Consider the following 113,543-nt stretch of genomic DNA (forward strand, 5'->3'; position numbering starts at 1 on the left):
GCATTTTCGAGCGCCTGCATCGCACCCATCCAGCTGGGTCCCTCCATGAGTACGGCGAATCCGGCGATCATACGGCTAAAGACGTCTACCACCAGATATATGACTGGCCGGCCGATCACGCGTTGGGGATCCAGCTGACTTCGCAGATAGATATCGCCGACCGTGGCATCGATCTGATAGAGGCTACCGGGGCCGATGACGAGACGATTGGGATTTCCTATGAGGGCGCGGTGTTGAAGATTGACACGATGACGGCCAACCTTGTTAAGAAGCTTTTTGGTTTCATCCAGGAATTCGGTCTGGTAGACGTATCTGGCCTGCTCGATCGTGGGAAGGACCGACCACAGTTGAGGAACCCATACGCCATTCTGTAACAGCATTTCCTGCACAAAATGTTTCCGCTTGATATCCTCAAAAGCGCTCGTAAACGTTCGACCATCTTTGTAGAACTCTTTGATCCCTTTGATGAGGCGCGCTCGGATGTCCGCATCCACATTAATGCCCCAGTCTGAGGACCGATTGGTCAACCAGGCATCAGACGGCCGCCCTCGCTTTTTGTCAGGAGAACAGGATTTCCGTTTGCCTTTCCCGCCGCGCAGGTGCCAATCAGGCAGAAAGCAGTTCTTCACACATCCGCCTTGCCAATAGCGGCGCAGGTATTTATAGATCTCTTTCTTCTTCCACTTATGGTCTTTCATAATCCGTGTGACGAAGGCACCGCGTTTCTGTCTACACAGCAGCGCTTCGAAGTGAATCTCTAAGAGGGGGCCAAGCACGGCGTGAATTCGGTCACGGGACGCTCGTTCATTCTCAGAAAGAGAAGACTCGTCTCGATGCAGGTAGGCGAATGGGTCGTCCGTGGTGATCTCAGCGCGTTGATAGGCTAGATCTTCGCAGAGGTCTTTCATGCTGCATGATTGCGGCATCCCTTTCTTGATCCCCAGCGAGATCGTGATGACAGAGTGTTTATCCGGTGATATCCAGAGGACACGCTTGATATCGACATAGAGGTCATGATTGTTCGGGTCTCTCCAAGCGATCAAGGATAACCGCAGTATGTCCATCGCGTCTCCTATGCCATCCGAAATGCTAAGGGTGCTCGAGGCCCTAGGGGCTGATGCATATCGAGAGGCCACGTGGCATTCGCTAATAGGTGCCGCGCCACCTGCATGGCGCTGCCTGGTTTCTGCGATCCAATGTGATCGCAGGGAGTGCACAGCTTAGAGAGGATTGTATGATGCGCGACTTCGGCGCGCAGATGTTGAGATACATACGCGATGAAATCATCGGGAAGATGCTGAAGCGCGCTCCGTTCGCGGTAGGGATGCAGAAAGCGATAGTTATGCAGCATCGCTGGTGTCAGATCTCTATCCGTAAAGAGGCGCCATGGAATGCCCCGGCGACGCCAGTACCGTCGTTCAATTTCGAGCTTATCGAGACTCCGCCCCTGCAAGTCGGAGACGTATTTGACGCTCCACGCTTCCCAGTGCCGCCCCATGCCTTTTTCTAGAGTGACAAATTGGTCTGTTGTGACGACAATACGACAGTCCGTTTTGGGAGCGGTCGGGTGTTTGATCCCAAGCTGATCCGCGATGTCAAAGCACTCTTCCCTGGGGAAGAGGGGGAATTGCTCTCTGATATCTAATACCGAAGGGCGAAACTCGTTATGATAAAAGAGGATGAGCTCAAGGAGGCTGAGAAGATGGTGGATACGGTGAACCTTCGTACCCCAAATGCGCGTGCGGAGCGAGGGGCCACGCACATCGAAGATCGTGTACCAAGGAAAATAGAGACCTCCTTCTCCTTGGCCACGGCCATTTTGAATCCAGCGTTGGATGAGTGCTTCGGTGACTTTTGGGATGGGTCCCGCCACAAAGCCCCTCGTACCCTGTTCAGTGCCCCCAGAAGTGTACACTAAAAGTATACACTTGAGTCAAGAAAAAACTATCACTCTGGCAGACAAACGAGTTCCTCTTCAGGGTCGACAATGGACTGAAGAGATGATCTGCTGGGCCTGGTTACTATCAAGACCTCGCCTCCACTATCAAAATGCAGAATACATGCTTCGTTCGTTTTGAGCGGAATCTCTGCTTGAATAGCCGCTAGGGCGCTTAACAGCTCAGGCCTCGAGGCCTTACGTTGCCGCATTTGTCTTAGCAGGGACCCGTATGCGGCGTGAGAGGAGAGGTGACGTGACAACAATTCGACATGCCATCCTCGCGCTAGCCATTCAATTTCGGCGGGGCTGACTGCTAAAACGTGGGCTAATGCCTTTAGGACCTTCGGACGGGGCGCAGGTTTTGCTCCGTTTTCAATTGCGCTCAAATAGGTGGCAGAAAGGCCGCGTCCTCTGAGAAGAGTCGAAACCTCGCGCGCTAACTCACGTAGGCCGAGGGTTCGTTCTTCACGAAGCCGACGAAGGTGTCTCCCAAAGCGTAGCTGACGTTCGCGATCTTTCATGAGAAATATGAATTCAGTCGATGAGTTAATGAAAAGCAACCCATGTGCAATGCGAAGGCTGTTATAGCATCGTTTCTGGAGCAAGCAAGGGGGAACTAGCCAACAGAAGAGATTGGGAAAGACGGCAGGTAAACCGGCTGGTCAAAAAGTTTCCGTATTTATTTTAAGTTCCCATAATTATTCTTGGTTCCCTTAATTGTTTTTTTAAAACAGGAGTCTCAGGGCCGCGGGTCGAGCTCGATGAGCCCTTTGCGAATGGCGAGGATCGCCGCCTGCGTCCGGTCGTAGACTTGCAGCTTGTGAAAAATGTTGCGGACGTGGTTCTTGACGGTCTTCTCGCTCAAGTCCAGGTTGTTCGCGATCTCCTTGTTGGTTTTGCCGTCCGCCACCAACCGCAGCACCGTGATCTCGCGCTCCGTCAGATCGTGTTCGACCCAGGCCGGCTTCTTGCCCTTCTTCTGCGCCATCAACGAGAACTCGGCGAGGATCTTGCTGGCGACGGAAGGATGAATCAGCGACTCGCCCCGATAGATGGCCCGGATGGCGGCGACGATCTGGGACGATTCCGAATCTTTCAAGAGATACCCGGTGGCGCCGGCCCGCACGAGGTCGAAGATATACTGCTGCTCTTCGTACATCGTAAGGGCCACGATGCCGATATGCGGGAACTCGCGCTTGATCTGCCTGGTGGCCTCAACGCCGCCCATGCGCGGCATGCTCACGTCCATCAGAATGACGTCGGGCAGAAGCGCGCGGGCTTTTTCCACGGCTTCCATCCCGTCCTGCGCCTCTCCGACGACGTGGATATCTTCTTTCGTCTTGAGGATCGCCGCCAACCCTTCCCGGACGACGCGATGATCGTCGGCGATCAGCACCTTAATCTTTTCCATTGCCCGGAGCCTCCTTCTTGACCAGCGGCACTTCGACCACGATCTTCGTGCCCCGCCCTTTTTTCGATGTGATGTGCCCCTCGCCTCCGACCAACCGCGCGCGCTCCAAAATGCCTTTGATGCCGAAATGGTCCCACTTTTCCGGATCCCGGAGGACCGCCTCCATGTCGAAGCCGACGCCGTTGTCCGTGATCGTCACGCGCAACCGTTCCAGATCGATCTCCAGTTGAATGGACACGCGGCTGGCCTTGGCGTGCTTGCGCACGTTGCTGAGGGCTTCCTGGATGATGCGGAAGAGAAAAATCTTCGTGCGGGGAAACAGAATTTGCTCGTCGCCGCTCACCGAGAAATCGGCCTTGATGCGGGATTGCGTTTCGTACGACTTCAAATAATTCGTCAAGGCCGGGATCAGCTCCATCTTGTCGTAGTGCAGAGGGCGGAGATTGAAGATGACCTGGCGCGCCTCCTGAATGGCGAGCTTCAATTGCGCCTTGCTTTCCTTGATGGTCGCCAGGCTGGCCTTGGGATTCTTGCGGAGCAGCTGCTGGCACAGGTCGAGCTTGAAGTTCACGCCGGCCAGGCTCTGGACGAGCCCGTCGTGGATCTCGCAGGCGATCCGCGTCCGCTCCTCGCTCACCGCGGTGCCGGTTTCTTTGACGTACAACCGGTACAGCGATTGGTATTTGTTCAACGTCTTTTCGATTTCGGCCGTCGCCCGGATGCGGGCCTCGATCAGTTCCCACATGAACTTGGCGCTGGCACCGCCGATGATCGTCACGCCCATCCGGTGGAAGTCCTGGAGGAACTGCGAAACCTCGGCGTTGCCGGAGACATCGATGATCAAGTCCACCCGCTCCATCGCCAGGAGCTTGCGGTAGTCGCGCGTCACGGGAATCCGCAGGCGCTTGGCCAGGCTCACGCCGGGGGCCTGCGGGTCGATTTCCGCCACGCCGACGATTTGCACCAGCGGATCGTTGGCGAAAATCTCCATGAGGGCGGTGCCGCCCCGCCCCGCTCCGATGATGGCGACATGGGTCGCGGCTGGGTTCGAGGCCGTCCGTCGCAGGGGCGCTGATTTCGGTCTGACCGCGTTCATGGCGGGTCCTGTGTCGTGTGTCGAAACCGTCCGGTGACTGAGTGTCGGTGTGCGCATACGTCGACGGGAAGACGGCAGGGAAGAAACAAAAGCAACCGGAGGAGGCCTGTCACCGTTCGCGACGTTGCTGGGCCAGGGATTTCAGCTCGTCCATGAACTGGTCGATGTCCTTGAACTCTCGGTAGACGGAGGCGAACCGCACATAGGCAACCTGGTCCAATTGGTGCAGCTCCTTCATCACTTCCTCGCCCACGACCCGACTCTCGATCTCGCTTTCGCCCATTTCCTGGATGCGTTTTTCGATCCGATCGGTGACGGCCTCGATCGTGGCCGTGCTGATCGGCCGCTTCTCACAGGCTTTCTTCAACCCGGAGAGGATTTTCGTGCGGTCGAACGACTCCCGCCGGCCGTCTTTCTTCACGACGACGGGAAGAATTTCTTCCACCCGCTCATACGTCGTATAGCGGCGCTTGCAGCCGAGGCATTCCCGTCGCCGGCGGATGACCTCGCCTTCCTTGGCCATGCGCGAATCGACCACCTTGTCTTCGAGTTCGTCGCAGAACGGACACTTCACAGATGGCGATCCCGCCCTTGTGGATGTGGGCTAGTAGGAGTGGAAGATGGGAAAGCGGTCGCACAAGGCTTTGGCTTGCGCGCGGACCTCTTCCAGCACCGCCGGCTCCTGCCGGTGCTGCAACACCCGATCGATCAGCTCGACGATCTGTTTCATTTCCGGCTCGCGCATCCCGCGCGTGGAAACGATCGGCGTCCCCAGCCGGATGCCGCTGGCGACGGCGGGCGGTTTCTCGTCGTAGGGCACCGCGTTTTTGTTCACAATGATGCCGGCCGCGTCCAAGGCCGCGTCCGCTTCCTTCCCCGTGAGCCCCTTGTTGGTGAGGTTCACGAGCATGAGGTGGGTGTCGGTGCCGCCCGACACGATTGTGTACCCGCGCTCCATCAGCCCGTGGGCCAACGCCTTCGCGTTGGCGACGACTTGCTGCTGGTACCGCTTGAACGGCGGCGACAGGGCCTCCTTGAAGGCCACCGCCTTGGCGGCGATGACGTGCATGAGAGGCCCGCCCTGCATCCCGGGGAAGACGAACTTATCCACCGCCTTGGCATGTTCCGCCTTGCACATGGTCACGCCGCCGCGCGGCCCACGCAGCGTTTTATGCGTCGTCGTGGTGACGAAGTCGGCATAGGGGACGGGGTTCGGATGCAGGCCTGCGGCGATCAACCCGGCGATGTGAGCGATGTCGACCATCAAGTAGGCCCCGACGGATTTCGCGATGGCTTGAAAGCGCGGGAAGTCGAGCGTGCGGGCGTAGGCGCTGGCGCCCACCACGATCATGCGGGGCCGGCATTCCTCGGCGAGTTTCTGAACCGCGTCGTAATCGATGGTTTCCGTCTGCCGGTCCACGCCGTAGGAAAAGGCGCGAAACAGGATGCCGCTGAAGTTCACCTTGCTCCCGTGCGTCAAGTGCCCGCCTTGAGCCAAATCCATGCCGAGGATCGTATCGCCGGCTTTCAGCACGGACAGATAGGCCGCCATGTTCGCCTGCGAACCGGAGTGCGGCTGCACGTTCACATGCTCTGCGCCGAAGATCTGCTTGCACCGCTCGATTGCCAGCGATTCCACCGTATCGACGTGCTGGCAGCCGCCGTAGTACCGTTTGCCGGGATAGCCTTCCGCGTACTTGTTGGTCATCAACGACCCCTGGGCCGCCAAGACCGCCGGGCTGGCGAAGTTCTCCGAGGCGATCAACAGGAGCTTTTCGCGCTGCCGCGTCTCTTCCGCCTCGATCGCCGCATAGACGTCGGGATCGGTGGTTTTCAGCGCATCCAATGATCCGATGGCATCCCGCATGGAGTCTCCGTTTAGGCTGAGGCCGGGGCGGCCGTGTCCGCTTCCTGCTTCTTCACCACGCGAACCGTCACGGTGGCCGTCACGTCTCGCGGCATCTTGATGGGCACCGTCACGGTCCCCAGTTCCTTGATCGGCTGGGCCAGTTGGATCTTGCGGCGATCCACGGTAAAGCCCTGCGCGGCCAAGCCCTCGGCGATATCCTTGGCCGTCACGGAGCCGAACATCTTGTCGTCCTTCCCGACTTGCGCTTCGATCGTCAGCGTGACCGCTGAAACTTTTTTCGCGTGGGCCTCGATTTCAAGCTTTTCCTTCTTCGCTTTTTCAGCGGCCACCCGTTTGGCATGTTCAAACGCCTTGATGCTGCGGCTGTTGGCCTCCACCGCCTTGCGGCGAGGCAACAGGTAGTTGCGGGCAAATCCGTCGGCGACATTGATGAGATCGCCGAGGTGACCGACGCCTTCGAGCGTCTCCTGGAGAATGACTTTCATACCGCTAACTCCTTCTGTTGGAAAGGAAAAGAGAATACTGGGGCGACTGTCAAAAGTCAATTCGTAATCGCGGCGACAGCGCGCCCGTCGCGCGGTAGACAGCGGTCGGAGACGGCCTTTATCATAGGCCGGTTCGGCGCAAGACCAGCATGGCGGCAAAAGATCTGATTGAACTGTGGAGGGACCGGCTCGACGCTGATCGCCGGCGAGCCGGCGACGAAGGCCAAGATCGGCCTATTGTGGCGTCAGAGGCCCGCCACGTCTACACAATCGGCGGCCTTCATCTGTATGAGTTTGTCCTGCCGGCCGGTGTTGCACTGACAACAGATCTTCCCGTTTCCATCTTGCCGTCCGACGGGACCGAGCCGACGGAGGGGATCGTTCTTCGGCAAACGGGCGCCAACGCGTGGGTGCAAGTCGTGGATGCACTCGGGGCCTCGCTCGCCTCCGTGACCCTTATTCCCGATTTGAGCGGGCTGCTGGAAACGTCCGCCCAGCGGCTGCACCAGATGACAACAAAGGCGGACGCCTACAATTTGGGTCCCGCCGAACGGCTCGTTCCCCTGCTGCAGTCGGCCCAACCGGGAGGACTGCCGGGCAGCGCCTCGTCGTCATCGGTGCTGACCACGGTCTGGTTGGAGGATCCATCACTCCGCCGGCACAAGCTGGCCTCCCTCGCGATGGAACTGATCCGGGCCAACAAGCGGATCCTCCTGCTCAGTCCCGACCATCTCCAAGCCGATGAGGTGACCGGAGCCATCGCGCGGACGATGAAAGCCGGCGGGCTCAGCTACAAGATGTGGATCAGCCGTTACGAAATGGCCATCACGCCGCACAGCGCCGGCGTGCCGCTGCAGGAGCTGGGCTTCGAAGCGCAAATGCATCAGTTCTATGCCAAGGCCCGGGCCGAGAAAGCGTCGTTGCGGAAGAAGTACGAACGGTTTCGGGAGCTCACCCCGTTTCTGGCCTACAAGGGTCAGAAGCAAAAAGATCTCGACGAAGTGCGCCTGCTCGAATGGCGACTGCTCACGCAGCTCAGCGAGTTCCAAACCAAGATGGCCAGCGTCAAGACCACGTTGGCGGACTACGAAAACCTCCCGCTGTTGCGCCGCCTCAGCATGCAGGCCGTCGGAAAGAACGTGGAGTCGCTGCATCAATATCAACAGCTCTATGAGAAGCAGATCGGCGAGCTGACGAAGGAGCTCGAGATCGCCAAAGCGCGGATCGAAGAATTGATTCCGGAAGCGGCCGTCCCCCGGGATATGCGGCCGGAATTCGACGAGCTGAAGGAAGAAATCGCCAAGCTGGGCGGAACGAAGAAGATCCGCGAGTTGCTCGCTGCGGAAGAAGACACCAACCGCCAAGCCTTTATTCAAAACCGCCGGCTGGTCGTTGCCACGCCGTTACGGGTCGCGAGCGATCCACTGTTCAGCCGCGTCCGGTTCGATGTCCTGATCGCCGACGAAGCGCCGCAGATTCCCGCCCCGGCCCTGCTGGCGGCCGCAGGGCTGGTCCGGGAGCGGATCATCGTCAGCGGTGATCCAAGAGAGCTCAGCACGTCACGCCGGTGGGCCCTCAACGAGCTTGAAGCCCCGGCCGCGTCTTGATTCTCGTCATCTTGCTTGACGCAGCGGCCGGGAATTCAGGATAATCGCAACTCCTCGGTTTGTTCTTCTTTCGCGGCACGCTTAAAATGGCCTTGAATGAGGCCGCAGGGCGCCTGCGAAGATTGCATCGGGGATGTTCAAAAAGGCCGTTCAGCAAGGCCGCAGCGAACGAGAAGGCGAGGCGTACTCTTGGCCGGTACGTCGAGTCTTTGAGGCTCGCGAGAACGAAGCTGGCGGGCTTTTTCAACATCCCCTCATGCCGAAGTGGCGGAACTGGCAGACGCACTAGATTCAGGGTCTAGCGCCCGCAAGGGTGTCCGGGTTCAAATCCCGGCTTCGGCACCACACCAATTCAACTCCCGTAGCCGCCCTCCTAACCTCCTCACTCCTGTACGTTGAAGAGACGTGGGTCTAGCTACGCTGCGCCAGCAGCCGTTTCGAGACGAGATCTATCAGGCGGCTGTGAAGCGCGGCCAGATCGTCGAGCAGTTCTATCCGGTTTTCTCTTAGCAAGTGTTCGATCGCGCGGGCGCCGGCGCCTCCCATGGCGACGGGCCACTGTGCTGCCAACGGTGACAAGTCCTGCAGGAGCCGCCGGGTTGCCGCGTCGGATTTGATTTCGGTCAGCGAGAGCAGCACGAGATCCGGCTTGATCCGTTCGCAAAACGCCGACAGGTCGGATGCGGGGAGATTCGGCCCAAGATAGTACACGTGGCAGCCCCGCGTGACGGCAATGTAGGCCACGGCCTGCGCGCCGATTTCATGCGATTCGTCCTCGGGGCAGGCGATCAGCACGCGCGGCCCCAGCTCGTTCACGGGAAGCTGATTCATCACCGAGAACAACTTCTGCTGCACGAGTTTGGTCACGTAGTGCTCGACCGCCACGTTCACCCGGCCTTGATGCCAGAGCTCACCGACGCGTCGCTGCAACGGAAGCAGGATGCGCTGCACGGCCTCTTCGAACGGAATGACGGCCACTGCGCCGTTGAGTTTTTGCTCGAACCGGCTCTTGTCGAGCGGATCGAGCAGCGCGACGAGTTCGTCGAGCAGGTGACCGTGTGGGGTGAGCTGCTGCGGTGCGGGAGGAGCGGTCGCCCGCATGCGCTGTAGCACCGCCTCGCGCCCCTCCACCGCCAGCGCTCCGATCGATTGCCCGCGATCCAGCTCTTCCTTCAGAAAGCGAAGCAGCGCCACGTCTTCATCCGTGTATTCCCGATAGCGGTTGGCGCTGCGCAAAGGTTTGACAAGCCCATAGCGGCGCTCCCACACCCGGACGACATCTTTCGACAAGCCGGTCAGCTTGGAAACTCTGTGAATTCTATGTGTATTCATTTATTTATGAGCATACTATCCACCGCGTCCAATCTTTGTCAAATATTTTTACATTAACCATTGACAGATTGGACAACTATACTTTATACATTGGACATACATTGAACAAACAGTAAACATCACAATAGGAGGAAGATCATGGCAACGGCGTCGGACGCGAGAACAGCGAGGGAAGAACGGGACGGAACGAGAGACTGGTTCCCGACCGCTAATCAGATGAGCTGCGTTCGTTGCGGGGGACTCATGGTTCGCGAGTTCTGCATGGATCTGCTGAACAGCACCGGTGAGTTGGATTGTGCGGCTCGGCGGTGTGTGCAGTGCGGGGAGGTTGTCGACCCGCTGATTCTTCAAAACCGGCGAACTCAACACCACGCGGTGGGGCTGAGAGGAACGAGAGTCTCGCAGTCAGTCGGAAGTGTATCGGCGTAGCGCAGCCATCAACCCACCAGAATGTCCTGGTGCTTCCAAGGAGGTTTCCATGCGGAGTCACACCATCCTTCAGATCGGACTCGGAGTCGCCTTAATGGCCGGCTCTCAATCTATGGCGGCAGCGGCGGACCAGCCGGGCAGCGACAAGGATATGGTCCTGATCCCCAAGGGGGAGTTCACCATGGGGAGTAACGAGCATTCAGACGAACCGAAGCATCAAGTCGTGCTCGAGGCCTATTCGATCGATAGGTATGAAGCCTCAAATGCCCGGTACAAGGAGTTCATGAGTGCGACCGGTCACCCCGCGCCCGCCTATTGGGACGATCCTCGACTCAGCAAGTCCAACCAGCCCGTCGTCGGAGTGAGCTGGACCGACGCCAACGCCTTCTGCAAATGGGAAGGCAAGCGGCTTCCCACTGAAGCGGAATGGGAACGGGCAGCCAAGGGACCGGACGGCGACAATCACTATCCCTGGGGCCACAAGCTCGATCCTAAGAAAGCCAACTACGGACAGAACGTCGGACGCACGATGCCCGTCGATGCGTATCCGGAGGGCGCCAGCGGCTTCGGGGTCTACAACATGGCGGGGAACGTCTTTGAATGGGTCGAAGATTGGTATGACCCGAAATACTACAAAGGGAGCATTGCGCTGAATCCCAAAGGGGCCGAGAAGGGCTACAACTTTGCCAATCAGGGCCCGGTCAAGGTGCTGCGCGGCGGGTCGTGGTTGGCGCCGGAAACCTCCCTCCATACGAGCCACCGGTTCTGGAATCAGCCGGACAATAACTCCTATGGGGTCGGACTCGGGTTCCGTTGCGCGAAGTCCGTGGCGGCGATTTCGGATGAAGCCGCGCAAGCCGGGCGCGATGCTTTCATTGCGGCCCTCGTCGCGATGGGTGCTGAGAAGCATGCCGATGCGATGGCCTCGATCGAAAAGGCGCTGGCGGCGGATCCCGGCAACAAGGAATATCTCGCGACCCGGGATCTGATCAAGAAGAGCATGAAGAAGAAATAGCGGCGCCGCCGGTGGGCGCTGAAAAGAGCCTGCTCGAGGGCAAGTGTTCTAGATGGAGGATTGTGATGGAACCTGGAAGAACCATGACATGGGCTGCCGTCTCCGCGGTCCTGGCTTTGGCGACCGGAACGAGCCATGCCGAAGAATCGTTGATCCCCAACGATATGGTGTACGTCGCACAGGGGCCGTCGGTGATGGGGCTCGACAAGGAGCTGCCCGCGGACTCAGGCAAGAGGCTCACTCCCTATGCCCGTCGGATGAATACGCCTTGGTCCGCCGAGGCTCTGAACGATGAAGGACCAGCGCACATGGTGATGTTAGATTCCTACCTCATCGACAAGTACGAGGTCTCCAATAAGGAGTACGGCGAGTTTGTGAAAGCCCAAGGGCACCCCGCTCCCGCCTATTGGGATGATCCTCGCTTGAACCGGCCGGAACAGCCGGTGGTCGGGGTGAACTGGTACGATGCCCAGGCCTACTGTGAGTACCGGGGAAAGCGCCTGCCGACCGAGGCGGAATGGGAGAAAGCCGCCCGCGGTCCTCATGGCAATCTCTATCCCTGGGGAAACGAGTTTGACTCGGGGAAGGCGAACTACGGCAAGAATCACGATGCGACAGCCTCCGTCGATTCCTATCCAAATGGAGTCAGCTACTACGGGGCCTACAACATGGCCGGTAATGTCTTCGAGTGGGTTTCGGATTGGTACGACCCCCGCTACTACGGCCGGCTTGAAACCATGGTGAATCCAAGCGGTCCGGCCAAACCGATATGGATGGAAGGCACGGGGACCTATGTCGACCGGTTAACTGTGGGGGAAAAACGGGTCATTCGCGGCGGGTCCTGGATTGCGCCCGAAGGAACGGTCCGGGCGACGCACCGGTTCTGGAATCACCCGCTCAATAACAGCTATGGCGTGGGGCTGGGATTCCGCTGCGCGAAAGCCGCTCCGCCCGAGGTTGATCAGCGCGGATCAGGGATGCCTATGTCTCCGCCCTGGTGGAGATGGGGCGAGAGCGGTTTTCAGAGGCCCGGCAGGCCGTGGATCGTGGACTGGCCATCGATCCCAAGAACGTGGAGCTCCTCGAGCTGCGCCCGTTGATCGAGCAGTCGTTGAAGCAGTCGTGAGGCGACCTTACATCGTCCCCGTCACCGGTGTGATCGTATCGGAGGCATACAGATGAAGCACAGCACAACTCTCGTTCTGGGAATTCTATGCAGCGCGCTCGTGGGAACGGTGTCGGTTCAGGCCGGGCCCATTGATCCGGCCCGCCATCCGCACCCGGAGCAAGCCAAGGCGGTCCATGAGGCCGAGCATGCGGTGGACCACGCGTGGGAGGTGTATCACCGGGCGGCCTTGGGGGGAACCGTAGCCTCTCCTGCCCTGCAGGCGGACATTGAGCAGCATCTGCATGAGGCGAGAACCCTCGTGACTCAGGCCCAGGAGGCGGCCGAGCGGGGGGACAAGCGCCAGGTGGATCGTCTGGTCGGTGAAATAAAAATCCATACGTCCCAAGCCATCGAGGGGAGCAAGGAGCAGAAGAAATGACACCACGTCTGAGGAGGACAACAACGCGCTGGGGCCTCATCGCGGCGATCGTCGTCACCGCCTGCGCGGGAGCGTCATGGCCAGTCACGGCGGAGCCGCCGGCGGCTTCGAAAGAGCCGGACCCGGTTCCCATGGTGGCGATTCCCGCCGGAGAATTTCTGATGGGGAATCCGGAAGGGAAAGGCCGTGCCGATGAGTGGCCGCAGCGGTCCGTGTATCTCGATGCTTTCGCGATCGATCACGTCGAGGTGACGAATGAACGGTACATGGCCTTCGTGGCGGCGACGGGCCACAGGAATCCGCCGAATCCCTATGGTTCAGGTCCATTGACGTCCATCAAGGGAATCGAACAACTGCCCGTCGTGCAGACAACCTGGTACGACGCCAAGGCCTACTGCGGTTGGGCGAAGAAACGGCTCCCGACAGAGGCGGAGTGGGAGAAGGCCGCTCGCGGGACCGATGGCCGTCGGTTTCCTTGGGGTAATGAACCGGCGACGGCGAAGCGCGCGAATTTCGACCGGGAGTGGGTGGATGAAAAGACGTTGTACCCGGTCGGGTCTCTCCCTGATGGAGACTCGCCCTACGGGGTGAAAGATATGGCCGGGAACGCCCGGGAATGGGTCGCCGATTGGTACGACCCGGACTACTACAAATATGCTCCGGCCAGGAATCCTCAAGGACCGGACAAGAAGGGAGTGGTCCGGTCGATTCGCGGCGGCTCCTGGCACAGCCCGTTGGCCGACATCACGGCATCGGCGCGCGGTCGTGGAGGCTTTGCGCTGCAGACGCATGGCACCGGCTTTCGCTGTGCCCGCAGTCTCGAAGGGGAGGCCCAACAGAAATAGAGATAACAAGTGGGGCGTGATAGCGCTGAACGATCCTTGCAGGAATCTGGAGGCCGGTCTTCTTTCTCTGACCGGGAGGCGCCGCGACTCCGCACGGCGCCTCCCGCTGAGGCAGACGGGTCTTTCCCGCTGGAGGGACCCGTCCCCTCGGTGGGCACGAGGAGCGAAGGACATGAATGTCGCTGTGGTCTCGTCGGCGGCGAGATGGAGGTCGAGATGACAACGCTACTGATCTTGGCAGTGGTGGTCGGGACTCTGAGCGGTTTGGCGCAACGGCAGCGGTCGAGAAAGGTCGTCGTTGTGCGACGGTCGAATGGATAGAGCGCGCTCCGTGTCAAATAGGACGCCTCCGGTGACCTGGCGTTCCGGTTGTCGAGGGTTCCCATGGAGTCGAATGGGAGACCGGACCATTTTTCAATTTCCGTTTCGCACGCCGGCGACCTCTGCGCGCGCTGCGGGGGGCTGATGGTCGTGGAACACTACATGGATCTGCAGGACGATACGGGTCAGATCGGCATGACCGCGTTGCGTTGCACGAGCTGTGGAGAAGTGATCGATCCCGTTATCCTTCGGAACCGTGTCAAGCCGGCGCCGAATCTCCTGTACGGGGCGAAACAACGCAAGTACGCGCAGCGTGTCGATGAAGGTGATTCAAACGGTTCGGCCGGGGGGAACCGGCACCGGCAGTGAAGTGGGGCAGAATGACTGACGTGAAGCAAGTCCCAGTGGCGGTCGTGGTGTAAGGAGAACGACCATGCGCATTGTGCTCACCGGTGGAACGGGGTTCATCGGTCAGGCCTTGTGTCCCTTGTTGGTACAGGATGGGCACCAGGTCACCGTCCTCACGAGAAATGCCGGATCGGCGTCGCACTTGCTGGGGCCCCTTGTGGCGGCAGTCGAGTGGAACGGCCGGGACGCGGGACCCTGGGAATATAGTCTCGAGGGGGCCGATGCCGTCATCAACCTTGCCGGCGCGCCGATCGCCGAGGCCCGCTGGACCGATGCCCGGAAGGAGCTGCTGAGGAACAGTCGCGTGCTGGCGACCCGTCTCTTGGTCGAGGCCATGTCCCACCGGTCGTCGAAGCCCGGGACCCTGATCAGTGCCTCCGGGATCGGCTATTACGGCGCGAGTGACGATCGAGTGCTGGATGAGAGTGCGCCACGCGGTCGGGGGTTTCTGGCCGACCTCTGCCTCGCCTGGGAAGGAGAGGCGCGCCGGGCGACTGAGTTCGGGACACGGGTCATTCTCTTACGGACCGGAATGGTGCTCGGGCTGGAGGGTGGCGCCCTCCCGAAAATGCTGCGGCCGTTCAAACTCTTCGCGGGCGGCCCGGTCCTGCCGGGAACGCAATGGGTTTCTTGGATTCACCGCCGGGATCATATCGACTTGATCCATTGGGCGCTCGCCAACCCTGGTGTCTCTGGCCCGGTCAACGCCGTTGCGCCGGGGGCAGTCACGATGACCCAGTTCTGCGAAACGCTGGGACGAGTGCTCCGTCGGCCGTCCTGGCTGCCCGTGCCGGGCCTGGCGCTGAAGATCATGCTGGGTGAGCTGGGGACACTGATGACAACCGGACAACGGGTCAATCCGGCGAAGGCGCTGTCAGGCGGCTATGTCTTTCACTACCCCACACTGGAGCCGGCCTTGCGGGCGCTCGTTGCGACGGGCCAAAGGAGCCACTGACATGCGGTTAGTGATGGAATACCTGTCTGTGCTGGCAGCGGCTGTCCTCATCGGCAAGGTCGTGCTCCTGTCGTTCGTCGTGGCTCCCGTCCTTGCGAAGAATCTTGACCAGGAGGCGTTCGGCAAGGTGGTCCGCCACCTGTTTCCCGCATACTATGCGCTGGGTATCGGGGCAGCTTGTACCGGTCTTGCGTCCGTGATCATGCGGGGAATCACAGAGGAGACAGACGCGCTGCATCATCTGGCTGCCGGATTGTGGCTCGTGGTGATGGCCGCCGAGACCTATTGCCGCTCTCCGCTCACCCCTCAGAGCAATGCCATGAGGGATCGCTTGAAGGAGCAGGAGTCACGAGGGGCGGTCGATCCCGTCCTCCAACGGGCATGGAATCGATTGCATCAACGGTCGGTCTATCTGAACGCGCTGGTGCTGTGTGTGGGGCTCGGTTTACTCGGATTGGCAAATCGATAACAGTTCACGAAGGAGGAACGTCCATGAGAATCAAGAGCGTGCTGTTCGTTGCAGGCATGGTCACGGGTCTTCTATTCACCGGTGCCGTGCGGGCTGCCGACCAGCCGATGAGCCAGGCTCCCTCTGCCCATGGGGATGAGGCCCAGTTGCCCGGTGGCGTGATCGGCGTGTCGCTGCAGGTCGGAGCCGAGCGTATCGGTGATCCGGCTGTGCTCTATGTCGGAATGGTCCATCCGGAGGGACCGGCTCAGCAAGCTGGACTCAGACATGGCGATGAGATCGTGACCGTGGACGGAGCGGCGGTTTCGGGAAAGACGTACGAACAGGTCGTCAGAATGATCCGGGGAGATGCGGGCACGGTCGTGAAGGTGGGAGTCAAAGGTGACGGCGGGGTCCGTGAGCTTGCCGTCACGCGGGTGGCGGGCGACAAGCTCCCGAAGGCTCCGTCGGGAGCTCACGGCGGTCCGGCCAGATAGGAGGGCGTCGTGATGTCTCGCGTTCTGCTCATCGGCTTGTTCGCGCTGTTGGTCGTCCTGGGCGAGAGAGGTGCGGCCTTCGGCGAAGCAGGAGCGACCGTTTCCGCGACGATGCGTTCCGCTCTGGGCAAGGCGAATCTGTTTCTGGCGGCCGGCGATTATCGGCGGGCGCTCGACGTCTGTCAGCGACAGATCGACGAGGCCCCGTCGGCGTCCACCTATATCCATCTGACCTATGTCTATCAGGCGATCGATGCCTATCTGGAACACCTGTCGCAAGAAGAACAGTGGATGGCGGTCGAGCACCTTTACCTCAATCTGGCCTATCGCGACACGGAAGACCTGGTGGATCCTCCCGGCGGTCTGGCCCGCATGGCCAAGGAGATGATTCAGTCGAGCGTGCGGCAACAGTCCGATGTCAGCGCCGCGATGGCTGCCAGGCTGGACAAAGCCGAATCGGACCGGCTTTGGCAGGAGCAGGCGCGATGGCGGGCCGCCAATCCGAAGACCTGGTGGCAAGGGATTCCGAATGTCTGGATGCGGTAGGAGGCAAAGATGGACACGAGGCCGATCGGCGTCGATATCAAGTTGATGGGCGGGTTGTTCCTGATCGTCGGTGCGGTCGATCTGGTCGTCATCGTCCTGTTCCCCTCATACGCCTTGAAACTCTTCGGGACCATCGTGACCGGCCCGCTGGCGTTTCTGGTGAAACTCCACTCCCCTGCCGTGCATCTGCTGATCGGCTACGGGTTTCTCTGGCTGTGCCCATGGGCCTGGGGCCTCAGCCTGGCCTATGCGGGGTTCGGCCTCGTGAGTGAGGCGCTGAACCAGTTCACCTTCGGGTTCCACCCGGTCCGCTCCGGATTCATGGCGACCACCGCACTGTTCATCATCTATCTGTATTGGCGCCGGCAGCTCTTCACGGATCAGCCGGTGCTGCCGACCACCGGGCCGTCCGTTTCGGAGGGATCGCCCTGATGCACGGGATTGTCTGGTTCAGGCGGGATCTCAGGCTCTCCGACCAGCCGGCTCTGACGGCGGCCTGCAAGGAATGTCGGCAGGTGATCCCGCTCTTCGTCTTCGACGAGCCCCTGCTACAGTCCCAGGTCTTCGGGTCCGCCTGCGTGAATTTCATGCTCGGCTGCCTGGAGGATCTGGCGGAGTCGTTGGCCGCTCGTGGGCTCCCGCTCCAATGGCGTCGCGGCGAGCCGGTCGAAGAAGTAGTGAGCGCCGCGCGTGAGTGGAAGATCGATGTGGTCTATTGGAATCGGGATTACGAACCGCGCGCGCTTGAACGGGACCGGCTCGTCCAACAACGGCTGGCTCAGATGGGGGTGCTTGTGCGGACCTTCAAGGACCATGTCGTGTTCGAGGCGGAGGAAGTCCGGAGCGCCACCGGAGAGCCGCTTCAACGGTACAGCGCCTATCGCGCGCGCTGGTGGGCGAAGTGGCAGGCGACCAAGCCGCCGGTGCTGCCGGTTCCTTCCGGATGTTCGGGGGACAAGGCCGTGCCGCTCTCCCCTCCCCGTCCAATTCCCACGGCCCACGAGTTGGGATATGAGCCGCTCACGCCCTGGATCGAGGCCGGGGAGCGGCAGGCCCGCAAGAGGCTGAGCAGGTTCGTGGCGGGCCCGATCCATACCTACGTCGATGGCCGGAATCGTCCCGCCATTGACGGCAGCTCGAAACTGTCGCCGCATTTCCGCTTCGGCACGTTGTCGCCTCGCACCGCGGTTCATGCCGCGTTGGCCGCTCTGGCGCAAGGCGGCCGCGTCTCACGCCCGGATGTCCTGACCTGGATCGATGAATTGGTCTGGCGCGAGTTTTTTCAGCAAGTGTTGTCGGCGTTTCCGCGCGTCGTCGACGGTCCGTTCAGGAGCCTTGCCGTCCCGCCGCCGCGCCAACCGGGTCTGGAACGCGACCGGCTGTTTCAGGCCTGGTGCGACGGCCGGACCGGCTATCCCATCGTGGACGCCGGCATGCGGCAGTTGAAACTCACCGGATGGATGCACAATCGCGTCCGCATGATCGTCGCGTCGTTCCTCATCAAAGATCTCCGGATCGACTGGCAAAGCGGCGAACGGTACTTCATGAAGCAGTTGCTGGATGCCGATGTCGCGGCCAACAACGGCAACTGGCAGTGGTGCGCCTCAACCGGCACGGATGCGATGCGCGGCTATCGGATCTTCAACCCCGTGCTGCAGAGCAAAACATTCGATCCGCAGGGCGACTACATCCGGCGCTACGTGCCGGCGCTCGCGAAGGTGCCGGCGCCGGCAATCCACGAACCGCACCTGATGACGGACGGCGAGCAGCGGCGGTTGGGCTCACGCATCGGTCTGGATTATCCGGCGCCGATCGTCGATCATCGGCAGGCCCGTCTGGAATATCTGGCACTCGGAAAGGCGGCGCAGCGATGAGACCGAAGACCCCTCCTCCAGCCCGGGCCCCGCTTCCGATCCGGATCGGCGTGAGCCGCTGTCTCTTGGGCGAGGAAGTCCGCTACGACGGCGGGCACAAGCGCGACCGCTTCGTCACTGATGTGTTGGGCCGGCATGTCGAATGGGTGCCGATCTGTCCGGAGGTCGAAGCCGGCCTCGGCACGCCCCGTGAAGCCATGCGGCTGGTCGGCGAGGCGTCGCGGCCGAGACTGGTTACGATCAAGACGGACAGGGACATGACCAAGCCGCTCGTCCAATTCGCGGCGAGGAAGCTTGGCTTGCTCGAGGCCGCCGAATTGTCGGGTTTCATCTTTAAGAAGGACTCGCCCAGTTGCGGGATCGCGCGGGTGCGGATCTTCAACCGGCACGGCATGCCGAGCCGCAACGGCGTCGGCCTGTTCGCGCAGGCCTTTCTGGAGCGCTTCCCCTCGGTCCCCGTGGAAGAAGAAGGGCGCCTCTGCGATCCGGTGCTCCGGGACAATTTCATCGAACGGGTGTTCTGCTATCACCGCTGGCGCGAATTGGCGCGCGGGCCGGTTACCCGGAACGACATCGTTCGGTTCCATACGACACACAAATATCTCCTGCTGGCGCACAGCCGAGAGCAGTACCAGCAATTGGGGCGGCTGGTGGCGCAGGCGGATCGCTATCGCCCGAAGGACTTGCTGGAGCGCTATGGCGTCCTCTTCATGGAGGCCCTCGCAGTGACGGCGACCAGACGGAAGCACGTCAATGTCCTCCAGCATCTGATCGGGCATATGAAGGAGCGATTGACGAAGACGGAACGCGGCGAGCTCGACGATGTGGTGGAGGACTACCGCCAGGGGCTGGTGCCTTTGGTCGTGCCGCTCACGCTCGTGAAACATCACGCGGTCCGGCACGGGATCACTTACCTGCGCGATCAGGTCTATCTGAACCCGCATCCGAAAGAACTCAAACTGCGTAATCACGTCTGAGGGGAGGACACGATGGGGAAACAGGGCGTTGTCTTGGTCGGCCACGGCGGCATTCCCAGAGACTGCCCGCAGGAACTCGTCACGCGACTCAAGCGCATGGAAGCGCAGCGGAGAGCGGCCAAGCTTCTTCCGTCGGCGGAAGAGATTGAGCTCGACACCAAGATCCGCCGCTGGCCGAGAACGGACACCACGGATCCGTACCGGTTGGGACTGGAAGCGGTGGCAACCGCGTTGCGACCGCATCTGGGCGCCGCGTTGTTCGCCGTCGCCTACAACGAGTTCTGTGCGCCGTCGCTGGAAGAGGCGGTGGAGGATCTTGTCGCGCAGGGCGCGGCGCACATCACCGTGGTCACGACGATGTTCACGCCGGGCGGGTCACACTCGGAAATTGAAATTCCGGAGATTCTCGAACGGCTCAAGACCCAGCATCCGGGCATCACACTCCGCTATGCCTGGCCGTTCGATTTGGAGCAGATTGCGACGACCTTGTTACAGCAGCTGAAACGATACCTCTAACGTGCGTCCGGTTACTTCGCAGCTGGCGACTCCGGATCCTGCTCATCGGCCGGCGCAGTCAGGATGGTCGCGCCGGGTTTGCAGGCGCTGGCCGGATAGCAGGGCGGGATCTCACGGGCCACGCTCTGCGTCGAGCCGTCTACGCTGACGGATGTTTCCGCGAGCACGGTCGGCGGGACATACTCGGCCGTGATCTGCGAAATCTGCGCTGCGCCGGAGGGGTCGAGGTAATAGGCCGGCACGATGGCGTCGCGATTCAGATAGGCAAAGACTCCTGTCGCTTGGCTGAAGAATCGTGCGGCTCCATTCGACACCACCGGACACCCGTTGAAACAGATCGCTCCCGGCGGAACGCTCAACACCGTTAAGGTGTTGGTCGGGAGGACTGTGCCGGTGAGGAAGGCCGAGATCCCGGCGATCGCGCTCGTGGCCCGGATGCTCAAGGTACCGAGGTTGACATCGACTGTTACTGGTGCGGCCTGCGTACCGACCACACCGTTGAAGGCTTGCAGCGTCGAATTGCTGCCGGCCGTTACGTTCGTTCCTGAGCCTGTCGCGCTGAGCACCGATCCGCCGTTCGCCAGGACGTTCACGCTTCCTCCGGTCGTCAATGAGCCGAGCGTCACGTCGGTGCCCGCCGTATAGGTAATCGAACCGGTTCCGCTGCTGCTGGTGGCGCCGGCCGCCATCGTGATCGGGCCGCCGCTTGCCGTGACGGTTATCGTATTGGCGCCGTTCACCGTCAGGCCGGCGAGCTGCGTGACCGAATTGGTCGCCGCGAGAGTCAGATTGCCGCCGGTCGAGGCCACCGTCCCACCGACTGTGAGGTCGGCGGCGTTCGCCGTGAATGTCCCCGTGACGGCGGAAGCATTCAGAGTCAGCGCGTTCGCATCGGTCAGCGCGACGTTGTTGCCGCTCGTGACGCCGATTGTGCCGAAGTCGTTGCCCCCGTTCGTCAGTGTGATGTCGTTGGCGGCGCCGGCCGCCAGCGTGGTCGCACCGGTCACGCCCACCGCGCCGGTTTGCATGATCGATCCGCTGGTGGCGACGTCGAAATTGCCCGTGACCGTCGAGGTGCCGAGCAGTAGCGCGTTGGCATCTGTGTATTGGACATTGCCTGTCGTATTGGCAACAAGGGTGGTGACGTCGTTCGAGGCGTGGGTCAGCGTATAGGGTCCGCTGCCTTGGAGACTCAAGGTCGAGGCCAGGAGCCGTTGCGTCTGCGTGACTGGGCCTCCGCTTTGCAGCGTGATGGTGCCGGCGCCGGCCGTCAGGCCGGTGATGGCAGGATGGAAGCCATCCGCCGTTGCGGCGACCGAGCCGATCGTGAAGCCGTTCACCTCCGTGAAGGCGAGGTTCCCAGCCGCAGTCTGTGCGGCTAGGGTCGTGACGTTATTCGCCGGCTGCGGGAGACTGATACCCGTGGCGGCCGACAAGCCGGCTGTCTCGGCCGTGACAGTGCCGGCGGTCTGCGTGATGGCGCCTGTCGTCGTCAGCCGTAGCGTGCCGGTTCCGACCGTCAGGTTGCTGCCCAGGCTGATCCCTCCCGATCCGCTCAGCGCACCAACTGGATTGTTGCCGCTGACGTAGGGGGTAGTCTCGAACGTGATGGAGCCGGCGCCGCCATTGACGATATTGGTCGCGCTAGGCGCCGCCGCCACGCCGGTCACAAAGATGTTGCCCGTGTGGGCCGGCCGTCCGATCGTCACGCTGCCCGCCGTTACGCTGCCGAAGGTCGATCCATAGTACACGTCGGTGACGCGGCCGGTGTTCACGTCGCCGAACTCGATGGTTCTCGTGAGCACGTTGGGGGCCAGAGACAAGGTGCCGGTCCCAATGTTGACGCCGGCGCCGTTGGGATTGAACGTATCGGTAAAGAAATTGACGGGCCCGTCGGCCGTCGTAGCGATTGTGGTCCCGCCGGTCAGATTGATCGTCGGCGCATCCACCGTGATCCCGGCACCGGGCGACGTATTCGTGACGTTGCCGCCGAACGTGACCGCTCCGCCGGTCGAGGTGAGCGTCGTGGCTTGGTTCATCGTCACGTTGTCATTGTACGTCTGGTTTCCGGATGTCCTGACCGAACCGCCGGTGATGGCGGTAGTCCCGCCGGCATTCGCGGTCAAGCCGGCTAACGGAGTCGTGCCCCCGACAGAGCCTCCGAACGTCGTGGTGCCGGCCGTGTTCAGCGTCAGCGCCTGCGCGCCGTTGAGGGTGCTGGTGAAGGTGATGGCCTGGCCACCGGAGCTTGTGAGAGTGGTGGTGCCGGTCAGGGTGACGGCATCACTGTAGGTCTGCGAACCGAGCGTCATGAAGCCGCCGGTGAGGGTGGTCGTCCCCCCGTTGCCGCCGGCGAAGTTGTTGATGTTGGTGAAGTTCGCGCCGTTGATCGTCGTCGTGCCGCTGAAGTTCAACGTCAAATTAAAGCCGTTTCCATTTACGGTGGACCCGAAAGTCGGTGTGGTGCCGGTCATGACCGAATCGCCGAGCAGGGTTAGCGGGTCGTTGTAGGTCTGGGTGCCGGTGGTCGTCACGTTGCCGCCGACCCGGATGGTTCCTGTCGCGTTCGAGGTCAGGGAGGCGAGCGGCATCGTGCCGCCGACCGCCCCGGAGAATGTCGTCTGGCCATTCGTATTGACTGTGAGCGTGCGGCCGGCGGCATTCCCGTTCACCGTGCTGCCAAAGATGACGTTGCCTCCCGTCCCGAGACCGGCGCTGCCTCCGGATGCGGTGACGGTCGTGTTGGCGGACAGCAGCGCGGCATCCGCCACGGTGACGGTCCCGCCTGATCCGGCTGTGCCGGTCCCGGAACGGTTGCCGCCGGTTGTCGTAATGTTCGCGTGAGTGACGGTCGGCGCGGCCCCGCCCGCATCGAGGGAGACGGCTCCTCCATTGCCTCCGTTGGCGTTGCCTGCGAGCCCGTTTCCTCCGATCGCCGAGATGGCCCCGACCGTCACATTGCCGCCGCTGGAAGTGACACTGACATTCGCTCCGGTGCCGCCGGCTTGGCCGGCGCCGTTGCCGTTGCCGCCGTTGGCCGTGATGGTTGTCATTGATGCATTCCCGGCGCTGGTGACGGCGACCGTGCCGGCGTTGCGCCCGGTTGTTCCGGCGTTTGCGGCTCCACCCGAGGTCGTGATGGTGGCGAGCGCCGCCGCCCCAGTCGTCGCGCTAACGGAGACGTTGCCGCCGTGGCCATTGGCCTGCCCCGAGCTGTTCAGCGCGCCGGAACTCACCGTGGTTCCGGAAAGAGTGATGGAACCAACCACACCACCGGCTCCGGCACCGGTCGCCGCGCCGGTTCTAACGGTGATCGCGCCCGTCGCCGAGCTCCCCGCGCCGGTGATCGATACCGCGCCGGCGTTGCCCCCGCTTTGGTTCGTGCCGACGCCAGCGCCGCCGTTGGCGGTGATGACGCCGGCCACCGTGCGGTTGACGCCGGTAATGGTCACATTCCCGGCTGCGGCGCCGGCGTGCGTGCCGCCCGCTGCGGCTGCGCCTCCCGAGCTCGTGATGGTGCTTATGACGTTCACGTTGCTAGCGGAGTTCAGCTGCACCGCTCCTCCTGGCCCTTTGGTCCCGCCGCTGGTGTTGATGGCGGCTGTTTGGAGCGTGGCGCCGGCCGTCGCATTACTTTGAGTGACGGTGATACTGCCCGCCGCACCTGCTCCGCCGGTGCCGGCGGCATTCCCCGTACGGGCGGTCAGCGCGCCGGTAATGACATTACCCGTCGTGGAGGAGTTGTTCGCGATGGTGATCGTACCCGCGGTTCCCCCGGCTGCATTCCCTCCTCCGGCGTTGCCGCCGCTGGCGGTGATGGCGCCGGAGGAAGTCGTGAGCGCGCCATTGGAAGCGATGGAGATGGTCCCGGCGTTTCCTCCGGCTTGGTTGGCGCCGTTACCGCTGCTGCCGTTCGCCGTAATGGCGCCGGTCGTGGTGACCGTACGGCCGGAGAGCGTGATTGTGCCTCCAGATCGGCCCGATGTATTCGGACGGGCCGTGCCGCCGCTCGCTTGTATTGTGGCTCCGCCCGAGAATTGCAGGCCGCTCTGGGACGACAAGTCTACAGTTCCTCCATTTCCATTGAATGCTCCCGTTGTGTTGATCGCTCCGGTCCGTAGGAAGGCACCCGCAGCCGAGTTGTTTTGCGTCACCGTGATGCTGCCCGCTGCCCCGCCTGCTCCGGTCCCGTTGGCATTCCCAGTCCGAGCCGAGAGCGCTCCAGTTGTAAGATTCCCAGACGTCGTATTCGTGATCGTAATCGTCCCTGCGCTGCCTCCGGCTTGATTGGCTCCGTTGCCGTTGCTGCCGTTGGCGGTGACGGTGCCGGTCGTGACGCCGGTCGCTCCGGTGATCGAGACAGTGCCGCCGGCTCTGCCGGGAGTCCCGGCCCCCGCCGCTCCGCCGTTCGCCGTCACGGCTCCGGCCAGGCTCACGGCGCCTGTCCCGGTGATCGTGACGTTGCCTGCGTTTTGATTTGCGGCACCGGTCGTTGTGATCGTGCCGGCCGCCAGGCTTGAAATGCCGACACCGGACAACTCAATGCCGCCGAGACGCGTGGAGACGGCCGCATTCAGAGCCACGTTCCCGCCGCCGGTGCCGTCCTGATTGGCGAACAAGCGCAGAACGCCCAAGCCGGTGGCTGAGATGCCGGCGTTGACCGTGATGTCGTTATGCGCGCGCAGCTCCAATGAATTTGCACTGGCCCAGGTGACGGGGTTGGACACCGTGATGTTGCCGGCGCTCGCGAAGGGACTCGTGGTGTCCACGATGACATTGTTCGTGCCGAGAGTGGTTTGGAGCGTGGTGACGTTCAAATTGGAGGTGGCCGCTGTTCCGGTGAAGGTCGGCCCCGCGGTGATACTGGAGTTTGCGGCGGTCGAGATCGTGATATCGGTCGGGTCCAACAGCAGCGTTCCGGTGTGTCCGGCCGGCGCCGACGTGTCCACCGTGCCCTCAAAGCTCAGCGTACTCTTGCCCGACACCTCGACGAATCCGCCGTTACCGCCGGACTGGCCGCCCTTCGCTGAAATGCTGCCGCCGAAACCGGTATGGCCGTCGGACCAGATGACGACCGTGCCGCCGTCGCCCTCTGTCACTGCATCGGCGGTGATGGTGACATCGGGTGCGACGACCGTCGAGATCGCGTTCTGTTCGGGTCCTGCTCCGCGGTAATTTCCGCCGATGATGGCTGTCCCGCCGCCGGCCTCGCCTGAGACGTCGATCTGGGCGCCGCCTGCCATGACGATGGACTCGCCGAGCACGGCGACGCGGCCGGCGGTACCGGCTGCGTCAATCGTCCCGGTGACGTGAACCAGCCCGCTGTCTCCGCCGTCCAATCGAACCATGCCGCCCTGATTGAGGAGGCTGCGCGCCCGAATCACGCCGTTCTGGTTCACGACGGACGAAAAGATGTCGCCGGAGGCTGTGGCTCGGAGGATCACTTGGCCGCCGTCGGCTTGGATCGTGCCCGAATTGTTCACGGCGGACGTGACCCGTTGACCGTCCGGTCCCGTCATTTGCTCGAGGACCTTGTCCCCGACGGCGTAGTGGATGAGGCCATCGCCCATCAGATCAACGGTCAGCTGCCGGCCGGAAGCGAGCAGCGCCGTGCCGAGGTTGGCGATGATGACTCCTTCGTTCGACACAGCCGGAGCGGCCAGAACGACGAATCCGTGCTCTGAAACATGAATGGCGCCGCGATTGACGACCGTCTTCAGCTCTTTGAGAGGATCGTGGGCAAACAGCAAGTGTCCGGCCATGAACTCTTCGTCGCGGATCTGGAAGGTGGTGGCGAGAAGGCCTCCGACGTTGATCTGCGATCCCGCTCCGAACAGGATGCCGTTCGGATTGAGAAGGACCAGGCGTCCGTTGGCCTCCAGGCGGCCCAGGATGATGGACGGATCGACGCCCTGCACGCGGTTCAACGCGATCGATGTGGCGGACGGCTGTACGAACCGCACCGCTTCATCGGCGGCGATGGAAAAGCTCCTCCAATTGAGGACGGCTTTGTCGGTAGCCTGTTGCACCGTGAGGGTTTTGGGCGTGGTCTGCAGAGTCGCCTGGCCGGCCGCCACCTGCCCGTCCGTCGGGAGCGCGGCGGCCACGGTGGGCAGTAGAATTTGAAGCGCAGCCAGCCAGCCGCACAGAACGCGGGACAGATACCCGTTTCTTAGTGTGAATCGACGGCGGCGGATAGGTATCGCAATCATGTGGATCCAAGTGTCGCAGACCAAGGGTCGGCGCGCATTCCACCAAAGGTCTGCCTCGAAAGGGGCATTTCGCACCCTAGAACCGCGCCGTGGCTTGCAGATAAAAGATGGGTGATCGGTCACCCGCCACGGTCCCTCCGTTGGGCTTCGGCCCCAAGGGGAACCCGACATCGCATCGCAGGTGTAAGAGATAGTATGGCAACTCGGTTTGAATCCCTACGCCGGCCCCCGTCAAGCTGCTGGAGGCCTGTTCACCCGGCTGCGGATTCCGAAGACGTCCAGCCGCATGGTCGATAAAAATGGCTCCCTGCGTGGCAGGCAGGAGGGACGGCAGCAGGGGAATCCGGGTTTCCGCCGTGGCCGTGTAGCCTTCGTCCACGAACCGTTCTCCCAGCTGGTACCCCCGAACCGAATCCGGTCCTCCGAGCAACATCTGCTCGATCACCACCAGCGGCCCGGTCGTGATCTGCCCGGTTCCCTTGACGATCAGTAAGACATCGTGGCCCAAGCTCTGAATGCGCCCTGCGGCCACTGCGCCCTTGGTAAACCGATTATCGGCGCCTTGCCTGGTGGTCAGGGCCGCATGGTTGTCCATCGCGCCCAGCACTTCCCCGAGTCCCTGAAAGCCGTAAAACGACACATAGCTCCGGCCGGACAAATCCAACCGATCGTAGTTGACGCCCACCTTCGCCATCCGCACCTGATCGTTGCCCACCAGGTCCCCCAGCACGAAGAGGCGATTGTCTTTGGAGGAGAATCCGATGTCGACGAGCAACGACTGAAACCGGGTTTTGATGAAGGGATGGGTGACCGAGATGTCATAGGTCTTGATCCGGCCCCGGATCTGGAGCGCCGCGAGCTCGGCTCCCACGTCGAACCGGCCGGCGGAGCCGCCCAGCACCAGCTTGGTCCCGTGCACGCCCAGCGGAAGCGCATAGCCGCCGATCAGAAATTGCAGGCGGTCCGGATGATCTCCTATGATCCCGTTGAAATTGAAGACCGCTCCGTCGAACAGCGCGTTGCCCACTTCGACGCCGGCGCCGAACCGATTGCGCGAGATGTTGTTGAAACCGAAGTTGTTGTAGTCCAGCGTGGCGTGGATCGGCCGGCGGTCTTCGACCTGGGCCACGATGTTGGTGCTCCCGGTGGAGCGGCCGGGCTCCAGAACAGCCGACACCTTCAAATCCGGATAGTCGTTCAGCAACAGAAGGGCCCGCTCCAACGCCACGTTCCGAATGACCCCTTCTTCCATGGCTTCCGCGAAGCTGCCGCGGATGAAGTCCAGGGAGTAATGGCGGTGGCCCGTGACGGAAATGTCTCCGAGCCGGCCTTCCAGGATCGCGATGGTGACCACGCCGAACTTGATGTCTTGCTGCGGAATGTAGGCGTTGGCGAGGGTATAGCCCTTCCGGCGATAGTAGGCGGCCACTTGCTCGGCCGCCGCTTCGAGCCCCGACAGGTCCAAGCTCCGGCCGACATAGGGTTGCGTGACCACCTCCAGATCTTCGGACGAGACGGCCGTGTTGCCGGAGAATGAAAAGCCTTTGACGAGAAGGGTCGAGGAAGGTTGAGCGTCCCGGACGCCCCACGTGGCGTCGAACGACAGAGCCAGGAGGATCACGATCAGTACGAGGCGTTTCCATCGGGTCCGCACGGTGCGCGCCGTCTGATGCCCCGGCTCAAGTTGACAGAAGCCGGTACCGATACGACAATGGGGGCCGCTCAGCCGCTGCGAAGGGGTCATCGTATGAGGCCGTGTCTCCGCATGGGGTGGCTCCTTCTATCGTTCGCCTCTCTGCTGGGCGCTGGGTTCGCCGGCTGCGCCGTCCATCCCGACCCGTCGCGGGAGCCGCGCGCGCTCACGCCCGACCAGCAGGAACAACCGCCGGAAGACATCGAACGGACTCCTCCGCCGAGGCGGCCATCCACCACGTGTCCCCCCGCGATGAAGGGCTCCTGCTGACAGGAATGCTGAAAAAATCCGCCGGCGCCACCGCGCCCGCATCTACGCATTGACCCTAGCCCGGAAGCCTCGTTCGGTCAACGAATATGCCGGAAAAGAACGGTTCACTCGGAGGCGGCCTCTGTGTACAATACCGCGCTCGTTCACTCGACAGAGGAGGCGTCGTGCGCGACCAATTAGCGAAGGCTTTCCATGCAACCCAGTCGTTCAGGTGGGATCCTGAACGGGGGTTCAAGCTGGCGTCGGGCCTCACGAGCCCGTTTTACGTGGACTGCCGCTCGCTCATGGCCTATCCCGCCGCCCGCCGGCTCGTCGCCAGCCTGGCCTATGACGCCTTGCGTCCGGTGGAGCTCGATTGCCTGGGCGGGCTGGAGATCGGCGCGATTTCCATCGCCACGACGATCTCGGATTTTGCCTTCGCGGCTCAGCCGTCGCGCGACTGGCGGACCTTCGTCGTGCGGAAGCAGGCGAAGGATCACGGGCTTGGCAAACTGATCGAGGGCGCATTCCGTCCGGGCGAGCGCGCCGTGATCGTGGATGATGTGCTCACGAGCGGCGGGTCGTTGCTCAAGGCGGTGGCGGCCGCGCGGGGCGCCGGATTGACCGTCAGCCACGCGTTGGTCATCGTGGATCGCAAGGAGCAGGAGGGCCGGAAGAAGGTGGAGGCGGAGGGACTGACTCTGCTCAGCCTGCTGACGATCGACGACTTGATCCGGCAGCAGCCCGCCAAGGTGTGAGGGTCGAACGCAGGTCGCGATGCGGAATCACTTACACTGAAACTGAATGCCCCAGCGGCGCTCCTGAACGATGTCCTGCGCTCCCTCGATCGGATTCGCCATCCGCACGCGGCCCTTCGCTTCTCCCTCGCGGACGATACTGTAGCCGCCGCCGCACTTGTCTCTCATCAGGCCGAGCGCGTCCTTGCGGAACGAAGACAGCAGCGCCCCCTGTTCCCTCTTGAAGGGATAAACCACGACGCCGCCACGGTCATGCTCCTGCACCAGCTTCGCCCCGTCGGCGCAGCCGGCCAGCAGGGCCGCCGCAATCGCCAAGAGAGATCTTGACCAGGCTTTCATACGGTTCCTATCATGGTTTCAAGCATGTGTGATGCCAACCATACGTCGGACGAAGGAGGCTCTATGAACACGCTCAAAGTTCTTCTCGCCGGATGTCTGGTGACCGGCAGCCTGCTGTGGGGCGGCGGCGCCTGGTCGTACCATTCCTACCTGTTGACTGTCCAGCAGTTGCAAGCCGGGTTAGCGAAAGCCCTGTCTCCCGACAAGAAGGGTTTCGTCCTGGTCGACGTGCGCTCGCCGGAGGAACATGTCACCGGCGTCATTCCCGGCACGGATTTGAATATCGACTTCAGAGAAATCAAGACACGCCACCGGGAAATCGGCGCACAACCGAACGACCATATTGTGGTCTATTGCCAATCCGGACACCGCAGCAACATCGCCGCCGAGACGCTCGCGGACTTGGGCTATCGCCACGTGTATAACGTGCAGGGCAGCATGAACGCCTGGATGGAAGCGGGCTATCCCGTCGAACGTCCCCGCCGTTCATAAGTTACCAGTGGAAACGCTTAAACGGTTCGTCCGGACGGGCGCGAGATGGTGAGCGTCCGGCGTCTTCGGCCGGAGAGCCGTTTCAGCGTTTCTATCGTGGGCTGATGCCGATGACCGCGGGTAGCGGGATGTGAATCGCCGTCGTGCCGGCGAAGAGGGATTTCCATGCCGAGGGGCCCTGCCCGCGTCCTTTCCACAGGGATTCAGGGATCAGTAAGTCCGACGAGGAACCGCCGTCCATGGCCATGACTTGACGGATGAAGGGAAGCCCGTCCTTCATACAGGCCCCGAGATCGTAGAGCGTGACCGGGTCCAGGCTCTTGAAGACCAGAATGTGCCCGCCGGCGGTTTCTGCGACCACCGTCTGAAACGCCCGCTTTCCTGTCTGCCGGACGCGGACGTGTCCGTCTCGGTCCAGCAGCATGAGGGCTTGCGCCGCTTCTTTGTAGGCGGGCCGGTGTTCATCGAACGCATCCACCGAGAGATCGAGCACCCCCGCATGTCGGCCGTCCCGAGTCGTCGGTTCAGCGACGAACAGTCCCTGCCAGGTGGTATGGCGCCGACCGCTCAAGGGACGACCGTCTTTGTACAGCAGGCCGAGGTACGAAAAGTTTTCGCGAAAGAGCCCCGCATTGAACAGCAGATGGTGGCCCGTCCGCTTCTGCCATTCCTCGATCGTCGGCGGTTGGTCCAGCCCTTCCTGCCCGTAGAAGTGGACGGAGAAACGGTAGCGCGCCGGATCGATGTCCGCCACCAACGTAGGGGGAACCTCCGCGCAGATCGCCCCCGGTTTCCAGACGGAGACGGCGAGTCCTTCGGCCAGCCGCTCCCACTGAAGGTCGTGAGCCGTCGCGATCTTCGGACACAGGCAGGCGATGCCTAGCAGACAGCGGAGTGTGAGGAGTACGGCCGGCTGTATGCGGGCTGATGGGCGCATGGGGTCGTGCGATTCAGGTTCGCGGGAACGGCCCACTCCTCACCGTCGATCGGCATGCGAGGCCGGGCGGGACCTCTGGTTGGATGGGCGGTGCGATCCGTTGGCGCCGGCCGGTTGCGCATCGAGCAGCTCGCGGACCGCCTTGGCCACGACTTCCGGCGTGAAGGGCTTTTGCAGATAGGTGCTGGCCTGATCCCCTGCCCCGAGACCCACGTCGTCCGTGTACCCGGAGACAAACAGCAATTTCAGCTCCGGCTTGATCACGCGGAGGTGCTGCGCCAGCTCCTTGCCGCTCATCCCCGGCATCACCACGTCGGTCAGCAGCAGCTGCAGCGACCCCATATGCTGCGTCGCGACCATGCAGGCTTCCAGCCCATCTTTGGCCTCCAGCACTTCATAGCCGAGCTTCCGCAGCTCGTCGCGAACCAGCTCCCGGACGCTCGCATCGTCTTCGGCGACCAAGATCGTTTCATGGCCTCTGACGGACGTGCGCGGCGCGGCGAGGGACGCCGCGGTTTCGGCTTCGGCGGTGACGCTGGGCAGATAGACGTCGAAGCGCGTCCCCTTGCCCACGGTGCTGATCACGTCCAACCCGCCGCCCGCCTGGGTGACGATGCCGAAGACCGTGGACAGTCCGAGCCCCGTCCCCTTGCCTTCGGCTTTCGTCGTGAAGAAGGGCTCGAAAATGTGAGCCTGCACGTCGGGCAGCATGCCGTGGCCCGTGTCGCTCACCGAGAGCCGGACGTAGGGGCCGGGCGGCAGAGGGCTCACGTGGTACACGGGGGTGCGGCCGAGGTTCGCCGAGGCGGTTTCGATGATCAGTGTGCCGCCGTTCGGCATGGCGTCGCGGGCATTGACCACCAGGTTCATGAGCACCTGTTCCAGCTGGGCCGGGTCCGCTTTCACGCGCAGATTTTCCGGGCTGAGCTTGAAGCGGCATTCGATGTCCTCGCCGATCAACCGCCTGAGCATCGATTCAAAGTTGGCAATGATGGGGTTGAGGCCGAGGACTTTCGGTTCGGACGGCTGCTTGCGGCTGAACGTCAACAATTGCCGGATCAGCGTGGCGGCCCGGTCGCCGGCCTTTTGCATCTCCTCGATCTTGCTTCGCAGCGGATGGGCCGATCCCATCTCGCTCAAGAGCACTTGGCTGTGCCCCATGATGACCGTCAACAGGTTGTTGAAGTCATGAGCCAGACCGCCCGCGAGGCGGCCGACGGCTTCCATTTTTTGCGCTTGCCGGAGCTGCTTCTCGCTTTGCCGCAGGGCCTCTTCGACGCGCATCCGCTCCGCGCGGTCGTGGAGCTCCCGCAGGGCCCGTTGCACCGACGGCACGAGCCGCCCGAGCCGCTGCTTGAGAATGTAGTCGGTCGCCCCGCGATGCATGGCGTCGATCGCCAGCTCTTCTCCGAGCGTGGCCGACACGAAGATGAACGGAATCTCCGGGCATATCTTGCGGGCCAAGGCCAGCGCCGTGATGCCGTCGAAGCCCGGGAGGGAATAGTCCGCCAGGATCATGTCGATGCCGCCGGCTTTCAGCGCGGCGACGAACGCCTCCCGCCCCTCGACGCGCACGGCCTCGCAGGCGATGCCGCCCTCCGCCAACGTCGCGGCGATCAGCTCGGCATCGACGGGATTGTCCTCAAGCTGCAGGATTCTGAGCGGTGCAGCCACGGAACCTCGATCGGCGGGTTAGCGACTCGAGCAGGATCCTTCCGGAGGCGGCTCGTTGATCATGCCCCAGAACGTGCCCAGTTCTTTCACGGCGGACAAAAATTGATGGAACTCGACCGGCTTGACCACATAGGCGTTGGCGCCCAAGGCGTAACTTTCGGCCAGGTCTCGTTCTTCCCGCGACGACGTGAGCATGACGACGGGAATCGGACGCAGATTACTATCGGCCTTGATCGTGCGCAAGACCTCCAGTCCGTTGACTTTCGGCATCTTGAGGTCGAGAAACACGACGGCCGGGTTGCCTTTGAGGCGGGACTTGAATTGCCCGCGGCAATAGAGATAGTCCAGCACCTCCGCGCCGTCGTGGCACAGGACGACCTTGTCGGAAATGTGCTGCTCTTCCATGGCCGCCAGCGCCAGCTCGGCGTCGCGCGGGTTGTCTTCGGCCAGCAGGATCGGCTTGACGGCGGTCATGACTGCGGCCTCCTCGTGGGGAGCGCCACGTAGAAGGTCGCGCCCTTGTCCGGAGCTCCCTCGGCCCAGGTCCGCCCGCCGTGCCGGTGCACGATGCGCCGGACGTTGGCGAGCCCGATGCCCGTCCCTTCGAATTCATCCGCGCGGTGCAGTCGCTGAAAGACCCCGAACAGTTTCGCGGCGTATTGCATATCGAACCCCACTCCGTTATCGCGCACATACAGGACCACTTCCGACGGCGTCCGGCGAGCGACGCCGACGTCGATCCTGGCGAGCGCCCGCGTGCCCGTGAACTTCAGCGCGTTCGTGATGAGGTTCATGAACACCTGGCGCAGCATGGCCGGATCGCCCGGCACTTCCGGAAGCGTCTCAATTCTCCAGGATATCTCGCGCCCTTGCAAGTCAAGACGCAAATCGTAAAGGATCGTCTTGACGAGCTGATCCAAGTTCACCGTCGTGTGCAGCATCTCCTGCCGGCCCATGCGGGAGAAGACCAGCAGATCGTCGATCAGCTGCCCCATCTGTTTCGCCGAATCCGAAATCGTCTGCAGATAGCGGGCGGCCTTCTCGTTCAGCGACTCGCCGACGGCCTTGCGCAGCAGCGACGCATACCCGTCGATGTGCCGCAGCGGCGCGCGCAGGTCGTGCGACACCGAATAGCTGAAGGCTTCCAGCTCCTTGTTCGCCGCTTCGAGCAACTCGCCGCGCCGTTGGAGCTCCGCGGCGACGCGGCGCCGCTCGGTGATGTCGTGCCGGATCAGATAGTAGACGGCCGCCAGGAGCACGAGCTGCAGCAGAGCTCCGATGCCGAGGAGCCCGATGGTACTGCGTGTCCAGGCCGCGGATTGCACCACCCGTCGGCGGAGGGCCTCCCGCTCGTGCGCTTCCATGTCGGCGATGATGCGGTGAATGGCGGCCAGCTCGCGCTTCGCGGCGCCTTCCAGCGCCAGCTTCCGCACCGCCTCGAAGCCGCCCCCGTCGCGCTGGGCGATCGCGCCGGCTTCGGCGTTGACCTGTTGCTGCATGAGCCGCTCCAGCCTGGCGACGCGCTCCTGCTGCTCCGGCGAGTCCTTCGTCAAATCCTGAAGGTACCGGACGAACGTCGGCTTCTCCTCCACCATGGATCGGTAGGCGCGCAGATAGGCGGCTTCCCCCGTCACGAGGTAGCGGCGGTGGCTCTGTTCCGCCTCGTCCATCGCGCCGTCGATCGTGCCGAGGAGCTGCACCAACTCGTGGCTCCGCTGGTCCTGCGCGCTGTTGGAAAGCAGGACGGTGGTGTTGCGGTAGGACACCGCGCTGATGACCAGGATTCCGGTGAAGACCAGGCTGAAGCCGGCCAGGATCCGCCGCTCGATCGTCAGGGAGCGGAACCAGACGACCGCCTGTCTCCAGAGGCGGCCTGCGCGCCCCGCAGGACCTGCCGCAGGGGGCGCCTGCGCCGGCGCGAGGGTGTCTGAAGACCGATCGTGGGTGGCCGATTCCATGGGATGGGACGGACCGCGGGGCGGCGATGCGACAAGCGGTCCCCGCTTGTCCGACGCGTCATTCTAGCAGAACTTCGTAGAGGCGAAAGCAGAAAACTATCCGCCGACCGGCGGGATCGGCGGCGCGGCGACGGCGGGCGCCGCGAACTGCGAAAACATCAGCGTGGCGGACACGACCCAATCGATGAAGGGTTGCGGGTAGATGCCGATCAGCAGCGTGCCCGCCAGGCCGACATAGACGACGGCCTTCATGGGTCCGGAAATCGACACCGGCGACGGATCGATCGGCTCGTTGATGTACATCTTCTTGACGACGATCAGGTAGTAGTACATCGAGATCACGATGTTGATGAGGCCCACCGTGATGAGCGTGTACAGCCCCTCCTTGATCGCCGAGACGAAAATATAGAGCTTGCCGATGAAGCCGGCCAGCGGGGGCACGCCGGCCAGCGACAGCAGAAAGAGCAGCATGGCGAACGCCAGAAACGGCGAGCGGCGGTTCAACCCGCGATAGTCGTCGATCTCATCACTGCCGATGGCTTGGCTGACGGCGATGACCACGGCAAAGGCGCCGATGTTCGCGAACAGATAGGTCAGCAGGTAAAACAGGATCGCGTCCGTGCTCATTTTGGTGCCGGCGGCGAGCCCGATGAGGACGTTGCCGATCTGCGCGATGCCGGAGTAGGCCAGGAGGCGTTTGATATTCCGCTGCGCGATGGCCACGATGTTGCCGTAGGTCATGGACAGGATCGAGGCGCCCACCAGCAGGAATACCCACATCGGTTTGAACGCCGCCAGGGCGACGAAGAAGATCCGGAGCAAAATGGCGAATGCGGCGCCTTTGGGCGCGATCGACAGGAAGGCCGTCACCGGCGTCGGTGAGCCGTGATAGGTATCGGGGATCCAGGAGTGGAACGGCACCGCGCCGATCTTGAAGCCGAGGGCGGCGAAGATGAGCAGGAAGCCGATCATCAGCCCCGGCGTGGCGGGCACCGCCCCCATGTCGGAAAAGACCAGCTTGCCGGTTTCGCCGTAGACCAGGCTGATCCCGTAGGCCAACAGCCCCGCGGCAAAGACGCCCAGGATGAAGAATTTGAGCCCGGCTTCGTTCGAGGCGAGATCTTCTCGGAGGTAGGCCACCAGGATATAGAAGCCGAAGGTCGAAAACTCCAGCGTGACGAACATGGACAGGAGGTCGTTGGCCGAGGCCATGAACATCATGCCGAGCGCCGACATGACGACGAGGAAGTAGTACTCGCCCCGGAAAAAGCTGAAGCGGTGGACGTATTCCATCGACGCCAACACCACCAGAATGGTCGCGCCGACGATGAACATCTTGAAAAAGAGCGCCATGCGGTCGAGCACGAACATGTTGCCGAACAGCGCGCCCGAGATCTGGTTGACGTCCAGCCAGGCGAGGACCCCCAAGGTCAGGACGAGCCCCACCACGCTCAAGTATGCGAGCTGCTCCTTCGGCAGGCGCGGAAAGGCGAAGTCCACGATGAGGACGACGCAGAGCCAGCAGGTCAGCAGAATCTCCGGCGCAAGCAAGAGGAGATCGCCGGGCGAAATGGTCAAGTCGAAGGTCATGGATTGCTCCGTGACGCGTGATGCGTGACGCGTGACGCGTCCGCCTGCGCTTCACGCTTCACGCTTAACGTGTCACGTTCCTGAGAGGCCACCGGCACCACCTGCGTGATCTTGGCCACCAGCGGATCCACGCCCGAGCGGACGACGTTATACAAGTGCATCGGGAAAATGCCGAAGCCGATGCTGACCGCGATCATGACCAGCAGCGGGAGGCGATCGACGGCGGCCACGGCGTCGTGGGAATGGCTGTATTGTTGGTCCATCGGGCCATAAAAGAGGCCGCGCATCATCTTGAACAGATAGGCCATCGTGAGCACGATGCCGAGGACGGCGATGATGACCTGGAAGGGGTACTTGTTCCAGCTGCCCACGATGATCATGATTTCCGCGATGAAATTGACGGTGCCCGGCATGCCGATCGAGGCCATGCAGGCCACGATGAAGCAGGCGGCGATGAACGGCATCTTGTTGGAGAGCCCGCCCAGCGAGGGAATGTCGCGCGTGTGCGTCTGGTCGTAGACCCAGCCGGCCATGGCGAAGAGCATCCCCGTGGCCATCGCATGCGCGAACATGTAGATGACCGCCCCGCTCAGGCTGATGTAGTCGAGGGCCGCCATGCCGAGGAAGACGTAGCCCATATGGCTCGAGCTGGAATAGCCGATGACGTATTTCGTGTCCTTCGCGTAGAACGCGACGAACCCGCCGTAGACGATGCTGAAGATGCAAAGCACGGCGGCGATCGGCATCAATTCTCTGGTGGTCTCCGGCAAAATTTCAAAGGCCACCCGGATGATGGAAAAATGCCCCAGCTTCATCAGGACGCCCGCGTGCAGCATGCTGGTGGCGGCGGGCGCGGCCGCATGGCCGACGGGAGACCAGGAGTGCAGGGGCCAGAGGGGCGCGATCGAGGCGAACCCGAAGAAAATCAGCACCCAGATGATCTTGTCCAGGGTCGTGCCGAGGACCGGAATGTTCATCAGCTTGGCCTGCTCGCGGAGGACCAGAATATCGAACGTGTTCAGGCCCGAGTACTTGTAGATCAACAGGATGCCCATCAGGGCGACGACGGCGAAGGCCGAGAGAAAGAGGACGAGCTTCATCGCCGCGTACTCTTTGCTGTTCGACGCGAAGTTGAAAATAAAGCCGACGGAATCCCGGAGCTTGAGCCCTTCCGGATCGGTCATTTCGAGATACTTTTTCGTGTGGCTGCCCCACATGCCGAGCAGCAGGTACATCGGGATGACCGACATCTCGTAGAAGAAGTACAGGAAGAAGAGGTCCAGCGACATGAAGACACCGATCGTGGCCGCGGCGAGAATCAAGAGCCAAATATAAAACTCCTTCGTCCGATCCTTGATGTGCCACGACACGAAAATGCCGGCGAACAAGAGAATCGACGACGCCAGCACCAGCGGCGTGCCGATGCCGTCCACGCCCAGATAGAGCGAGATGCCCAGTTGCTTGGACCATTCGTAGCGCTGGACGAACTGGAAGCCGCCTTTCACCGGATCGTAGGCGTAAAAGAGGTACAGCGACGCGACGAGGGAAATGAACGCGGAGCCGGCCGCGATGCCGCGGACCAGCAGCGGCTGCCGGTTCGACACGAAGATCAGCGCGAGGGCGCCGGCGAAGGGTGCGAAGAGAATGTAGAGCAGTGTGTAGTCGGCCATGGTTTCAGTGACGAGTGACGGGTCCCTCCACACGGCTCGGGACGGTGAGCTTGTCGAACCGTGATGAGTGATCGGTATAGTCTGCGGCGACCGTACCGTGATTCAGGCGATCGACCAACGCCTGCACCGAGCCGTTCATGATCCGCAAAAACGGCGCGGGATAGAGGCCGATCCAAATGATCATGATGGACAGCGACAGGGCGATGACGAGCTCCCGCAGTTGCAGATCCTGCATCGTGTCTTTCACGGCTTTCCCGACCGGTCCCAGCATGGCCCGCTCGTAATACCAGAGAAAATAGGCGGCGCCGAAGATGACGCCCAGGACGGCGATCGCGCCGAACCACCACTTGGCCTTGAACGCGCCCAATAAGATGAGGAACTCCCCGACGAACCCGTTCGTGCCCGGCAGCCCGATCGAGGCCAAGCCGATCAGCAGGAAAAATGTGGCCAAGAGCGGCACCTGTTTGGCCATGCCGCCGAAGGCCGAGAGCTGCGTGGTCTGTTGGCGCGAATAGAGAAAGCCGGCGATGAAGAAGAGCCCCGCCGTGCTGAAGCCGAGGTTGATCATGGTCAGCAGGCTGCCCTGGAGCCCCTGATAATTGAGCGCGAACAGCCCGACGACGACGAACCCTAAGTGGCTGATGCTGCTATAGGCCAAGAGCCGCCGGAAGTCCGGCTGGATCAAAGCCATCCAGGCGCCGTAGAGAATCGCGCAGAGGCCCAGAACGACGACCACGGTCACGACGGTCTCGCTCTTGGCCGCATCGGGCAAGAGCGGAATGCTGAACCGCATGAACCCGAACGTGCCGAGCTTCAAGCCGGCCAACACGACGGCCATGCCGATGGGCCCTTCCAGGAGGGCGTCCGGCAGCCAGGTATGAAAAGGAAACACCGGCGCCTTGAAGGCAAAGCCCAAAAACATGAGCCAGAAGATCAGGATCTGTTGCGAGAGCGGCACGGGCACCGTCAGCAGCTCCAGGAGATCGAAGGAATAGACCTGGTCCGTCCGATGGAGGGACGCCCATTGATGGAAATTGATATTGAGCAGGGCGATGCCGACCAGCATGAAGACGCTGCCCAACAAGGTATAGAGGACATACTTCAAGGCCGCATAGTGGCGCTCCGCGCCTCCGCCCCAGAGCTTGATCAGGAAGTAGCTGGGGATCAGCATCAGCTCCCAAAACACGAAGAACAGGATCAAATCCAGCGACACGAAGACGCCCATCGTCGTCGTTTCGAGCGCCAGGAGACACATCATATAGAGTTTGACCTGATGGCGGACCGTGTCCCAGGAATAGATTACGACCAGCACGGTGAGGAAGGCCGTCAGGCCGACGAAAAGCACGCTGATTCCGTCCACGCCCAGGTGGTAGCTGATGCCCAGGGCGGGAATCCACTGGATCCGTTCGGCGAATTGGATGGCCGCCGATTCCGGCACGAAACGGATCAGCACGAAGACGGCAAAGACGAGCTCCACCAGCGACACGAAGAGCGCCGCGGTGCGCACCATATCTTCTTCGTCGAACAGCCAGAGGACGGCGGCGCCGACCACCGGGAGAAAGAGCAGGCAGGAAAGGAAGGGAAAACCGGCCGCCAGTTCTTCAAGCATACTCGTCCGCGCCTGTTCCTACAGTTGAATGACGATCTGGACCACCAGGGCCAAGAGAAAGAGCCCGGCGACGATCATCGCCGCATAATGGTGGACCATCCCGCTCTGCAATTTCCGGCCTTCGCGGGCCGCAAGATGGTTGCCGTAGCCGATGATATTCAAGCCGGCATAGATCACGTGCTTCTCGACCCACGTGGAACCGGCCGAGCCCCAGTCGGCCAGACGGCCCACGCCCCGCACGATTCCGTCCACGACCGTCCGGTCGAACCAGTCGAGCGCTTCGCCCAACCGCTTGGTCGGCTCGACGAACAGGAAATCAAACAGCTCGTCGACATAGTACTTGTTCAGCAACGTCCGGTAGACGCCGGAGAATTTCTCCGCCCACCGATCGGCCGTGCCGGGACTGATGCGATAGAGGTAATGCGCAAGCCCCCAGCCCAGGAACGCGATGCCGGTGGCGGCCATCATGAGCGTCAGGACGAGTCCCGCGCCGGCCTCATGCTCGCCGCCCGCTCCCACGACAGGGGCTAGAAAACCGTGCAGCCATCCGTGCTCGGGGGGAAATCCCAGCGCGCCGCCGAGGAGCGACAGCAGCCCCAAGGCCATCAACGGTCCGACCATCACCATCGGCGATTCGTGGACATGTTCCTCGGTATGGTGATCCATGCGGGAGGGCCCATAGAACGTCAGGTACGTCAGGCGGAACATATAAAAGGACGTGAGCAGCGCGCCGACCGCCGCCATGCCGTAGAGGAGATACTGGTGGTGCGTGAAGGCATGGGCCATGATCTCGTCTTTGCTCCAAAAGCCGGCCAAGGGCGGAATACCGGCGATGGCGATCGTGCCGATCAGGAACAAGCGATGGGTCCAGGGAATCTTCGAGGCCAAGCCGCCCATCTTGCGGATGTCCTGCTCGCCGGAAAGGGCATGGATGACCGAGCCGGCCGAGAGGAACAGGAGCGCCTTGAAGAAGGCATGGGTCATGAGATGGAAGATCGCCGCCGTGTAGGCGCCGATGCCGGCACCCAGAAACATGTAGCCCAATTGGCTGACGGTGGAATAGGCCAGCACCCGTTTGATATCCGTCTGCACGAGGCCGATCGTGGCGGCGAACAAGGCTGTGCAGCCGCCGATGAGCGCGACGACGGTCATCGCCGTCGGCGACAGATCGAAGATGACGTGGTTGCGGACGATCATATAGACGCCGGCCGTCACCATCGTGGCGGCATGGATGAGCGCGCTGACCGGAGTCGGGCCTTCCATGGCGTCGGGCAGCCAGGTGTACAGGGGGAGTTGGGCGGACTTCCCCACCGCGCCGACGAGCAGGCACAGGGCGATGGCCGTCGCCATCTCCGGGGACAGCTGGCCGACCTGCGCGAAGACCTTCGTATAGTCGAGCGTCTTGAAGTTGACGAAGACGAGGAAGATGGCGAGCAGGAAGCCGGCGTCTCCGATGCGGTTGACGACGAAGGCCTTGGTCGCCGCTTTCGCCGCCGAGACCTTGTCGTAGTAATAGCCGATCAAGAGATAGGAGCAGAGGCCCACGCCTTCCCATCCGATGAACAGGACCACATAGTTGTTCCCCATCACGAGGAGCAACATGGAGACCATGAACAGGTTCATATAGGTGAAGAAGCGCGTGAATCCGGATTCGCCGTGCATGTAGCCGACGGAATAGACGTGAATCAGAAACCCCACGCCGGTCACGACCAGCAGCATGGCGCAGGTCAGCGGATCGACCAGAAAGGCCAGATTGATCGTGAGGTCGCCGCCGAAGATCCATTGGTACGCGATCACTTCACGGGCCGTGCCGGTGCGCAGCACGTCGCTGAACACGCCGATCGTGCAGAGGAACGACAACCCGACCGACCCCCAGGCCAGCCGGTGCGCGACCTCGTGGGAATAGCGGCTCCCGAAAAGGCCGTTGGCGATCACGGCGAGGAGCGGGAACACCGGAATGAGTTTGATGAGCAGATCGGTTAAGTCGGTCACGTTACCACTTGAGTAAATTCATTTCGTCGACGTTCGTGGAAATTTTTCCGCGGAAGACGACGATGATGATCGCCAGTCCGACCGCCGCCTCACCGGCCGCGATGGCGATCACGAACAGGGCGACCAACTGGCCGGCCATGGATTCGAGATAGTGCGAAAAGGCGACGAGGTTGATATTGGCGGCGTTCAACATGATCTCCACCGCCATCAGCACGATGATGAAGTTGCGCCGGATCAACACCCCGAGGAGTCCGGTGAGGAAGAGCACAGCGCTGACCGCGACGTAGGCGTTGAGCGGAATCATAGCCCTCGTGATGCGTGATGCGTGATGGGTGATGGCTTTGAAACCGGTTTCTTCTTGAACTCGTCACTCATCACTCGTCACCCGTCACTTCTTTCATCGATCGGCTTCGGCGTCTTCGCCAGCACGATGGCGCCGATGATCGCGCCCAGCAGAAAGACGCCGACGATCTCGAATTGAAGCAAATAGTCGCTGAACATTTTGATCCCGACCGCGGCCGTGGCCCCCTCCTCGAGCACGGCGGCGGTGGGGGCGTCCCCTTTCGCGCCCCCGAACGGCGAGCGCAGGAGAAGGGCCAGCACATAGAGCGACCCCAGGACCGCCGGAGCCAGGAAGTACATGAAGGAGGAGTGAAAGTACCGTTCGTCGGTCTTGAGGTTCAGCAGCATCAGCACGAAGAGGTACAGCACCAGGATGGCGCCGGCATAGACGATGACCTGGACGGCCCAGAGGAACTCCGCGTTCAGGAGGACGAAGAGCCCCGAGACGTGCAACAGCAGAGCGAGCAGCGCCAGGCCGCAATGGACGGGATTTTTCAGCGCGACGGTCAGCACGCCGGCGGCGATGCTGACCAGGGCAAAATAAGCGAAGAACACAACGACCATGTCGGCGGCTCAACTCAGATGCTTGGGAGGCGGCTGTGTCGACTTCAGCACCGACTGGGGAAAGTAGTATCGGTACTCGCGGCTCTCTTCAGCATTCTTCTCCTGGTTGTGGGCGTACAGATATTTTTTCGCGTCATCCAGATGACGCTCACCGATCTCGTAGAGCCGCTTCTTGTCGAAGAGCAGAGTCCGCTTGTCGTGGGTGGAATACTCGTACATTTTGGTCATCGCGAGCGCGTTGACCGGGCAGGCCTCGACACAGTAGCCGCAAAAGACGCATTTCGTCACATCGATGTAGAACTCGCTGGCGTACCGCTGCAGGGGACGGGACTTGTCTTCCTGGCTGATCACCTTGATGCAGTGCGACGGGCAGGCGGCCTCGCAGAGGTCGCAGCCGACGCACCGTTCCCGCCCGTCGTCATAGCGCAGCAGGCCGAGCGCGCCCCGGTGCGTATCCGGAATCGCCCGCTGCTCGCGCGGGTACTGAAACGTGATGGGCCGGTGAAACATGTGCCGGAAGGTGACCTTCATCGCGTCCCAGATCTCGTAGAACAACGCGGCATGGAGGATCTTCTTGGTCAATGTTCCGACGCTCATCGTTCTCTCCTGCTCACCGCCGCGGGAGTCTACACATCCCGCGAGGCCGGTTCAATGCCGACCCACGTCAGTTTGAACGCCGGCACGCCGGTCGCGGGATCGACCGACACGGTCATCAAATCTTTTACCGGCGGCTCGTTGAAGTGCTCGGGGAAGAAGCAGGTCCCGGGCGCCACCGAGAGATCCGGCTGGACGCCGAGCTGCAGCGATCCCCGCTCCGACGTCAGGCGCACCTTCACGCCTTCGTTGAGGCCGAGCCGCTCCATGTCCTGCATGTTCATCCGCAGTTTGCCCGTATTCGGCGCGATCTTGATCAACCCCGGCGCTTCGGTCGACAGCTTGCCGGAATGGACCAGCACTTGCCCCATCATCAGAGCGAAGGGCCGCTTCGAGTCGGCCGATGCGGGCGCCGGCCGGTAGCGCGTCGCCACCTCGGCGCTGTATCCATTGGCGAGATAGTGATCCGGCTGAGGAACGACTTTGCGCGGCTGGCCGAGGTTGTAGTACCCCGGCAGCAACTTCATGATCTCGGCCTGGATGTCGTTCGGCGATTGATAGTCCCACTGGGCGCCGAGGCCGCTGGCGAGCGCCGTCATGATGTGCCAGTCCGGCAGGCTTTCGCCGACCGGTTCCATCGCCTGGCGGACACGCAGCACGCGGCCTTCCAAATTGGTAAAGGTCCCGTCCTTTTCGGCGTAGGTGCAGGCGGGCAAGACGACATGTGCGTGGCGGGCCGTGTCCGTCAGGAACGGATCTTGGACGACGAGCAACTCCAGCCGCTCCAACGCGGCGCGCACTTCCACGGAAGCCGGCAGCGTGGCGAGCGGATTTTCTCCGATCACGTAGAGGGCCTTGATCTGGCCGCTCTTGCAGCGTCTCAGAATCTCCATGAGCGAGGCGCCGGACTGCGCGGCGGGCAGCGAGCCGTCCCAGGCTTTGGCGAAGCGGTCGCGCGCGGCCGGATCATCGAATCGGGCCTGTCCCGGCAGAAACTCCGGCGCCGCACCCATGTCGACGGCGCCCTGCTCGTTGGCTTCTTCGGTCAGCGTGTTCACGCCGCAGCCCGGTTTGCCGAGCTTGCCGGTGATCCAGGCCAGGTCGTGAAGCTTCAGCACGTTCTGATAGCCCTGCGGGCGGCGGACGATCCCTTCGGCGCAGATGACAATCGACCGCGGCGCTTCGGCAAAGATGCCGGCGATCTCGCGAAAATCGTCCGCCGACAGGCCCGTCTGCATCGCCAGCTGCTCCAGCGACAGTCCCGCCACGGCCGATTTCAACGCAGAGAACGCCTTCGGATGCTTGCCGACGGTTTCTTCATCCACCAAATCCTGCTCGATCGCCGCCTTCACCAAGCCGTCGATCACCAGGCCTTCCGTGCCGGGCTTGATCAAAAACGGATGGGAGGCCAGCTTCGCCATGTTCGTCACGGCCGAGTCCAGCGTGACGACCTGCGCCTTGTAGACGCGGATGGCTTCCTTGATGCGCACCGCGGTCAACGGGTTCGTCTCGGTGATGTTCGAGCCGATCAGGAGCACCGCCTTCGCTTTGGTGAAGTCTTCCCAATCGTTGGGCGTCCGTCCCAGGCCGACCGCCTGCTTCGAGGCGCAGACGAAATTGAGATGCCCATACCGAGCGCTGCTGTCGAGCTGATTAGTGCCGAACACCGTGCGCATCAGCTTCTGGAACAGATACAGCTCTTCGTTGGTGCAGCGGGCGGTGATGACCCCGGCGATGGCGTCGGCCCCGTGCTTCTGCTTGATCTCGGCGAACCGGTCCACCACCTGGTGCATGACGTCGAGCCACGGTTTCTCGACGAGCTGGTTGCCTTCCCGGACCAGCGGCTGTGTCAGGCGGGTCTTCGCGTCCAGGTACTCGAAGCCGAACCGGCCGCGCACGCAGAGCCCGCCGTGGCCCTTGGCGGTTTCCGACCGGTCGCCCCACTTGTTTTTCCACGACAGGGGCGACGTGACCCGGATGACTTCCGCGTCTTTCGTTTCCAGGTACATCTGGCAGCCGTCCCCGCAATAATTGCACGTGGTCGTCGTCTTCTTCATCTGCCAGGGCTTGTAGAGGTACTTGGAAAATTTGTTGGTGATCGCCCCGACCGGGCAGACGGCGAGACAGTCGCCGCAGAATTCGCAGGACAACGGCAGGTCGCCCTTGGCGACCACCTGGTTGAAGCCGCCCTTCTTCATGAACTGTAGCGCGTCGATCATCAGCACGTCCTTGCAGACGTTGATGCACTCGGCGCAGGCGATGCAGCGGTTCATGTTGAAGTCGAGCACCAGGCTACGGGTGTCTTCCGGAATGAACTTTTGCTTGGCGTTCGCGAGATTCGTCACCCCGTGCTGGAAGGCCATGTCTTGCAGCTCGCAATGGCCGTCCGCGTCGCAGACGGGACAGTCGAGCGGGTGCACCGAGAGGTGCTTTTCGACGGCCTTCTTGCGGGCCTGGAACAGATCGTCTCCCTCGGTCCGGATCACCATGCCGGCCGTGGCCTTGGCGGTGCAGGAGCGGACCGGGGCCTTCTTGCCTTCCTGCATGACCAAGCACATGCCGCAGGAGCCGAAAGGGTCGAAGGTGTAGTGGTAGCACATGGCCGGAACGATCTTGCCCGTGCTCGAAATGACGTCGTACAGCGAGACCCCGTCCTTCGCGGTCACGGTCTTGCCGTCGATGCTGAGCTCGATCGTCGCGGCTTCGACGTCCGGATTGGTCGCTGGTTTCAGTCCCATTGATTGCCTCAAGTACGATTGAGCGATGTGGTGATTTGGCGAAGTGGGGAAATCCGTCCGTTCACTTCATCACATCACTCAATCACCCCATCACAAATTCTCACCGGTCGCATTCCCCCATCACGATGTCGTAGGTTCCGAAGAGGGTGATCGCGTCCGCGATCATGTAACCCCGCGACATGAAATCGAACGCGCCCATGTGAATGAACGACGGGGCGCGGATTTTGAGCCGGTAGGGTTTCCCCCCGCCCGTGCTGACGATGTAGAAGCCCAGCTCGCCCTTGTGGGCTTCCGTCCCGCAATAGATTTCGCCCGGGGGCGCGTTGAACCCCTGCGAGAACAGTTTGAACTGCTGGATCATGGCCTCCAGATTCGTGAAAACCCGCTCCTTCGGAGGCAGCGTCACGCTCGGCACGTCGGCCATGATCGGCCCCTCCTGCATCTGTTCCAGACATTGCCGGATGATCTTCACGCTCTCGTACAGTTCCATCACGCGGATCCAGTACCGATCGTAGGTGTCGCCGTTCTTGCCGACCGGCACGCTGAACTCGCATTTGGGATAGGCGGCGTAGGGCTCGTACTTCCGCAGATCGTAATCCACGCCGGACCCGCGCAAGGTCGGTCCGCTCAGACCGAAGTTCACCGCGTCTTCCGCCGAGATGACGGCGACCCCTTTGGTGCGCGCCAACCAGATCCGGTTTTTTTCCAAGAAGACGATGTACTCGTCGATCTTCGGGGGGAAGTAATCGAGAAACTGCTTGAGCTTCTGAATCAACGACGGCGTCAGATCGCGCTCGACCCCGCCGATCCGGTACCAGCTCGTCGTGAGCCGCGCCCCGCACAATTCGTCGAACCAGTCGAGCAGAATCTCGCGATCGCGGAAGCAGTAGAAGAAGACCGTCATGGCGCCGATGTCGAGCGCCTGCGTGCCCAACCAGAACTGATGGCCGATGATGCGTTGCACTTCCGCCACGATCGTCCGGAGATACTCCGCCCGTTCCGGGACTTGCAGGTTCATCAGCTTTTCGACGGCGCGGCAGTAGGCGAAGTTGTTGTACATCGCGCAGACATAGTCGAGCCGATCGGTATGCGGGATGAACTGGTGGTAGGTGCCTTCTTCCGCCAACTTCTCGACCCCGCGATGCAAAAATCCCATCACCGGTGTGGACTTCACCAGCCGCTCGCCTTCCAATTCGAGAATCACCTTGAGCACCCCGTGCGTGCTGGGATGCTGCGGCCCCATGTTGAGCAGCAGTTCTTCCGTCCGCAGCGTCGGGAGCGTCTCGCTTTCCGGGTGCTCCGGATCGACTTTATAGACGGTGGTCCGTTGATCTTCGAATGCCATCGTTGCCGCCTTACCGGGGAACTTCGTCGAGGAAGTCGAACGTATCGCGCCAGCCTTTGCCGCGCAGAGGAAAATCCTTCCGCAAGGGATACCCCTCCGTGTAGTCGTCCGGCATGAGGATCCGGCGGAGATCCGGGTGGTTCCGGAACCGGATGCCCATCATGTCATAGACTTCCCGCTCCATGAAATCGGCGCCCTTCCAGATATCCGTCAACGAATCGACGATGCAATCGGATTCGGGGACCCGGGTTTTCAGCCGGATGCGGTGCCGCTTGCGGATCGAATACAACTCCCACACCACTTCGAATCGTTCCTCGTCGTCGGGCCAATCAACCGAGCTCACGTGCACGATGTAGTCGAAATCCATCGCGGGATCGTCGTGGAGGAATTGGGCGACCTCGTGGACTTTGTCCCGCCGGACGGTCACCGCCACATCCCCGCGCCATTCGGTCCCCTGCACAACGCCGGCGGACATGTTTTCCTGGACCCGTTGAATCAATGGATGCATAACCGGCTTACGCTTTCAGGCTGGTCTTCACCTGCTCAGGCTGTTTGACGAAGACCCGCTTCTGCATGATGCGTTCTTGCAGCTTCAGGATGCCGTCGAACAAAGCTTCGGGCGTCGGCGGGCAACCGGGCACGTAGATGTCGACCGGCACGAAGCGGTCCACGCCTTGCACGACGCTGTAGCTGTCGTAAATATTGCCCGACGTCGCGCAGGAGCCCATCGCGATGACGTACTTGGGCTCGGGCATCTGGTCGTAGATCTTCCGAATCACCGGAGCCATGCGTCGGCACACGGTACCCGCGACGATCATCAGATCCGATTGGCGCGGCGATGCGCGAAACACGCCGGCTCCGTAGCGGTCCATATCGTAGCGCGACGAGACCGCCGCGATCATTTCAATGGCACAGCAGGCCAGGCCGAACGTCATGGGCCAGAGCGAGCCCTTCCTCGCCCAGTTCACCGCTTTTTCAACGGTGGTGGTAATGACGTCGGGGGCGCCGTCTTTGTCGTGCCGCCCCAGTTGGATCAATCCCATTCCAACGCCCCTTTGCGCCAGGCATAGATGTAGGCCACGAGGAACAAGGCGATGAAAATCATCATTTCGACAAGCCCGATCATGCCGAGTTTGTTGAACACCACGGCCCACGGGTAGAGAAAGATCACTTCGATGTCGAAGATGACGAAGAGCATCGCAAAAATGTAGTAGCGGACCGGAAACGGCATGCGCGCATCGGAAAACGGCTCGGATCCGCATTCGTACGCCGAGAGCTTTTCCGGTTCGGGGTATTTCGGTTGCACGAAGTAGCTAATGAGCAACGTCACCACGCCGAACGCGAGGGCGACGAACACGAACAACAAGATCGGAAAATATCTGGTCAAATACTCCAAGAGGAGCTCTGTGCCGCTCATGGTGTCCGTCTCACAAGATGTTGACCAGCAAAGAAGAGTTGAGATCTTAGTGCCGGGATCGCGGGGATAGCAAGCGGACAAAGGACCTAACAAAAACGACCCGAAAGCCCTACGGAAGATCGAGGGGGCACGCCGTCATCGCAGGCGACGCATGCACGCTCCCGCCTGTCGAAGGAGACGCAAACAATCAACGTCCGTTCTTCTCTTTCGAGGCAGGAGGCTCAGCCGTCCGCGACATGCGCAATTGCTCCGGCGGTCCGGGGTGCGAGCTGTCCCATTCCGATTCCAAAGGGGACAGCGCCCGAGCCTTTCGGCGGCGATGGATTTGAGTGTCGATCCGGCGTCCCTGCGGTGGCGTTCCGTCCATCGGTTCGTGTCCGCTCATGTGAATACCCCCACGCGATGGAAACTTATCATCCGTCTCGCGCAAGGGTCAACGCCACCGAAACGGTCCAAATTCTTGACTCTACAAGGTGATTTGCTATCGTGTGCGAAGCGCGACTAGCCTCAAACAAGGACACATCCTATGACACATCCTACGCGACTCATCGTTGTTCTGTTCGCCGCCACCGTAGGGCTCTCACCCGTGACCACTCAGGCGCAGGACGCCAACTCGGTCCGATTCGGTGAAGCGGCGTTGGCCTTTTCCGCCGGCTCCATCCAGAAAACCACGCCGCGCGACGGGATCGTCAACCTCATCACCGGGGACAATCAGACCACCGGCAATCGGATGATCCTCGGCAGGCTCGACCAGTTCTATTTGAAACTCGATCATCCGGGCGACGTGGCGATGGGCGATCTGTTCACCGTCTACCGCCGGGTTCGACGGGTGTTTCATCCGATGACGAGAGAGTATCTGGGTTTTGCGACCATCCGGCTGGCGGTCGTGAAGGTCGTGCAAGTGGATCCGGATCTGGTGACGGTCGAAACAGTCAGAAGTTACGGGGCCGTCTCGCCCGGCGATCTCGTGATGCGGTTCTCCCCTCCCGCCGCCGAGGAGCCGAGAGCCGTCGCAGAGGTCGGCGATGTCTCCGGGATGATCGTCGAGCTGCAAGCCGACAAGGCCGTCACTCTTCTGTCACAGGGCGAGGTCGTCTATCTCGATCGCGGTCGGGTTGACGGCCTGCTGCCCGGGGATCTGCTGGAACTGCGCCGCAAGAGCCCCGGACTCCCATCCCGCAAGATCGGCCAGCTGAAAGTCCTGTCGGTCGAAGACCGAACCGCTACAGCCAAGGTGACGAAGGCGACGACCCGTACGATGAGAGGCGATCGATTCCAATTCACCGGCGCCTCCTCGCCGCTCATGCAGCCGGCGGAGCCGGCGCCCGCTCCGCAGTCGTCCCAGGCGGTCCTGGCGAAGGCCGAGCCCACGCCCCTTCCGGCCGACCTGGTGGCGAGCAAGCTCAAAGTGCAGGATGCCGCCGGCGAGAGCCGGATCAATTTGGGCGAGCTGCCCAGCCTGCTGCGCTACGATTCGGGCGAGGCGGCCATCAAGCCGGAAGGTTACAAGCTCCTCGACCAACTGATCGAGTATCTCCGGACCAGCGGAGACGCCCGCTTGGTGCGTGTGGAGGGACATGCGGACAACGTCGAGATCGGTCCCTCGCTCAAGTCCCGCTATCCGAGCAATTGGGAATTATCGAAGGCCCGCGCGAGCGGCGTCGTCCGCTACCTGATCGAAAAAGGCGGCATCGATTCGGCGCGCCTGAGCTCCGTCGGATACGGAGACAGCCGGCCGGCGGCGGCGAACACGAACGAAGAGGGCCGGACAAAAAATCGCCGCGTGGAAATTCTGCTGCATGCCCCTCAGAACGAGCCGCCGGCTTCCGTGGACAGGCCGCAGCAGGCGCAGCAACCGGAGGGCGGCCCCCCGGCGATCAGCGCCCGCGACTCCGCCGCCTCCTCTTCTGCTCCGCAAGCCACTCCGCAAGACACGGGAGACGGAACGCTCTCGGTGGGACCTGCGGCTCCGCTTCCTCTCGGCGATGGGCCGGACGCCGGCAACCAGCCTGCCGGTGATGGCAAGGCGCCCGATCAACCCATGACCCACGATCCTGCGCCTCAAGACGGGGCGCCGCTTCAATAGGATACGGGGTATGGGGACAAGGGGATAAAGGGGTAGCCGTACCCCCTTAATCCCGCCACCCCATTACCCCTTACCTCCTGTCCTCTGTTTTGCGGCGCTGCTACAATGTCGCATGCATAGCGGCGTCGCGGTGCCCGGTGATTCGTCTCCCCTGTACGCCGATGTCCTCGTTCCACGCCATATCCACAAGTCGTTCACCTACCGCATTCCGGCCGCACTGAACCGGGCCATCGCCGTCGGACATCACGTGCTTGTGCCGTTCGGCCGAGGCACGTTGGCGGCGACGGTGGTCTCCCTCAGCCCGTTCCCTCCCGCCGGCGTGGACCCGGCCATCATTAAAGACATCAGCTCTATGGCGGACGGCGCGCAGGATGCGAAGGTCGCGGCGGTTCTCTTTGCACTCTCCCGCCGGGTGGCGGACGCCTATGCGGCTCCGTGGGGACAATGTCTCCGGCTCATCGTTCCCCGCCGCTCGAAGGCGGTCAACACCCGCAAGCACCGTGGGCCGAGAGCCACAGCAGCCGCGACAAGGGCTCACACCGCCCAGCCTCTGCCCGATCTGCATGGGCGGGAGCTGCCGCAGCCGGATCCCGCCTGGTCCGCGCGGATTGCAGAAGCGCTGAACCAGCCCGCTCCCGCCCGCCTGCTGGTCCATGCGCCGTGGCTCCAGCGTCAGGCCTTGCTTGCGAGCGCCATCCGTCAGACCCATGCAAAGAAGAAGTCCACCCTCATTGTTTGCGGGGAAGCGGCCAAGGCCGAATCGCTGCGTCACCTGCTGGAAGCCGCGACCAAGCTGCCCATCGGCCTGCTTGAACCGGTCGGCGCCGGAACAGCGACGCAGAATGTGACAGCACCCTCGATCCTCATCGGCACGCGCGCGGCGGTGTTTGCGCCGGTTCCCTCGGTGGGTCTCATCTGGATCGAAGGCGAAGAGGACCCGGCGCTGAAAGAGCCGCAGGAGCCGCGCTATCACGCCCGGGAGGTGGCCTCGATGAGGGCGGAGCTCGAAGGCGCGCTGGTCGTGTTCGCCTCCGCCCACCCCTCGATGGAAGCGTACCGCGATCCGGACGCCGACGACTGCCTGTTCCATCGGTCCGCTGCAGCCAGGGCGGCAATCAACGTGGTGGATCTTCGGCGCGAGCCGGCCGGTCTGCTCTTGAGCGATCCCCTCGTCCGCGCGATGGAAGCGGCCCTCGCCGTGGAGGCCGGCGTACTGCTGTTCTTGAACCGTAAAGGCTATGCGGGCGCGCTGGCTTGCCGGGACTGCGGATGGGTGCCGCGGTGCGGCTCTTGCGCGGTGGCGTTGACCTACTATCGGGAGTCCGCGAAGCTCGCTTGTCGCTACTGCGGCGAGCGATGCGGCTTACCCGACGTCTGTCCAACGTGCGGGGCGGCCCGCTTGAATCCGGTTGGAGAAGGAACCGAACGGGTGGAGTTGGAGGCCCGCCGCCTGTTTCCCCGGGCCAGGATTGCGCGATTGGACGGCGACACACTCCGCGGGCCGAGCCAGGCACGCCGATTATGGGCTCAGGTGTACGGCCGGGAAGTGGACATCGTCGTCGGTACGCAGGCGGTCTTTCAGCGCGGGCCGCTTCCCGCCATGGGACTCGTCGGCATCGTGCAGGCGGACGTGGGCCTGCATGTGCCGGACTTTCGCGCGGCCGAACGGACGTACCAATTGTTGGAAGAAGCGGTGGCCGCGGCCCGCCCCGCAGCCGATGGAGGGAAGGTGGTGCTGCAAACCTTGTTGCCGACACACCATGCCATTGAAGCGGTGACGTTTGGCGAGCCGCGCCGATTTTATGGCGAGGAGTTGGCGGCGCGCCGGTTGTTGGGCTATCCGCCGGCCGTGCATCTCGCCGGCCTGTCGGTGTCCGGCAAGTCTTCAGACTCCGTCGACGAGGCGGCGCGGCGCTGGCGCATCAAGCTGGGCGAGACAACCGGTGCGGAAGACACCCTCACGATCCTCGGGCCGGTGCCGGCCCTGGGCGGCCGCCCGCGCGGACATCACCGCCGGCACATGCTGGTGAAAGGCCCGGACCGAACGGCGCTGTGCAACATAATCAGCCGGTCGGTGGAAGAGTTGGAGCGTGAATATCCAAAGAGGCAGGCCAAGTTCGTCGTGGACATCGATCCTGTCGAGATGAGCTAGCGCTTTTTCTTGGCTTTGATCGGGTCCGGTGTGGGCTGGACGGGGGCCGGATCCGCCGGCTGCTCAGCCGGCTCGTTGCTCCACGCCCGTTTGAAGAGGCCGTAGGCAAAGGACATCCAAAAGACGGATGAAAAAAGCCCGAGCACGACGGCCGAGAGGACGGTGCCCATGTCGTCGTCTGATGGCGCGGCCGCCGCGGACTTCAATTGCACCATCAGCACAACCGGCCACGCGAAGCTTTCCAATCCCAAGAGCAGCGTCGACCAGGCCCACACTTCGGTGACGGTCCGGGCCTTCCACCAGAGGAAGCCGCCCACCGCCGCGATCCACACCAGCACGGCGGCCGGCGCGACGGCGCCCCAGAGCAGCCAGAATCCGATGGCCGCCACAGTCGTGCCCAGCAGCTGGTTCAGCAGCATCATGGATGATCGTGCTCCTCTGTGAGCGCGAGTCTGACGAGTGACGGCCGAGATGTCAACGCGCGGCGGCGGGGATGGAGACGGATGCGATCAGGCGCTCAGCTCGGCGGCGGCGGCCTCGAGGAGGGTTTTCATCTCGAACGGCTTCTGCAAGGTGCGGCGGGCGCCGAGCATCTTGGCCACGTCGAGAAAATTCAGGATGCCGATCATGTCGCTGCCGCCCGTGATGGCGATGACCTTGGAGGCGGGAAACTCCCGGCGCAGCGTCATGATGCTTTCGAGGCCGTCCTGGTCGGGCATGAGGATGTCCATGATGACGAGGTCGGCGGGCTTGGCACGGTACCGCTCCAAGCCTTCTTTGCCGTCACGGGCTTCCTGGACTTCGTACCCCGCCTGCTCCATCGTTTCGCGAATGAGCTGACGGATCTGATCTTCATCGTCAACGACGAGTACTGACGGCATCGGCGTCCTCTTCTACGAACAGGGTGACGGCGGTCTGCGCGGCGCGCGGGGATCCGCCAGTGTCGCGGGCATCCAGCAGACGGCGGATGGCATGGGCCAGATCGTGCAGCGCGAGCGGTTTCAACAGATACTCTGCGGGCCCCTGCACGCGCGCTTCGGCGGCGGACCGTCGCTGGTCCGATCCGGTGCACAGGATGACCGGCAGGTCGGGCCTCAACCGCCGGCACTCTTCGGCCAACAGGTCGCCGCCCATGCCGGGCATGCACTGGTCGGTGATCAGGAGATCGAAGCGCTGCGGAGCGATGCTGAACGCCTGCCAGGCGTCCGCCGCGTTCATCCGAACGACCGGAAAATATCCGAGCGACTCTAGCATCTCGCCGCCGAACCGGGCAAGGGATTCCTCGTCGTCCACGAAGAGGATGCACTCATGCCCGTGGGGCGGCGGCACATCCGCCGTCGCCGGCGCCGCGGCGCGCGGGGGCAGCGCCGGAAGATAAACGGACACCGTGGTGCCGACGTCCACCTGGCTCTCCACGAGTACGGTGCCGCCGTGCGCCGTCACAATGCTGTGCACAACGGAGAGTCCCATGCCCCGCCCTTCGCCGAGCGGCTCGGTCGTGAAGAACGGATCGAAGATGCGGCGGACCACTTCCGGGTCCATCCCCTCGCCGGTATCCCGGATCGTGAGGCAGACATAGCACCCGGGCGCCAGGCGGCCGGAGGGGCTCACCTGCTCGACGTCGAGCTCCCGATCTTCGAGCCGGATGTCGAGGATGCCGCCGGACTGCCGCATCGCATGCAGGGCATTCTCCACGAGGTTCAACATCAGCTGATGCATATGCGTAGTATCGGCGGAGATCGGCCGCGTCGGGGCGGCGATCCGTTCCCGCAGTTCGATCCAGGCGGGAATCGTCGGGCGCAGCAGCTTCAACGATTCTTTCACGAGCGTATGCAGCGAAAGCGGGCGTTTCACGTGGTCGCTCTGCTGGCTGAACGTGAGCAATTGATGGACCAGCTCGCGGGACTTCCGGCCCGCAGCCACCACCTGCTCGATATGACGATGCGCCTTACTGTCGGCGGGAATCAGCGGCAGCGCCAGCTCGCTGAATCCCAGGACGGCGGTCAGGCTGTTGTTGAACTCGTGGGCGATCCCGCCGGCCAGCGTGCCGATCGCTTCCATCTTCGAGGCGTGGCGACGCGACGCTTCGGCCTGTTTCAGATCGGTCACATCGACGACGGCGCCGATCGTGCGGACCGGGGCGCGCGCCGACCCGTCGCCTTCGAACCAGGTATGGGAACGGACGCTCACGTACCGGATAGACTTATCCGGTCTCACCAGTCGGTGCTCGACGAGAAATTGTCCGCTTCCGGCGGGATCGTGCGCCTGGCGTAAGGCATCCAGCACGGCTCCTCGGTCCTCCTGCGGGATCAATTCGAGGTACCGTTGCAAGGATCCCGGTTCGTCCGCGGACAGACCGTAGATCTCCCGGAGCGCCGGCGACCAGTACAGGGTGTCCGTTCGATGGTCGTGTTCGAAGATGCCGACATGGGCGGCTTCGACGGCAAGGTCCAAGCGACGTTGGCTTTCGCGGACAGTCCGCTCCGCTTCGCGTCTGGGCGTGATGTCGACAATCGCCGCCAGCACCATGCGGCCCGATGACGTCTCGAGGGGATTGAGCCCGATTTCAAGGGGGAACTCCGTCCCGTCTTTCCGTAACCCGTACAGCTCGCGACCCGTGCCCATCGCGCGGGTGGCCGGAACCGAGAAGAAGCTGCGACGGGCGTCGGGATGCGCCGACCGGAACCGCTCCGGCACCAATAATTCGACGGAGCGCCCGAGCAGTTCGTCGCGCGTGTAGCCGAACAGGCGCTCAATCTGTCCGTTGACCATCGAGATGATGCCGTCCTGGTTGGCCATCAACATCCCGTTGGGGGCCGACTCGACCGCCAGCCTGAATTGCGCCTCCCGTTCCTGGGCGACGGATTCGATGAGCTTGTACTGCGTGAGATCCTGGACGGTGCCGGCCATGCGCACCGGTTGCCCCGCCGCGTCGCGCGTGACGGCGCCGCGACAGCGCACAAACCGGATGGTGCCGGACGGCTGAACGATCCGGCAATCCACTTCGTAGGGGGCGCCGTCGGCCAGGGTCTTCTCCACGGCGGCCACGACGCGCGCGCGATCGTCGGGATGGAGCGCCGCGGTGAAGGTCTCGTACGTGGGCATGACGGAGCCCGGCTCGTAGCCGAAGATGCGGTATTGCTCGTCCGACCACACTTGCGTTCCGTCACGGATGGTCCAGTCCCAGCTCCCCACGTGGGCCAGCGCCTGGGCGGACTGCAGGTGTGTATCCAGCGTGCTCGCCGGGGAGGAGTTGGGAGGCGCCTTATGGCTCTGCTCCGCTTGCTGGCGCTGGGTCACATCGGTCATGACCCAAATGAACTGGGTCACTTCGCCGAGCGGGTTTCTGACGGGCGAGAGGGTGACTTCGTTCCAAAACGGCGCGCCGTTTTTGCGGTAGTGGCGCGCCACGACGCGGCAGGGCCGGCCGTCCTGCAGCGCCAGGGCGAGTTTCTCGATGGCGACCCGGTCGGTCTGCGGACCGTGCAGCAGGGAGAGCGACTGGCCCAGCACCTCCTCGTCGGCGTAGCCCGTCAGCAGCCGGAACGCGGGGTTCGCATAGATGACCGGATGGCGCGGGACGGCGGCGTCGGTGATCGCGACGCCGCAACTCGCGGCCGCGATCACTTTGCTCTTCAGCACCCCGTCGCGCCGCTGGTGCCATCCATGCCACGTGGAGAGGCCGAGCAGCAGCAGAGCGCCGATCAAGAGAACGGTGTTCAATTCCACGAAGTCTGACCGCCTCCCGACGACGGGGTCTGACGTACAGTGATGGGAAGCGGGCCCGAGGTCCTGCGCCGATAGAGAAGCGGAATCGCTCTCAGCGCAGGCACACCGGATATGGGCTTGCGACAGGCGGCCGACATACAATCCTCCCAGACCCCGCGGCCTGTGTCGACGGCCGAACGGGAGCCCGAACCAGCTGCCATGCTGAGAACGTAAGATACTGAAAATCTGCGAAAATCTCTAGATATGGAAGGCGAATGGAGGTATTAATTTTTGCCCCTACGGTGTTAGAGCCGAATGTCTCCGGCTAGCCTTGCCGTTTGACGAAGAACGCAGCCGCTTGGGCGCGCCGCGTGATCCGCAGTTTTTGGAACACGTTGGCGAGATAGTTCTTCACCGTTTTGTCGCTCAGCCCCAAGGCGTTCGCGATTTCCTTGTTCGTTTTCCCTTCGGCCACCAATGCGAGCACGCGCTCTTCCTGCGCTGACAACTGTTCGATGCCGGCCGCGTGCGGCGCCGTGCCGAGCCCCCTCAGCCAGCGGAGCGCGCGCTCCGTGACCGTGGGATCGAGGATGGAGCGGCCCTCCGCCACGAGGTGAATGGCGCGGATCAAGGCCGCTGAATCGACCTCTTTCAACACGTACCCGTGCGCGCCGGCCACTACCGCGGCGAGCACGGAATCGTCGTCGGCGTACGAGGTGAGGAAAATGACCCGCGTGTTGGGATTCTGCTCGAGGATGTCGCGGCAGGCCTCCACCCCGCTGCCGTCCGGCAGGCGCACGTCCATGAGAATCACGTCGGGCTTGAGCCGGAGGGCGTCCTGGACCGCCGCGGCCATCGTGCCCGCTTCCCCAACGACGGCGACGCCGCTTTGCTGGGACAATACGGTTTTCAAGCCGACCCGCACGACCTCGTGGTCGTCAACGAGCAAGAGGCGAATCGGTTTGGCTTTCACGGTGAGCATGCGGCTCCTCCTTCGGTACGTTCAGAATGATGGTCGTCCCCTCGCCCGGGGTCGATTGCACGTGAAACTCGATCCGGACTTTTCTGGCGCGCGCGGCCATGTTTCCGAGGCCGTATCCGGTTCCCGCCGCGGTGCGAACGTCGAACCCCACGCCGTTATCGTCGATGCGCAGCCGGATCGTCCGCCGCAGGCGGCGCAGCGACACCGACACCGCCGTCGCCCGGGCGTGCCGCACGACATTGCTCAGCGCCTCGCGCAGGATGTTGAGCAATTGCAGCGCGCGTTCCTTGGAAATCGACGGCAGCGCGTCCGGTTCGATGCGGACACGGCACCGGATGGGATGGGCGTGCATCAGCGTGGCGATCACGGTTCGCACGGCGGTTTCCACGTCTCCGCCCTGCAGCACCTGCGATTCCAAGCCAGCGATGAAATTCCGCACTTCCGTCATCACCGCGTTGAGCTGAGTCACCGCCTGCGCCACCGTCGCGAAGGCGTCTTTATGCCTGCGCTGGGTGATCAGCGGCTTGCACGATTCCAATCCCAGTCCGACGGCATAGAGCGACTGCAAAATGCCGTCGTGCAAGTCCTGGCTGATGCGCTCCCGTTCTTCCAGGGCCGCGCGCAGGTCGCGCTCGCGCTGGCGCAGCGTTTCTTCCATCCGCTTGCGTTCGGTGATGTCGGTCGCGGCGCCGAGCACCATCGTGGCCCGGCCGGCTTCGTCGAGAATCGGCCGCTTCACCGTCTGCAGCCAGCGGGTCCTGCCGACGGCGTCGGTGATGACCTCTTCCGGGATGAACCGCTCTTGCCGCGAATCCATCACCTCCAAATCCAGGCGCCGGAAAAACTCCACCTCGTCCGGGTGGGAATTGAAATCGGCGTCCGTCTTTCCGATCAAGGCCTCGACCGTCGTGCCGTAGGCGTCGGCGACGGCCTTGTTGACCAAGGTAAAGCGCCCCGCCCGGTCTTTGGCAAAAACGAAGTTGGGATCGATGTCGATGACTTGGCGGATAAACGCATGGGACTGCCGGAGCTCTTCTTCGGCCCGCTTCTGTTCGGTGATGTCGTGCCCCACCGTGACCATGCACGGCGTGCCGTGCAGGTCGATCAGCTCGGCGGAGACCAGACATCGGCGGACCTCGCCCGCCTTGTTCCGTAAGCCGACCTCGAGGTTGCGGATGGAACCCGCCTGCTTCAAGCGCTGGACGAATCGCAGACGGTCTTCGGGGGAGGGCCAGAGGCGCACGTCGTCGGCCGTGCGACCCACCAGGTCCCCGCGGGTGTAGCCGAAAATCTCAAATGAGGCGTCGTTGGCGTCGAGAAACAGACCGGATTCCAGCTCGGACAGCACGATGGGATAGGGGCTGGATCGAAAGGCCTTGGCGAAGAGTTCTTCGCTGGCCCGCAGCGCGCTTTCGGCCTTTTTCCGTTCCGTGATGTCGTGTCCGACGGTCAGGAGGCAGCGGGTGCCGCGGAGCTCAACGAGATCGGACGAGACAAGGATGTGGCGAAGCTCACCCCTGTTGGTCCGAAAACTCATCTCCCAGTTGCGCACCGGTCCGCCGGTCCGCAACCGGTCGATCAGCCGGAGGCGGTCCTCGGGATTCGGCCAAATGCCGAGCAGCAGCGTGGTCCGGCCGACAACCTCCTCGCGGCGGAAGCCGAAGAGCTCCAGGCAGGCGTCGTTCACGTCGAGGCAGCGGCCGGACTCGACCTCGGTGATGCCCACCGGGTTCGGGCTGGCGCGGAACGCTTTGGCAAACAGTTCCTCGCTGGCCCGCAACGCGTCCTCCGCCGCCTTGCGCTCGGTGATGTCTTCGGAAATCGTCAGGAGATAGGCCGGCTTTCCGTCGTCGCCGGGGATGGGAATCTTTTTCGTCAGCAGCAGGCGTTCCTCGTGACCGTGGTTCAGCAGGACCTGCTCGGACCGCGTCACGCTGTCCGGCTGCATGAGCGCCTCGGTGTCCGCCTCGAAGACCCGGTCCGCCTCCGCTTCCCGCAGCACGTCGTGCGCGGTCTGGCCGATCACGTCCTGCCGCGGGCGGCCGAAGAGCCGCTCCCCGGCCTTGTTCAACATGATGTACCGCAGGTCGCGGGCGTCCTTGACGGTGATCATGTAGGGGATATTTTCGATGATGGATTGGAGGAAGACATGGGTCCGCCGGAGGGCATCCTCCGCCTGCTTCCGCTCGGAAATATTCTCATGCGTGATCACCGCTCCGCCGGCTTCTCCGGCCAGGGGGGTGGCGCGCAGGACGAACCACCGCTGCTCCGTCGCGGAGTGGCAGGCATATTCGGTCGAAAAACTGGACCGCCGCCCGGCGCGGACACCCTCGATGCCGCGGAGAATATACTGTGCCGGCTCGTCGTCGCTCGTGGCGCGCCCGCAGAGGTTGAGATAATTCACGCCAACACCGATCCCGGGCGAGTTCGGCGCGCCGTTCGCGGCGGCGAACCGCTGCCAGGCGTCATTGACCGCCACAATGGTGCCGTCCTTGTCGAGGACGGCGATGTGGGCGGAAAGCGAATTCAGCACGACGCGCCCGAACTCTTCACTGGCCCGCAAGGCTGCTTCCGTCTGCTTGCGCTCGGTGATGTCGCGGGAGATGCCGAAAAGACCGGAGACAGCTCCCTTCGCATCGAACAGCGGGCCTTTTGTGGAGAGGAACGTTCGATACGTCCCGTCTGCGGTCGTGACGTGGTCTTCATATGTGGCGGTCTTGCCGTTGGCCATCACGTCGCGGTCTTTTTCCATGACGGCTCTCGCATCGTCCGGCGGAAAGATGAACGTGTCATCGTGACCGAGCACGTCTTCCGGTTTTTTGCCGACGAAACGACCCGCCGCGGCATTGAACAGGAGGTAGCGGCCTTCACGGTCTTTGATGAACACCGCATCCGACGTTCCTTCTACGATGGCGTGCAGCTGTTGGCGGCTTTGGCGTAAAATTTCCTCCACGCGCTTGCGCTCGGTAATATCCCGTGAATTGACGATCACACGGATCTGTCCTTGCGCGTCCCGAACCGCCCGGCCGATCCCCTCGAACGTGCGCCAGGATCCGTCCTTGTGCCGGAAACGGAATTCGGCGGACCGGGGTTCCCCCGGTTGCCGCACGATGGTCTCAAACCGTTCCAGGACGGCCGCCAAGTCGTCTTCATGCACGAAATCGAACGCCACCCGCCCATTCAGCTCCTGTGCGGCGTATCCCAACAGCCGCTCGAACGAGGGACTTTCGAATCGGATCGTACCGTCCAGGTCCAACACGGTGATGATGTCGGAGGAATGCTCGATCAGCTCGCGAAAGTGCGCCTCGCTCTGCTGCAGCGCCGCCTCGGCCTGCTTCCGCTCGGTAATGTCCAATGTGCTTCCGAACATGCGGACGGGCCGGCCGTCGGCGTCTCGATCGACTTCGCCGCGGCAATGGATGGTGCGGACTTCACCGTTCGGCAGGACGATCCGGCATTCGACGTTGTAAGCGGCCGTACCCCGTAAAGCCTCGTTGACGGAGGCGAGAATGCGGTCATGGTCCTCGGGAAGCAACGCGGTCAAAAACGTTTCGTGGGTGGGCGACATCGATTGCGGTTCATGGCCGAAGATCCGGAACTGTTCGTCCGACCATTCCATCTCACCCGACGCGAGATCCCATTCCCAGCCGCCGACATGAGCCAGAGCCTGGACCGCCGAGAGTTGCTGCAGCTGTCGGCGGAGCTCCGCATCGGCGCGGGCTCGCTCCTGTTCGAGGCGCGTATAGTGTGCTTGGAGGGAGCGGTCCTGCTCGGCGAGCGCGCGGGTGAGGTCCGCCACCTGCGACCGCAGCGATTCCAGTTCGGGCATGTGGCCGGTCTGGCTCATGGCACGATTCCTTGCCGGGTGGCGCGTTTGTCAACGGTTCGGCGCTGCGAATCGACGGATGTCCGGGGGGCGAGCCGGCGTGAACGGTGAGGAGGACGATCGCTGGGCAGGAATGCGCGGCTGAGACGATTCGACGGCGGGACATGGCGGCGCACAGCCGGACTCCAACACGACATGCCGAACACCCCGTCGGTGAAATCGGTGAAGGCGGGCGGTAGTGTCCTACGAAGCTAGGTAAAAGTCCAGGCCTAGTTTTAGGAAATCACTGAAGAGCGGGCGGCACGAGCAAGTCGAGACGGAAGAATCATGGTGGTAATTATCCGGCGGCAATAATTCGAAGAGAGGCTTCGCCTGATGAGCCGCGGATACTAAGTAAAAGGGAACCAAGAAACACCGAAGGTCTTATCCGCCGACAAGGAAGACGAAAAATCAATGAAGAGTCGGCGGTACGAGCAAGCTTGGTTTGGTGCCGAAGGCGGGACTTGAACCCGCACGGCTTGCGCCACACGCCCCTCAAACGTGCGTGTCTGCCATTCCACCACTTCGGCCCTAAGCAGGATGTTGAAACAAGCCTGCGACGGCGTTCTCGCATCGTGCTGAGGCTCCACGTACGAGGACTGTACGCGTCGCCTCTTCACTCTGCTGCGGCCCTGTCGCAGACTTGTTTGAACATCCTGCAACTTAAGCCGGCCGGAAGTCCTTCGCAGGCAGAGGGAACGACATTATAGAAGGCCCGTAAAATTGTTGTCAACGAAACACCCCTCCGGTAGAATCCGTCCGGCTTCAGGTCCACAACACGCGAGTGCCGATTCGCTCTCTATCGCTATGGCCGTTGTCACTTCCCGCACATCGCACCGCCTCGCCAGTCAGGTCGCCGCGTTTTTCGACGTGGATAATACGGTGCTGCCCGGATTGGCCAGCGAAGTGCGGTTTTTTCAATGGCTGTGGCGGTGCCGCGTCGTCGGCTGGCCGGAGCTCCGCGCCAGTCTGAGATGGTGGGCGCGTCATTGGCCGTCGGCGTCGCTGCAGCCGCTCCGCGAGCGGAAGCTGTATCTGGCCGGCAAACCGGCGCAGGTCATCGAACCGTTGGGGGAAGAGTTTTGCCGGGAGCGATTGTGTCCGTCCGTCTCGCCGGCTGCGATGCGCCGAATCGACGAACATCGGCGGGCCGGCCATGCGATCATCCTCTTAAGCGGCTCGCTGGATTTTCTGATCGAGCCGATCGCCGGCGCGTTGCAAGTCGACCGCTGCTTCGCGGGAGTCTTGGAGCAGGTGAACGGACTCTACACCGGTCATATTGTCCCGCCTCTTCCCTATGGACAGGGCAAGCGGCAGCTCCTGGAGCAATTGGCGCAGGATCTGGCACTGGATCTTTCCGCCTGTTATGCCTACGGAGACAGCCCGGGCGATCTGGACCTCTTGGGCTCCGTAGGGCACCCGACCGTGGTGAACCCCATCCGCGGGATGGCCCGTGTCGCTCGGCGGCGAGGCTGGCCGGTTGTGGAGTGGACGTAACAGGGGATCCAATCAAATCGTGTGGTCTTATGCTGCGCGTCACGGAAATTTTCCATAGCCTCCAAGGCGAGTCGACCTTTGCCGGCCGGCCCTGTGTGTTCGTGCGCCTGACCGGCTGCCCGTTGCGCTGTACCTGGTGTGACACCGAGTACGCCTTTTACGGTGGGACGGAACAGTCGATCGATGACATCATTGCGAGAGTCCGGGCCTACGGTTGCCCGTTGGTGGAAGTCACCGGTGGAGAACCGCTGGCCCAGCCGGACGCGGCCGCGTTGTTGAAACGTCTCTGCGACGAAGGATTCACGGTGCTGCTCGAAACCAGCGGCGCCCTCGATGCGGCGGCAGTGGACCAGCGGGTGCACATCATCCTCGATATCAAGTGTCCGGGAAGCGGAATGGCCGAACGGATGCACTGGCCGAACGTCGAACGCCTGCGATCGCAGGACGAGGCGAAGTTCGTCCTGCAGGATCGCGCCGACTATGAGTGGGCCAAAGACGTCATGATCCGGTACGGTTTGACCGAGCGCTGCACCGTGCTGTTCAGCCCCGTCTTCGGCGTCCTGGATCCGCAACATCTGGCCGAATGGATTCTGGCGGACCGTCTGCCGGTTCGATTCCAGCTGCAGATGCACAAGTTTATTTGGGCACCCGACATGCGAGGGGTGTGAAGACGTGAAGCGTGATTTGTGAATCGTGGAGCGCGAGAGATGAAGGAGCGATGAATGAACGTCATGCAGGTTGAAGCGAAAGCAGGACGGGTCGAGGCGGAGACGGCCGAGGCGCTGGTGCTGACGCATTGCGAAGGCGAGCCGCTGGCGAAGCAGGATGCCGCGGTGTTGGATCAGGCGCTGGGCGGCGTGCTCCGGGACTTGGTGCAGTCGAAAGAGTTTGAAGGCAAGGCGAATGAAGTGATGTTGGTTCACACGCAGGGCAGGGTGCCGGCGAAGCGGATCATTCTGGTCGGTCTCGGAAAAAAGAAGGATCTCGGGCTCGACCACATCCGGCAGGCGCTCGGCCATGCGGCGAAACGGGTCCGCCAAGCGAAGGCCGGGTCCTTCACGGTGGCGCTGCCGAGCGTGACTCCGCGAGGTTCCTCACCCATCGATGTCGGGCAGGCGATGGCGGAGGGCGCCATTCTGGGCACCTATCAGTTCACGGTCTACCGCAGCGAGCCCGCGAATCGGGAGATCGGCTCCATGACCATCCTGGCGCCGCAGAAGGCGCAGACCCGCCCGTTGATCGAGGGCATCCGTCGCGGTGTCGCCACGGCGGAAGCCACGGTGTTCGTCCGCGATCTGTGCAATCATCCGTCCAACGTCATGACGCCCACCAAGATCGCCCACGAGGCCAAGGCGGTCGCCAAGGAAACCGGCGTGAGCGTCAAAATTCTCGAGCAGAAGGAGATGGAAGCGCTCGGGATGGGCGCCCTGCTCGGCGTGGCGAAGGGCAGCCATGAACCGCCGAAGTTCATCATCCTCCAGTATCATGGATCGAAGAAGAAGGACGAGCGCCCGGTGGTGCTCGTCGGTAAGACGATCACCTTCGACACGGGCGGCATCTCGCTCAAACCGGCCGAGAATATGGAGCAGATGAAAGCCGACATGACCGGCGGGGCAGAAGTGCTGGCAACGATACGGGCGGCGGCCCGGCTGAAGCTGCCGCTGAACCTGATCAGTATTTTGCCGGTGGCCGAGAACATGCCGGGCGGCCGCGCGATGCGGCCGGGCGACGTGGTGAAGACACTCTCCGGCAAGACGGTGGAAGTGCAGAACACCGACGCGGAAGGGCGGCTGATTCTGTCGGACGGCTTGGCCTATGCGACGCGGTTCAGGCCGGCTGCGCTCATCGACATCGCGACGCTCACGGGCGCCTGCGTCGTGGCGCTGGGGCAATTCGCCATCGGCATGTTCGGAACCGACGCGAGACTGAAAGAGTCCATTCGCAAGGCGGGCTTGCGTGCGGGCGAGCGGGTGTGGGAAATGCCGCTGTGGGACGAATATTTCGAGCAGCTCAAGAGCGATGTCGCCGACATGCGCAATATCGGCGGGCGCGGGGGCGGGATGATCACGGCCGCGTTGTTCCTGAGCAAATTCGTGGGCGACAGTCCCTGGGTGCACCTCGATATCGCGAGCACCGACTGGAGCGAGCGCGAGCGCGCCTATATTCCGAAAGGGCCCACCGGGATCGGCACGAGGTTGCTGATTCAGTATCTGATCGATCGGACGCTGTAAATCGCCGGCGGGGGGCACGGCATGATGATGTCGCGGGAAAAAATCGGGCAGCTCTTTATGGTCGGCTTCGACGGGACCGCGGTCACTCCGGATCTCGCCTCGTTCATCAAGGAGTACAAGCCCGGCGGCGTCATCCTCTTCGCGCGCAATCTCGAATCGATGGAGCAAATGGTCGAGTTGACCAACGATCTCCAGCGGTGTAGTTCCCATTCCCCGTTGCTGATCTCGATCGATCAAGAGGGAGGGCGCGTCTCCCGCTTGCCGAGGTCCTTCACGATCTTTCCCCCCAGCGACCTGCTGGGGCGCTGCCGGTCGTCGGAATTGGCCTATGCCGCCGCGGCGACGACGGCCAAGGAGTTGCGCGCGGTGGGCGTGAACATGAACATGGCGCCGGTGCTGGACGTGAACAGCAATCCGGCGAATCCCGTCATCGGCGACCGGGCGTTCGGGACGACTCCGGATTTGGTCTCCGACCTGGGGCTGGCGACCATCGGCGGGTTGCAAGATCAGCGCGTCGTCGCCTGCGGGAAACATTTTCCGGGCCACGGGGACACCAACGCCGATTCGCACAAGGAATTGCCCGTGGTCACGGCATCGCGCGAGCGGCTGGAGGAGATCGAGTTCCCGCCGTTCCGCGCCGCGGCTGTTCACGGCGTGGCGACGATGATGACGGCGCATGTGCTGTATCCGGCCCTGGACGATCAACGGCCCGCCACGCTCTCTCCGGCGATCATCGGCCGGTTGCTCCGGGAAGAGATGCGGTACGACGGCGTCGTGCTGACGGACGATCTGGAAATGCTCGCGATCATCGACCATTACGGCATCGAGGACGCCACTGTCCGCGCGATTCTCGCGGGATGCGACATGCCGCTCATCTGCAAAGATCGCAACCGCGAGGTGGCCGCGATCACGGCGCTCGACAAGGCTGTGGCGGACGGGACGATTTCCGCCGAACGGCTGGAGCAATCGTTGAATCGCATCGCCCGGCTCAAGCAACGGTTCCTGCTGCCCTATCGCCCGGTGGTGATCTCGGATGCCAAGCTGACCGTGGGGTGCCGAAGCCATCGGGCCCTGTTGCATTCCATTGACCAAGCGCGAGAGCGCCTGGCGAAAACGCCGGTGTGAGCGCCGGCTGCGCCTCTCGTTTCGCCTGCCACACCGCTTGCCCGACGAAGGGATTGATCGATGGCTGTGAAGAAGGGCGATATTCTCGACGAGCACAAGCGGCATCCGCAGGCCTGCGGCCTGGTCGTGAAAGTAATGGGCGGCGGCGACGGGTTTGAAAAGATCGTCTGCTGCGATCACGAGCTGACCGATCAGGACGTGGTGGCCGAGATGGGCTCGCCCGCCGGACGCAAGAAAGGCCTGTTGCCGCCGGCGGTCGTCTTGGACGAGAAAAAGCTTTACCCGGATTCCTGCGGCCTGCGGGTGATGATCATGGACGGCGGCGCCGGGTTCAAGGAAATCCGCTGCTGCGGCCACTCGCTGACCATGACTTCGATGCGCGAGCTGAAGTTCGGCCAGATGCGGGCCCCGGAGCCGGAGCCCAACAGTCCGGCGGGGAACGCGTAGCAGGCTGTTCAAAAAGGCCGTCCAGCAAGGCCGCAGCTAGCGAAGAGGCGAGACGTACTCCTAACCGGTACGTTGAGCCTCTGAGCGACGCGAGAACGCCGCTGGCGGGCTTTTTCAACAGCCTGCAAGATCATTCGGACAAAGGGGGCGCTATGGCAACGGCGGACTCGGCCGCGTATCGGAGCGAAACCATGAAACGGTGGTGCGGCTACATGGAATGGCTGGACCGCCTGGGCTACATTACCGCGGGATTCAGCCTACTGCTCTTGGGCATGTTGATCTTCGCCCACGCCTGGTACAGTTTCGCCGTGAAGTCCTCGCATATCGGCCTGCTGCCGGCCGGGCTCCGGCTGCTGAACGATCTGCTGCTCGTCATCATCCTCCTGGAGCTGTTCCGGACCGTCATCCGGTTCCTTCAAACCGAAGTGCTCTCGCTCGAGCCCTATTTAGCCGTCGGCATCATCGCCTGCACCAGGCGGGTGCTGACCGCCGGCGCGGAGCTGTCCCACCAATCGAATATGACTGAGACGCAGTTCTATCAATATTTGATGGACGTCGGCATGAACGTCGCGGTCATCATGGTGCTGACGCTCGGTGTGTTCTTGATCCGCACGCGCCAGGGGGACAAGACGGCGGCAGCGGGCGTCTCTTCGTGAACCGGGCGGTCGCCTCTCGTCTTGCCCTCCTCTCACCTCTTGTGGCATCATGCGCCCTCTTGGAGGCGGCATGGCTGCGTTGCTGGAATACGTCGGCTGCGTGCACATTTATCTGGGCCCCTATCGAGGCAACCCGATCGCCTTGTACTTGAAGCGCACGGAGTCCGGCTGCCAGATCGGTCCCCAAGTCTATCCTTGGAATGACGTGGTGGGAGTCGGAGAGACGCCCAATAAAGCCGCCGCGGATTTCGAGGAAAAGTGGAAGGGCAAAGGTCTCACGGCCGACATGTATTCCGGCCCCGCCTGGGAAGGCGGTATTAAGCCGGAAAAGCCGGCGCCTCCGAAACCGGCCGCGCCTCCGAAGCCGGCTGCCGCCGCTTCAACCGCTCCCGCCACCGGTGCTCCCGCTGCCTCAGCGGCTTCGACTGCGACGTCTTCCTCCCCTGCTCCGGCCCCGGCCCCGGCTCCCGCAACCGCTTCAACACCCCAGTCGGGCTCTCAGACGAATTCCTGAAGACCACAAAGATCAGTGCCCTGCAGCGCCGGCCGCGAGCTTGCTGTGCCGGAGTCCGTACCAGGCGTAGACCAAAACGCCTATGGCGGTCCAGACCCCGAAACGTATCCAGGTGAGCCCGGGAAGGAAGGCCATGAGGCCCAGGCACGCCAGCATGCCGAGGATCGGCACCAGCGGCATCAGCGGCAGGCGGAACGGGCGCGGGTGATTCGGCTTGGTATAGCGCAGCACGATCACACCCAGACAGACGAGGACGAAGGCGAAGAGCGTCCCGATATTGGTCATGTCGGCGGCATCGCTGATCGGAATAAAGGCAGACAGCACCGCCACGCCGATTCCGGTGATCACCGTGGCGCGATGCGGCGTGCCGAAGCGCGGATGCACCGCGGAAAGCCATGGTCCCAGAAGGCGATCGCGCGACATCGCGAAAAACACCCGAATCTGCCCTACCATCATCACCACCAGCACGCTGGTGATCCCCGCCACCGCCCCGATCGCCACGATGGCGGCGCCCCATTTGAAGCCGACCAGCCGCAACGCATCGGCGACGGGCGCATGGATATCGATCTGGGTATGGGGAATCAATCCCGTGAGCACGGCGGCGACCGCGATGTAGAGGACGGTGCAGATGGCGAGCGACGCGATGATGCCGACGGGCAGGTCGCGCTGCGGGTTGCGGGCCTCTTCAGCGGTGGTGGAGACGGCGTCAAATCCGATGTAGGCAAAAAAGATGATGGCCGCCGCGGCGCCGACGCCGGCGAAGCCCTGCGGCATGAAGGGCGCCCAGTTGGCGGCGTTCACCGACGGAGCACCGACGCCGATGAAGAACAGAATCACGGCGAGCTTGAGCGCCACGATGATGCCGGTCGCTCGGGCGCTTTCTTTGATGCCGATCACCAGAATGACGGTGACCAGCAGCACGATGACGGCCGCCGGGATATTGGCGAAGCCGCCGTCGGGACCGCCGGGTGGGTGGGTGGCCCAATGCGGCAGCTCAAAACCGGCCAAGAGCAGCAGATTGTTGAAGTAGCCCGACCAGCCGATCGCGACCGCGACGCAGGCGACGCCATATTCCAGGATCAGATTCCACCCCGTAATCCAGGCGAGGAATTCGCCCAAGGTCGCATAGGAATAGGTATAGGCCGACCCGGCGACGGGAATCATCGCGGCGAACTCCGCATAGCAGAGGGCGGCCAGCGCGCAGGTCAGGCCGGACAAAACGAACGAGAGGATGATGCCGGGGCCGGCGCCTGGCCGGTGTGTGTCGCCGACGATCGCCGTGCCGATCAAGACGAAAATGCCGGTCCCGATGATCGCACCGATCCCGAGCGCGGTCAGATCCCAGGCGGTCAGTGTTTTTTTCAGCCGATGGTCGGGATGGTCGGCGTCGGCGAGGATCTGATCGATAGGTTTCGTGCGGAAGAGGCGGTTGATCACAGAGCCTTTGGTGAGCGGCTGAGCCGAAGAGGCGGCTGGATCGAAGGCCTGAGGTTCCATATGCCGTCAAGTATAGCAGGGAGGGTGCCGGCTACGGACCGGAAAGCGATCACGCGCCGGTCCGTCTCGCGGCGCGCAGCAGCGCTTCGAAGAGGCGGCGATGGGCCTGATGCCGCTCGAACAGGAATTCCGGGTGCCACTGCACCGCCAAGAGAAAGCGGTGCGCGGGCGACTCGATCGCTTCGACGATGCCGTCCGGTGCGACGGCGCTGGCGACGAGGGACGGGGCTACGGTTTTCACCGATTGATGGTGCGAGCTGTTCACCTTCAGCGTGGCTTGATTCACGATCTTCCTGAGGAGGCTGTTCGGCGCCACCTTTACGGAATGAGCCACGTGAACGGCCGTGGTTTTCTGGCGGTGTTGCAGCGCGTCGCGCACTTGCGAGGGAATGTCCTGGAACAGACTGCCCCCGCAGGCGACGTTCACGGTCTGCATGCCGCCACAGATCCCTAACAGGGGCAGATCCCGCGCGTTGGCCTGGTGAACCAGGTCCAACTCAAAATCGGCCCGTCGCTCGCTGACGAGGGGGAACGGATAACGTTGGCGTTCTCCATACAATCGCGGGGGAAGATCCGGGCCGCTGCCGGTGAGCAGCAGGCCGTCGACGCCGTCGAGCAGCCGCCGGCGCGCGGCCCGCCCGGCGACCAACGGAAGGATGAGCGGGATGCCGCCGAGCTCTTCGATGGCCCTGATGTAGCGGGCGCGCAGGAAGTACGTTGGCTCGCTGCCGCCCATGTCTGTCCTCTCACCGGCATTGAAGTCCGGCGTCACGCCGATGACAGGTTTCATATCACCGGACTGGTTCTACAGGAGCGGCCAACGGAGCCGCTTCGGCCGGAGCCGGCTCTTCGGCCGCCACACCGAGGAAGCGCACGGCCCGGTCGCCGGACAGATGTTCCGGCGTGATGACGTAGGTGCCGTACATGCTGGGGATCCAGATGTTTTTCGCCGTTTGTTCGCTGCCTCCCGAAAAGGCGTAGGCGAGGCCGCCAACGATGCCGCCGCCGATTGCGAAGGCGGCTTTGAGGGGGAAGTAGAGGATGGTCGCAACGGCGGACGCCGCCTGCATGCCGGCGCCGGAGGCGGTACCCTGCTGGGTGTCGGTGGCGGATGATTGGCTCCAGGCCGGAACGGTCACCATGCAGCAGAACGCGACGATGACGATCACTGTGACGAGCGGGACGGTACCGAAGAGTCCACCGTGTTTCACGTGAAAATCCTCCTTCCTCTCGAACAGGCCTGCGCAAACATCCGCACAGGCGCCGCATGCGTTATAGCAAATTCATCCATGAATGCAAACCCCCCGCCCTTGCCGCGAAGTCAGTGCGATGAAGGAGATGCGCCGCCGTCGGCCACGTCCAGTTCCGTCAAGATGTAGGACAATACATACTCGGTCCTTGTCGGCATGACGGCGGCCAGCTCGGTCTCCAGCTCGCCGGCCGGCAGCCGCTGGTTTTCCTGCGTGATGCCGCGGTCCAGTTGCAGATCGAGCTTGCACCAGGCCACCGCCTGCGCAAAGAGGTCCGGCACACGCGCTTCATAATCGGCGCGTTGCTCCGGATCGATGTGTCGCATGCACGAGGAGAGACGATCGGAGAGGCCGAGCTGCTCGGCCAGCGCGGACAGTTGCGCCGTGCCGATTTCCACCGACACCTGGATGCCGGCTTTCCAGCTCCGTTTTTTGACATTGAACACGCAGGCGACGTGGTGCGGCTGTTCGTCGACCGGGTCCGGCCCGAAGAACAGAGTGACGCGGTAGGGTCCGGATTCCGGCGGCGATGCGAGCGGCATGCGCCCGCATTCTAACACGTCCCGCACGTTGACGCCTTTTGCCGGCCGACGATAAGATGCCGGCCATCATGCTGGCGGCACACGATCAGCGGATCGCGGCGATCCAAGAGGCGCTGCGCGAGAGCGACGGGCTTGACGGGTGGCTCTTCTACGACTTTCGCGTGAGCGATCCGCTCGCCTATCGCGTGCTCCTGCTCGATCCCGCTCGGCACGTGACGAGGCGCTGGTACTACTGGATTCCAGCGCAGGGCGATCCCGTGAAGCTGCTCCACCGTATCGAACCGCATGCACTTGACGAATTGCCCGGGCAGGACCGGTTGTATGTCTCATGGGACGAACAGCGGACGGCACTCGGCTCCATATTAAAAGGCCGCCGGCGCATCGCGATGCAGTATTCGCCGCTCAACGCCGTGCCGTATGTCTCGCGGGTCGATGCCGGCACGGTGGAGCTCGTCAGAAGTTTCGGCGCGGAGGTCGTCAGCTCGGCCGACCTGGTCCAGCGGTTCGAAGCGGTGTGGACGGAAGAACAGCGGGCGTCGCACGAGTATGCGACGGTCGCCCTGCGGCGCATGGTCGACGAGGCGTTCGCCCACGTGGCGGCGTCCGTTCTGAAGGGACGGTCCCTCACCGAATACGATGTGCAGCAGTTCATCCTGGCAAGAATCCACGATGCAGGGATGACGACCTCCAGCGCACCGATCGTCGCCATCGATGCGCACAGCGCGGACCCCCACTACGGACCGAGCGCCACCGATTCATCCCCGATCGGCCGCGACTGTTTGGTGCTGATCGATCTGTGGGCGAAGCGGAGGGAATCCGGTTCGGTCTACGGAGATATCACCTGGACCGGCTACACGGCGGGCCGCGTCCCGGACAAACAGCGGACGGTGTTCGCGGCGGTGCGGCGCGGGCGAGATGCGGCCTTGGCCTTTGTCCGTGAACGGGCGGACAACGGACGGCTGCCGTTCGGTTGGGAAGTCGACGAGGTGTGCCGCAATGAAATCCGGCAAGCCGGCTACGGCGACTTCTTCGTGCATCGGACCGGTCATTCCATCGGAGAAGAGGTGCACGGCAACGGAGCCAACATCGACAATTTGGAAACCCGGGACAGCCGCCGGCTCATGCGGCGCACCTGCTTTTCCATCGAGCCCGGCATCTACCTGCCGGGGGAATTCGGGATCAGAAGCGAACTGGATGTGTATCTCGCAGATCGGGAGGCCTTGGTGTACGGGCAACCGCTCCAGACGGAGATCGTTCCCATCTTGTGATGGCCGCGCTTTCTTGACACCACCTTCTTGTGGCGGCTAGAGTCAACCCACTCACTGCCATCGATATTTTAAGCGAGAGGTGCCGGCATGTTCGGGACGATGGGCATTTCGGAATTGATCATCATTCTAGCCATCGTGCTGATTATTTTCGGAGCCGGCCGGCTGCCGCAGATCGGCGAGGGGGTCGGCAAGGCCTTGAAGGGCTTCAAGAAGGAAGTCAACGAAGTTCCTCCTCCCGTCGCTACCCAGCAGGAGACGGCTCCTCCGCAACCGGTGCCAACTCAAGCGGCGGCTCCTTCTCCGCCGCAACCGGCCGCTCCGGCGACAGGGACGGCACCAAAACCAAACGTACCGTATGTACCGGGTCCGGAAATGACGCCGGGCACCACGGCCTCGCTGTTGTATAACATGGGCCCGCAGGGACCTCAGACCGCACCCAGGACTGCCGCTCCCTCCCCCGCGGCCACGCAGACTTCTGCGCCGGCGGGCGCACAACCAGTGGTCTCCATGGAAGAACGCGCCGCTGCGCCGGCTCCCGTTTCGCGCGCCCAGTACCCACCCTTGCCGCCCGGCGCGCAGGCCAAGCCGGCGGCGAAACGGCCGTCGGCGATCGTGAACAAAGAGGCCGTCGCGCGGGTACAGGCGCAACAGGCCGCGCTCAAGGCGAAGGCCGCGCAGGCGCAAGGCGGAGGGATTTCTCCGAACGACATGCAGAGTCTTGGAGAAGGCGTCGGCGATATGCTGCGGACCTTCCGCCAGGCGGTGACGGATGTGCGGAACAGCGTAGACCCGCAGATGCGGACCATTCAGGCTGAGATGGATGCCGCGCAAAAAGAGATCGAACAGTCTATCGAGGCGGCGAAGGAAATGCCGGTTGTGCAGGAAGAGCCGCCGAAACCTGCGTAATCTCCTCAGAGCGACCTTCTGACGAACTTCCGCATGTCGCCGGCTCTCTTTGGATGCCTCCTCGCCTGCAGCTGCCTGCTGCTGGCCGGTTGCTATCGGGAGTCGGCGCCCTCTCCTGACACCGCTGTTCAGGTTCTGATGGAACTGATCCGTGACCGGGATGCCTCGGTGCGGCGCACCGCCGCGGAGGCCCTCGGCAAGATCGGTGATCCGGCGGCCGAACCGGCGCTCGTCCAAGCGCTCCATGATCCGGAGCCGGCGGTGCGGGAGGCGGCCGCGCGTAGTGTTGCCCGGCTGCCGTCCTTCGGCGAGGCAACGACCCATCAGCTCATCTCACTCTTGAAAGATCCGGAGCCGCCGGTTCGCCGCGCGGCGGCGATGGGATTGAGCGGGGCGGAGGAAAACAGCCGGCACGTCCGCGCGATCGGTGAGGTGTTGACCAGCCCCGATCCGGATTTCCGGCGATCGGCCTCCCATGCCCTCCTGTATCTTGAGGACCCCCGGGGACTGGCGACCGGCGCGCTGTCGCAGGGGGCCAAGGATCCCGATCCGGCCGTACGGCAATGGGCCCTTGCCGCCCTGGCGGAAATCGGCGGGCAGAGCGCCGTGCCGGTGCTGATGGATCGGCTGCTGCATGATGCCGTGGAGGCGGTCCGCGTCGAGGCGGCCTATCGGCTCGGCTTTGTCGGAGATGAGTCGGTGGTCGATGAGTTGAAACGAGTCGTGGAGAAGGAAACGAGTGCGACGCTTACCGGATGGGTCGGGAAGACCGCTGCGTCCCTTACGAAGGCGTCCGGCTTTGATTCAGGGCTTCCACCAGATCCACCAGCAGAGCCTGGGCCTTCGCATCGATCTCCGTAAACTGCACTCCCATACCGGGAAACAGGAGGTAGCGCTCGGGCTTGTTGCGCGTCCAGGCGACCTTGGCTTTGGCCTTCAATTTCTCCCACGGGCGATCGGGCAGGGCAAACTCCACGGCGAGCTCCGTCCCGGGAGCCAGCGGCATCCCGCTTTCAATGAAGAGGCCGCCTCCGCCGATGCCGCCGGTCAGGCTGTCGAACTGTTTGCCTTCGGGGGTCGTGTATCGCACCTTCACGGCCAGCGGCGCCCGCGGGTGCGTTCGACAATGGGCGAAGCGCCCGTCGTCGTCGCACGCCAACACGCGCTCGATAATGGCTCCCCAAGGCATGGCGCCCAACAGCGCACCGGACGCATCGTGGACGAGGATTCGTTCGTGGTCCGTGTCGATGGTCAGTGATTTGCCTTGATGCCCTGCCGTGGAGGTTACCGGAACTTTCATACCCAGTCCTGTCGTGAGCTGACGCCGTTCAAGCCGCTCGGCCGGTTCCCTGCACCATTTTGACCAATTTCAAAATGCGATCCCTGGTATCGGGGTTGATGTCGGAGAAGCGCACGCCCATGCCGGGGCTGAACGTGTATTGATCCGCTTTCGGACAGACCCACGCGACGACGCCTTTGGCCGGAAGCCATTCGGACGGCTGCTCCGGCAGCGAGAATTCCATCGCGAGCTTCGTCCCGACCGGCAGGGGCGCCTGGCTTTCGATAAAGAGGCCGCCGCCGCCGATGCCTCCCGCCCGGCTTTCGAAGCGCTGCCCCTCCGGGGTGTTGTAGCGGACCTTGAAGGCCAGCGAAATGCGGGGCTCTGACCGCACTTCTTTCTGCACCGGCGGCTTACGGTACGCGAGGATTTGGTCGATCACAAAATCCCACGATAGGCTCCCGATCGGCTCCCCGTTAATGCCCATCAAGGTGACGACTTCGCGGGCCGCGTCAAGCTCCAGGACTTTCCCCTTGTGGCGCAGACTGGACGAAACCGGATATTTCACGGAGCCCTCCCTTCACCGGTATGCCGCCAGTATAGCTCAGTATGCAGACTTGTCGAGCAAAGCCTCGACTTTTGCAGAACACGCCGGAGGGAATCGATGCGAAGGGGGCGTCGACCTCGGGAGGACTGCCGGCCCGCGCAGCCGCTCGAAAAGCGGCCGCGCGGGCCTCAGCGAATTACGCGCTCTTGGCGTCTTTGTCCTGTTCGAAGATGCGGATCGGCGGGTTTTTGCCCGCGATCGCGTCTTCGGTGATGACCACTTCCTTGATCTGTTTCTGCGAGGGCGCGTCGTACATGACGTCCAGCATGACTTCTTCCAGAATCGCCCGCAGCCCGCGCGCGCCGGTTTTTTGCGCGTAGGCCTTCCGCGCGACCGCGCCCAACGCCCCGTCGGTGAATTTCAGCTTCACCTTCTCGAACGACAGCAGCTTCTCGTACTGCTTGGTCAAGGCGTTCCTCGGCTCCGTCAGGATGCGGATCAGGGCCCGCTCGTCCAATTCTTCCAGCGTCGCCACCACGGGCAGCCGTCCCACGAACTCCGGAATGAGACCGTACTTGAGGAAGTCCTCCGGCTGCACTTTCGCCAGCAGATCCCCCAGGCGCACTTCGCTCTTGCCGCGCACTTCCGCGCCGAATCCCATCGATTTGCGGTTGAGCCGCTGCTCGATGGTCTGGTCCAGGCCGACAAACGCGCCCCCGCAGATGAACAGGATGTTGCTCGTGTTGACCTGGATGAATTCCTGGTGCGGGTGTTTGCGCCCGCCTTGCGGCGGAACGTTCGCCACGGTGCCTTCGATCAGTTTCAGAAGCGCCTGTTGCACGCCTTCGCCCGAAACGTCGCGGGTGATCGACGGGCTGTCGCTCTTCCGGCTGATCTTGTCGATCTCGTCGATGTAGACGATGCCGCGCTCCGCCCGCTCCACGTCGTAATCCGCCGCCTGCAGCAGCTTGAGGATGATGTTTTCGACGTCTTCGCCGACGTAGCCGGCTTCGGTGAGCGTGGTCGCGTCGGCGAGCGTGAAGGGCACGTCGAGATACTTGGCGAGCGTCTGGGCCAGGAGCGTCTTCCCCGTCCCGGTCGGGCCGACCATCAGAATGTTGCCCTTTTGGAGCTCGATGTCGTCGACTTCTTTTTCCTTGGAGGAAATCCGCTTGTAATGGTTGTGCACCGCCACGGAGAGAATCCGCTTGGCGCGCTCCTGGCCCACGACGTACTGGTCCAGGTGGTGCTTGATCTCGGCCGGCTTTTTCAGTCTCGACGAGATCTCCTCCTTGGCCTCTTCCCAATCCTCGGCGATGATGTCGTTGCAAAGGTTGACGCACTCGTCGCAGATGTAGACCGTCGGTCCCGCGATCAGCTTCCGGACTTCATCCCGGCTTTTTCCGCAGAACGAACACCGCAAATGTCGGTCCATCTTCTCCTGCTTGGCCATGCCTCCTCCTGTGTTACTTTTTGGCCGCGTCTTTTCCGTCGCCGGACTCCGCCGGCTTGACCATTTTCGGTGGTCGTGTGATGACCTCGTCAATAAGGCCGTACCGTTTCGCCTCTTCGCCGGACATGAAGTAGTCGCGTTCGGTGTCGTGCGCGATCTTCTCGATCGATTGTCCGGTGTGTTTCGCCAGGATCTCGTTCAGCCGCTCGCGGATCTTCAGGATCTCCCGGGCATGGATGTCGATCTCCGTGGCCTGGCCCTGAAAGCCGCCCAGCGGTTGGTGAATCATCACGCGGGCGTTCGGCAGGGCAAAGCGTTTGCCTTTCGTGCCGGCCGTGAGCAGCAGCGCGCCCATGCTGGCGGCCTGGCCCAGGCAGATCGTGTTGATCGGCGGCTTCACGTACTGCATCGTGTCGTAAATTCCCAGGCCGGCGGTGACGCTGCCGCCCGGCGAATTGACGTAGAGATTGATGTCTTTTTCCGGATCTTCCGCTTCGAGGAACAGCAGTTGCGCAATGATGAGGTTGGCAAACACGTCATCGATCGGCGCGCCCAAGAAAATGATCCGATCCTTGAGCAGGCGCGAATAGATGTCGTAGGCGCGTTCGCCTCGATTGGTTTGTTCCACTACGATCGGCACCAGCATGTCGTCAAATCCTTTCCGTGACGGCTGCGGCGGCCTTTGGGGCGGGCCGCCTTCCGCCCCTATCCTTGAATCACCGCATGGCGGTAGACGAAGTCCAACGCTTTGTCGGCCAGAATTCGTGCCCGCAGCTCCTCGATGGAATCCTGGCCCCCCGCTTGAATCATCTTCACGAGGTCGGCCATCGGGAGCCGAAGCTCCGTGGCGAGCCGCGACACCTCGTTGTTCAAATCCTCCTGGCTGACCGAGAGCCCCTCCTTCTCGGCGATCGCTTCGAGAATCAAGCCGATTTTGACCCGCCGATTGGCCTCGTCCCGGTGCTCCTCACGGATCTTTCTGATCTCCTCCGCTTCCACGGCGGGCGAGAGATCGGTGGCTTTGCCGCGCTGCCGTTCCTGCAGCTTTTGCCGCACGATGGCGTCGAGCTCCCGCTGAACGAGCGTCTCGGGAAGGTCGAAGTGATGCGTCTCGGCGAGACGCTTGAGGATCGTGTCTTTGTAGGACTCTTCGATGTCCTTCTTCAGGGCCTTTTCCATCTCGGCGCGCAGCTTGTCCTTGATCTCCTGCAGCGATGTATAGGGCCCGCAGTCTTTCGCAAATTCATCGTCGAGGGCCGGCAGAATCTTGCGCTTCACGCCTTTGACGGCGAGGCGGAACGTGACCGTCTTTCCGGCGACGCGCTGATCGGGGTGGCTGGCCGGATAGGCCTGTGGAATTTCGACGATCTCTCCTTCCGTCTTGCCGATCAAGTGGGCGTCGACGTCGATCCCCAGAATGGCGGCTTTCGATCCGATTCGATGGAGCTGGCCTTCCTTGGCGGTGCCTTCGAGCGGCGCGCCTTCCAAGAATCCTTCCATATCGACGACGGCGTAGTCCCCCTCCGCCAAAGCGGTGCCGGCCGGTGCGGCGTCGAGCCGCGCCTGTTGCTCGCGCAGGACCTCCAACGCGCGGTCCACCTGTTCGTCGGCCACCGTGCGTTTGTCGGGCTTGAGCGAGATGGGGTTCGGCGCCTTGTAATCGCGGAGCTCGATTTTCGGCTTGATCTCCACCGTGGCGGTGAAGGTGAACGGCGAATCTTTTTTGATTTTCACCCGCTCCAGCGGCGGGATTTCGACGAGCACCGGGTTGATGCCGGCTTGTTTGATGGCCCGATCATAGAAATCCGGCACCAGGCTCCGGATCACATCTTCTTCCACCGCTTTCGCATAGCGCTGCTCGAGAATGGCCCGCGGCGCTTTGCCCGGACGAAAGCCGGGGACCTGCACCTGGCGATTGAGCTCGGTATAGGCCCGTGAAAACCGTTGCGTCACCTCCTCGGCCGGCACTTCGATCTTCAGCGCCCGCTTCATCGGGCCGAGCTCGGTGACCTCCAGATTCATCGTCATAGATCCTTGTCCTTTACCCTGTGGCCGGCATCCCGGCGACGGTATCGTGGTGGTGGTGCGAGAGGGGGGACTTGAACCCCCACGGTTACCCACGAGATCCTAAGTCTCGCGCGTCTGCCAGTTCCGCCACTCTCGCACGGTGGGGATGTCCGCGGGGCTGTCGTGGTAGTGCCTGAGACAGCAAAAACACGCGATGTTGTACAGCTTTTGTACCGTCGGGAGTATCCAAGTGTCAACCCATACGACTGGTGGGTTTTGGTGCCAGCGACGCGGACGGCGCGCAGGTATTTCTTCTGGAGGAGGAGGGCGGATCTACGCGGGAGGAACCTGGGGCATGAGGTTTGCGGGTGGACGAGGTATAATGCCTACACATCTGTAAGAACTGGGTATGAGTCCTCTCACGATCCGGATTCATCCTCCCGTTCCGTTTATTCCTTTATGCGCGGTACGCCTTTCGTGAAGGAGGTGTGTATATGCGACAGCTATCCAAGCTGCTTGTCGTGATCCCCGCCGTCATGGGGATATGGGTCAACGCCGCTTCCGCCTACCGGGAATACTTCACGCCCGAACAAAAGACACAACTCGCCAAGATCCAGACGGTGCTCGTGGATGCGATCGCGTTGACCGACAAAGGCTCCGTCGATGCCGGCCCTCTCGCCGAAGTCGCCGCCCGCCGCCTCGGTGAATTGGGATACACCGTCGTGCAAGACAGCGGGAAGCCTCACGACGTCGTGTTTCGGGTGAAGTGCGAGCAACGTAAGACCTGGGAGGGCACGACGGCTTCCGGCGGCGACGCCGATCTGCCCGACGCCCCGTCCCGGCTCTGGAAAGGACCGGCGTGCCAGTTGACCTATCTGTTGGGCGGGATGAAGATCAAATGGCAAAAAGAAGTGCGCACCGATTTCGAGGACGCCGCCGCGGCCGCGCAAGCGGCGCAAGCCGGCGAGCCCGGTCCGTTCGCCATGGCAAAACTGAAAGACGTGCTGGAGAAGTACGAATTCCCGCTCCTGCTCACGGCCGAATGGGGGCAACCGGACCGCTTGCTGAAATTGCTCGACGCGCCGAATACGAGTCAGTCCCGCAAGATCAAGATCATGTCGCTCTTGGGCGAAATGCAGGCCGATGAAGCGCTGCCCAAGTTGAAAGAGGCGCTGAAAGATCGCGACCTGGCGAAACAGGCGCTGGTGGCGATGGGCAACCTCGGCAAAGACGGCATTCCCCTTCTCGTGGACATGATGAACACCGCGCCGCAAGTCGAAGTCCAGGCAGCGGCCGCCAAGGGGCTCGGGCAAATCGGCGGCATCCACGGCGATGCCTCGGTCGTTCTGCCGTTGCTCGCGAAATTGAACGACCCGAAAACCGACTGGGCCGTATTGACCGAGGTCGCCTGGGCGCTCGGGAAAATCCCCGATAAGCGGTCGATCCAGCCGCTCTACGACATCGACAAGAAGCTGCAAGCCATCCGCGACCCCGAGAACGTCCAATTGAAGAAGCTGAAAGAAGCCGTGTTCTGGGCCATCAAACAGTGCGATACATGGGATCAATACAGCTAGCCGTCGGTTGACATTCCTTCTCCTCCCTCCTATCGTGCTCCGAGCCGGCCATCACCGGCTCGGAGCCGCCCGTGTCAGCATCAAATGATGATCAGGCGCATGGGTATCGCCGGTCGACCACAGGAGGTAGGTATGAGACCATGTTCGCGCAGAAGATTCTTGGAAGTCACGGCCGCGACCGGCGGGGCGCTGCTTTTCGGGGATCTGATCAATCAGGTGCTCGGCTTGGACGGGAAGGCGCGCGCCGCCGGAGGCGAACCGATCAAGGTCGGCATCATCGATCCGCTGTCGAGCCCCTATAAAACGTCGTCCATCCATGACGTCCATGGCGCGAACGTCGCCGTCGATCTCTACAACAAGCGCGGCGGAGTGCTCGGCCGGCAAGTGGTGATCCTGGAGGCCGACGACGCCTCGAGTCCCGAGCAGGCCGTCAAGGCCGCGACCAAGTTCATCAAAGACGACCGCGTTGATTTTCTCATGGGCACGTTCAACGCCGATTGCGCGCTGGCCGTGTCCGAGGTGGCCAAGAAGGAGAACAAGCTCTTCATGGTCACCGCTTCGCATGAGCCGGCCCTGACGGGCGCGGCGTGCAACTCACACACGTTTGTCTTCATGCCGAACGCCGTCATGCTGGCGAAGGCTGTCGTGCCGCAACTCGCCAAAGCCTACGGGACGCGATGGTACATGCTCACGACCGGCACATTGGACGGCAAGGCGATGGCGCAGGCGATCGTGGCGGCGGGGCAGGCGCATGGCGTGGAGTTCGTCGGCGAGGCGCTCCTGCCGTTCGGCGCGACGGATTTTACGTCGGCGTTGACGGCGGCGAAAGACAAACATCCGACGCTGCTCGTCCTCAATCTCTACGGCTGGGATCTGGTCAATGCCTTGAAAGGCTATACCAAACTGGAGTTGGCCAAAGACAAAATCGGCGTGGGCGGCTTGATCGGCGGCGAGCAGATCGGGCGGCCGCTGGGCTATGCGAACAACGCGGGCGTGTGGGGGCTCATCTGGGATCCCAAGATCAACACAGACGGTTCCAAGCGGTTCATTCAGGGCGTCATCGACAAGTACAACCATACGCCCACGTCCCGCTGCTATCTCGGCTATGCCGCGATGATGCAAATCCTCGAAGCGGTGCGGCGTGCCGGAACGACTGATACCGCCGCAGTCATCAAGGCCTTGGAAGGGCATGAGTTCGACGGGTTGAAAGAAGGCCGCTCGTACTTCCGTGCGTGGGATCACCAACACGTGCAGGATGTGCTGGTGGGGGAAGCGTTCGGCAAGGAGATGGGACTCGGTCACTATAAGATTCTGGCGACCGTCCCGGGAGACGCGGTCGCCGGCACGGTCGAACAGAATACCTGCAAGCTCTAAACAGGGACCCGGCGGGGGATCGTTTATGACGTGCCCCCGCTCTTGTTCGCGACTCGACGCTTACTTCGTCACCCGCACTTCGACGCGGCGATTCTTGGCGCGTCCCGCGTCCGTCGTGTTCGCCATCACCGGTCTCGTGTCCGCGTAGCCGTGGATTTCGGCGGCGGCGAGGCCGCCCTCCGTCAGGGCCAGCGCCGCGTTCGCGGCCCGCGCTTCCGACAGTTCCTTGTTGCTGGGGAATTTCTTCTTCAACTCGCTGCGGATGGGCCGATTGTCGGTATGGCCGTCCACCGCGACCTTGTACTCCGGGAAGTCCTTCAAAATCGATCCGACCTGCTTGAGCGCTTCGGCGCCGGCCGGCTTGAGCTGGTCTTCCCCGGAGCCGAAGAGATAGCCGGACGCCAGGTTGATCAAGAGCCGCTCGTTGTTCAGATCCACCATGATGTTGCCCTTGTCGATCTGCGGCCGCAACGCTTTGATCAATCCCCGCTGGGCTTCCTTCAATTTCGCCATTTCCGCGGAGAGATCGCCACGCAGCCCGGACAATTCCTTGTCGCGCTCGGCCAGTTGCCGTTCGCGTTCGGCGAGGCGCTGCTTGGTCGCCGCCAGTTCCATGGCTAGAGTCTCCTTTTCGCCGGATATCCCTTGCAGGCCGGCAAGTTGTGCTTCGAGGGACGCTGCACGCTGCTCGGCGGCCGACAAGTCCGCCGCCAGTCTATCCCTCTCTCCCGAAGCGGTCAGAAGGCCCGAAGCCTCAGAGTGCGCTGCGGCAAGCTGCGCTTCCAGCTCCGCGTTCCGCTGTTTGGTCGCCGCGAGATCGGCCGCCAGCCGATCTTTGTCTCCCGCCGCTCCGCTCAAGGCCGCGAGTTGGGCTTCCAGGTCCGTGTTTCGTTGTCTGGCGGAAGCCAACTGTTGTTCGAGATCGTTCGCATGTTGTTGCGCCCGACTGAGGTCTCCCTGCGCGGAAGACAGTTGCCCGGCGAGCCGCGCGGAATCTCCGGCTGCGGAGCGAAGCGCGGTCAGGTCGCGGTCGCGGTCGGCGAGCTGCCGCTCGAGATCGCTCACACGGCCGCTCAGGGCGCCCGTCTGTTTCCGCGCCGCGTCCAGTTCGTCGGCCAGGCGCTGCCGCTCCCGTTCCAATGCTGCGAGCCGTGCGGCCATCTCCGCAGAGGCTTTGTCGGCGTCCCATTGATGACGATGGCGGTATTCGTACCCTCCGTCGCAACAGATGGCGGTTTTATCCCAGGTGGAACAACCGGCGACACCAGCCAAGGTGGCCGCCAGGATCGAAGTGGTGATTCGCTTCATGAGCGTCTTCTCCTTGTTGAGTGATGAGCGACGAAGCCGTTAGACGGCGGAGGTGCAATGCGCGCACTTGCTTGCATTGATGGGAATGGTCGACAGGCAATGGGGGCAGTCTTTGGTCGTGGGAGACCCGGCAGGCGGCTGCTTTTTGAAGCGGTTGACCTGCTTGACCAACAGAAAGATGACGAACGCGATGATGATGAAGTCGAACACCGTCTGCAGAAACACGCCGTAGTTCAGTGTCGGCGCACCCGCCACCTTGGCGGCGGCGAGCGACGGCTGGGGCGTTCCTGATAGATTGATGAAGAGACTGGAGAAATCGACGTGCCCCAACAACAGGCCCAGCGGCGGCATCAGCACATCGCTGACGAGCGACGAGACGATTTTTCCGAACGCGGCGCCGATGATGACGCCGATGGCCATGTCCAACACGTTGCCTCGCATGGCGAAGTCCCTGAACTCTTTCAACATAACCCCTCCTTGCAAGGATGGCAGGTGAAGTGCGCGTGCTATCGCTTCCGAGTGGTATCGAAGCTGTACCCCAGCGTGATGAGATACAAATTGTCCGTATCTCCCGTGCCCGGCGCAGGGCGGCTGTTGTACCGCGTGGTGATCTGGAAGCTGCTGACGAAGCCCTCGATCAGTTTGAACCGCACGCCGTTGTCCATCGTCAGATAGTAATCGCTGAAATCTTCGAGGGACGGGTAAAATTCGTCGAAGTGGTACAGCGTGATGCGGTCATCCCACAGCGGCCAGTTGAATTTTACGGACCAGCGGCCGCGGAACGAACTGGTGTCGGGCGCCGTGCGAAAATCCTCGTTGAAGTAGGAGAGACCGGCCTCCGCGTACAGGCTCATGCTTTTCAGGATGCCGCCGAAGTCGCCGACGTCGATGATCTGATAGCCGGGCCCCGACGCCAGCGCCGTCCGCATCTTGAGATCTTGAAAGCGGTCGTTTTCAAAGTAGGCGGAGGCGAACCAGAAGAGCCGCTTCGTGATGAAAAAGTCCAGTTTGGTCGTGACGCGAGCGTTGCGCGCGATCAGCGTATCGGCGTTGTCGCCGTAGACGTATCGTCCGTTGATCGTCAGCCGCAACTGCTCGCTCCGGGCCACGAAATCCCCGAGGAGGCTGGCGTTCCGCAGCTGGCTGTTGCCCGTCGTTTGAGAGAAGCCGCCCGTGAGGGCGCCGATGTAAATGATGGGCCGTTGAATCAGCGGATTGACGGCCGTCACGGACTCCATCGGCACGGACAGGGTTCCCTGCATTGGCTCGACCGTGAGGCGCAACGTCCCCGCCGCGCCCTCTTCCACCGTCCCGACAAGAACGGTGCCTTCTTTGAGATGGAAAGGAAGCGGATGCGAAATCCGAAGCATACGGACCTCCGCCCATTTCACTTTGATCATGTCGGCGGCGGCGGGAGATTGGATGTGCAGGAGGCCACCGCTCATTTCAATCACTTCGCCCATGATCACGCTGCCGTCCTTCAACGTCACCACATCGACGTGGGTTGGCTCCGCGGCGGACACGGATGCCATGCTGTGCAACCAGAGCGCTGCAACCAACCACATGAGCCAGTTCATGTCGCCAAAACCTCCTCGACAGCCTCGGTAAATACCTAGGGCTGTTTGACCTTAGGTTGAGGGTCTATAGCCGAAACGTGCTGGCACTAGCAAGGGCCTAGCCAGGCACACGTTGATCGGAACGGAGCGTCGGGACAGACGGGCGGATCACCGAGCAGGGATTCCCGGGACTGATGCACGGCCACTCCGGCTGAGTCATGCCTAGAAGCGGCGGAGGCGCCGGCACCCTATCGGCCGAAGAGGCCTTTGAGCAGTTCTTTCCCCTGCTGCTTCAAGTCTTCCGGTTTCGTGGTGCCTTTCAGCAGCCCGCCGACGGCTTCCTCGACCTTCTTCTGGACCTGTTCCTGCACCTTGCCGGTCATGCTCTTCATGTCGAGCCCGTAGGAAGGCGCTTGGACCGTTCCCGTCACGGTGAGGGGCAGCGTGACCCGCCCCTCTTTCATCGCCAGCTTGATCACCGGAGAGGCGCCGGCCAGTTGTTGACTCAGCTCCTGCGAGAGGTGAAGGTTGAGGGCCAGATTCAACCGTTGATCAAATCCGATCGTGCCGCCGCCGGTCGCTTGAAAGTCGTGACTGTCCATCAGCAGGCGCTCCACGATGACAAGGCCTTGCTTGACGGTCAGATCGGTTTCGATCGTCGAAAAGGCCGTTGCTTTTGGATTGTCGATGGCGATGCCGGCGATCTTGAGGATCGCGACGGCTTCCTGCAGCAAATTCACGCCTTCAATCTTGCCGTCCTTGACGGCGATCCGTCCTGTCCCCTCCAAGGCTTTGGTCAGGTCCGGCATAGTGAAGCCGCGGCCGCGCAACGCCAGGTCGGCTCCGGCCGTGCCGGTGAGCGAAACCTGTGTCGCGGCGACGGCATCCAAGGCAGGACCCAATTGCAGCCCCTGGACCGCCGCCGTAGCCTCGAAGGGCGGCGCGTCGGCTCCGCTCGTGAGCTTACCCTTGGCCGTGACCTGCCCGTCGAAAAGCCGGAAGGAGAGCCCCTGCAGCAACACATCCTGGCCCCGAGCTTCCGCGGCGACGTGCAGGTCCTTCACTGAGACCGGCTTCTGCAACGGCAGTGCAATCGGCAGCTCGGCGGTATTGATGTCCGCCGAGCTAATACTGATACTGGCATTGCGCCCCGCCGTCTTCCCTGTGATGGCGAATGTCGTCTTTCCCACCGCCAAGCTAAGATCGATGGCGTCGAGATCGGTCGTCTCTTTGAGCGGGCCGAAATGGCCGTCCAGTGTCACGGGCGTGTTCAACGGCTGCACCAGCGTGTCGAGATGCAGCGTCGGCGTCTGGCCGAGCCGAACAGAAGTCAGCAACGCATCCACGTCCTGCAGGACGTACTCGGTTTGCTTCGGGGTCGAGAGATCGCGATAAGTCAGTGTCCCGCCATCAATGGAAACACGATCCACCGCCAACAAGCCGAGGATTCTCAACGGGCCTTCAGTCGACGGGATGGGAGCGCGCGAGGGAGTCTCGGGCGCCGGGACGCCGGGCCGCCCGATGGTGGCGATGTTCAATACACCGCGCTGGTTTTTTACCACCGTAATGACCGGTTCGCGGAGGGTGATCTCTTCCACCTCCACCCGGCCGCTCAGCAGCGGCAGCAGTTGGACGCCGACATGCAGTGACGCGAGAGAAGCAAACGGGCCGGACCCGAAGGCCGGATCGTCCAATACGGTGAATCGGCCGACGCGGGCGCCGATGCGCGGCCAGATCGTCAGGCGGATCTCTCCAATGTCAATCTTACGGTTGAGCGCCGCTTCAATCGCCGGCTTGTACCGGTCTTGATACCGGCTCAGATCGATCAGGAAGGGCAGCGCCAGGATCGCGCCGAGGATCAGCACGAGAACAACGACGAGTCCGATCACGATCTTCATTCGGCACCTCCCTTAGTGGCGGTCAGTATAGGAACGAGCCGAGAGAGGGTCAACCGCTGGAGGAGCCGGTCCAGTCCGCGCGCACTCTGCGTCCGTCGCCTTGCCGCTCCAAAATCCGGCGTGCTAAGATGCCTTTTCTTCTGACGATCGACGCGGAGAGGTGCGAGAGTGGACGAATCGACATGCTTGGAAAGCATGCGTCCCGGCAACGGGACCGTGGGTTCGAATCCCACCCTCTCCGCCAAACAGCGCTCGCTCGTGTCGGCGAGCCAGGCAAAAGGAAAAAGCTAAACGGTAAACGCAGGCGGTTTCGAAGAGAGGGTGGGATTCGAACAGGGGGCCCGCGGGGGAAATATCCCCCGCGTGGGGAGCGTACGAGGGGGCTGGCCCCCTCTGTAGGAGCGCGAACAGCGCGACGTCGAATTCCCACCCTCTCCGCCAAACCAAGCGTGCGCGACCGCGAGCCCTTGTAATGTTCTTGGCGAGCGGATAAAGCACCGTAAGTGTTTTAGGGGCTGGGCCCTGTGCAACAGAACCCTGTGAACCCCGCCAGGTCCGGAAGGAAGCAACGGTAAGCAGAACGTTTTGTGTGCCGCAGGATCACCTGGCCCCACTTGCAAAAGAAGTGACGAGTGATGGGTGACGAGTGATGAGCGAATGCGGGCGGATACGCCTAGAACTTCTGTAATCTTCACTCATCACGCATCACTGTTTTTATGGACTACCAAGTTTCCGCCCGCAAATACCGGCCCGGCACGTTCGTCGACGTCATCGGCCAGCCCCACGTCGTCCAGACATTGATGAACGCGGTCGATACCAAGCGGATCGCCCATGCTTATCTCTTTTCAGGCACGCGCGGCGTCGGCAAGACGACCGTGGCGCGCATTCTGGCGAAGGCGCTGAACTGCGAACAGGGCCCGACCGGCCGTCCCTGCAACATGTGCGTGAACTGCCAAGAGATCACCCAGGGCAACTCGGTCGATGTCATCGAAATCGACGGCGCGTCGAACACCAGCGTGGACGACGTCCGGGAGATCCGCGAAAACGTCAAGTTCACTCCCTTTCGCGGGCAGTACCGCGTCTACATCATCGATGAAGTGCACATGTTGTCCAACTCGGCCTTCAACGCCCTCTTGAAGACCTTGGAAGAGCCGCCGCCGCACGTGGTCTTCATCTTCGCGACGACCGAAATCCACAAGATCCCGGCCACCATCCTCTCCCGGTGCCAACACTACAACTTCCGCCGGATCGCCCGCGCGGAGATTATCGAGCGTCTGCGCCACGTCGCCGATCAGGACGGCTTGACCATCGAGCCCCGCAGCTTGACGGCGCTGGCTCGGGCCAGCGAAGGCAGCATGCGCGATGCGTTGAGTTTGCTCGATCAGGCCGTGGCATTCGGAGGCAAGACCGTCGGCCATGCCGATCTCGAAGTGTTGCTGGGAGCCGTTCCGCTCGAGTTGGTAGGCGGGATGATACGCGCCATTCTGGCGCAGGACAGTCCCGCCGCCTTGGCCGTGCTGGCGAAGGTGTTGGATCAAGGTCACGATCTGAAGGCGTTCTGTGCAGAGATCGTCGAGCACCTGCGCAATCTGTTGGTCGCGTCCGTCGTGCCCGCCGCCGATCTGGGCGGCTTGGTCGAAACTTCGGAAGAGGATCTGCGACAACTCGCCGCTGAAGCCACGGCCCTGCCCCCCGAGCGCTTTCAGGATCTGTTGACCATCTTCGCCCAGGCGGAAGATGCCCTGCGCTTGAGCGCCCATCCTCGCTTCGTGCTAGAAGCGGCGGCCGTGCGCGCCACGCGGGTGTCGCAAACGCCCGATGCATCCGTGCGACCTGCTGCTCAAGCAGCCTCGCCCCCTCCTGCTCAAAAGACTCCTGCGAAGGGCGAGCCGGTCAAAACGGAGGCCGCGCTGACCCCCACTCCACGACCTACAACGCCGCCGGTTTCCAAGACCGTCTCGCCCGCCGCCCCTGCGGCTGGCCAGAAGGCGGTTTCGAAGCCGCCCGAGACTCCGAAGTCGGCAGCGGGTGCCGTGGCACCGCCGGCGTCTGTGCCGGCCGGTACCGCCACGATCGCTGCGCCGACGTTGGATTGGGAGTCGGTGCAGGAAGAAGTGGCCGCGGCCTACCCGAATATCGCTCCGTTCCTCGAAGCCGGTCGATTCGTCGGCCTCGAAGGCGGGGTGGTGACGATCGGGTTTGCGAAGCAAGTGACGTCGGCGCGGGCCATGTTGGAGAAAGAGGACAATCTGAAGACGTTGGCCAAGCTCTGTGAACGACAGACGGGGCATTCGATGCGGGTCCGAGTCGTCGAGCTCTCGGACACGGATTCTGCGGGGCCGACGATGGCGCAGATCCGGGCCGCCAAGGAACAGGACCAGCGGCTTGTGCTGTTCGACCGCGTGCGGTCGAATCCGGTGGTGAAGCAGGCCCTCGAAATGTTCGGCGCGGAGTTGGCCGACGTCCGAACCGTGCCCCAGAAGGAGGCGGAATGAAAAATCCCTTCGGCAATATGAGCAACATTCTGAAGCAAGCGCAGGCCATGCAGGAGCAGATGGCCAAGATCCAGGAACAGGCGGCTTCCAAGACCGCCAGCGGCACGGCGGGAGGCGGCATCGTCACGGTGACGGCGAACGGCGCCATGCAGATTGTCGGCGTGGCGATCGATCCGGAAGTCGTCAAAAGCGGCGATGTGGAGATGCTGCAAGATCTGGTGGCGGCGGCGACGAACGACGCGCTGCGCAAAGCCAAGGAGTTGATGGAAGGGGAGATGAAGGCGCTCACCGGCGGCCTGAAGATTCCCGGGTTGATGTAGCCGTCGAGCCATGAGCCTCCCGGGGATTCGCAGTTACTGACATATGGCGGTCGATCAACAGGGATTGCTGGCCCGACTGGTTAAAGAACTGGTTCGCCTTCCGGGCGTCGGGCAAAAAAGCGCGCAGCGGCTGGCCTTTCATCTCTTGAAGGCCGAACGGGAGGACGCTTTGCGCCTCGCCGATGCGATCCGGGCGGTGAAGGACGGCCTCGCCTTCTGCCGGCAATGCCGCAACATCGCCGAGGGGGAGCTCTGCGAATTTTGCCTGGACCCCAAACGGGACCGGACCAAGATTCTGGTCGTCGAGGAACCCAGCACGCTCTACGCGGTGGAGCGGGCCGGCGCGTACCGCGGCCTCTATCATGTGCTGCTCGGCGCGCTGTCGCCGCTTGACGGCGTCGGTCCGGGCGACATTCGGGCCGAAGAACTGGTCGAGCGCGTGAAAGCGGGCGGCGTGGAGGAGGTGATTCTCGCCACGAATCCGACGATCGAGGGCGAAGCGACCGCGATTTACCTGACCCGGCAGCTCAAGCCGTTCGGCATACGCGTCAGCCGCATCGCCTATGGCATCCCTGTCGGGATGGATATCGAGTATGCGGACGAAGTGACGCTCCTGAAATCGATCGAAGGCCGGCGGGATTTGTAACCGGCCCGGCTTCTCCTCCCGTTGACCCTCTCTTCCGCGTCCTGTTATAGTCGCGCCTCGTTCGGCATTCACTCCGTCGTCGACTATGGCAACAAAGGCACGTGCGTCGTCCAAACGGGCCGCTTCGACGAAGCCCTCCACTCCGCTTTCCGTTACCCGAACCAACGCGAAGCAGTCGGCCGGCAAGAAAGCCAAATATCCCGATATCCGCCGGGATCTCGAGCGTCAGCGGGCGGCCATCCTCGATGAGGTGGGCGATGCGCTGACGAAGCGATCCGGCCAGGAGGCGTTCCCCGACGTGAGCGATCAGGCGTCGGCCGAAATGGACCAGAATTTCTCGATGCGGATCCGCGAGCGCGAGCAAAAGTTGCTCAAGAAGATCGAAGAAGCCCTGGAGCGGATGAAATCCAACACCTATGGCATCTGCGAGCGCTGCGGCGGCGAGATCCCGTACAAACGCCTCAAGGCCCGTCCTGTCACGACCCTCTGCATCGAGTGCAAGACTCTCCAAGAGCAGGAAGAACGAGCCCGTCGGTAATTTGCTGGCGGGCCTTCAAAAGTGCAGAGCCACGCCGCCCACCACATGTCCGGTGGCGATGGTATAGCGCTCCTTGTAATCCGAGGGAAGGCCGAGTCCGGCAAAATTAAATGAATGCCATGCCTGCGTCCATTTGAACTCGCCGAAGACCGCCAGGTTTTTGACCAGAAAGATTTTAGCACCGACAAGACCTTGAAAAGCCGGCGAATAGCTTGTTTCTCGGTGCCCTGTGCTCGACTCGGTTAAACGTGCCCGTTGGACGCCTCCCCCTATCCCTACATAGGGATACCATCGCCCTTGCGGCATGTCCGTTGTGGCCCATATGGGATAGCGGAAGAGCAAATTCACGGCCAGTTGGTTCACTGCAAACTCACTGGTACTCCCGAACGTCATCGCGCCGAGCGGCAACCCGCTCATTTTGCCTACGCCCTCCCCCGGAACAGTCTGAGGTTGGAGGTCAGCCGTAAAACTGGTCCAGTCCAGTTCGACGCCGATCTGGGGCTGCCAACTAAGCCGTCTGGGTAAGTACCAGGCAGTGAGCTTGGCGCCAAAGGAGTCAGAGTTATCGAAGTTGAGGCCGATCGCTTTCGCGTCGACCGGTTCGAACCCCGCCGGCGTGATGGCGTAATTGAATCTCGCCGTAGTATTGGCGTGATAAGCCCGCCCACCGAACGCTCCGAACGAAAACTCCCACTTACGCTCGGCTTGCGCTTCGTTCAAGGGCAGGGCGGTCAGCAATGCGGCAAGCAACGGGGCACAGATCAACGCGCGGCGCATAACTCCTCCCTCTTCTATGGTTAGCAAGACAAATAGCAAGCTATCAGAGGGGAAGCTGAATGGCCTAAGGAAATGTGTTTGTGTGCAAGCGGGAAACGGCGAGGGAAACATCAACGCTTCAGGAGTTTGATGCGCTCGCGGACATGGGCGGCTCGCGCCTCTTCGTCGGGATTGCCTTCCACCAGCGCGAGGAATGTCTCGTATTCGGCGAGGGCGCGTTTGGGATTAGTCGGCTCGTAGGCTTCGGCGAGATTATAGCGGGCGACGGCATAGTTGGGCCGCAGGGTGACGGCCCGTTCGAAGAGGCCCAACGCGGCCGCCTTGTCGCCCATCTTCTCATGGACGGTCCCGAGATTGTTCAACACCTCGGGAATATTCGGCCTGATCGCCAAGGACTGAAGCATTTCCGCCTTCGCCTTCTCGAGCTCACCTTTCGCTTCCCACGCCAGTCCGAGCTTATGGTGCGCCTCCGCCAGCCACACTTTGTTGGTAAAGCCGCCGGCGATCGCTTTCTGATAGGCGTCGGCGGCGATGTCGTAGTTCTTGTCGCCGCAATAAGCCAGTTGCGCCGCTTGTCCGCGCGCGAATTGCTGCAGCGAGACGAACGGCTCCCTGTCTTCGCTGCCCTGACTCTCGACCGTCCGGCCGCCCGCGCCGCCGGACGGATTCCGCAAGCGATCCAAAAATTCTCGGCGATACGGCGAGAAAAGCCGGACATACGGGTCGATCGTGAAAGAGGCCGCGAGCAAGATCGGCCGTTCCCGCGACCCGGTGACCAAATATTGCGTGGTGCTTTTTTCGTCGCCGGTTTCGAACAACGCGCTGGTGTCCATGTTGGCTTTGGTCGCCAGTTGCGCCACCGTCAGATAAAACTCGAGCGAAGGCTTGAGTTGCGAGAGGGTGCGCCGCAGCACGGGATAAGGCGTCAGATCCAGACCCTGCGGGAACGTGAAGAGGGCCCCGACCAAGCGGCCGTCTTCATCGAAGAAATAGGACTCGTCGGCATGGGAGGCGCTCTGGGCTTGCTGGATACGAATTTCCTGCCCGCTTCCCCACGCGCGTCCCGCTTTCGGAGCCGCGGGGAGTTTGGCATGGAAGTCTGCCGTGCGCTCGCACAGGGCCGATTTTAACAGCGTCAGGTCGCTTTCCGACGGCGGCAAATCGGGCCGCACGGATGCGGTGCCGCATCCGGAGAGCAGCGCGAGCGCCAGCATGGCGCGGCACGAGGAGGCGAGATTCGCAAACGCACGGCTCATATGGGCGTAGGACGACGGGGGATTTTCAAACCATACACGATTTGATGGGGGCAATGCGAAGGGAGAAACACGAAGGCCCGCTTCACGAGGAGACAGCGGGCCTTGCAGAAGATCACACGGGCTTACCGGCGTTGCTGATCGACCATCGCGTCTTCAGGGGTGTAGCCGAACAGATAGGGGAACGTGCCGGCGAGTGTGTAGAGCGGCCGGTTAATCGCGTAGTCGAACGCATGTCCGATCGGGTGGAGAAGAAAACCGAGCCAGCGAAAGGGATTGTCGTAGACCGGCGAGGCCGCAGCCGGATCGGAATAGACCAGCGCCGTGCTGTCCATCACGTTATAAATGCTGGTCGGGGGGGTATATTCGCGGTCATCCGGATACGCGCCTTGCTGGGAAGTTGTCCCGCAGCCCGAAGCCAGAACAGCCATGATGACGACAGCCAATGCGTACGACGTTACTCTCATACCGAACCTCGCTTGTTGTGGTCCACCGTTACGCCGGCGTTCCTTCAAGACAAATACAGGGGAAGTGTAGCCGACATCCGAACATCTGTCCAGAAACCGGAGGGTTTCACCTGCCTTAAGGAAATCGGTTTGAAGGGCCGCCGCTGGAGGGGGGGTGGTGGGCGATACAGGTATCGAACCTGTGGCCTCTTCCGTGTGAAGGAAGCGCTCTACCACTGAGCTAATCGCCCACGCCAGCGGAGTCTAGCACGGCGTTGCGAAACGGAGCAACACGGACCTCCCGCCCGCCTCTGCCTTGACTTCCCCAAAACACGGTTTCTAGAATGAGCCCTTCTATTTTTCCCCGCAAGGAGCACGGGTCTATGAGAGATGACGTGGTCATCGTGGGCGGTGGTCTGGCCGGCTCGGAAGCGGCCTGGCAGGCCGCCAACCGGGGCGCGAAGGTGACACTCTATGAGATGCGTCCCAAAGAGATGACGCAGGCCCATAAGACGGGCGGCTTGGCCGAGCTGGTCTGCTCCAATTCGTTGGGATCTAGGGACCCGCACAACGCGCCGGGAATTCTGAAAGAGGAAATGCGCCGCCTGGGGTCCTTGATTATCGCCTCCGCGGAGCAGGCGCGGGTTCCCGCCGGATCGGCGCTGGCCGTGGATCGGGATCAATTTTCGCTGGCCGTCACACGCGCGCTCGAAAGCCATCCGAATATCCGGATTGTGCGCGAAGAAATCGCCGGGATCCCGAGGGACTGCCTGTGCATCATCGCGACCGGTCCTTTGACGTCCGAGAAGCTGTCGGACGCCATCCGCCAGGTTACGCAGTCCCAGCATCTCTACTTCTTTGACGCGATCTCGCCGATCGTCGACGCGGATTCGATCAACATGGATATCGCCTTCCGCGCCTCCCGCTACGACAAGGGCGGCGACGATTATCTGAATTGTCCGATGACCGAGGAGCAGTACAATCGGTTTTACGATGCACTCATGGCGGCCGAAAAGGTGCGGCCGAAGGAATTCGAAAAAACGCCGTACTTCGAGGCCTGCATTCCGATCGAAGTGATGGCCGAGCGCGGCCGGCAGACCATGCAGTTCGGGCCGCTCAAGCCGGTCGGCCTGGAAGACCCGAGGACCTGCATCCGGCCCTACGCCGTCGTTCAATTGAGGACCGAGAACGTCCACCGCACCTGCTACAACTTAGTCGGCTTTCAGACCAAGTTGACCTACCCGGAGCAGAAGCGCGTATTCCGCATGATTCCCGGCTTGGAGCAGGCGGAGTTTCTGCGCTACGGCAGCCTGCATCGCAACACCTTCATCAACTCGCCGCAACTGCTGCTGAACACCCTGCAATTCAAAGCGCGCGGCACATTGTTTTTCGCCGGGCAGTTGGTGGGCGTGGAGGGCTACACCGAGTCGGCCGCGATGGGCGGGCTCGCCGGCATCAACGCGGCGCGCGCGTTGGCGGGGTTGCCGCTGGTCAGCCCGCCGCCGACGACGGCGCACGGGTGTCTGGTGGCGCACATCGCCCTGTCGGACCCGCGCCATTTTCAGCCGATGAACACCAACTTCGGCCTCTTCCCTCCGCTGGCGACCGCGCCCAGGGACAAAGAGAAGAAGCGCCGCATGATCGCCGAACGGGCCTTAGAGGACTTCGAATCATGGAAGGCGCGATCGGGGCTTTCGTGAATTTTCTCCAAGTGGAGCGCAACGCGTCGCCGGAAACCGTCCGGAATTACCGGTCCGATCTCCGCCAACTGGCCTCGTTCCTTCACCAAGGCCGGCCGGCCGGCGACTCCCTCAACCCCGATCACGTGACGGCTCAGGATCTCCGACGCTATCTGCATTGGCTCGATCGGCAGGGCGAAAAGGCCTCGTCGCTCGCGAGAAAGTTGGCGTGTCTGCGGAGTTTCTATCGGTTCCTCGTCCGTGCACGGGTCGTGCAGTGGAATCCTGCCGAGGACATCCGCAGTCCCAAATTGCCGAAAGCCCTTCCCCGGGTGCTCACGAAAGACGATGCCGGCGCTCTCATGGAGTCGCCGTCCGGATCGTCGCCGTTGTCCCTACGGGATCGCGCGGTGCTCGAAACGCTGTATTCGACGGGCGCGCGCGTCAGCGAGGCGGTCGGGATGAATGTGGCCGATCTGGACGCCGCTGAGGGACTGGCGCATTTGCGCGGCAAGGGGCGCAAGGAGCGGGTGGTACCGATCGGGGATGTCGCGCTGCAGGCCATTCAGGACTATCGCCGGTCGTTACAGCCGTCCGCGCGTCACCGGGAGCGGTCCGCGCCGCTCTTCCTCAATCATCGAGGAGGGCGTCTGACGACGCGCAGCGTGGCGCGGATCGTGGCGAAGTACTCCAGCCGTCTGGCCGGCGGCGCCGTGAGCCCCCACGCTCTCCGGCATTCGTATGCGACCCATTTATTGGATGAAGGCGCGGATCTGCGGTCCATTCAGGAAATGCTGGGCCATGCCTCGCTGAGCACGACGCAAAAATACACGCACCTGGCTGCTGATCAACTCATGGCTGTCTATGACCGCGCCCATCCAAGGGCCAAAACCGGGGCCGGATCGCGGGCCAAGAAAGACCAGCCGCCGTCATGAGGATTCGGTCCACCACCATTCTCGGTGTGCGGCGCGACGGCCGGGTGGCCATGGGGTGCGACGGGCAGGTCACGGTCGGCACCACGGTGATGAAGCACAACGCGAAAAAGCTCCGCCGCCTGCATCACGATCAGGTGCTGGCCGGCTTCGCGGGCGCCACCGCGGACGCGTTCACGCTCTTCGAGAAATTCGAGAGCAAGTTGGAAGAGCATCGCGGGAATTTGACCAGGGCCGCGGTGGAGCTCGCCAAAGACTGGCGGACCGACCGGGTGCTGCGGCGTCTGGAAGCGCTGCTGGCCGTCGCCGGCCGGGAGCACTCCTTCATCATCTCGGGCACCGGCGACGTCGTGGAGCCGGAAGACGGGATCTTGGCCATCGGATCTGGCGGCCCCTATGCGTTGGCCGCGGCCCGGGCGCTGCTCCATCATTCAGCGCTCGACGCCGCGACGATCGTCGCCGAGTCGATGAAGATTGCCGGCGGCATCGACATCTATACGAACGAACAGATCATCGTCGAGGAATTACGAGGATAACCGTATCGTGGAATCGCGTACGCCAGATATCGGCCAGCTGAACGTCAACAGCCTGACACCGCGCCAGATCGTGGAGGAGCTGAATCGGTATGTGATCGGGCAGAAGGACGCGAAGCGGATGGTCGCGATCGCGCTCCGGAACCGCTGGCGCCGCCAACAGCTGTCGCCCGATCTGCGCGATGAGGTCATGCCGAAGAACATCATCATGATCGGGCCGACCGGCGTCGGTAAAACGGAAATCGCCCGGCGGCTCGCCAAGCTGGCGCAGGCCCCCTTCATCAAAGTCGAGGCGTCGAAGTTCACCGAGGTGGGCTATGTCGGGCGCGACGTGGAGTCCATCGTCCGTGATCTCACCGAGCTCGCGATCAACATGGTGAAGACGCAACGCCTCGAAGTCGTACAGCAAAAGGCCGAACAGCAGGCCGAGGAGCGGCTGCTCGACCTGCTCTTGCCGCCGCCCCCGCCGAGGCCTGGCTTCTTCGACACTGCGGGCGATGCGGCCGCCCAGGCGCCGGCGGATACCCCTGACACCACCCGGTCCAAGCTCCGCTTGCAACTCCGCGAAGGGAAGCTCGACGAGCGCACGGTCGAAATGGAGGTCAAGGAGCGAACCCTCCCGGTCGGCGTGATTTCCAACGTCGGCGGGCTCGACGAGCTGGAAAGCAATCTGCGCGACATGTTGGGCGGCATGTTCCAAGGCAAAAAGAAGAAACGCCCGATGAAAGTGCCGGAAGCGTTGAAGCATCTCGCGCAGGAGGAAGCGCAGAAATTGATCGATATGGATGACGTGGTGCGCGAAGCGATCACCAAAGTGGAGCAGACCGGCATCGTCTTTCTCGACGAGATCGACAAGATCGCCGGGCGGGAACGGACCATGGGGCCGGACGTCTCCCGTGAAGGCGTACAGCGCGACCTGCTGCCGATCGTTGAAGGGTGCACGGTCACGACCAAACACGGGCCGGTGGCCACCGACCATATCCTCTTCATCGCCGCCGGCGCGTTCCACGTCGCGAAACCGTCGGACCTCATTCCGGAGCTCCAGGGCCGGTTCCCCATCCGCGTGGAGCTGAGCCCCTTGTCGAAAGAGGATTTTGTGCGTATCCTCACGGAGCCGAAGGGCGCCCTGGTGCGGCAGTATCAGGCGCTGCTGGCGACCGAGGGGCTGACGGTCGACTTCTCCAAAGAAGGCGTGGAGGAAATCGCCGACATCGCGGTGCAGGTGAACGACCGGACGGAGAATATCGGGGCGCGGCGCCTCTTCACGATCATGGAACGGCTGCTCGAGCAGATCTCGTTCGAAGGGCCGGAGTGGCCGGACAAGCGCATGGAGATCACCGCCGGCTATGTTCGGGAACGTTTGAAAGACATCGTGAAGGACCAGGATCTGAGCCGCTACATTCTTTGAGCGATCAGCGTGTGGGCCTGATTGCTGACAGCCGAGAGCTGACAGCGAGGAGAAACGCATGAACCGACTCATCAAAAAAGCGAACGTCCTGATCGAGGCCCTGCCCTACATCCGGACGTTCCGCGGCAAGACCGTGGTCGTGAAGTACGGCGGCCATGCGATGACCGACGCCTCGCTGAAAGAACGGTTCGCGCAGGATGTCGTGCTGCTCAAGTACGTCGGCATCAACCCGGTCATCATCCATGGAGGCGGGCCGCAGATCGACAAGATGTTGGACCGGCTCGGCATCGAGGCCAAGTTCCGCCACGGCGTCCGGGTGACCGACGAAGCGACGATGGAAATCGTCGAAATGGTGCTCGCCGGCAAGATCAACATGGAGATCACGGATCTGATCAACCGGCACGGCGGCAGCGCCGTGGGATTGAGCGGCAAGGACGGCGGATTGATCCTGAGCAAGCCGCTCACGGCCAAGGCGTGGGCGGAGAGTCTGGAACGCGATCTGGATGGGGAAGACGGGGACGGCGACTTCGGATTGGTGGGCGATATCGAAAAGGTGGACCCGAGCCTGCTGCATAAGCTGCAAGGGGATCACTACATCCCCATCATTGCGCCCATCGGCACGGACCGTGAGGGGAACACCTACAATATCAATGCGGATCTGGTGGCGGGAGCGGTCGCGGGAGCCTTGCGCGCCGAGAAACTCGTCATGATGACCGATATCAAGGGCATTCGCGACGCCAAGGGCCGCCATCTCTCGACGGTCTCGCGCAAAGACGTGCAGCGGATGGTGAAGAAAGGCACGATTACCGAGGGCATGCTGCCGAAAGTGCATGCCTGTCTCGACGCGCTGGCCGGGGGGGTCGGCAAGGCCCACATCATCGACGGCCGCATCCCCCACGCGATCCTGCTCGAGATCTTCACGCATAAAGGCATCGGCACCGAGATCGTGACCTAGCTCTGTCGCCGGGAAACCGACTGCGTGCCCGCCGCCGCCGACCGCTTTACTCACGATCTTCACCGCCTCGTCAGGGAGCGGCATCCCCTCGCCTCTCCCGCCGCATTACGCGAGACTGCGGACTATCTGCGCCAGCGCTTCGCGACTCTTGAGTTGACGGTCACCCGGCATCGATTTCCAGCTCTGGGCGATACCTACGAGAACGTCGTTGCCACCCTTTCTGGTCCATCCGGCGTCGGTAAACCTCTCATCCTGGCCGCCCATTACGATACCGTCGCCGGCTCGCCGGGCGCCGACGACAATGCCAGTTCGCTGGCAGTGCTGATAGATGTCGCGAGTCAAGTAGGCAGACTGGCCCTTGAACGGCCGGTCCAGTTTATCGCCTTCAGTTTGGAAGAGCAGAACCTGCTGGGCAGCCGGGCGTATGCCGCTCACTTGGCCGCCAGCGGGCAATCCATCGACGGCGCCATCGTCTTGGAATGTGTCGGCTATGCTAGCCAGGCGGAAGGCTCGCAGCAGACTCCTCCGGGCGTGCCGGTTCCGGTTCCGACGACCGGAAACTTCCTCGCCGTGGTCGGCAATGAGCGATCGCAGGCCTTCACCGGCTCCGTTGCGCAGGCGATGAGCCGGTGCCTCCCCATCGTCCCCCTGATCGTACCGGGCAATGGCGAGCTGCTCCCCGATACCAGACGGAGCGACCACACAGCCTTTTGGGAGCAGGGCTTCCCGGCCGTCATGCTGACCGACACGGCAAACTTTCGAAATCCCCATTATCACCAGCCGACGGATCGGCTCGACACATTGAATCTCGACTTCATGGCGTCGGTGGCCGACGGCATTGCCGCGGCGGTGATGGCGCTGGCCGGGAAAATGGAACATCCATGAACTCTACTCGCATACTCCGCGGCACAAAGACGGCGATCGCCTCCATCTTCGGCAGGCTCGATTACAAGCGGCTGGGGCCGGTGTATTGCCATGAGGGCGGCGATGAGTTCTGGGCGGCGAAGCGCCAGCCCTGCGTCAGATTCGGCACGGTGGTGGCCGAGGCGTTATTGAAACGATTGCCGGTCGGCGGGCGGAGCCTCTACGTCGGCGCCGGCGTGGCGGAGCTGCCGTGCCTCCTTGCGGAAGCGCTGGACGGTCGGCGACTGGTCGAACCGTACAATCTCCGGCGTGCAGAGGTCGCGGTGCTGAATCGTGCCTGTGAGGGCCTGCCGGTGCGCTTCCGCGCCAGTGATGCGTCTCTCGCGCAAGGGCGGTTCGACCATGTGTGGATGGTCAGCGTGCTGAACGATCCGGAGCGGTTTCCCCATCTGGCGCCGCTGTCCTACGGCAATGCCGATCCGGTCACGTTCGACCCGGTCAAGTTCCAGCGCGAACGCCGGATCGTGCAATCGATCGTCAATCGGTGTCTGGCCAAGCTCCAAGTGCCCGGGTGGGTCACGACATCGACGGAAGAAGTTATCTGGATTGCGGACTGGTGCCATCGAAGGAGAATTCCCTATCGCGTGGAGCGCCGGCAGTACGCCACAGCGCTCGTCGGTGACCCGCTCTGTTTCATGAAAGTCGGGAAGGGGTAGGGCCAATGATCACAGCCGGAAGCCGGTTCTTGCCTGGGTGGCAGTGACCATGTATTGGCCTGCGTACTTCACGTAGTTGTCCGCCGACTCCTTGATCCAGGCCAATTCGGCCTCGGTGGTGGGACGCCGGATCCTCGCCGGCGATCCGAGGATCAGGCTCTTCTGCGGGACGACCGTGCCTTCGACGACCAGCGCGCCAGCCCCCACGATGGAGTCCTCGCCGATCACCGCGCCGTCCATGATGATCGCGCCCATGCCGACCAAGACGCGATCGTGAATCGTACAGCCGTGCAGCACGACGTTGTGCCCGATGGTCACGTCGTTTCCGATGACGAGCGGATGCGTATCATGGGTGACATGCAACATACAGAGATCTTGGACGTTGGTCCGGCTGCCGATCCGGATGTAATGCACGTCGCCCCGGATGACCGCATTGAACCACACGCTGCAGGCCTCGCCCATGACCACATTGCCGATGAGGACGGCGGTGTCTGCGATGAAGCAGGACGGTGGGATGGTCGGGGTGACACCCTGGAACGTGCGGATCATGATGGCACTGTAGGCGAGTTGGCGGGGCCGGCGCAAGTCTCGCGTCTCATTGACAGTCTTTTTGACCCTCCCGTAGACTGCCCTGCATGTCTTCACCGCTCATCATTCCGCGGCGTGCGAAGCCCAATGTGCTAGCGCAGGGGGGCAGGCACGGCTCGGCTGAGCTCGCCGACGTCCGGCCTTCGCCGAAGGCTTCGGCTGGAGCCAGTCCCCACGCGAAGACCACGATCGGCTTTGTGAATCTCGGCTGCTCGAAGAACCAGGTCGATTCCGAAGTCATGCTCGGCACGCTGGTGAGCGAAGGGTTTCAACTGACCGGGGACCCGAAGACCGCCGAGGTGGTCATTATCAACACCTGCGGCTTTATCGAAGAAGCCAAGCAGGAGTCGATCAATACGATTCTGGAACACGGGCATCTCAAGCAAACTGGCGCCTGCCGCGTGCTCATCGCGGCCGGCTGCCTGGCGCAGCGGTATCAAGGCGATCTGCTCAAGGAGCTGCCGGAGCTGGACGGCGTAGTCGGGACCGGCGAGTTCGGGAAGATCGCCGAGATTTGCCGAGATCTCCTGGCCCCCAAGAAGCGGCAGCGGCGTCTGTGGATCAGCCAGCCGCCGTATCTCTATGACGAGCTGGCGCCGCGCATCAGGCTCGGCAAGGCACACAGCGCCTATGTGAAGATCGCCGAAGGCTGCAACCGCAATTGCGCCTTCTGCGCGATTCCGCTCATGCGCGGCAAGCAACGCAGCCGGCCGATCGAATCCATCGTGGCGGAAGCGCGGCGGTTGGCTGCGGACGGGGTGAAGGAAATCAATCTCATTTCGCAGGACACGATCAATTACGGCGTCGATCTGGGCCTGCGACAAGGGCTGGCGAGCTTGCTGCGCGAGCTGGTGAAGGTGAAAGACCTGCGCTGGATCAGGCCGTTTTACTTATATCCGCAGCAAGTGACGGACGATTTGCTCGATCTCTATGCCGGGGAAGAGAACATCACGAAGTACATCGACATGCCGCTTCAGCATATCAACGATCGGATGCTGAAGCGGATGCACCGGCTGGGTGACCGCGCGGCGATCGAGCGTCTGGTGGAGCGGATCCGCTCCAGGATCCCGGGCGTCACGTTCCGGACCGCGTTCATCGTGGGATTTCCCGGCGAGACGGAGGCGGCCTTCGACGAACTGAAGCGCTACGTCGGCGAGGCCGAGTTCGACCGGGTGGCGGTCTTCCTCTATTCCGATGAAGAAGATACTCCGGCGGTCGCGTTCGACGACAAAGTCGATCGCACGCTCATGGACGAGCGCCGCAACGAGCTGCTGGCCATCCAGGACGGCATCGCGGCGGCCAAAGGCCGCGCCAAAATCGGATCGCACATGAAGGTGATGATCGAAGGGCCGTCCGAAGAAACCGAATGGCTGCTCGAAGGCCGGCATGAAGGGATGGCTCCTGAAATCGATGGCGTGGTTTACCTCAACGAGGACGAAGTCCAGGACGCGCCCGGCCCCGGACCGGGCGAATTTGTGAACGTCGAGATTACCGATGCGGGCACTTACGACCTGGTGGGGCGTATTCTGAAGTAATTCGCGTCTCACTGCGGCTCTGTCGCCCTCTGTGAGATTTCGACCACATCTCTTCGCAGGACGTGATCGTGGCGCATAAAAAAGATTCCGTCGTCCTCCTGGTTCACTGTAAGGATCGCAAGGGTATCGTCGCCCGCGTGGCCGGCTTCATCCATGACTTCGGCGGGAACATTCTCGATTCGGATCACCATACCGACGAAGAGACGAACGATTTTCTGATGCGGATGGAATTTGCGACCGAGGGGCTGCAAATTCCGGTTGACGACATCCCGGCGGCCTTTGCGCCGGTCGCCAAGGTCTTCGACATGCGGTATGAAGTCCGGCCCTTGAGCCGGCGTACGCGCGTCGGCATTCTCGTGTCCAAACAGGACCATTGCTTGGCCGATCTCCTGCAGCGTCAGCGGCGCGACGAGCTGCCGATCGACATTCCGCTCATCATTTCCAACCATGACACCTGCGCGAGCTGGGCCGAGCTGTTCAAGATTCCGTTCATGGTCTGTCCGGTGACGAAAGAAACCAAGCCGCAGCAGGAGCAGCAAGTCCTGTCGCTGCTGAAGGCCCAACAGGTGGAATTGGTGGTGATGGCGCGCTACATGCAGATTCTGAGCGCGGATTTTCTGGCGCAGGTCGGCTGCCCGGTCATCAACATTCACCATTCCTTTTTGCCCGCCTTTATCGGGGCCAACCCCTACCGGCAGGCGTACGAGCGCGGCGTCAAGATCATCGGGGCGACGGCGCACTATGCGACGGAGGATTTGGACGAAGGTCCGATCATCGAACAGGATGTGATCCGGATCGGCCATCGCGATACGGTGGAAGATTTGGTGCGCAAAGGGCGCGATTTGGAGGAAATCGTGCTGGCGAGGGCGGTCCGCCGGCACATCGAGCGCCGGGTGCTGGTGTATGGGAGAAAGACGGTGGTGTTCGACTAACAGGCTGTTGAACCGCCGCGTTCGAACCAAGAAGGGGAGCGGGTCGACGACCCGCTCCCCTTCTTGCTTGCGGGATTACACCTTCGCCGAGAGGAACAGCGAATTCCCACGCCGGTTGATGAGGATCAACACCGTGTCGCCTTTCTTCACGTCGGACGACACTTTCTCGAAATCCTTCACCGACTTGACGGGTTGCCGGTTGATCTCTTTGATCACGTCGCCCGGCATGAGCCCCGCCTTTTCAGCGCCGCTGTCCGGCTCGACCTTGGTCACCACCACGCCCTGCGGCTTGCCCTTGAGGCCAAGCTCCTTGGCGGTGTCTTTATCCAGGTCTTGAACCGCCACGCCGGCGAACGCATAGTCGCCTTCGCTGGAATCCGCCCTGGCGATCCTGGTCGTGTCCGGCTGTTCGCCGACGGTCACCGTCAGCTCGCGCTCACGGCCGTCGCGAATCACTTTCACCGGCACCTTGCTGCCGACCGGGGTTCTGGTCACGAGGCGCTGCAGCACCACCGCGTCCTCGACCGGCGTCCCTTGATATTCGGTGATCACGTCGCCCTGCTTGAGGCCGGCCTGATCGGCCGGGCTATCTTCCTTCACGTCGCTGACCAGCGCGCCCTTGGAATCTTTGATGTGGAACGACTTGGCCAGGTCCTGGTTCAGATCCTGGATGCCGATGCCGAGATAGCCGCGGACGACCTTGCCGGTCTTGACGAGACTCTCGTAGATCGGCTTGGCCATCGTCGCCGAGACGGCGAAGCCCACGCCTTGATACCCGCCGCTCTGGGAGAAGATCGCGGTGTTGATGCCGACGAGCTCGCCCTTGGTGTTGACCAGCGCGCCCCCGGAGTTGCCCGGGTTGATGGCGGCGTCGGTCTGGATGAAGTCTTCATACTGGGTGATGCCCATGTGGCCGCGGCCGACGGCGCTCACGATCCCGAGCGTGACCGTCGAGTTCAACCCGAACGGATTGCCCACCGCCAAGACGTACTCTCCGACCTGGAGCTTGGACGCATCGCCCCAGGGCACCACGGGAAGGTTCTGAGCGTCGACTTTCACGACGGCGAGATCCGTCTTCGGATCGGTCCCGACGATCTTGCCCTTGAACTCGCGCTTATCCGGCAGAGTGACGTTCACCTCGCGGGCGTTTGCGATCACATGGTTGTTCGTGAGGATGTATCCGTCCGAGGAGATGATGACGCCCGATCCTTGGCCTCCCCGGGGTCCGCGATGTTCCCAGGGACTCTGCTGCCCCCGACCTCGGGGTCCGAAGGGCTTCCCGAAGAATTCTTCCATGCGTTCGCGCAATTCGTCGGGCAAGGATTGTCCGTCGGAAATCTTCTCCGTCATGACGGTGGTGATGTTCACAACCGCGGGAGTGACTTGCTTCGCGACCTCCGTAAAGCCATTGGCCGGCGCGGTGACGGCCGCGGGCGAGGCGACCGCCGCGGCCGCGCCGGACGCACTGAGAGAGTGGCCGCCCCAGACCAGGGCGCCGCTCATGAGGCCGATTCCAATCACTGGACCGACCATCCGATGCAGGTGTGATGACATACTGCCTCCTTGTGGTACTGGTTAAAGCTGCCGACCGTGGATACAACGATGGATGCCGTCGTGGAGGGCTCGTGAATCCCTCTGCTTTGAACTACGAGGGAACGTAACAACCGGTAATGAGAATACGATTAGCGGCGCATTAAAAGTCGCTAAGCCGGAGGACGGCTCAGCGGGAGGACGACGGTGAAGGTAGATCCTTGGCCGACGTCGCTCTGCACCTCCACGCGGCCCTTGTGCGATTCGGCAATCCAGGCGCAGATGGCGAGGCCGAGACCCGTGCCCTTCTTGGTGTGCGCGCGGGCCTCGTCGGTGCGGAAAAACCGGTCGAAGATGCGTTTGTGATCGTCCTTGGCGATGCCGATGCCGTGGTCCGTCACCGAGAGCCGGGCCTGCTGCCCGTCGTTCAGCAGCGAGACTTCCACCTTGCCGCCCGGATGGGAATATTTGACGGCGTTCTCGACCAGGTTGAGCAGCAGCTCCCGCAGGCGCAACTCGTCGCCTTGCACGACGGCCGGCATGACGGTCCCGAGCACGACCTCGACGTTCCGATCCTGGCCGAGCAACGTGGCTTGTCGGTAAATGTCCTCGACGAGCGACTCCAGCGCCACGGGCAAGGACTCCATCTTGACCTCGCCCATGTCGGCGCGCGAGAGGAACAGTAGTTCATCGACGATATGGGTCATGCGGTCGATTTCCTCGAGATTGCTCTCGAGCACGGTTTGGTAATCTTCCAGCGGCCGCGGCCGGCGGAGCACCAATTCGGTTTCGCCCTTCATGACGGTCAACGGCGTCCGCAGCTCGTGCGAGGCGTCGCTCGTGAACTGGCGGATCTGCCGAAAGGACGCATCCAGGCGGCCGATCATATCGTTGAACGTGCCGGCCAGCCGTCCGATCTCGTCCGGCGAATCCAGCACGGACAAGCGCTGGCTCAAGTCGCCGGCGGCGATCCGTTGCGCGGCCAGCGTGATGGTATCCACCGGGCGCAGGGCGCGGCCCGCCAGAAACCAGCCCCCGGCCAGGGACACGGCCAGGGCGATCGGGATGGCCACGATCAACAGGACGAGAAATCGGCGCAGCGTGTCCTCGATCGACTCCATGGAGGTCCCGACCTGGACGATGTAGAGGAGATTCCCGCGGTAGATGATGGGCACGGAAATCAGGCGCAAGGGGGGTTCATTCGGATACTTGGCGGATTCGAAAATCGTTTGTCCCTTGAAGGTGGCTTCGAGCGCGGCGCGGCTGAGCGGCACTTCATGTTGCTTGATATTGGGCGAGCGGATGGTGATGGTCCCGGAGGGGCTGAAGATTTGAAAGAACTTGTCGATGCGCGCCAGCTCGGGAAACTGCGACAGCAATTCCTCCTCGTCAATGAGCGGGAGGAATCCGCGGTCCTCCAGCGAGCGCACCGCGGTCGCGGCGGTTTCCTCGAGAGATTGATCCACGGCGTCGCGGAGATTGCGCGCCGTGATGGCATAGAGCACGATCGAAAAGATGATCAGGACAGTCGCCAGCGCGCTGCCGTACCAGAGTGTGAGCCTGACGCGCAGAGGCATCAGTCGGCCTTCAGCATGTAGCCGCTCCCGCGGATCGTATGGATGAGCTTGCGCGGGCGTCCGCGGTCGATCTTGTTGCGCAGATAATTGACGTAGACGTCGATGACGTTGGTGAACGTGTCGAAGTCGTGGTTCCAGACATGTTCGGAGATCATCGGCCTGGTCAGCACCCGTCCCGTGTGGCGCATCAGGTATTCCAGCAAGGCGTACTCCTTGAGCGTGAGGTCGATGCGCTGCCCGCCGCGCGTGACCTCGCGGGTCGCCGGATTCAGCATCAAGTCGTCCACCTGGAGGATGCCGGGGCTTTCGGTGGCCCCGCGGCGGAGCAGGGCCCGCACGCGAGCCAGCAGCTCGTCGATGGCGAACGGCTTCGTGAGGTAGTCGTCGGCGCCGGCATCGAGGCCCTTCACCCGCTGATCGACCTGGGATTGCGCCGACAGAATCAAAATCGGCGTCTGGACCCGTTCGCGCCGGAGATTCTTGACGATGTCCAGGCCCGGCATGGAGGGCAGCATCAAATCCACCACGAGCAGATCGTAGTTCGTGCCCAGCGCCATCTCCAGCCCTTTCGCGCCGTCCTCGCACAGATCGACGGCGTAGCTTTCCTCCTCAAGCGCGCGCTTGATGAAGCAGCCGACTTTCGTTTCGTCTTCGATGACCAGGACGCGCATGGGGGCTCCGGCGGTCGTTGATTATATCAAACCATGATGTGTGGATCTGCAGCGGGAGGGGCCCGGGACCGGGATCGGGACTCGGCGAGAAGGAGGATCCTTGCTTAGGTCGAATCGCCCGGCACCACTTGTTCGAGCGAGACGATCAGGGGCTTGTCGCCGCGCATCCGGATGATCCACGTCTCCTCTCCCTCGATCTTCAGCTCCCGGTGCCGATGGCGGAGAGTTTCCGTGGATTTGAGCGAGACTTTGGCGCTCCGTTCGTCGGGCGCCAGCGCGATGTGGGTGCTGACACGGGTATAATCGTTCGCGCTCGGAAAGGCGAATCCCATGTTCAGGGCGGTCCGATATTCCTCGCGCGTTAAGGTCACGAGCTGTTGCTGGGCTCCCTGCTTGATATGGACGGTGATGACGGCCTCGGGGGCGAGATGCCGGAGCAGGCCATCCGCGTCCTTGCGCCGCCTGGCTTGATCGAGAGTGTCGAGCAGGAATTCAATGGATTCGCGTGTGAGCCGACGGTCGGCGTCTTTCTGAGCCGGCGGCCGATCGGACGCGAGGTCAGGGGCCGCCGGGCCGCTCGTGCCGAAGGGAACCCATCGGTGGCCCGGCGCAAGCCGCTGGTCGAACACCGCATAGGCGATCACGACCGCCACGATGATGGAGGCAATCGCCATGGCGGGGCCGGCTGCAGGACCGGATCTCCTTCGCGGCGGTGCCGGGCGGGCTGGGGCTTCTTCAGGCCGGGTGTTGTGCGCAAGAGCCATACAAGACGGCGGACCGGTTCCGCCGCTATTATCGATCCCACCATAGCGAAAAACGAACGGAATGCAATCAAACCGGCTCGATTCGCGGCGCCCTCCGCCTGTCTGCCACAACGATCTTGGAAAAGGCTCGCTGCCGTGCTACCCTTGCCGCTGAGTGACAGTCACTTCTCAGCCGACGCCTCCAGGCGATACACTTGTCATATGACACAGCGGAATTTTCTCGACCCCTCCGATCGTTTTGTCCACCGGCATCTCGGGCCCCGCGAAGACGACATCCAGGAGATGTTGGCTGTGCTCGGCTTGCCTTCGCTGGATGCGCTGGCGGATGCCACCGTGCCGGCCGACATCCGTTTCCGCCGCCCCCTTGATCTTTCCTTGAACCGGGGCGAGAAGGAGGTGCTGGACGAGCTGAAACGTCTGGCTTCGGCGAACCGCGTATATCGCTCGTTGATCGGGATGGGCTACTACGATTGCGTGACGCCTCCGGTCATCCAGCGCAACATCCTGGAAAATCCGGGATGGTATACGCAGTACACGCCCTATCAAGCGGAAATCGCCCAAGGCCGGCTGGAAGCGCTGGTCAACTTCCAAACGATGGTCGCCGATCTGACCGGCCTGCCCCTCGCCAACGCCTCTTTGTTGGACGAAGCCACGGCGGCGGCGGAAGCGATGGCCATGTGCCACACGATCGTCCGCGCCGCCGGCCAGGAACGGAAGGAATTCTTTGTCTCTCAAGATTGCCATCCGCAGACGATCGCCGTGATGCAGACCCGGGCGGAGCCGCTCGGTCTGACGATCCGCGTCGGCATGACGAGGACCCTCGATGTCCGTGACGGGCGGCTCTGCGGACTGCTGCTGCAGTATCCGGCTACGGACGGCTATGTCGGGGACTACAGCGCGCTGGTCGAGCAGGCGCATCACGCCGGCGTGCTGGTGGTGGTGGCGACCGATCTGCTCGCGCTCACGCTGCTCCGCTCGCCCGGCGAATCAGGCGCCGATATCGCCGTCGGCTCGTCCCAGCGCTTCGGCGTGCCGGTGGGATTCGGCGGACCGCACGCGGCGTTTCTGGCGACCAAAGAAGAGTACAAACGGCAAATGCCCGGCCGGATCGTGGGCGTGTCAAGAGATGTGACGGGGAAGCCCGCCTGCCGCCTGGCGCTGCAAACGAGGGAACAACACATTCGCCGCGAAAAAGCAACCAGCAATATCTGCACGGCCCAGGTGCTGTTGGCGATCATGGCCGGCATGTATGCCGTGTACCACGGTCCGAACGGTCTCCGGCGCATTGCCGAACGGGTGCGCGGGTTGACATTGGTGCTCGCCGAAGGGCTGCGGCGATTGGGCTTCGACGTGGCGCCGAAGCTCTTTTTCGATACGATCCGCGTGCCGGTCCCCCGCGCCCAAGCTGAGCAGATTCTGGCCCGGGCGGACGAGCAACGCATGAACCTGCGGCGCCACGAAGACGGGTCCATCGGCCTGTCGCTCGATGAGACCAGTTCCCCGGACGAGGTCCGCCGCTTGTGGGAGATTTTTGTGGGCCACGATCGGATCTCGTTCACCGTGCAGGATCTGACAGCGGCGGTCGCGCTCGACTATCCCCCCTCGCTGGCGCGGACGAGCGCGTATCTCACGCATGACGTGTTCAACCGGTATCACTCGGAACATGAGATGCTCCGGTATCTGCACCGCCTGCAGGCCAAAGATTTGTCTTTGGTCCACTCGATGATCCCCCTCGGCTCCTGCACCATGAAGCTGAATGCGACGTCGGAGATGCTGCCGGTCACGTGGCCGGAGTTCGCCTCGCTGCATCCGTTTGCGCCGGCTGAACAGACACGCGGCTATCAGGAACTATTCCGGCAGCTGGAAGCCTGGCTGGCGGAGATTACGGGCTTCGCCGCGATTTCCCTGCAACCGAACGCGGGATCGCAGGGGGAGTATGCGGGGCTCATGGTCATTCGCGCCTATCATCGCGCGCAGGGGGAAGGCCATCGGGATGTCTGTTTGATTCCGGTCTCGGCGCACGGTACCAATCCCGCCAGCGCCGCCATGGCCGGTATGACCGTGGTGCCCGTCGCCTGCGACCGGCACGGCAACGTCGATCTGGCCGATCTCGAAGCGAAGGCGGCCGAGCACCGGGACCGGCTCTCGACCTTGATGCTCACCTACCCCTCGACGCATGGGGTGTTTGAACCGGGTGTCCGCCGGATGTGCCAGATCGTGCACACGCACGGGGGACAGATTTATATGGACGGCGCCAACATGAACGCGCAAGTCGGGCTTTGCCGCCCGGGCGACATCGGCGCCGACGTCTGCCATCTCAACTTGCATAAAACGTTTTGTATCCCGCACGGCGGCGGCGGCCCGGGCATGGGGCCCATCGGCGTCGCGCGGCACCTGACGCCTTTTCTACCGGGCCATCCCGTTACCCAGCTGGGCGGCCCGGAAGCGATCGGCCCGGTGTCCGCCGCTCCCTATGGCAGCCCCAGCATCCTGCCGATCTCCTGGGTCTACATCGCCCTGATGGGCCGGGACGGCTTGACGAAGGCCACGCAGGTGGCGATTCTCAACGCCAATTACATGGCCAAGCGGTTGGAAAAGCATTATCCCATCCTCTACACCGGCACCAGTGGCCTGGTGGCCCACGAATTCATTCTGGATCTCCGGCCGTTCAAAGAAAGCGCCGGGGTCGAAGCGATGGATGTGGCGAAACGCTTGATGGACTACGGCTTCCATGCGCCGACAGTGTCCTTTCCCGTGGCCGGCACGTTGATGATCGAGCCGACGGAGAGTGAAGCCAAGGGCGAGTTGGACCGGTTGTGCGAGGCGCTGATCTCGATCCGTGCCGAGATTCAAGACATTGCCGAGGGGCGCCAGCCGAGGACGAACAATCTGCTCAAGAACGCGCCCCATACCGCCTCCGCCGTGACGGCGAACGAATGGGAGCGTCCCTACAGCCGAGAACAGGCGGCCTTTCCCGCTCCATGGGTGCGCCAAAACAAGTTCTGGCCGAGCGTGGGCCGGATCGACGAAGCCTATGGCGATCGCCATCTCGTCTGTAGTTGTCCTCCGATGGAGAGCTACCAGTCTTAGCATCACACTCGTCCCCCCTATACATGCCGCGTCTCTTGGGGTTACAAGCCGGCTCTTTCTTCCTGAGCCTCTGGTGTTGCCTCGCTTCCGTTGCGGCAGATGTAGTGCCCGTCGCAACGGCCGATTCCAGCCCAGCCGTGGAGGGACAGCCCGGCCAGTCTTACGGGCCCGGGACCCGGCTCCTGATTCCCCAAGGCCGCGCCTCCTTCGTGATCCCCGCCGGCTGGCAAGCACAACGACCCGATGACTCTGAGACCATCGTGGCCGTGTCCGACTCCGGCGCTGGGTTCATCATGGTCTTCATGCTCCTCCATATGACCGAAGAGCAGCTCACGGAGTTGCTGGCCGAACCACAGCCGCTGACACACGATCTCGTCTTCGAGCCGACAGGAACCGTCGCGAAGAAGGGAAACCGGTTGACCGCCTCCTATGAATCCGGGTCCCTTTCCGGACGCGCGCTGGCCGTGATGGGACCGGATCAGGCGGTGTTGTTTTTTCTCGGCAGCCCGCATACCGACTCCGGCCATGCCGATCGAGTGCTCGACGAGTTGGCCGACTCCACGGAATTCCCCGCGCCGCAGTAACGCGACTCTGATCGACCCTCCTTGCCGCTCGTTTCATTCCGGCAGTAGAGTGGAAGTCAGCGCCTGACAGGGAGAGGAGGACGCGTATGCAGGGCATCGATCGGCGTCAGTTTCTCGTCCGGACCGGGCTGGCGCTGGGCGCGGCCGCGCTTGCGCGCGGCCTGCCTGACACCGTGGCCGCCGACCCCGCCGTCCGCTTCGACGACTGGAAGACAGTCAAAGCCCAGTTTCCTCTGTCGCCGGAATTGATCCATCTCGCCGGCTTCTTTTTGGCCTCGCATCCGACCCCGGTGCGCCGCGCCATCGAGCGGCATCGCGCCGGCTTGGATGCGGACCCGCTCGGCTACTGGCTGGACCACGAAGAAAAACAGGAAGCGAGCGTCTTGCGGGCGGCGGCGCGCTATCTGGGGGCCGAGCCGACGGAGATCGCGCTCACCGACAGCACCACGATGGGATTGGGGCTGCTGTACGGAGGCCTGGATCTTCGGCCGAGGCAGGAAATCCTGACGACTACCCATGACCATTACTCCACCGACATGTCGCTGCGTCTGCGCGCCGAACGGACCGGCGCCACGGTGCGCAAGGTGACGCTGTATGAGACGGCCTACACGGCGTCCCGCGACCAACTCATCGAGCGCCTGGTCAAACAGATCAGACCCGAGACCCGGATCGTCGCCGTGACCTGGGTGCATTCGGGCACCGGGCTCAAGCTGCCGATCGCGGACATGGCCCGCGCCATCGCGCAGATCAATCGCAATCGTGACGAGAAGGACCGCGCGCTCTTGTGCGTCGACGGCGTCCACGCGCTGGGCGTGGAAGACTTCAAGGTACACGAGGTCGGCTGTGACTTTCTGATCGCCGGGACGCACAAATGGATGTTCGGTCCGCGCGGAACCGGTTTGGTCTGGGGCCATCCCCGCGCATGGCCGATCGCGAACGCGATCATTCCGACCTTCAACACCGAAGCCTATGACCAGTGGATGCAGCTTTACCCGCCCAAGCCGCTGCCCCAGCCCGTCTATCTGACTCCCGGCGGCTTTCATTCTTTCGAACACCGCTGGGCGCTCGACGAAGCGTTCGCGTTCCATGAGGCGATCGGCAGGCAGCGGGTGACGGAGCGCATCGCCGAATTGAGCCGGCAACTGAAGCAGGGCCTCGCCGCGATGAAACACATCATCCTGCACACGCCGCTGTCGCAGGAGCTCTCCGCCGGAATCGTTTGTTTCGAAGTGGCGGGGCTCACGCCCCGTCAGGCGGTGGAGAAACTTCGGCAGCGCGGGATCGTCGGCAGCGTGACACCCTACGCGACGCAATACGCCAGGCTGGCGGCCGGCGTCTTCAATACGCCGGAAGAAATCGACCGGACATTGGCGAGGGTGCAGGAGCTGTCAGCGTAAGGAGCCGGTGTTCAATTTTGTCACGCCCAACCCCCTTCCTTTGGGGCATTGTTCTCTCTGTGCCGGTTCGGCGATAAGTAGGCCTCGCAACGAAGAGCTAACCGGCGATGCCTCAGATTCTCAACTTCAGCCAACATGCCAGCGACGACGAGGTCCAGTATCTCACCACGCTGCTGCTGTATCATCTCGTCGAACGGTGCGGCGGCCAGCTCCAGTTCACCGCGCAGGACGTCTTCCACATCCGGCAAAGCCTTTCGACCAAAATGGTGCAAATCCAGCTCGGCGACGACGTGAAACTCCGCATCATTGATCGCGTGCCGGAGCTGCAGTAAGCTTCGGGTCCTATCTCGACGAACAGCCCGACCGTCCTGCTCCGCTCATCTCCCGGCGGGGGCCCTCTCGTTGCGCTCGCCCGGTGACAGATAGCGTCTGGCGCGGTCAGGCGGGCGGGTGAGACCGTTCACCGACTTGCCGAGTCACCCACACATACACACACCACAATATCGAACGGAACCGCAGTCGCTTAAGAGCTGCCCCTGAAATGACCGCTTAAGCTGCCGTGACGACATCATAAGGCACGGTACGCCGCGGCGCTGCTTTCGATAGCCTTACCTTCCAGGCTTTTCTGCTTCCCATGGTTACTTCAGCATGAGACTTTCGGCGTCTGATTTATTTATTATGGGGCATTATGAAGGCCTAATGGTACGAGATCGAGGAGTGTAGTTTGTCCGGCCATGGACAGGGCGCTGCAAGAAAAAGCAAGAGCTGTGTCATAGAGCCGTGTCTTATGGTACGGGAAGCCGAGTCATCAAGTAGCGACAGTATCGGAAACTTTATAAAGCTTTTGACAGCGGCATGCGATGGTTTGCAGTCAATATGGCTCATTGGTTCCAGAGCGAACGGCACAGCGAAGCCAGATTCGGATTGGGATCTTCTCGCCTTCGGAAGTCCAGCTGTATTGGCTTATCTTAGAAGCTGTCCTGAATATCACAGATCCGACATCGACTTTCTCGTCGTTACAGACGGTGACCACTTTGAAAATGCCTGGGGCATGAAGAACAAATCTGGCTCAATATCGAACTGGGAATGGTGTCAAATATCGGATGAATATGCTTATTACACTGGAGCAAAGGCAAGTGGCACGGACGACATCGTCGTCGATCGCCAAATCAGCCTATTGCTGTGGGCGCGAGTCCCTACTACTCGAAGAAGAGGGTCAACGTCGTCATTGGACTAGATTAGCAAGAAGGACAATTTATGAACCACGTCAGCATAGTTCTTCAGAGGAAAGCATCCATGG

104 protein-coding genes, 5 tRNA genes, 1 other RNA gene and 1 pseudogene (2 of these 111 running past the window's edge) are annotated in these 113,543 nt (G+C 62.5%); 53 read left to right on the plus strand and 58 right to left on the minus strand.

Annotation, left to right across the window (positions count from 1 at the left end; translation table 11 throughout):
- The 8 genes from NITMOv2_RS00490 to rplI form a co-directional block, all read right to left on the minus strand.
- Positions 1–1,064, minus strand: partial view of a Mu transposase C-terminal domain-containing protein gene (locus NITMOv2_RS00490; RefSeq protein ID WP_053378032.1) — the start only. 1,126 nt of this gene lie to the left of the window's left edge; the window shows 1,064 of its 2,190 coding nt (coding positions 1–1,064); its start codon is at positions 1,062–1,064; the stop codon falls past the left edge of the window.
- An 8-nt stretch (positions 1,065–1,072) separates the two neighbouring features.
- Complete coding sequence (locus NITMOv2_RS22370; RefSeq protein WP_145976119.1) at positions 1,073–1,873, minus strand: TnsA endonuclease N-terminal domain-containing protein; 801 nt, start codon at positions 1,871–1,873, stop codon at positions 1,073–1,075.
- Between the two features lie 74 nt (positions 1,874–1,947).
- Positions 1,948–2,460, minus strand: a complete 513-nt coding sequence (locus NITMOv2_RS24830; protein WP_083447634.1) for a helix-turn-helix domain-containing protein — start codon at positions 2,458–2,460, stop codon at positions 1,948–1,950.
- A gap of 218 nt (positions 2,461–2,678) precedes the next feature.
- Entirely contained in the window at positions 2,679–3,350 is a 672-nt protein-coding gene (locus NITMOv2_RS00505) for a response regulator transcription factor (RefSeq protein WP_053378035.1), read from the minus strand.
- Positions 3,337–4,446: a sensor histidine kinase gene (locus tag NITMOv2_RS00510; protein ID WP_053378036.1), complete on the minus strand. Its 1,110-nt coding sequence runs from the start codon at positions 4,444–4,446 to the stop codon at positions 3,337–3,339. The genes NITMOv2_RS00505 and NITMOv2_RS00510 overlap by 14 nt, the downstream gene beginning before the upstream one ends.
- A 109-nt stretch (positions 4,447–4,555) precedes the next feature.
- Positions 4,556–5,020, minus strand: coding sequence for a transcriptional regulator NrdR (gene nrdR, locus NITMOv2_RS00515; protein WP_053378037.1), 465 nt, complete (start codon positions 5,018–5,020; stop codon positions 4,556–4,558).
- 30 nt (positions 5,021–5,050) lie between these two features.
- Positions 5,051–6,292, minus strand: a complete 1,242-nt coding sequence (locus NITMOv2_RS00520; RefSeq protein WP_420799884.1) for a serine hydroxymethyltransferase — start codon at positions 6,290–6,292, stop codon at positions 5,051–5,053.
- 32 nt (positions 6,293–6,324) lie between these two features.
- Complete coding sequence (gene rplI, locus NITMOv2_RS00525; protein ID WP_053378039.1) at positions 6,325–6,801, minus strand: 50S ribosomal protein L9; 477 nt, start codon at positions 6,799–6,801, stop codon at positions 6,325–6,327.
- A 149-nt stretch (positions 6,802–6,950) separates the two neighbouring features.
- On the opposite strand from rplI, the gene NITMOv2_RS00530 reads away from it, so the two are divergent.
- Both NITMOv2_RS00530 and NITMOv2_RS00535 read left to right on the plus strand, forming a co-directional pair.
- A complete protein-coding gene (locus tag NITMOv2_RS00530; protein ID WP_053378040.1) occupies positions 6,951–8,408 on the plus strand; it encodes an AAA domain-containing protein in 1,458 nt (485 codons plus the stop codon).
- Between the two features lie 258 nt (positions 8,409–8,666).
- Positions 8,667–8,753, plus strand: a tRNA-Leu gene (locus NITMOv2_RS00535).
- Positions 8,754–8,819: 66 nt separating this feature from the next.
- On the opposite strand, the gene NITMOv2_RS00540 is transcribed toward NITMOv2_RS00535, so the two are convergent.
- A complete protein-coding gene (locus tag NITMOv2_RS00540; RefSeq protein ID WP_053378041.1) occupies positions 8,820–9,740 on the minus strand; it encodes a MerR family transcriptional regulator in 921 nt (306 codons plus the stop codon).
- 478 nt (positions 9,741–10,218) lie between these two features.
- Between NITMOv2_RS00540 and NITMOv2_RS00545 the strand changes: the two genes are divergently transcribed.
- The 13 genes from NITMOv2_RS00545 (at position 10,219) to NITMOv2_RS00605 (ending at position 20,118) form a co-directional block, all read left to right on the plus strand.
- Entirely contained in the window at positions 10,219–11,184 is a 966-nt protein-coding gene (locus NITMOv2_RS00545) for a formylglycine-generating enzyme family protein (protein ID WP_053378042.1), read from the plus strand.
- Between the two features lie 65 nt (positions 11,185–11,249).
- Positions 11,250–12,284: a formylglycine-generating enzyme family protein gene (locus NITMOv2_RS00550; RefSeq protein ID WP_238590427.1), complete on the plus strand. Its 1,035-nt coding sequence runs from the start codon at positions 11,250–11,252 to the stop codon at positions 12,282–12,284.
- 78 nt (positions 12,285–12,362) lie between these two features.
- On the plus strand, positions 12,363–12,731 hold the full coding sequence (locus NITMOv2_RS00555) for a hypothetical protein (protein ID WP_053378044.1): 369 nt from the start codon (positions 12,363–12,365) through the stop codon (positions 12,729–12,731).
- Entirely contained in the window at positions 12,728–13,576 is an 849-nt protein-coding gene (locus NITMOv2_RS00560) for a formylglycine-generating enzyme family protein (protein WP_083447636.1), read from the plus strand. Before NITMOv2_RS00555 ends, NITMOv2_RS00560 begins: the two co-directional genes overlap by 4 nt.
- Before the next feature lie 384 nt (positions 13,577–13,960).
- Positions 13,961–14,266, plus strand: a complete 306-nt coding sequence (locus NITMOv2_RS00565; protein WP_053378045.1) for a hypothetical protein — start codon at positions 13,961–13,963, stop codon at positions 14,264–14,266.
- Between the two features lie 64 nt (positions 14,267–14,330).
- Complete coding sequence (locus NITMOv2_RS00570) at positions 14,331–15,260, plus strand: TIGR01777 family oxidoreductase (RefSeq protein WP_053378046.1); 930 nt, start codon at positions 14,331–14,333, stop codon at positions 15,258–15,260.
- A 1-nt stretch (position 15,261) separates the two neighbouring features.
- Positions 15,262–15,729: a DUF4149 domain-containing protein gene (locus NITMOv2_RS00575; RefSeq protein WP_053378047.1), complete on the plus strand. Its 468-nt coding sequence runs from the start codon at positions 15,262–15,264 to the stop codon at positions 15,727–15,729.
- A gap of 23 nt (positions 15,730–15,752) precedes the next feature.
- On the plus strand, positions 15,753–16,205 hold the full coding sequence (locus NITMOv2_RS00580) for a PDZ domain-containing protein (RefSeq protein WP_053378048.1): 453 nt from the start codon (positions 15,753–15,755) through the stop codon (positions 16,203–16,205).
- 12 nt (positions 16,206–16,217) lie between these two features.
- Complete coding sequence (locus tag NITMOv2_RS00585) at positions 16,218–16,751, plus strand: hypothetical protein (RefSeq protein WP_053378049.1); 534 nt, start codon at positions 16,218–16,220, stop codon at positions 16,749–16,751.
- Positions 16,752–16,760: 9 nt separating this feature from the next.
- Positions 16,761–17,183: a hypothetical protein gene (locus NITMOv2_RS00590; RefSeq protein ID WP_053378050.1), complete on the plus strand. Its 423-nt coding sequence runs from the start codon at positions 16,761–16,763 to the stop codon at positions 17,181–17,183.
- Positions 17,183–18,625, plus strand: coding sequence for a cryptochrome/photolyase family protein (locus NITMOv2_RS00595; RefSeq protein ID WP_053378051.1), 1,443 nt, complete (start codon positions 17,183–17,185; stop codon positions 18,623–18,625). The genes NITMOv2_RS00590 and NITMOv2_RS00595 overlap by 1 nt, the downstream gene beginning before the upstream one ends.
- Positions 18,622–19,602: a YbgA family protein gene (locus tag NITMOv2_RS00600; RefSeq protein ID WP_053378052.1), complete on the plus strand. Its 981-nt coding sequence runs from the start codon at positions 18,622–18,624 to the stop codon at positions 19,600–19,602. Before NITMOv2_RS00595 ends, NITMOv2_RS00600 begins: the two co-directional genes overlap by 4 nt.
- A 12-nt stretch (positions 19,603–19,614) precedes the next feature.
- Positions 19,615–20,118 carry a sirohydrochlorin chelatase gene (locus tag NITMOv2_RS00605; protein WP_053378053.1) on the plus strand — a complete coding sequence of 168 codons (504 nt, stop codon included), beginning with the start codon at positions 19,615–19,617 and terminating at the stop codon, positions 20,116–20,118.
- A gap of 11 nt (positions 20,119–20,129) precedes the next feature.
- Here NITMOv2_RS00605 and NITMOv2_RS24835 read toward each other — a convergent pair whose 3' ends face one another.
- From NITMOv2_RS24835 to NITMOv2_RS00615, 3 genes and pseudogenes are all read right to left on the minus strand, one after another.
- Positions 20,130–23,171, minus strand: coding sequence for a beta strand repeat-containing protein (locus tag NITMOv2_RS24835; protein ID WP_420799885.1), 3,042 nt, complete (start codon positions 23,169–23,171; stop codon positions 20,130–20,132).
- 2,301 nt (positions 23,172–25,472) lie between these two features.
- Positions 25,473–26,501, minus strand: a pseudogene (locus NITMOv2_RS24840) (two-partner secretion domain-containing protein); the annotation flags it as partial.
- Positions 26,407–28,074, minus strand: a complete 1,668-nt coding sequence (locus NITMOv2_RS00615) for a ShlB/FhaC/HecB family hemolysin secretion/activation protein (protein ID WP_053378055.1) — start codon at positions 28,072–28,074, stop codon at positions 26,407–26,409. The gene NITMOv2_RS00615 and the pseudogene NITMOv2_RS24840, both read right to left, overlap by 95 nt.
- Before the next feature lie 3 nt (positions 28,075–28,077).
- Here NITMOv2_RS00615 and NITMOv2_RS23195 point away from each other — a divergent pair, with 3 nt between their 5' ends.
- Positions 28,078–28,293, plus strand: a complete 216-nt coding sequence (locus NITMOv2_RS23195; RefSeq protein WP_145976120.1) for a hypothetical protein — start codon at positions 28,078–28,080, stop codon at positions 28,291–28,293.
- Positions 28,294–28,457: 164 nt separating this feature from the next.
- Positions 28,458–29,030, plus strand: a complete 573-nt coding sequence (gene pyrE / locus NITMOv2_RS00620) for an orotate phosphoribosyltransferase (protein ID WP_053378056.1) — start codon at positions 28,458–28,460, stop codon at positions 29,028–29,030.
- Positions 29,031–29,057: 27 nt separating this feature from the next.
- Here the strand turns inward: pyrE and NITMOv2_RS00625 are convergent, their stop codons facing one another.
- Positions 29,058–29,369: a hypothetical protein gene (locus NITMOv2_RS00625; RefSeq protein ID WP_053378057.1), complete on the minus strand. Its 312-nt coding sequence runs from the start codon at positions 29,367–29,369 to the stop codon at positions 29,058–29,060.
- Positions 29,370–29,432: 63 nt separating this feature from the next.
- Here NITMOv2_RS00625 and NITMOv2_RS00630 point away from each other — a divergent pair, with 63 nt between their 5' ends.
- On the plus strand, positions 29,433–29,861 hold the full coding sequence (locus NITMOv2_RS00630; protein WP_053378058.1) for a rhodanese-like domain-containing protein: 429 nt from the start codon (positions 29,433–29,435) through the stop codon (positions 29,859–29,861).
- A 91-nt stretch (positions 29,862–29,952) separates the two neighbouring features.
- Here NITMOv2_RS00630 and NITMOv2_RS00635 read toward each other — a convergent pair whose 3' ends face one another.
- The 16 genes from NITMOv2_RS00635 to NITMOv2_RS00710 form a co-directional block, all read right to left on the minus strand.
- On the minus strand, positions 29,953–30,798 hold the full coding sequence (locus NITMOv2_RS00635) for a phosphodiester glycosidase family protein (RefSeq protein ID WP_053378059.1): 846 nt from the start codon (positions 30,796–30,798) through the stop codon (positions 29,953–29,955).
- Positions 30,799–30,837: 39 nt separating this feature from the next.
- Complete coding sequence (locus NITMOv2_RS00640) at positions 30,838–32,472, minus strand: response regulator (RefSeq protein WP_053378060.1); 1,635 nt, start codon at positions 32,470–32,472, stop codon at positions 30,838–30,840.
- Positions 32,473–32,490: 18 nt separating this feature from the next.
- A complete protein-coding gene (locus NITMOv2_RS00645) occupies positions 32,491–32,946 on the minus strand; it encodes a response regulator (protein ID WP_053378061.1) in 456 nt (151 codons plus the stop codon).
- Positions 32,943–34,430 (minus strand): sensor histidine kinase, encoded by a 1,488-nt coding sequence (locus tag NITMOv2_RS23715; protein ID WP_053378062.1) that lies wholly within the window; start codon positions 34,428–34,430, stop codon positions 32,943–32,945. The genes NITMOv2_RS00645 and NITMOv2_RS23715 overlap by 4 nt, the downstream gene beginning before the upstream one ends.
- 96 nt (positions 34,431–34,526) lie before the next feature.
- Complete coding sequence (locus NITMOv2_RS00655) at positions 34,527–36,020, minus strand: NADH-quinone oxidoreductase subunit N (protein WP_053378063.1); 1,494 nt, start codon at positions 36,018–36,020, stop codon at positions 34,527–34,529.
- A complete protein-coding gene (locus NITMOv2_RS00660) occupies positions 36,017–37,690 on the minus strand; it encodes a complex I subunit 4 family protein (protein WP_053378064.1) in 1,674 nt (557 codons plus the stop codon). The genes NITMOv2_RS00655 and NITMOv2_RS00660 overlap by 4 nt, the downstream gene beginning before the upstream one ends.
- Positions 37,691–37,694: 4 nt before the next feature.
- Complete coding sequence (locus NITMOv2_RS00665) at positions 37,695–39,299, minus strand: complex I subunit 4 family protein (RefSeq protein ID WP_053378065.1); 1,605 nt, start codon at positions 39,297–39,299, stop codon at positions 37,695–37,697.
- Positions 39,300–39,317: 18 nt separating this feature from the next.
- Entirely contained in the window at positions 39,318–41,291 is a 1,974-nt protein-coding gene (nuoL, locus tag NITMOv2_RS00670) for an NADH-quinone oxidoreductase subunit L (protein WP_202967296.1), read from the minus strand.
- Between the two features lies 1 nt (position 41,292).
- The gene (gene nuoK, locus NITMOv2_RS00675) at positions 41,293–41,595 is read right to left on the minus strand and encodes an NADH-quinone oxidoreductase subunit NuoK (protein WP_053378066.1); all 303 of its coding nucleotides are present in this window, start codon (positions 41,593–41,595) and stop codon (positions 41,293–41,295) included.
- Between the two features lie 77 nt (positions 41,596–41,672).
- Complete coding sequence (locus tag NITMOv2_RS00680; protein WP_053378067.1) at positions 41,673–42,197, minus strand: NADH-quinone oxidoreductase subunit J family protein; 525 nt, start codon at positions 42,195–42,197, stop codon at positions 41,673–41,675.
- 9 nt (positions 42,198–42,206) lie between these two features.
- Positions 42,207–42,794, minus strand: coding sequence for an NADH-quinone oxidoreductase subunit NuoI (nuoI, locus tag NITMOv2_RS00685; RefSeq protein WP_053378068.1), 588 nt, complete (start codon positions 42,792–42,794; stop codon positions 42,207–42,209).
- A gap of 29 nt (positions 42,795–42,823) precedes the next feature.
- A complete protein-coding gene (locus NITMOv2_RS00690) occupies positions 42,824–45,529 on the minus strand; it encodes a molybdopterin-dependent oxidoreductase (protein WP_053378069.1) in 2,706 nt (901 codons plus the stop codon).
- Positions 45,530–45,629: 100 nt separating this feature from the next.
- Positions 45,630–46,772: an NADH dehydrogenase (quinone) subunit D gene (nuoD, locus tag NITMOv2_RS00695; protein WP_053381936.1), complete on the minus strand. Its 1,143-nt coding sequence runs from the start codon at positions 46,770–46,772 to the stop codon at positions 45,630–45,632.
- Positions 46,773–46,884: 112 nt separating this feature from the next.
- Positions 46,885–47,349, minus strand: coding sequence for an NADH-quinone oxidoreductase subunit C (locus NITMOv2_RS00700; protein WP_238590428.1), 465 nt, complete (start codon positions 47,347–47,349; stop codon positions 46,885–46,887).
- A gap of 40 nt (positions 47,350–47,389) precedes the next feature.
- Entirely contained in the window at positions 47,390–47,917 is a 528-nt protein-coding gene (locus tag NITMOv2_RS00705; protein ID WP_053378071.1) for an NADH-quinone oxidoreductase subunit B, read from the minus strand.
- Positions 47,908–48,291, minus strand: a complete 384-nt coding sequence (locus NITMOv2_RS00710) for an NADH-quinone oxidoreductase subunit A (protein WP_053378072.1) — start codon at positions 48,289–48,291, stop codon at positions 47,908–47,910. Before NITMOv2_RS00710 ends, NITMOv2_RS00705 begins: the two co-directional genes overlap by 10 nt.
- Positions 48,292–48,817: 526 nt before the next feature.
- Here NITMOv2_RS00710 and NITMOv2_RS00715 point away from each other — a divergent pair.
- Together NITMOv2_RS00715 and priA are read left to right on the plus strand one after the other, a co-directional pair.
- The gene (locus NITMOv2_RS00715) at positions 48,818–50,377 is read left to right on the plus strand and encodes an OmpA family protein (protein WP_053378073.1); all 1,560 of its coding nucleotides are present in this window, start codon (positions 48,818–48,820) and stop codon (positions 50,375–50,377) included.
- 112 nt (positions 50,378–50,489) lie between these two features.
- Positions 50,490–52,529: a replication restart helicase PriA gene (gene priA, locus NITMOv2_RS00720; RefSeq protein WP_053378074.1), complete on the plus strand. Its 2,040-nt coding sequence runs from the start codon at positions 50,490–50,492 to the stop codon at positions 52,527–52,529.
- On the opposite strand, the gene NITMOv2_RS00725 is transcribed toward priA, so the two are convergent.
- From NITMOv2_RS00725 to NITMOv2_RS00750, 6 genes are all read right to left on the minus strand, one after another.
- Positions 52,526–52,951: a hypothetical protein gene (locus tag NITMOv2_RS00725; protein WP_053378075.1), complete on the minus strand. Its 426-nt coding sequence runs from the start codon at positions 52,949–52,951 to the stop codon at positions 52,526–52,528. The two genes, priA and NITMOv2_RS00725, sit on opposite strands and share 4 nt — an antisense overlap.
- Positions 52,952–53,038: 87 nt before the next feature.
- The gene (locus NITMOv2_RS00730) at positions 53,039–53,410 is read right to left on the minus strand and encodes a response regulator (RefSeq protein WP_053378076.1); all 372 of its coding nucleotides are present in this window, start codon (positions 53,408–53,410) and stop codon (positions 53,039–53,041) included.
- A complete protein-coding gene (locus NITMOv2_RS00735; protein ID WP_053378077.1) occupies positions 53,388–56,258 on the minus strand; it encodes a PAS domain-containing hybrid sensor histidine kinase/response regulator in 2,871 nt (956 codons plus the stop codon). The genes NITMOv2_RS00730 and NITMOv2_RS00735 overlap by 23 nt, the downstream gene beginning before the upstream one ends.
- Positions 56,259–56,562: 304 nt before the next feature.
- Positions 56,563–57,219 carry a response regulator gene (locus NITMOv2_RS00740; RefSeq protein WP_053378078.1) on the minus strand — a complete coding sequence of 219 codons (657 nt, stop codon included), beginning with the start codon at positions 57,217–57,219 and terminating at the stop codon, positions 56,563–56,565.
- A complete protein-coding gene (locus tag NITMOv2_RS00745) occupies positions 57,176–61,066 on the minus strand; it encodes a PAS domain S-box protein (RefSeq protein ID WP_053378079.1) in 3,891 nt (1,296 codons plus the stop codon). Before NITMOv2_RS00745 ends, NITMOv2_RS00740 begins: the two co-directional genes overlap by 44 nt.
- A 464-nt stretch (positions 61,067–61,530) precedes the next feature.
- Positions 61,531–61,614, minus strand: a tRNA-Leu gene (locus NITMOv2_RS00750).
- Between the two features lie 277 nt (positions 61,615–61,891).
- Between NITMOv2_RS00750 and NITMOv2_RS00755 the strand changes: the two genes are divergently transcribed.
- From NITMOv2_RS00755 to NITMOv2_RS00785, 7 genes are all read left to right on the plus strand, one after another.
- Positions 61,892–62,581 (plus strand): HAD family hydrolase, encoded by a 690-nt coding sequence (locus tag NITMOv2_RS00755; RefSeq protein WP_053378080.1) that lies wholly within the window; start codon positions 61,892–61,894, stop codon positions 62,579–62,581.
- A 29-nt stretch (positions 62,582–62,610) separates the two neighbouring features.
- The gene (gene queE, locus NITMOv2_RS00760) at positions 62,611–63,249 is read left to right on the plus strand and encodes a 7-carboxy-7-deazaguanine synthase QueE (protein ID WP_053378081.1); all 639 of its coding nucleotides are present in this window, start codon (positions 62,611–62,613) and stop codon (positions 63,247–63,249) included.
- 54 nt (positions 63,250–63,303) lie between these two features.
- On the plus strand, positions 63,304–64,812 hold the full coding sequence (locus NITMOv2_RS00765; RefSeq protein ID WP_053378082.1) for a leucyl aminopeptidase: 1,509 nt from the start codon (positions 63,304–63,306) through the stop codon (positions 64,810–64,812).
- A 21-nt stretch (positions 64,813–64,833) separates the two neighbouring features.
- Positions 64,834–65,937 (plus strand): beta-N-acetylhexosaminidase, encoded by a 1,104-nt coding sequence (gene nagZ, locus NITMOv2_RS00770; protein WP_053378083.1) that lies wholly within the window; start codon positions 64,834–64,836, stop codon positions 65,935–65,937.
- A gap of 60 nt (positions 65,938–65,997) precedes the next feature.
- A complete protein-coding gene (locus NITMOv2_RS00775) occupies positions 65,998–66,384 on the plus strand; it encodes a hypothetical protein (protein WP_053378084.1) in 387 nt (128 codons plus the stop codon).
- Between the two features lie 152 nt (positions 66,385–66,536).
- The gene (locus NITMOv2_RS00780; protein WP_053378085.1) at positions 66,537–67,040 is read left to right on the plus strand and encodes a phosphate-starvation-inducible PsiE family protein; all 504 of its coding nucleotides are present in this window, start codon (positions 66,537–66,539) and stop codon (positions 67,038–67,040) included.
- Positions 67,041–67,110: 70 nt separating this feature from the next.
- A complete protein-coding gene (locus NITMOv2_RS00785; protein WP_053378086.1) occupies positions 67,111–67,554 on the plus strand; it encodes a hypothetical protein in 444 nt (147 codons plus the stop codon).
- 12 nt (positions 67,555–67,566) lie between these two features.
- Here the strand turns inward: NITMOv2_RS00785 and NITMOv2_RS00790 are convergent, their stop codons facing one another.
- The 4 genes from NITMOv2_RS00790 to NITMOv2_RS00805 all read right to left on the minus strand — a co-directional run bounded on the left by NITMOv2_RS00790 (position 67,567) and on the right by NITMOv2_RS00805 (position 70,870).
- Positions 67,567–69,051, minus strand: coding sequence for an amino acid permease (locus NITMOv2_RS00790; RefSeq protein ID WP_083447644.1), 1,485 nt, complete (start codon positions 69,049–69,051; stop codon positions 67,567–67,569).
- A gap of 49 nt (positions 69,052–69,100) precedes the next feature.
- Positions 69,101–69,841 (minus strand): gamma-glutamyl-gamma-aminobutyrate hydrolase family protein, encoded by a 741-nt coding sequence (locus NITMOv2_RS00795; RefSeq protein WP_053378087.1) that lies wholly within the window; start codon positions 69,839–69,841, stop codon positions 69,101–69,103.
- Position 69,842: 1 nt separating this feature from the next.
- Positions 69,843–70,262 (minus strand): hypothetical protein, encoded by a 420-nt coding sequence (locus tag NITMOv2_RS00800; RefSeq protein WP_053378088.1) that lies wholly within the window; start codon positions 70,260–70,262, stop codon positions 69,843–69,845.
- 110 nt (positions 70,263–70,372) lie between these two features.
- Positions 70,373–70,870 (minus strand): hypothetical protein, encoded by a 498-nt coding sequence (locus tag NITMOv2_RS00805; protein ID WP_145976121.1) that lies wholly within the window; start codon positions 70,868–70,870, stop codon positions 70,373–70,375.
- A 29-nt stretch (positions 70,871–70,899) separates the two neighbouring features.
- Between NITMOv2_RS00805 and NITMOv2_RS00810 the strand changes: the two genes are divergently transcribed.
- The 3 genes from NITMOv2_RS00810 (at position 70,900) to NITMOv2_RS00820 (ending at position 73,878) form a co-directional block, all read left to right on the plus strand.
- Positions 70,900–72,111: a M24 family metallopeptidase gene (locus tag NITMOv2_RS00810; protein WP_083448312.1), complete on the plus strand. Its 1,212-nt coding sequence runs from the start codon at positions 70,900–70,902 to the stop codon at positions 72,109–72,111.
- 87 nt (positions 72,112–72,198) lie between these two features.
- Positions 72,199–73,017 carry a twin-arginine translocase TatA/TatE family subunit gene (gene tatA / locus NITMOv2_RS24845; protein WP_187299318.1) on the plus strand — a complete coding sequence of 273 codons (819 nt, stop codon included), beginning with the start codon at positions 72,199–72,201 and terminating at the stop codon, positions 73,015–73,017.
- A 33-nt stretch (positions 73,018–73,050) separates the two neighbouring features.
- On the plus strand, positions 73,051–73,878 hold the full coding sequence (locus tag NITMOv2_RS00820) for a HEAT repeat domain-containing protein (protein WP_053378090.1): 828 nt from the start codon (positions 73,051–73,053) through the stop codon (positions 73,876–73,878).
- On the opposite strand, the gene NITMOv2_RS00825 is transcribed toward NITMOv2_RS00820, so the two are convergent.
- The 6 genes from NITMOv2_RS00825 to NITMOv2_RS00850 form a co-directional block, all read right to left on the minus strand.
- Positions 73,799–74,317, minus strand: a complete 519-nt coding sequence (locus tag NITMOv2_RS00825) for a PilZ domain-containing protein (RefSeq protein WP_053378091.1) — start codon at positions 74,315–74,317, stop codon at positions 73,799–73,801. The genes NITMOv2_RS00820 and NITMOv2_RS00825 overlap by 80 nt on opposite strands.
- 28 nt (positions 74,318–74,345) lie before the next feature.
- Positions 74,346–74,864, minus strand: a complete 519-nt coding sequence (locus NITMOv2_RS00830; RefSeq protein ID WP_053378092.1) for a TIGR02266 family protein — start codon at positions 74,862–74,864, stop codon at positions 74,346–74,348.
- Positions 74,865–75,039: 175 nt separating this feature from the next.
- Positions 75,040–76,296: an ATP-dependent Clp protease ATP-binding subunit ClpX gene (clpX, locus tag NITMOv2_RS00835; protein ID WP_053378093.1), complete on the minus strand. Its 1,257-nt coding sequence runs from the start codon at positions 76,294–76,296 to the stop codon at positions 75,040–75,042.
- 13 nt (positions 76,297–76,309) lie between these two features.
- Entirely contained in the window at positions 76,310–76,942 is a 633-nt protein-coding gene (gene clpP, locus NITMOv2_RS00840; protein WP_053378094.1) for an ATP-dependent Clp endopeptidase proteolytic subunit ClpP, read from the minus strand.
- Positions 76,943–77,001: 59 nt separating this feature from the next.
- Positions 77,002–78,324 (minus strand): trigger factor, encoded by a 1,323-nt coding sequence (tig, locus tag NITMOv2_RS00845; RefSeq protein ID WP_053378095.1) that lies wholly within the window; start codon positions 78,322–78,324, stop codon positions 77,002–77,004.
- A 53-nt stretch (positions 78,325–78,377) separates the two neighbouring features.
- Positions 78,378–78,460, minus strand: a tRNA-Leu gene (locus NITMOv2_RS00850).
- 337 nt (positions 78,461–78,797) lie between these two features.
- Here NITMOv2_RS00850 and NITMOv2_RS00855 point away from each other — a divergent pair.
- A complete protein-coding gene (locus NITMOv2_RS00855) occupies positions 78,798–79,877 on the plus strand; it encodes a HEAT repeat domain-containing protein (RefSeq protein ID WP_053378096.1) in 1,080 nt (359 codons plus the stop codon).
- Positions 79,878–80,009: 132 nt separating this feature from the next.
- Complete coding sequence (locus tag NITMOv2_RS00860) at positions 80,010–81,251, plus strand: ABC transporter substrate-binding protein (RefSeq protein ID WP_187299319.1); 1,242 nt, start codon at positions 80,010–80,012, stop codon at positions 81,249–81,251.
- A 60-nt stretch (positions 81,252–81,311) separates the two neighbouring features.
- Here the strand turns inward: NITMOv2_RS00860 and NITMOv2_RS00865 are convergent, their stop codons facing one another.
- The 4 genes from NITMOv2_RS00865 to NITMOv2_RS00880 form a co-directional block, all read right to left on the minus strand.
- Positions 81,312–82,559 (minus strand): OmpA family protein, encoded by a 1,248-nt coding sequence (locus NITMOv2_RS00865; RefSeq protein WP_053378098.1) that lies wholly within the window; start codon positions 82,557–82,559, stop codon positions 81,312–81,314.
- Positions 82,560–82,598: 39 nt separating this feature from the next.
- The gene (gene mscL, locus NITMOv2_RS00870) at positions 82,599–83,027 is read right to left on the minus strand and encodes a large-conductance mechanosensitive channel protein MscL (protein ID WP_053378099.1); all 429 of its coding nucleotides are present in this window, start codon (positions 83,025–83,027) and stop codon (positions 82,599–82,601) included.
- Positions 83,028–83,065: 38 nt separating this feature from the next.
- Entirely contained in the window at positions 83,066–84,136 is a 1,071-nt protein-coding gene (locus tag NITMOv2_RS00875) for a DUF481 domain-containing protein (protein WP_053378100.1), read from the minus strand.
- 227 nt (positions 84,137–84,363) lie between these two features.
- On the minus strand, positions 84,364–86,013 hold the full coding sequence (locus tag NITMOv2_RS00880; protein WP_053378101.1) for an AsmA family protein: 1,650 nt from the start codon (positions 86,011–86,013) through the stop codon (positions 84,364–84,366).
- 154 nt (positions 86,014–86,167) lie between these two features.
- Here NITMOv2_RS00880 and NITMOv2_RS00885 point away from each other — a divergent pair.
- The 6 genes from NITMOv2_RS00885 (at position 86,168) to NITMOv2_RS00905 (ending at position 90,012) form a co-directional block, all read left to right on the plus strand.
- A tRNA-Ser gene (locus tag NITMOv2_RS00885) sits at positions 86,168–86,257 on the plus strand.
- A 269-nt stretch (positions 86,258–86,526) separates the two neighbouring features.
- Positions 86,527–86,626, plus strand: an RNA gene (ffs, locus tag NITMOv2_RS22385) — signal recognition particle sRNA small type.
- Positions 86,627–86,729: 103 nt separating this feature from the next.
- On the plus strand, positions 86,730–88,508 hold the full coding sequence (dnaX, locus tag NITMOv2_RS00890) for a DNA polymerase III subunit gamma/tau (RefSeq protein ID WP_053378102.1): 1,779 nt from the start codon (positions 86,730–86,732) through the stop codon (positions 88,506–88,508).
- Positions 88,505–88,828 carry a YbaB/EbfC family nucleoid-associated protein gene (locus NITMOv2_RS00895; protein ID WP_053378103.1) on the plus strand — a complete coding sequence of 108 codons (324 nt, stop codon included), beginning with the start codon at positions 88,505–88,507 and terminating at the stop codon, positions 88,826–88,828. The genes dnaX and NITMOv2_RS00895 overlap by 4 nt, the downstream gene beginning before the upstream one ends.
- A 43-nt stretch (positions 88,829–88,871) precedes the next feature.
- The gene (gene recR, locus NITMOv2_RS00900; RefSeq protein WP_053378104.1) at positions 88,872–89,474 is read left to right on the plus strand and encodes a recombination mediator RecR; all 603 of its coding nucleotides are present in this window, start codon (positions 88,872–88,874) and stop codon (positions 89,472–89,474) included.
- Positions 89,475–89,559: 85 nt separating this feature from the next.
- Positions 89,560–90,012, plus strand: coding sequence for a TraR/DksA family transcriptional regulator (locus tag NITMOv2_RS00905; protein ID WP_083447646.1), 453 nt, complete (start codon positions 89,560–89,562; stop codon positions 90,010–90,012).
- Between the two features lie 15 nt (positions 90,013–90,027).
- On the opposite strand, the gene NITMOv2_RS00910 is transcribed toward NITMOv2_RS00905, so the two are convergent.
- The 4 genes from NITMOv2_RS00910 to NITMOv2_RS00925 form a co-directional block, all read right to left on the minus strand.
- A complete protein-coding gene (locus tag NITMOv2_RS00910; RefSeq protein ID WP_053378105.1) occupies positions 90,028–90,789 on the minus strand; it encodes a hypothetical protein in 762 nt (253 codons plus the stop codon).
- Between the two features lie 110 nt (positions 90,790–90,899).
- Positions 90,900–92,045: a tetratricopeptide repeat protein gene (locus NITMOv2_RS00915; protein WP_053378106.1), complete on the minus strand. Its 1,146-nt coding sequence runs from the start codon at positions 92,043–92,045 to the stop codon at positions 90,900–90,902.
- 122 nt (positions 92,046–92,167) lie between these two features.
- Entirely contained in the window at positions 92,168–92,509 is a 342-nt protein-coding gene (locus tag NITMOv2_RS00920) for a hypothetical protein (protein WP_145976122.1), read from the minus strand.
- A gap of 155 nt (positions 92,510–92,664) precedes the next feature.
- Positions 92,665–92,739, minus strand: a tRNA-Val gene (locus NITMOv2_RS00925).
- 132 nt (positions 92,740–92,871) lie between these two features.
- Between NITMOv2_RS00925 and trmFO the strand changes: the two genes are divergently transcribed.
- The 7 genes from trmFO to NITMOv2_RS00960 are packed head-to-tail and all read left to right on the plus strand — an operon-like array spanning position 92,872 to position 99,575.
- Entirely contained in the window at positions 92,872–94,188 is a 1,317-nt protein-coding gene (gene trmFO / locus NITMOv2_RS00930; RefSeq protein ID WP_053378108.1) for a methylenetetrahydrofolate--tRNA-(uracil(54)-C(5))-methyltransferase (FADH(2)-oxidizing) TrmFO, read from the plus strand.
- Positions 94,161–95,102: a tyrosine recombinase XerC gene (gene xerC / locus NITMOv2_RS00935; protein ID WP_053378109.1), complete on the plus strand. Its 942-nt coding sequence runs from the start codon at positions 94,161–94,163 to the stop codon at positions 95,100–95,102. The genes trmFO and xerC overlap by 28 nt, the downstream gene beginning before the upstream one ends.
- Positions 95,099–95,635: an ATP-dependent protease subunit HslV gene (hslV, locus tag NITMOv2_RS00940; protein ID WP_053378110.1), complete on the plus strand. Its 537-nt coding sequence runs from the start codon at positions 95,099–95,101 to the stop codon at positions 95,633–95,635. Before xerC ends, hslV begins: the two co-directional genes overlap by 4 nt.
- Before the next feature lie 7 nt (positions 95,636–95,642).
- Positions 95,643–97,040, plus strand: coding sequence for an ATP-dependent protease ATPase subunit HslU (hslU, locus tag NITMOv2_RS00945; protein WP_083447647.1), 1,398 nt, complete (start codon positions 95,643–95,645; stop codon positions 97,038–97,040).
- 58 nt (positions 97,041–97,098) lie between these two features.
- Positions 97,099–97,995, plus strand: coding sequence for an acetylglutamate kinase (gene argB, locus NITMOv2_RS00950; protein WP_053378111.1), 897 nt, complete (start codon positions 97,099–97,101; stop codon positions 97,993–97,995).
- Positions 97,996–98,019: 24 nt separating this feature from the next.
- A complete protein-coding gene (locus NITMOv2_RS00955) occupies positions 98,020–98,880 on the plus strand; it encodes a M28 family peptidase (RefSeq protein ID WP_053378112.1) in 861 nt (286 codons plus the stop codon).
- Positions 98,877–99,575 (plus strand): class I SAM-dependent methyltransferase, encoded by a 699-nt coding sequence (locus tag NITMOv2_RS00960; RefSeq protein ID WP_053378113.1) that lies wholly within the window; start codon positions 98,877–98,879, stop codon positions 99,573–99,575. Before NITMOv2_RS00955 ends, NITMOv2_RS00960 begins: the two co-directional genes overlap by 4 nt.
- A gap of 9 nt (positions 99,576–99,584) precedes the next feature.
- Here the strand turns inward: NITMOv2_RS00960 and NITMOv2_RS00965 are convergent, their stop codons facing one another.
- Positions 99,585–100,124 carry a gamma carbonic anhydrase family protein gene (locus NITMOv2_RS00965; RefSeq protein ID WP_053381941.1) on the minus strand — a complete coding sequence of 180 codons (540 nt, stop codon included), beginning with the start codon at positions 100,122–100,124 and terminating at the stop codon, positions 99,585–99,587.
- Positions 100,125–100,210: 86 nt separating this feature from the next.
- Here NITMOv2_RS00965 and rimO point away from each other — a divergent pair, with 86 nt between their 5' ends.
- Together rimO and purU are read left to right on the plus strand one after the other, a co-directional pair.
- On the plus strand, positions 100,211–101,698 hold the full coding sequence (gene rimO, locus NITMOv2_RS00970; RefSeq protein ID WP_053378114.1) for a 30S ribosomal protein S12 methylthiotransferase RimO: 1,488 nt from the start codon (positions 100,211–100,213) through the stop codon (positions 101,696–101,698).
- 68 nt (positions 101,699–101,766) lie between these two features.
- A complete protein-coding gene (purU, locus tag NITMOv2_RS00975; RefSeq protein WP_053381942.1) occupies positions 101,767–102,630 on the plus strand; it encodes a formyltetrahydrofolate deformylase in 864 nt (287 codons plus the stop codon).
- 75 nt (positions 102,631–102,705) lie between these two features.
- On the opposite strand, the gene NITMOv2_RS00980 is transcribed toward purU, so the two are convergent.
- From NITMOv2_RS00980 to NITMOv2_RS00995, 4 genes are all read right to left on the minus strand, one after another.
- Positions 102,706–104,184 carry a DegQ family serine endoprotease gene (locus NITMOv2_RS00980; protein ID WP_083447648.1) on the minus strand — a complete coding sequence of 493 codons (1,479 nt, stop codon included), beginning with the start codon at positions 104,182–104,184 and terminating at the stop codon, positions 102,706–102,708.
- A gap of 149 nt (positions 104,185–104,333) precedes the next feature.
- Positions 104,334–105,737 (minus strand): sensor histidine kinase, encoded by a 1,404-nt coding sequence (locus NITMOv2_RS00985; protein WP_053378116.1) that lies wholly within the window; start codon positions 105,735–105,737, stop codon positions 104,334–104,336.
- The gene (locus NITMOv2_RS00990; protein WP_053378117.1) at positions 105,737–106,408 is read right to left on the minus strand and encodes a response regulator; all 672 of its coding nucleotides are present in this window, start codon (positions 106,406–106,408) and stop codon (positions 105,737–105,739) included. Before NITMOv2_RS00990 ends, NITMOv2_RS00985 begins: the two co-directional genes overlap by 1 nt.
- Positions 106,409–106,512: 104 nt before the next feature.
- A complete protein-coding gene (locus NITMOv2_RS00995) occupies positions 106,513–107,082 on the minus strand; it encodes a hypothetical protein (RefSeq protein WP_053378118.1) in 570 nt (189 codons plus the stop codon).
- Between the two features lie 291 nt (positions 107,083–107,373).
- On the opposite strand from NITMOv2_RS00995, the gene gcvP reads away from it, so the two are divergent.
- From gcvP to NITMOv2_RS23205, 6 genes are all read left to right on the plus strand, one after another.
- The gene (gene gcvP / locus NITMOv2_RS01000) at positions 107,374–110,262 is read left to right on the plus strand and encodes an aminomethyl-transferring glycine dehydrogenase (RefSeq protein ID WP_053378119.1); all 2,889 of its coding nucleotides are present in this window, start codon (positions 107,374–107,376) and stop codon (positions 110,260–110,262) included.
- Positions 110,263–110,366: 104 nt separating this feature from the next.
- The gene (locus NITMOv2_RS01005) at positions 110,367–110,846 is read left to right on the plus strand and encodes a hypothetical protein (RefSeq protein WP_145976123.1); all 480 of its coding nucleotides are present in this window, start codon (positions 110,367–110,369) and stop codon (positions 110,844–110,846) included.
- 86 nt (positions 110,847–110,932) lie between these two features.
- Positions 110,933–112,243, plus strand: a complete 1,311-nt coding sequence (locus tag NITMOv2_RS01010) for an aminotransferase class V-fold PLP-dependent enzyme (RefSeq protein ID WP_053378121.1) — start codon at positions 110,933–110,935, stop codon at positions 112,241–112,243.
- 107 nt (positions 112,244–112,350) lie between these two features.
- Positions 112,351–112,575 carry a hypothetical protein gene (locus NITMOv2_RS01015; protein WP_053378122.1) on the plus strand — a complete coding sequence of 75 codons (225 nt, stop codon included), beginning with the start codon at positions 112,351–112,353 and terminating at the stop codon, positions 112,573–112,575.
- 455 nt (positions 112,576–113,030) lie between these two features.
- On the plus strand, positions 113,031–113,480 hold the full coding sequence (locus tag NITMOv2_RS24850) for a nucleotidyltransferase domain-containing protein (RefSeq protein WP_145976124.1): 450 nt from the start codon (positions 113,031–113,033) through the stop codon (positions 113,478–113,480).
- 20 nt (positions 113,481–113,500) lie between these two features.
- Positions 113,501–113,543 carry the 5' portion of a hypothetical protein gene (locus NITMOv2_RS23205; RefSeq protein WP_145976125.1) on the plus strand. 374 nt of this gene lie beyond the right edge of the window, so only the first 43 of its 417 coding nucleotides appear in the window; it begins with the start codon at positions 113,501–113,503; its stop codon lies off the right edge, out of view.

The organism is Nitrospira moscoviensis (assembly GCF_001273775.1).
Lineage (GTDB): Bacteria > Nitrospirota > Nitrospiria > Nitrospirales > Nitrospiraceae > Nitrospira_D > Nitrospira_D moscoviensis.

Bases quoted from the DNA above. Each gene is read 5' to 3' on its own strand.
- NITMOv2_RS00740 (WP_053378078.1), bottom strand. From the start codon at position 57,219: ATGCTCACCGTGAAAGCCAAACCGATTCGCCTCTTGCTCGTTGACGAC.
- NITMOv2_RS00545 (WP_053378042.1), top strand. From the start codon at position 10,219: ATGCGGAGTCACACCATCCTTCAGATCGGACTCGGAGTCGCCTTAATG.
- NITMOv2_RS00860 (WP_187299319.1), top strand. From the start codon at position 80,010: ATGAGACCATGTTCGCGCAGAAGATTCTTGGAAGTCACGGCCGCGACC.
- NITMOv2_RS00810 (WP_083448312.1), top strand. From the start codon at position 70,900: ATGCCGGCCATCATGCTGGCGGCACACGATCAGCGGATCGCGGCGATC.
- NITMOv2_RS00580 (WP_053378048.1), top strand. From the start codon at position 15,753: ATGAGAATCAAGAGCGTGCTGTTCGTTGCAGGCATGGTCACGGGTCTT.
- nuoI (WP_053378068.1), bottom strand. From the start codon at position 42,794: ATGAGCGTCGGAACATTGACCAAGAAGATCCTCCATGCCGCGTTGTTC.
- NITMOv2_RS00560 (WP_083447636.1), top strand. From the start codon at position 12,728: ATGACACCACGTCTGAGGAGGACAACAACGCGCTGGGGCCTCATCGCG.
- clpP (WP_053378094.1), bottom strand. From the start codon at position 76,942: ATGCTGGTGCCGATCGTAGTGGAACAAACCAATCGAGGCGAACGCGCC.
- clpX (WP_053378093.1), bottom strand. From the start codon at position 76,296: ATGGCCAAGCAGGAGAAGATGGACCGACATTTGCGGTGTTCGTTCTGC.
- NITMOv2_RS00745 (WP_053378079.1), bottom strand. From the start codon at position 61,066: ATGAGCCAGACCGGCCACATGCCCGAACTGGAATCGCTGCGGTCGCAG.
- NITMOv2_RS00555 (WP_053378044.1), top strand. From the start codon at position 12,363: ATGAAGCACAGCACAACTCTCGTTCTGGGAATTCTATGCAGCGCGCTC.
- trmFO (WP_053378108.1), top strand. From the start codon at position 92,872: ATGAGAGATGACGTGGTCATCGTGGGCGGTGGTCTGGCCGGCTCGGAA.
- queE (WP_053378081.1), top strand. From the start codon at position 62,611: ATGCTGCGCGTCACGGAAATTTTCCATAGCCTCCAAGGCGAGTCGACC.
- NITMOv2_RS00725 (WP_053378075.1), bottom strand. From the start codon at position 52,951: ATGATGCTGCTGAACCAGCTGCTGGGCACGACTGTGGCGGCCATCGGA.
- NITMOv2_RS00585 (WP_053378049.1), top strand. From the start codon at position 16,218: ATGTCTCGCGTTCTGCTCATCGGCTTGTTCGCGCTGTTGGTCGTCCTG.
- NITMOv2_RS00710 (WP_053378072.1), bottom strand. From the start codon at position 48,291: ATGAGCGGCACAGAGCTCCTCTTGGAGTATTTGACCAGATATTTTCCG.
- NITMOv2_RS00700 (WP_238590428.1), bottom strand. From the start codon at position 47,349: ATGTCCGCCGGCGTTGTGCAGGGGACCGAATGGCGCGGGGATGTGGCG.
- NITMOv2_RS00605 (WP_053378053.1), top strand. From the start codon at position 19,615: ATGGGGAAACAGGGCGTTGTCTTGGTCGGCCACGGCGGCATTCCCAGA.
- NITMOv2_RS00645 (WP_053378061.1), bottom strand. From the start codon at position 32,946: ATGACCGCCGTCAAGCCGATCCTGCTGGCCGAAGACAACCCGCGCGAC.
- NITMOv2_RS24830 (WP_083447634.1), bottom strand. From the start codon at position 2,460: ATGAAAGATCGCGAACGTCAGCTACGCTTTGGGAGACACCTTCGTCGG.
- argB (WP_053378111.1), top strand. From the start codon at position 97,099: ATGAACCGACTCATCAAAAAAGCGAACGTCCTGATCGAGGCCCTGCCC.
- NITMOv2_RS00690 (WP_053378069.1), bottom strand. From the start codon at position 45,529: ATGGGACTGAAACCAGCGACCAATCCGGACGTCGAAGCCGCGACGATC.
- hslV (WP_053378110.1), top strand. From the start codon at position 95,099: ATGAGGATTCGGTCCACCACCATTCTCGGTGTGCGGCGCGACGGCCGG.
- NITMOv2_RS00990 (WP_053378117.1), bottom strand. From the start codon at position 106,408: ATGCGCGTCCTGGTCATCGAAGACGAAACGAAAGTCGGCTGCTTCATC.
- NITMOv2_RS00905 (WP_083447646.1), top strand. From the start codon at position 89,560: ATGGCAACAAAGGCACGTGCGTCGTCCAAACGGGCCGCTTCGACGAAG.
- NITMOv2_RS00960 (WP_053378113.1), top strand. From the start codon at position 98,877: ATGAACTCTACTCGCATACTCCGCGGCACAAAGACGGCGATCGCCTCC.
- rimO (WP_053378114.1), top strand. From the start codon at position 100,211: ATGTCTTCACCGCTCATCATTCCGCGGCGTGCGAAGCCCAATGTGCTA.
- NITMOv2_RS00570 (WP_053378046.1), top strand. From the start codon at position 14,331: ATGCGCATTGTGCTCACCGGTGGAACGGGGTTCATCGGTCAGGCCTTG.
- NITMOv2_RS00540 (WP_053378041.1), bottom strand. From the start codon at position 9,740: ATGAATACACATAGAATTCACAGAGTTTCCAAGCTGACCGGCTTGTCG.
- NITMOv2_RS00825 (WP_053378091.1), bottom strand. From the start codon at position 74,317: ATGAAAGTTCCGGTAACCTCCACGGCAGGGCATCAAGGCAAATCACTG.
- NITMOv2_RS00780 (WP_053378085.1), top strand. From the start codon at position 66,537: ATGGCAACGGCGGACTCGGCCGCGTATCGGAGCGAAACCATGAAACGG.
- nuoK (WP_053378066.1), bottom strand. From the start codon at position 41,595: ATGATTCCGCTCAACGCCTACGTCGCGGTCAGCGCTGTGCTCTTCCTC.
- NITMOv2_RS00635 (WP_053378059.1), bottom strand. From the start codon at position 30,798: ATGCGCCCATCAGCCCGCATACAGCCGGCCGTACTCCTCACACTCCGC.
- mscL (WP_053378099.1), bottom strand. From the start codon at position 83,027: ATGTTGAAAGAGTTCAGGGACTTCGCCATGCGAGGCAACGTGTTGGAC.
- NITMOv2_RS00660 (WP_053378064.1), bottom strand. From the start codon at position 37,690: ATGGCCGACTACACACTGCTCTACATTCTCTTCGCACCCTTCGCCGGC.
- NITMOv2_RS00665 (WP_053378065.1), bottom strand. From the start codon at position 39,299: ATGCTTGAAGAACTGGCGGCCGGTTTTCCCTTCCTTTCCTGCCTGCTC.
- NITMOv2_RS00980 (WP_083447648.1), bottom strand. From the start codon at position 104,184: ATGTCATCACACCTGCATCGGATGGTCGGTCCAGTGATTGGAATCGGC.
- NITMOv2_RS00765 (WP_053378082.1), top strand. From the start codon at position 63,304: ATGAACGTCATGCAGGTTGAAGCGAAAGCAGGACGGGTCGAGGCGGAG.
- NITMOv2_RS23715 (WP_053378062.1), bottom strand. From the start codon at position 34,430: ATGGAATCGGCCACCCACGATCGGTCTTCAGACACCCTCGCGCCGGCG.
- NITMOv2_RS00615 (WP_053378055.1), bottom strand. From the start codon at position 28,074: ATGACCCCTTCGCAGCGGCTGAGCGGCCCCCATTGTCGTATCGGTACC.
- NITMOv2_RS00965 (WP_053381941.1), bottom strand. From the start codon at position 100,124: ATGATCCGCACGTTCCAGGGTGTCACCCCGACCATCCCACCGTCCTGC.
- NITMOv2_RS00550 (WP_238590427.1), top strand. From the start codon at position 11,250: ATGGAACCTGGAAGAACCATGACATGGGCTGCCGTCTCCGCGGTCCTG.
- NITMOv2_RS24850 (WP_145976124.1), top strand. From the start codon at position 113,031: ATGGTACGGGAAGCCGAGTCATCAAGTAGCGACAGTATCGGAAACTTT.
- NITMOv2_RS00715 (WP_053378073.1), top strand. From the start codon at position 48,818: ATGACACATCCTACGCGACTCATCGTTGTTCTGTTCGCCGCCACCGTA.
- nuoD (WP_053381936.1), bottom strand. From the start codon at position 46,772: ATGGGGCCGCAGCATCCCAGCACGCACGGGGTGCTCAAGGTGATTCTC.
- NITMOv2_RS00855 (WP_053378096.1), top strand. From the start codon at position 78,798: ATGCGACAGCTATCCAAGCTGCTTGTCGTGATCCCCGCCGTCATGGGG.
- rplI (WP_053378039.1), bottom strand. From the start codon at position 6,801: ATGAAAGTCATTCTCCAGGAGACGCTCGAAGGCGTCGGTCACCTCGGC.
- NITMOv2_RS00915 (WP_053378106.1), bottom strand. From the start codon at position 92,045: ATGAGCCGTGCGTTTGCGAATCTCGCCTCCTCGTGCCGCGCCATGCTG.
- NITMOv2_RS00655 (WP_053378063.1), bottom strand. From the start codon at position 36,020: ATGACCTTCGACTTGACCATTTCGCCCGGCGATCTCCTCTTGCTTGCG.
- NITMOv2_RS00865 (WP_053378098.1), bottom strand. From the start codon at position 82,559: ATGAAGCGAATCACCACTTCGATCCTGGCGGCCACCTTGGCTGGTGTC.
- NITMOv2_RS00575 (WP_053378047.1), top strand. From the start codon at position 15,262: ATGCGGTTAGTGATGGAATACCTGTCTGTGCTGGCAGCGGCTGTCCTC.
- NITMOv2_RS00880 (WP_053378101.1), bottom strand. From the start codon at position 86,013: ATGAAGATCGTGATCGGACTCGTCGTTGTTCTCGTGCTGATCCTCGGC.
- NITMOv2_RS00590 (WP_053378050.1), top strand. From the start codon at position 16,761: ATGGACACGAGGCCGATCGGCGTCGATATCAAGTTGATGGGCGGGTTG.
- NITMOv2_RS00875 (WP_053378100.1), bottom strand. From the start codon at position 84,136: ATGAACTGGCTCATGTGGTTGGTTGCAGCGCTCTGGTTGCACAGCATG.
- gcvP (WP_053378119.1), top strand. From the start codon at position 107,374: ATGACACAGCGGAATTTTCTCGACCCCTCCGATCGTTTTGTCCACCGG.
- NITMOv2_RS00680 (WP_053378067.1), bottom strand. From the start codon at position 42,197: ATGGTCGTTGTGTTCTTCGCTTATTTTGCCCTGGTCAGCATCGCCGCC.
- NITMOv2_RS00510 (WP_053378036.1), bottom strand. From the start codon at position 4,446: ATGAACGCGGTCAGACCGAAATCAGCGCCCCTGCGACGGACGGCCTCG.
- NITMOv2_RS01015 (WP_053378122.1), top strand. From the start codon at position 112,351: ATGCCTCAGATTCTCAACTTCAGCCAACATGCCAGCGACGACGAGGTC.
- NITMOv2_RS00600 (WP_053378052.1), top strand. From the start codon at position 18,622: ATGAGACCGAAGACCCCTCCTCCAGCCCGGGCCCCGCTTCCGATCCGG.
- NITMOv2_RS00910 (WP_053378105.1), bottom strand. From the start codon at position 90,789: ATGCGCCGCGCGTTGATCTGTGCCCCGTTGCTTGCCGCATTGCTGACC.
- NITMOv2_RS00785 (WP_053378086.1), top strand. From the start codon at position 67,111: ATGGCTGCGTTGCTGGAATACGTCGGCTGCGTGCACATTTATCTGGGC.
- NITMOv2_RS00705 (WP_053378071.1), bottom strand. From the start codon at position 47,917: ATGGGATTGATCCAACTGGGGCGGCACGACAAAGACGGCGCCCCCGAC.
- priA (WP_053378074.1), top strand. From the start codon at position 50,490: ATGCATAGCGGCGTCGCGGTGCCCGGTGATTCGTCTCCCCTGTACGCC.
- NITMOv2_RS00920 (WP_145976122.1), bottom strand. From the start codon at position 92,509: ATGAGAGTAACGTCGTACGCATTGGCTGTCGTCATCATGGCTGTTCTG.
- NITMOv2_RS23195 (WP_145976120.1), top strand. From the start codon at position 28,078: ATGAGGCCGTGTCTCCGCATGGGGTGGCTCCTTCTATCGTTCGCCTCT.
- recR (WP_053378104.1), top strand. From the start codon at position 88,872: ATGGCGGTCGATCAACAGGGATTGCTGGCCCGACTGGTTAAAGAACTG.
- NITMOv2_RS24835 (WP_420799885.1), bottom strand. From the start codon at position 23,171: ATGACAACCATCACGGCCAACGGCGGCAACGGCAACGGCGCCGGCCAA.
- NITMOv2_RS00530 (WP_053378040.1), top strand. From the start codon at position 6,951: ATGGCGGCAAAAGATCTGATTGAACTGTGGAGGGACCGGCTCGACGCT.
- tig (WP_053378095.1), bottom strand. From the start codon at position 78,324: ATGACGATGAATCTGGAGGTCACCGAGCTCGGCCCGATGAAGCGGGCG.
- NITMOv2_RS00625 (WP_053378057.1), bottom strand. From the start codon at position 29,369: ATGAAAGCCTGGTCAAGATCTCTCTTGGCGATTGCGGCGGCCCTGCTG.
- NITMOv2_RS00820 (WP_053378090.1), top strand. From the start codon at position 73,051: ATGTCGCCGGCTCTCTTTGGATGCCTCCTCGCCTGCAGCTGCCTGCTG.
- NITMOv2_RS00595 (WP_053378051.1), top strand. From the start codon at position 17,183: ATGCACGGGATTGTCTGGTTCAGGCGGGATCTCAGGCTCTCCGACCAG.
- xerC (WP_053378109.1), top strand. From the start codon at position 94,161: ATGGAAGGCGCGATCGGGGCTTTCGTGAATTTTCTCCAAGTGGAGCGC.
- NITMOv2_RS00730 (WP_053378076.1), bottom strand. From the start codon at position 53,410: ATGCCGTCAGTACTCGTCGTTGACGATGAAGATCAGATCCGTCAGCTC.
- NITMOv2_RS00985 (WP_053378116.1), bottom strand. From the start codon at position 105,737: ATGCCTCTGCGCGTCAGGCTCACACTCTGGTACGGCAGCGCGCTGGCG.
- NITMOv2_RS00755 (WP_053378080.1), top strand. From the start codon at position 61,892: ATGGCCGTTGTCACTTCCCGCACATCGCACCGCCTCGCCAGTCAGGTC.
- tatA (WP_187299318.1), top strand. From the start codon at position 72,199: ATGTTCGGGACGATGGGCATTTCGGAATTGATCATCATTCTAGCCATC.
- NITMOv2_RS00565 (WP_053378045.1), top strand. From the start codon at position 13,961: ATGGAGTCGAATGGGAGACCGGACCATTTTTCAATTTCCGTTTCGCAC.
- nagZ (WP_053378083.1), top strand. From the start codon at position 64,834: ATGATGATGTCGCGGGAAAAAATCGGGCAGCTCTTTATGGTCGGCTTC.
- NITMOv2_RS01010 (WP_053378121.1), top strand. From the start codon at position 110,933: ATGCAGGGCATCGATCGGCGTCAGTTTCTCGTCCGGACCGGGCTGGCG.
- NITMOv2_RS00505 (WP_053378035.1), bottom strand. From the start codon at position 3,350: ATGGAAAAGATTAAGGTGCTGATCGCCGACGATCATCGCGTCGTCCGG.
- NITMOv2_RS00995 (WP_053378118.1), bottom strand. From the start codon at position 107,082: ATGGCGATTGCCTCCATCATCGTGGCGGTCGTGATCGCCTATGCGGTG.
- dnaX (WP_053378102.1), top strand. From the start codon at position 86,730: ATGGACTACCAAGTTTCCGCCCGCAAATACCGGCCCGGCACGTTCGTC.
- NITMOv2_RS00775 (WP_053378084.1), top strand. From the start codon at position 65,998: ATGGCTGTGAAGAAGGGCGATATTCTCGACGAGCACAAGCGGCATCCG.
- NITMOv2_RS00790 (WP_083447644.1), bottom strand. From the start codon at position 69,051: ATGGAACCTCAGGCCTTCGATCCAGCCGCCTCTTCGGCTCAGCCGCTC.
- NITMOv2_RS00895 (WP_053378103.1), top strand. From the start codon at position 88,505: ATGAAAAATCCCTTCGGCAATATGAGCAACATTCTGAAGCAAGCGCAG.
- NITMOv2_RS00795 (WP_053378087.1), bottom strand. From the start codon at position 69,841: ATGAAACCTGTCATCGGCGTGACGCCGGACTTCAATGCCGGTGAGAGG.
- NITMOv2_RS00630 (WP_053378058.1), top strand. From the start codon at position 29,433: ATGAACACGCTCAAAGTTCTTCTCGCCGGATGTCTGGTGACCGGCAGC.